The sequence below is a fragment of the Pseudomonas sp. GL-RE-26 genome (assembly GCF_019956275.1).
GTDB classification, from domain to species: domain Bacteria; phylum Pseudomonadota; class Gammaproteobacteria; order Pseudomonadales; family Pseudomonadaceae; genus Aquipseudomonas; species Aquipseudomonas grandcourensis.
The window spans coordinates 1-81,186 of record NZ_JAHBDI010000021.1 but is presented as its reverse complement, the minus strand read 5'-3'; the positions used below and the strand labels follow the sequence as shown (position 1 = coordinate 81,186).

At 60.7% G+C, this 81,186-nt stretch carries 69 protein-coding genes and 3 pseudogenes; 47 read left to right on the top strand and 25 right to left on the bottom strand.

The genetic code is table 11. From position 1 onward, the window contains the following. The 16 genes and pseudogenes from KGB07_RS15010 to mdoH all read left to right on the top strand — a co-directional run. Positions 1-506: pseudogene (locus tag KGB07_RS15010) on the top strand (urocanate hydratase); the annotation flags it as partial. Positions 507-583: 77 nt separating this feature from the next. Next, positions 584-2,053 carry a purine-cytosine permease family protein gene (locus KGB07_RS15005; protein WP_046039588.1) on the top strand — a complete coding sequence of 490 codons (1,470 nt, stop codon included), beginning with the start codon at positions 584-586 and terminating at the stop codon, positions 2,051-2,053. Between the two features lie 69 nt (positions 2,054-2,122). Continuing rightward, complete coding sequence (locus KGB07_RS15000) at positions 2,123-3,091, top strand: ABC transporter substrate-binding protein (protein ID WP_046039590.1); 969 nt, start codon at positions 2,123-2,125, stop codon at positions 3,089-3,091. 70 nt (positions 3,092-3,161) lie between these two features. After that, entirely contained in the window at positions 3,162-4,013 is an 852-nt protein-coding gene (locus KGB07_RS14995; RefSeq protein ID WP_046039591.1) for an ABC transporter permease, read from the top strand. Continuing rightward, positions 4,010-4,840 carry a glycine betaine/L-proline ABC transporter ATP-binding protein gene (locus tag KGB07_RS14990; RefSeq protein ID WP_052960551.1) on the top strand — a complete coding sequence of 277 codons (831 nt, stop codon included), beginning with the start codon at positions 4,010-4,012 and terminating at the stop codon, positions 4,838-4,840. Before KGB07_RS14995 ends, KGB07_RS14990 begins: the two co-directional genes overlap by 4 nt. A 183-nt stretch (positions 4,841-5,023) precedes the next feature. Beyond that, on the top strand, positions 5,024-6,547 hold the full coding sequence (gene hutH / locus KGB07_RS14985; RefSeq protein WP_046039594.1) for a histidine ammonia-lyase: 1,524 nt from the start codon (positions 5,024-5,026) through the stop codon (positions 6,545-6,547). A 113-nt stretch (positions 6,548-6,660) separates the two neighbouring features. Next, entirely contained in the window at positions 6,661-8,193 is a 1,533-nt protein-coding gene (gene hutH, locus KGB07_RS14980) for a histidine ammonia-lyase (RefSeq protein WP_046039596.1), read from the top strand. Between the two features lie 109 nt (positions 8,194-8,302). Continuing rightward, positions 8,303-9,709, top strand: a complete 1,407-nt coding sequence (locus KGB07_RS14975; protein WP_046039597.1) for an amino acid permease — start codon at positions 8,303-8,305, stop codon at positions 9,707-9,709. Between the two features lie 17 nt (positions 9,710-9,726). Further along, on the top strand, positions 9,727-10,932 hold the full coding sequence (hutI, locus tag KGB07_RS14970) for an imidazolonepropionase (RefSeq protein WP_223465775.1): 1,206 nt from the start codon (positions 9,727-9,729) through the stop codon (positions 10,930-10,932). A gap of 10 nt (positions 10,933-10,942) precedes the next feature. Further along, a complete protein-coding gene (hutG, locus tag KGB07_RS14965; protein ID WP_223465774.1) occupies positions 10,943-11,746 on the top strand; it encodes an N-formylglutamate deformylase in 804 nt (267 codons plus the stop codon). Between the two features lie 164 nt (positions 11,747-11,910). Continuing rightward, entirely contained in the window at positions 11,911-12,867 is a 957-nt protein-coding gene (locus KGB07_RS14960) for a choline ABC transporter substrate-binding protein (protein WP_046039600.1), read from the top strand. Between the two features lie 208 nt (positions 12,868-13,075). Continuing rightward, positions 13,076-13,981, top strand: coding sequence for an alpha/beta hydrolase (locus tag KGB07_RS14955; RefSeq protein WP_046039601.1), 906 nt, complete (start codon positions 13,076-13,078; stop codon positions 13,979-13,981). Positions 13,982-14,085: 104 nt separating this feature from the next. Then, complete coding sequence (gene pip / locus KGB07_RS14950) at positions 14,086-15,057, top strand: prolyl aminopeptidase (RefSeq protein ID WP_046039602.1); 972 nt, start codon at positions 14,086-14,088, stop codon at positions 15,055-15,057. After that, positions 15,054-15,491: a D-aminoacyl-tRNA deacylase gene (gene dtd, locus KGB07_RS14945; protein ID WP_008047807.1), complete on the top strand. Its 438-nt coding sequence runs from the start codon at positions 15,054-15,056 to the stop codon at positions 15,489-15,491. Before pip ends, dtd begins: the two co-directional genes overlap by 4 nt. A 321-nt stretch (positions 15,492-15,812) precedes the next feature. Continuing rightward, a complete protein-coding gene (locus tag KGB07_RS14940) occupies positions 15,813-17,627 on the top strand; it encodes a glucan biosynthesis protein G (protein WP_046039603.1) in 1,815 nt (604 codons plus the stop codon). Next, positions 17,620-20,190, top strand: a complete 2,571-nt coding sequence (gene mdoH, locus KGB07_RS14935; protein ID WP_046039604.1) for a glucans biosynthesis glucosyltransferase MdoH — start codon at positions 17,620-17,622, stop codon at positions 20,188-20,190. Before KGB07_RS14940 ends, mdoH begins: the two co-directional genes overlap by 8 nt. 209 nt (positions 20,191-20,399) lie before the next feature. Here mdoH and KGB07_RS29715 read toward each other — a convergent pair whose 3' ends face one another. From KGB07_RS29715 to ubiE, 11 genes and pseudogenes are all read right to left on the bottom strand, one after another. After that, positions 20,400-21,113, bottom strand: a complete 714-nt coding sequence (locus KGB07_RS29715) for a methyl-accepting chemotaxis protein (protein ID WP_411741534.1) — start codon at positions 21,111-21,113, stop codon at positions 20,400-20,402. A gap of 141 nt (positions 21,114-21,254) precedes the next feature. After that, a pseudogene (locus tag KGB07_RS29710) lies at positions 21,255-22,316 on the bottom strand (methyl-accepting chemotaxis protein); the annotation flags it as partial. A gap of 123 nt (positions 22,317-22,439) precedes the next feature. After that, on the bottom strand, positions 22,440-23,147 hold the full coding sequence (locus KGB07_RS14925; protein ID WP_046039609.1) for a 16S rRNA (uracil(1498)-N(3))-methyltransferase: 708 nt from the start codon (positions 23,145-23,147) through the stop codon (positions 22,440-22,442). Then, a complete protein-coding gene (gene tatC / locus KGB07_RS14920) occupies positions 23,144-23,938 on the bottom strand; it encodes a twin-arginine translocase subunit TatC (protein WP_046039611.1) in 795 nt (264 codons plus the stop codon). Before tatC ends, KGB07_RS14925 begins: the two co-directional genes overlap by 4 nt. Further along, positions 23,935-24,387 carry a Sec-independent protein translocase protein TatB gene (gene tatB, locus KGB07_RS14915; protein ID WP_046039612.1) on the bottom strand — a complete coding sequence of 151 codons (453 nt, stop codon included), beginning with the start codon at positions 24,385-24,387 and terminating at the stop codon, positions 23,935-23,937. Before tatB ends, tatC begins: the two co-directional genes overlap by 4 nt. A 10-nt stretch (positions 24,388-24,397) precedes the next feature. Continuing rightward, positions 24,398-24,670, bottom strand: a complete 273-nt coding sequence (locus tag KGB07_RS14910) for a twin-arginine translocase TatA/TatE family subunit (RefSeq protein ID WP_007989280.1) — start codon at positions 24,668-24,670, stop codon at positions 24,398-24,400. A gap of 25 nt (positions 24,671-24,695) precedes the next feature. Continuing rightward, positions 24,696-25,028, bottom strand: a complete 333-nt coding sequence (locus KGB07_RS14905) for a phosphoribosyl-ATP diphosphatase (protein ID WP_046039615.1) — start codon at positions 25,026-25,028, stop codon at positions 24,696-24,698. Next, positions 25,021-25,422: a phosphoribosyl-AMP cyclohydrolase gene (gene hisI, locus KGB07_RS14900; protein WP_007989281.1), complete on the bottom strand. Its 402-nt coding sequence runs from the start codon at positions 25,420-25,422 to the stop codon at positions 25,021-25,023. Before hisI ends, KGB07_RS14905 begins: the two co-directional genes overlap by 8 nt. Positions 25,423-25,503: 81 nt before the next feature. Beyond that, entirely contained in the window at positions 25,504-27,108 is a 1,605-nt protein-coding gene (gene ubiB / locus KGB07_RS14895; protein WP_046039617.1) for a ubiquinone biosynthesis regulatory protein kinase UbiB, read from the bottom strand. Continuing rightward, complete coding sequence (locus tag KGB07_RS14890; protein ID WP_223465770.1) at positions 27,105-27,728, bottom strand: SCP2 domain-containing protein; 624 nt, start codon at positions 27,726-27,728, stop codon at positions 27,105-27,107. Before KGB07_RS14890 ends, ubiB begins: the two co-directional genes overlap by 4 nt. Beyond that, entirely contained in the window at positions 27,728-28,498 is a 771-nt protein-coding gene (gene ubiE / locus KGB07_RS14885; RefSeq protein WP_007989286.1) for a bifunctional demethylmenaquinone methyltransferase/2-methoxy-6-polyprenyl-1,4-benzoquinol methylase UbiE, read from the bottom strand. The genes KGB07_RS14890 and ubiE overlap by 1 nt, the downstream gene beginning before the upstream one ends. A 155-nt stretch (positions 28,499-28,653) precedes the next feature. Here ubiE and KGB07_RS14880 point away from each other — a divergent pair, with 155 nt between their 5' ends. The 3 genes from KGB07_RS14880 (at position 28,654) to KGB07_RS14870 (ending at position 30,484) form a co-directional block, all read left to right on the top strand. Continuing rightward, positions 28,654-28,929, top strand: coding sequence for a polyhydroxyalkanoic acid system family protein (locus KGB07_RS14880; RefSeq protein WP_015093124.1), 276 nt, complete (start codon positions 28,654-28,656; stop codon positions 28,927-28,929). Positions 28,930-29,187: 258 nt separating this feature from the next. Next, positions 29,188-29,610 carry a phasin family protein gene (locus KGB07_RS14875; RefSeq protein ID WP_008047828.1) on the top strand — a complete coding sequence of 141 codons (423 nt, stop codon included), beginning with the start codon at positions 29,188-29,190 and terminating at the stop codon, positions 29,608-29,610. Between the two features lie 10 nt (positions 29,611-29,620). Next, positions 29,621-30,484: a phasin family protein gene (locus KGB07_RS14870; RefSeq protein WP_046039623.1), complete on the top strand. Its 864-nt coding sequence runs from the start codon at positions 29,621-29,623 to the stop codon at positions 30,482-30,484. Positions 30,485-30,587: 103 nt separating this feature from the next. On the opposite strand, the gene KGB07_RS14865 is transcribed toward KGB07_RS14870, so the two are convergent. The 10 genes from KGB07_RS14865 to KGB07_RS14820 all read right to left on the bottom strand — a co-directional run bounded on the left by KGB07_RS14865 (position 30,588) and on the right by KGB07_RS14820 (position 43,539). After that, positions 30,588-31,208, bottom strand: coding sequence for a TetR/AcrR family transcriptional regulator (locus KGB07_RS14865; protein WP_008047831.1), 621 nt, complete (start codon positions 31,206-31,208; stop codon positions 30,588-30,590). A 59-nt stretch (positions 31,209-31,267) separates the two neighbouring features. Then, the gene (gene phaC, locus KGB07_RS14860) at positions 31,268-32,950 is read right to left on the bottom strand and encodes a class II poly(R)-hydroxyalkanoic acid synthase (RefSeq protein WP_046039625.1); all 1,683 of its coding nucleotides are present in this window, start codon (positions 32,948-32,950) and stop codon (positions 31,268-31,270) included. 116 nt (positions 32,951-33,066) lie between these two features. Next, on the bottom strand, positions 33,067-33,921 hold the full coding sequence (gene phaZ, locus KGB07_RS14855) for a poly(3-hydroxyalkanoate) depolymerase (protein WP_046039626.1): 855 nt from the start codon (positions 33,919-33,921) through the stop codon (positions 33,067-33,069). 157 nt (positions 33,922-34,078) lie between these two features. Then, positions 34,079-35,758, bottom strand: a complete 1,680-nt coding sequence (gene phaC, locus KGB07_RS14850; RefSeq protein WP_046039627.1) for a class II poly(R)-hydroxyalkanoic acid synthase — start codon at positions 35,756-35,758, stop codon at positions 34,079-34,081. Between the two features lie 259 nt (positions 35,759-36,017). Beyond that, entirely contained in the window at positions 36,018-36,395 is a 378-nt protein-coding gene (locus KGB07_RS14845) for a gamma-butyrobetaine hydroxylase-like domain-containing protein (protein ID WP_046039629.1), read from the bottom strand. A gap of 64 nt (positions 36,396-36,459) precedes the next feature. Further along, on the bottom strand, positions 36,460-37,797 hold the full coding sequence (gene hslU / locus KGB07_RS14840; RefSeq protein ID WP_046039631.1) for an HslU--HslV peptidase ATPase subunit: 1,338 nt from the start codon (positions 37,795-37,797) through the stop codon (positions 36,460-36,462). Positions 37,798-37,851: 54 nt separating this feature from the next. Then, on the bottom strand, positions 37,852-38,382 hold the full coding sequence (gene hslV, locus KGB07_RS14835; RefSeq protein WP_046031180.1) for an ATP-dependent protease subunit HslV: 531 nt from the start codon (positions 38,380-38,382) through the stop codon (positions 37,852-37,854). 276 nt (positions 38,383-38,658) lie between these two features. Then, complete coding sequence (locus tag KGB07_RS14830) at positions 38,659-39,372, bottom strand: SPOR domain-containing protein (protein ID WP_007975583.1); 714 nt, start codon at positions 39,370-39,372, stop codon at positions 38,659-38,661. A 1-nt stretch (position 39,373) separates the two neighbouring features. After that, a complete protein-coding gene (gene argS, locus KGB07_RS14825; RefSeq protein ID WP_046039634.1) occupies positions 39,374-41,110 on the bottom strand; it encodes an arginine--tRNA ligase in 1,737 nt (578 codons plus the stop codon). 209 nt (positions 41,111-41,319) lie between these two features. After that, a complete protein-coding gene (locus KGB07_RS14820; protein WP_223465768.1) occupies positions 41,320-43,539 on the bottom strand; it encodes a primosomal protein N' in 2,220 nt (739 codons plus the stop codon). Between the two features lie 287 nt (positions 43,540-43,826). Between KGB07_RS14820 and rpmE the strand changes: the two genes are divergently transcribed. From rpmE to KGB07_RS14800, 4 genes are all read left to right on the top strand, one after another. Continuing rightward, complete coding sequence (rpmE, locus tag KGB07_RS14815) at positions 43,827-44,045, top strand: 50S ribosomal protein L31 (protein WP_008047849.1); 219 nt, start codon at positions 43,827-43,829, stop codon at positions 44,043-44,045. Between the two features lie 35 nt (positions 44,046-44,080). After that, positions 44,081-44,869, top strand: coding sequence for a thermonuclease family protein (locus tag KGB07_RS14810; protein WP_046039636.1), 789 nt, complete (start codon positions 44,081-44,083; stop codon positions 44,867-44,869). Between the two features lie 182 nt (positions 44,870-45,051). Then, on the top strand, positions 45,052-46,320 hold the full coding sequence (locus tag KGB07_RS14805; protein ID WP_046039637.1) for a malic enzyme-like NAD(P)-binding protein: 1,269 nt from the start codon (positions 45,052-45,054) through the stop codon (positions 46,318-46,320). A 123-nt stretch (positions 46,321-46,443) separates the two neighbouring features. After that, on the top strand, positions 46,444-47,466 hold the full coding sequence (locus KGB07_RS14800) for an IS110 family transposase (RefSeq protein WP_223465779.1): 1,023 nt from the start codon (positions 46,444-46,446) through the stop codon (positions 47,464-47,466). A 346-nt stretch (positions 47,467-47,812) separates the two neighbouring features. Here KGB07_RS14800 and KGB07_RS14795 read toward each other — a convergent pair whose 3' ends face one another. Then, positions 47,813-50,254 carry a penicillin-binding protein 1A gene (locus KGB07_RS14795; protein ID WP_404942353.1) on the bottom strand — a complete coding sequence of 814 codons (2,442 nt, stop codon included), beginning with the start codon at positions 50,252-50,254 and terminating at the stop codon, positions 47,813-47,815. Positions 50,255-50,471: 217 nt separating this feature from the next. On the opposite strand from KGB07_RS14795, the gene KGB07_RS14790 reads away from it, so the two are divergent. The 24 genes from KGB07_RS14790 to gspM all read left to right on the top strand — a co-directional run bounded on the left by KGB07_RS14790 (position 50,472) and on the right by gspM (position 78,299). Continuing rightward, positions 50,472-51,536 (top strand): pilus assembly protein PilM, encoded by a 1,065-nt coding sequence (locus tag KGB07_RS14790; RefSeq protein ID WP_046039641.1) that lies wholly within the window; start codon positions 50,472-50,474, stop codon positions 51,534-51,536. After that, the gene (locus KGB07_RS14785; protein ID WP_046039643.1) at positions 51,536-52,102 is read left to right on the top strand and encodes a PilN domain-containing protein; all 567 of its coding nucleotides are present in this window, start codon (positions 51,536-51,538) and stop codon (positions 52,100-52,102) included. Before KGB07_RS14790 ends, KGB07_RS14785 begins: the two co-directional genes overlap by 1 nt. Beyond that, positions 52,099-52,722, top strand: a complete 624-nt coding sequence (locus KGB07_RS14780) for a type 4a pilus biogenesis protein PilO (protein WP_046039645.1) — start codon at positions 52,099-52,101, stop codon at positions 52,720-52,722. The genes KGB07_RS14785 and KGB07_RS14780 overlap by 4 nt, the downstream gene beginning before the upstream one ends. After that, the gene (locus tag KGB07_RS14775) at positions 52,719-53,246 is read left to right on the top strand and encodes a pilus assembly protein PilP (RefSeq protein ID WP_046039648.1); all 528 of its coding nucleotides are present in this window, start codon (positions 52,719-52,721) and stop codon (positions 53,244-53,246) included. The genes KGB07_RS14780 and KGB07_RS14775 overlap by 4 nt, the downstream gene beginning before the upstream one ends. 13 nt (positions 53,247-53,259) lie before the next feature. After that, entirely contained in the window at positions 53,260-55,329 is a 2,070-nt protein-coding gene (pilQ, locus tag KGB07_RS14770) for a type IV pilus secretin PilQ (RefSeq protein WP_046039650.1), read from the top strand. Positions 55,330-55,333: 4 nt separating this feature from the next. Next, positions 55,334-55,852: a shikimate kinase AroK gene (gene aroK, locus KGB07_RS14765; protein ID WP_046039652.1), complete on the top strand. Its 519-nt coding sequence runs from the start codon at positions 55,334-55,336 to the stop codon at positions 55,850-55,852. A gap of 151 nt (positions 55,853-56,003) precedes the next feature. Then, entirely contained in the window at positions 56,004-57,104 is a 1,101-nt protein-coding gene (gene aroB, locus KGB07_RS14760; protein WP_223465767.1) for a 3-dehydroquinate synthase, read from the top strand. Between the two features lie 10 nt (positions 57,105-57,114). Beyond that, complete coding sequence (locus tag KGB07_RS14755; RefSeq protein WP_223465766.1) at positions 57,115-58,716, top strand: AAA family ATPase; 1,602 nt, start codon at positions 57,115-57,117, stop codon at positions 58,714-58,716. 505 nt (positions 58,717-59,221) lie between these two features. Next, a complete protein-coding gene (gltB, locus tag KGB07_RS14750; RefSeq protein WP_046039656.1) occupies positions 59,222-63,667 on the top strand; it encodes a glutamate synthase large subunit in 4,446 nt (1,481 codons plus the stop codon). A 125-nt stretch (positions 63,668-63,792) separates the two neighbouring features. Beyond that, a complete protein-coding gene (locus tag KGB07_RS14745; RefSeq protein WP_223465765.1) occupies positions 63,793-65,211 on the top strand; it encodes an FAD-dependent oxidoreductase in 1,419 nt (472 codons plus the stop codon). A 253-nt stretch (positions 65,212-65,464) separates the two neighbouring features. Beyond that, complete coding sequence (gene hemE, locus KGB07_RS14740; RefSeq protein ID WP_046039658.1) at positions 65,465-66,532, top strand: uroporphyrinogen decarboxylase; 1,068 nt, start codon at positions 65,465-65,467, stop codon at positions 66,530-66,532. A 290-nt stretch (positions 66,533-66,822) separates the two neighbouring features. Then, positions 66,823-68,289 carry an N-acetylglucosamine-binding protein GbpA gene (gene gbpA / locus KGB07_RS14735; RefSeq protein ID WP_223465764.1) on the top strand — a complete coding sequence of 489 codons (1,467 nt, stop codon included), beginning with the start codon at positions 66,823-66,825 and terminating at the stop codon, positions 68,287-68,289. Between the two features lie 77 nt (positions 68,290-68,366). After that, positions 68,367-68,915 (top strand): cytochrome b, encoded by a 549-nt coding sequence (locus tag KGB07_RS14730; RefSeq protein WP_223465777.1) that lies wholly within the window; start codon positions 68,367-68,369, stop codon positions 68,913-68,915. Positions 68,916-68,919: 4 nt separating this feature from the next. Beyond that, complete coding sequence (locus tag KGB07_RS14725; RefSeq protein ID WP_223465763.1) at positions 68,920-69,462, top strand: hypothetical protein; 543 nt, start codon at positions 68,920-68,922, stop codon at positions 69,460-69,462. An 8-nt stretch (positions 69,463-69,470) separates the two neighbouring features. Then, the gene (gene gspD / locus KGB07_RS14720) at positions 69,471-71,390 is read left to right on the top strand and encodes a type II secretion system secretin GspD (RefSeq protein ID WP_223465761.1); all 1,920 of its coding nucleotides are present in this window, start codon (positions 69,471-69,473) and stop codon (positions 71,388-71,390) included. A gap of 4 nt (positions 71,391-71,394) precedes the next feature. After that, positions 71,395-72,867, top strand: coding sequence for a type II secretion system ATPase GspE (gene gspE / locus KGB07_RS14715; protein WP_223465759.1), 1,473 nt, complete (start codon positions 71,395-71,397; stop codon positions 72,865-72,867). Between the two features lie 3 nt (positions 72,868-72,870). Further along, positions 72,871-74,079: a type II secretion system inner membrane protein GspF gene (gene gspF / locus KGB07_RS14710; RefSeq protein WP_223465758.1), complete on the top strand. Its 1,209-nt coding sequence runs from the start codon at positions 72,871-72,873 to the stop codon at positions 74,077-74,079. A gap of 3 nt (positions 74,080-74,082) precedes the next feature. Then, the gene (gene gspG, locus KGB07_RS14705; protein ID WP_223465757.1) at positions 74,083-74,538 is read left to right on the top strand and encodes a type II secretion system major pseudopilin GspG; all 456 of its coding nucleotides are present in this window, start codon (positions 74,083-74,085) and stop codon (positions 74,536-74,538) included. A gap of 3 nt (positions 74,539-74,541) precedes the next feature. Continuing rightward, positions 74,542-75,009: a type II secretion system minor pseudopilin GspH gene (gspH, locus tag KGB07_RS14700; protein ID WP_080925289.1), complete on the top strand. Its 468-nt coding sequence runs from the start codon at positions 74,542-74,544 to the stop codon at positions 75,007-75,009. Continuing rightward, the gene (gspI, locus tag KGB07_RS14695; RefSeq protein ID WP_223465756.1) at positions 75,002-75,385 is read left to right on the top strand and encodes a type II secretion system minor pseudopilin GspI; all 384 of its coding nucleotides are present in this window, start codon (positions 75,002-75,004) and stop codon (positions 75,383-75,385) included. Before gspH ends, gspI begins: the two co-directional genes overlap by 8 nt. Beyond that, positions 75,378-75,920 (top strand): type II secretion system protein GspJ, encoded by a 543-nt coding sequence (locus tag KGB07_RS14690; protein WP_223465755.1) that lies wholly within the window; start codon positions 75,378-75,380, stop codon positions 75,918-75,920. Before gspI ends, KGB07_RS14690 begins: the two co-directional genes overlap by 8 nt. After that, positions 75,917-76,768: a type II secretion system protein GspK gene (locus KGB07_RS14685; protein WP_223465754.1), complete on the top strand. Its 852-nt coding sequence runs from the start codon at positions 75,917-75,919 to the stop codon at positions 76,766-76,768. Before KGB07_RS14690 ends, KGB07_RS14685 begins: the two co-directional genes overlap by 4 nt. Continuing rightward, positions 76,765-77,871: a type II secretion system protein GspL gene (gene gspL, locus KGB07_RS14680; protein WP_046039669.1), complete on the top strand. Its 1,107-nt coding sequence runs from the start codon at positions 76,765-76,767 to the stop codon at positions 77,869-77,871. Before KGB07_RS14685 ends, gspL begins: the two co-directional genes overlap by 4 nt. After that, on the top strand, positions 77,868-78,299 hold the full coding sequence (gene gspM / locus KGB07_RS14675) for a type II secretion system protein GspM (RefSeq protein WP_223465753.1): 432 nt from the start codon (positions 77,868-77,870) through the stop codon (positions 78,297-78,299). Before gspL ends, gspM begins: the two co-directional genes overlap by 4 nt. Before the next feature lie 62 nt (positions 78,300-78,361). On the opposite strand, the gene KGB07_RS14670 is transcribed toward gspM, so the two are convergent. From KGB07_RS14670 to KGB07_RS14660, 3 genes and pseudogenes are all read right to left on the bottom strand, one after another. Then, entirely contained in the window at positions 78,362-79,006 is a 645-nt protein-coding gene (locus tag KGB07_RS14670; protein WP_046039671.1) for a retron system putative HNH endonuclease, read from the bottom strand. Continuing rightward, positions 79,003-80,274 carry an AAA family ATPase gene (locus KGB07_RS14665; RefSeq protein WP_223465751.1) on the bottom strand — a complete coding sequence of 424 codons (1,272 nt, stop codon included), beginning with the start codon at positions 80,272-80,274 and terminating at the stop codon, positions 79,003-79,005. Before KGB07_RS14665 ends, KGB07_RS14670 begins: the two co-directional genes overlap by 4 nt. Positions 80,275-80,352: 78 nt before the next feature. Then, positions 80,353-81,033 (bottom strand): annotated as a pseudogene (locus tag KGB07_RS14660) (MFS transporter); the annotation flags it as partial. Between the last annotated feature and the right edge of the window lie 153 nt (positions 81,034-81,186).

Genomic DNA, 81,186 nt, shown 5'->3' with positions numbered 1-81,186 from the left:
ACAACTGGCTGGACATGGCCCGCGAACGTATCAGCTTCCAGGGTCTGCCGGCCCGTATCTGCTGGGTTGGCCTGGGCCTGCGCGCCAAGCTCGGTCTGGCGTTCAACGAAATGGTGCGCAGCGGCGAATTGTCCGCGCCCATCGTGATCGGCCGCGACCACCTGGACTCCGGTTCGGTGGCCAGCCCTAACCGCGAAACCGAATCGATGCAGGACGGTTCCGACGCCGTCTCCGACTGGCCACTGCTCAACGCTCTGCTCAACACAGCGAGCGGCGCGACCTGGGTTTCCCTGCACCACGGCGGCGGCGTTGGCATGGGCTTCTCCCAGCACTCGGGCATGGTGATTGTCTGCGACGGTACTGACGAAGCGGCCGAGCGTATCGCTCGTGTGCTGCACAACGACCCGGCCACTGGCGTTATGCGTCACGCCGATGCCGGTTATCAGATCGCCATCGACTGCGCCAAGGAACAAGGGCTGAACCTGCCGATGATTACCGGCAAGTAATGCTTGCCCTGTGGGAGCGAGGTTGCTTGCTCCCACAGGGACCAAAACAAAAACAAACAATCCATAGAGGTTGAACCATGGCTGTCAGCAGCGAACGTGCAAGCAACAAACCGTTGATCGAGAAGCGCTCGATCGACTACATCCCGGAAGCGGAAAGACACGGTCGTCTGTTAAGCCAGTTCACCCTGTGGATGGGTGCCAACCTGCAAATCACTGCGATTGTCACCGGTGCTTTGGCAGTGGTGCTTGGCGGCGATGTGTTCTGGTCGTTGATCGGTCTGTTGATCGGCCAACTGCTCGGCGGTGGCGTGATGGCGCTGCATGCCGCGCAAGGCCCCAAGCTTGGCCTTCCGCAGATGATTTCCAGCCGGGTACAGTTCGGCGTGTACGGCGCGGCCATCCCGATCGTGCTGGTCTGCTTGATGTACCTGGGCTTCACCGCAACGGGAACCGTGTTATCCGGCCAGGCGCTGGGCCAGTTGTTTGGCGTCAGCGACACCGTCGGTATCCTCCTTTTCGCCAGTGTCATCGTGCTGGTCACGGTGCTCGGTTATCGGGTGATCCATTGGATCGGCCGTGTTGCCAGTGTCATTGGCGTGATTGCCTTTGTTTATCTGTTCAGCCGTCTGATGAGCCAGGTTGACGTTGGCGCACTGTTGCAAATCCGCCACTTCAGCTGGAGCAGTTTCTTGCTCGCGGTGTCGCTCGCGGCGTCCTGGCAGATCGCCTTCGGCCCTTATGTGGCTGACTATTCTCGCTACCTGCCGAGCAAGATTTCCTCGGTGAAAACTTTTTTTGCCGCAGGCGCAGGTTCGGTCATTGGTGCACAGGTGGCGATGGTCCTCGGCGTGTTCGCTGCCGCTTCGGCCAACGGGCAATACGCCGGCCACGAAGTGGCCTACATCGTTGGTCTGGGTGGTACCGGTGCCACCGCTGCGCTGCTGTACTTCAGCATCGCGTTCGGCAAGGTCACCATCTCCACGCTGAACTCCTACGGCAGCTTCATGTGCATCGCGACCATCATCAGCGGTTTCCGTGGTGACCTGAAGGTAACGCGCTTGCAGCGTCTGGTGTTCGTGCTGGTCATCGTCGGGGCTGCGACCCTGATGGCGTTGCTCGGTCAACACTCGTTCCTCGGTGCGTTCAAGTCCTTCATCCTGTTCCTGCTGGCGTTCTTTACGCCGTGGAGCGCGATCAACCTGGTGGACTACTACTGCATCACTCGCGAGCGCTATGACGTACCGGCGCTGGCCGATCCGAATGGTCGCTACGGTCGTTGGAACCTTCTCGGTATCAGCGTTTATGTGTTTGGTGTGCTGGTGCAACTGCCGTTCATCTCCACCAAGTTCTACACCGGTCCGCTGGTGGCGGCCCTGGGTGATGTGGATATTTCCTGGATCATCGGTCTGGTGCTTCCCGCAGCCCTGTATTACCTGTGTGCGAAAAAATGGCACGGCACAGTGCCTGATCGTTTGATCCTGCCGGTCGAGCAGGACGCGGTCACCGAACAAAAGCTGGATGTCGGTCGCGCTGCGGCGCAGGCCTGATTGGACGTGGACAGGGCTGGATGCCTCTTGACTGCCGTAAGCCAATTCATGATTAGGAGCGTCACAACAATGAAATCGAACAAGACCCTGCTGACCACATTGCTTTCCATGGGCCTGCTGGCCAGCGCTGGCGCCACTCAGGCGGCGAGTTGGTGCGAGTCGGGCAAACCGGTGAAATTCGCCGGTTTGAACTGGGAAAGCGCCATGCTGCTGACCGACGTGATGCAAGTCGTGTTGGAGAAAGGCTACGACTGCAAGACTGACAGCCTGCCGGGCAACTCCATCACCATGGAAAACGCCCTGAGCAGCAACGATATTCAAGTGTTTGCCGAAGAATGGGTCGGCCGTAGCGAAGTCTGGAACAAGGCCGAGAAGGCCGGCAAGGTCGTCGGTGTCGGCGCGCCGGTTGTTGGTGCGATCGAAGGCTGGTACGTGCCGCGCTACGTGATCGAAGGCGACGCCAAGCGCAAGCTGGAAGCCAAGGCTCCGGACCTGAAAAACATTGCTGACCTGGGCAAATACTCGGCGATCTTCAAGGACGCCGAAGAGCCGTCCAAGGGCCGTTTCTACAACTGCCCGGCCGGCTGGACCTGTGAGCTGGACAACAGCGAAATGCTGAAGAGCTACGGCCTGGAAAGCACCTACACCAACTTCCGCCCGGGCACCGGCCCGGCGCTGGATGCCGCCGTGCTGTCGAGCTACAAGCGTGGCGAGCCGATCCTGTTCTACTACTGGTCGCCAACGCCGCTGATGGGCCAGATCGACGCGGTGAAACTCGAAGAGAAACCAGGCGTGAACAAGACCGTGGATATCAAGGTCGGCCTGTCCAAGACTTTCCACGACGAAGCGCCTGAATTGGTGGCCGTGCTGGAAAAGGTCAACGTGCCAATCGACCTGCTGAACCAGAACCTGGGGCGCATGACCAAAGAGCGGATCGAATCACCAAAACTGGCCAAGATCTTCCTGAAGGAACATCCTGAAGTCTGGCACGCATGGGTGAGCGAAGACGCAGCCAAGAAAATCGACGCGGCCTTGTAGGTTGAGCTTCTCCGGCTGTCGGCAACGGCAGTCGGATGCTTGATCGCAACCCCTTGATTGAGAGTCTCTTATGTTTCCCGAAAGCTTTACCTTTTCCATCGCCGACTGGGTCAACGGTTGGGTCGATTCGCTGGTCACCAACTACGGCGACGTGTTCCGGCACATCTCCGACACCCTGTTGTGGGCCATCGTCAATCTCGAAGGCCTGCTGCGCGCCGCACCCTGGTGGCTGATGCTGGCAATCGTGGCCGGTGTGGCCTGGCACGCGACCCGCAAGGTCGTGACCACTGCCGTCATCGTTGGTTTGCTGTTCCTGGTGGGTGCGGTTGGCCTCTGGGACAAACTGATGCAGACCCTGGCGCTGATGATGGTGGCGACGATCATCTCGGTGTTGATCGGCATTCCGCTGGGCATTCTCTCGGCGCGCAGCAACCGCCTGCGTTCGATACTGATGCCATTGTTGGACATCATGCAGACCATGCCGAGCTTCGTGTACCTGATCCCGGTGCTGATGCTGTTTGGCCTAGGCAAGGTCCCGGCGATTTTCGCCACGGTGATCTACGCCGCGCCGCCGCTGATCCGTCTGACCGATCTGGGCATTCGCCAGGTCGACGGCGAAGTGATGGAAGCGATCAACGCCTTCGGTGCCAACCGCTGGCAGCAACTGTTCGGTGTGCAACTGCCACTGGCCCTGCCGAGCATCATGGCCGGGATCAACCAGACCACCATGATGGCCCTGTCGATGGTAGTGATTGCCTCGATGATCGGTGCCCGTGGCTTGGGTGAAGACGTGCTGGTGGGGATTCAGACCCTCAACGTCGGACGCGGCCTTGAAGCCGGTCTGGCGATCGTGATTCTGGCTGTGGTGATCGACCGCATTACACAGGCGTACGGTCGCGCACGGCATGAGGTGAGCAAATGAACAATGCAACCGTGAGCAAGATCGAAGTCAAGAACGTCTTCAAGATTTTCGGCAACCGTGCCAAGGACGCGCTGGCCATGGTCGGCCAGGGCAAGACCAAGGACCAGGTGCTGGCCGAAACCGGCTGCGTGGTCGGCGTGAACGACCTGTCCCTGAGCATCGGCAGCGGCGAGATCTTCGTGATCATGGGCCTGTCGGGTTCCGGCAAGTCGACCCTGGTCCGCCACTTCAACCGCCTGATCGACCCGACCAGCGGCGCGATCCTGGTGGACGGCGTGGACATCCTGCAATACGACATGGAAGCGCTGCGCGAATTTCGTCGGCGCAAGATCAGCATGGTGTTCCAGAGCTTCGGCCTGCTGCCGCACAAGAGCGTGCTGGACAACGTCGCCTACGGCCTGAAAATCCGTGGCGAAACCAAAGCCATGTGCGCCGAGCGTGCGCTGCACTGGATCAATACCGTGGGCCTCAAGGGCTACGAAAACAAATACCCGCACCAGCTCTCCGGCGGCATGCGTCAGCGTGTGGGCCTGGCCCGCGCCTTGGCGGCGGACACCGACATCATCTTGATGGACGAAGCGTTCAGCGCCCTCGACCCGCTGATCCGCGCGGAGATGCAGGACCAGTTGCTGGAGCTGCAAAAGACCCTGCACAAGACCATCGTCTTCATCACCCACGACCTCGACGAGGCCGTGCGCATCGGCAACCGCATCGCGATCCTCAAGGACGGCCGCCTGATCCAGGTCGGCACGCCGAGAGAGATCCTGCATTCGCCGGCGGATGAGTATGTCGACCGCTTTGTGCAGCGTCGGGCGGCGGTGGTTTAAGGCGTACCGCTTTTTGTGGCGAGGGGGCTTGCCCCCGTTCGAGTGCGCAGCGCTCGCACAATCAGTTAACCGGATAAATCTGACACACCAGAAAGCCAGAACAGGGCTGCTTCGCAGCCCAACGGGGGCAAGCCCCCTCGCCACAGGGTGTCATTGGTCAACAGAATTGGTATGAGGCTCCAGATGTCCCAGGCTGAAAAAATCGTTATCACCGAGGCGCAGGTCAGTTGGCAGGATGTTGTCGCCGTTGCTCGTCATGGCGCACAGCTTGAGCTGTCGGCGCCGATCTGGGCGCGCATCGAAAACGCGCAGGCCATCGTCCAGCGCATCGTCACCAGCGGCGAACGTGCCTACGGCATCAACACCGGCCTGGGCGCGCTGTGCAATGTCTCGCTGCAGGATGAGCAACTCAGCCAGTTGTCGCGCAATACCTTGCTCAGCCACGCCTGTGGCGTTGGCGCGCCACTGACCAACGAGCAGACCCGCTCGATCATGTGTGCCGCCGTCGTCAACTACAGCCATGGTAATTCCGGCCTGCACCGTCAGGTTGTCGAAGCACTGCTGGCGCTGCTCAACCGTGGCATCACCCCGCAAGTACCGTCCCAGGGTTCCGTGGGCTACCTGACCCACATGGCGCACATCGGCATTGCGCTGCTGGGTGTCGGCAATGTCAGCTATCGCGGCCAGGTCGTTTCCGCGCAGCAAGCGCTGGCCGAAGAAGGCCTGCAACCGGTCAAGCTTGGTGCCAAGGACGGTTTGTGCCTGGTCAACGGTACGCCGTGCATGACCGGCCTGAGCTGCCTGGCGATTGCCGATGCGACGCGCCTGCTGGAATGGGCTGACGTGATTGGTGCCATGAGCTTTGAAGCCCAGCGCGGGCAGATCGACGCCTTCGATGCCGAAATCATCGCGCTCAAGCCGCACCCGGGCATGCAACAGGTCGGGATCAACCTGCGGGCCTTGCTCGACGGCAGTGAAGTGATTGCCAAGAGCAAAGGCATCCGTACCCAGGATGCTCTGAGCATTCGCTCGATCCCGCAGGTGCACGGCGCCGCTCGCGACCAATTGGTACACGCGACCAAACAGATCGAAACCGAACTCAACGGCACCACCGATAACCCGATGGTGCTGGGCACCGCGGACAATTATCGCGTGGTGTCCCAGGCCAACCCCCACGGCCAGTCCGTGGCAATGGCGGCGGACCTGCTGGCGATTGCCATGGCGGAAATCGGCTCCATTGCCGAGCGTCGCCTGGACCGTTTGATCAACCCGCACGTTAGCGGTCTGCCGGCTTTCCTGGTGGCCAACCCGGGGGTGAACTCCGGGATGATGATCGTGCAGTACGTCGCCGCTTCGCTGTGCGCGGAGAACCGTCAACTGGCACAACCGGCGGTGCTGGATAACTACGTGACGTCGGGCCTGCAGGAAGATCACCTGAGCCTGGGCACCAACGCCGCGCTGAAGCTGCATCGCGCGCTGGAAAACTGCACGCAGATCCTCGCCATCGAGTATTTGCTGGCGGCCCAGGCGTTTGAATTTTTGAAAGAACAACGCTTCGGCGCAGGCACCGATGCTGCCTGGCGTCTGCTGCGCGAGCACGTTGCCCCCTACGACCAGGATCGCTGGTTGGCACCGGACATCGCCGCCGCTGCCGCGGTATTGAAAGACCCGATTTTGCTGCACAACGCTTTTCCAGACCTGAACTGATTTCAACAACACCAGCGTGCCAAGGCGCGTCTCCCCAAAAGGCAGACGCGACGGACAACGGACATCTCCGGAGCGTCTGGTGAGTTAACAACAACTCTCAAAAGGAGCACAAAATGACTGCGCTAAACCTGATTCCCGGCCAACTGACCCTCTCCCAACTGCGTGACGTCTATCAGCAGCCGGTGAAACTGACCCTCGACCACAGCGCCTCGGCCCAGATCGAAGCCAGCGTGGCCTGCGTGGAGCAGATCCTCGCCGAGAACCGCACCGCTTATGGCATCAACACCGGTTTCGGCCTGCTGGCCTCGACCCGCATCGCCAGCGAAGACCTGGAAAACCTGCAGCGCTCGCTGGTGCTGTCCCACGCCGCCGGTGTTGGCCAGCCGATCAGCGATGAGCTGGTGCGTCTGGTCATGGTGCTCAAGGTCAACAGCCTGAGCCGTGGTTTCTCGGGTATCCGTCGTGTGGTGATCGACGCGCTGATCGCCCTGATCAACGCCGAGGTTTACCCGCACATTCCGTTGAAAGGATCGGTCGGTGCTTCTGGTGACCTGGCGCCTCTGGCCCACATGTCGCTGGTACTGCTGGGCGAAGGCAAGGCTCGCTACAAAGGCGAGTGGATGGAAGCCACCGAAGCGCTGAAAGTCGCAGGTCTTGCCCCGCTGACCCTGGCCGCGAAAGAAGGCCTGGCGCTGCTCAACGGCACTCAGGTGTCCACCGCTTTTGCCCTGCGTGGCCTGTTCGAAGGTGAAGACCTGTTCGCCGGTGCCTTGGCACTGGGCGGCCTGACCGTTGAAGCGGTATTGGGCTCGCGTTCGCCGTTCGACGCGCGCATCCACGCTGCCCGTGGCCAGAAAGGCCAGATCGACGCCGCCGCCGCGTATCGCGATCTGCTGGGCGAGCGCAGCGAAGTCTCCGACTCCCACGAAAACTGCGAGAAGGTACAAGACCCGTACTCCCTGCGTTGCCAGCCACAAGTCATGGGCGCCTGCCTGACCCAGTTCCGTCAGGCGGCCGAAGTGCTGGCGATCGAAGCCAACGCCGTTTCCGACAACCCGTTGGTGTTCGCCGCTGAAGGTGACGTGATCTCCGGTGGCAACTTCCACGCCGAACCGGTGGCCATGGCCGCTGACAACATGGCATTGGCCATCGCTGAAATCGGTTCCCTGAGCGAGCGCCGTATCTCGCTGATGATGGACAAGCACATGTCGCAACTGCCGCCGTTCCTGGTGGCCAACGGTGGCGTGAACTCCGGCTTCATGATTGCCCAGGTGACTGCGGCGGCACTGGCCAGCGAGAACAAGGCGTTGTCCCATCCGCATTCGGTGGACAGCCTGCCGACTTCCGCCAACCAGGAAGACCACGTATCGATGGCGCCGGCGGCTGGCAAGCGTCTGTGGGAAATGGCCGAGAACACCCGTGGGATTCTCGCGGTGGAATGGCTGGCGGCGGTACAGGGCCTGGACCTGCGCAACGGCCTGAAAACCTCGCCGAAACTGGAAAAGGCTCGGGCCATCCTGCGTAACGACGTGCCGTTCTACGAGAAAGACCGCTTCTTCGCGCCGGACATCAATGCGGCGTCTGAATTGTTGGCTTCGCGCTGCCTGAACGAGCTGGTGACAACGAAGTTGCTGCCTAGCCTGTAATGGCCCCTTCGCGAGCAAGCCCGCTCCCACATGGATCACGCTGATCCTGTAGGAGCTGGCTTGCCAGCGATTCGATTTTGCGTCGAATAACAATAATTAGGGACGAGAAATGGCACAGCCAGAAAAAGGTTTGAAACGCGGGCTATCTGCCCGACATATTCGCTTCATGGCGCTGGGGTCGGCGATCGGCACCGGGCTGTTTTACGGTTCTGCCTCGGCCATTCAAATGGCCGGGCCTGCGGTACTGCTCGCTTACCTGATCGGTGGCGCGGCAGTGTTCATGGTCATGCGCGCCCTCGGTGAGATGGCGGTGCACAACCCGGTTGCCGGCTCTTTCGGTCAGTACGCCAGCACCTACCTGGGGCCGATGGCGGGCTTCATCCTCGGTTGGACCTACGCATTCGAAATGGTCATCGTCGGCATGGCCGACGTCACTGCATTCGGTATCTACATGGGCTTCTGGTTCCCGGAGGTTTCCCGCTGGATCTGGGTGCTGGGTGTTGTTTCCATCGTCGGCGGCTTGAACCTGTGCAACGTCAAAGTCTTCGGTGAAATGGAGTTCTGGCTGTCGCTGCTCAAGGTTGCGGCCATCGTCGCGATGATCCTGGGTGGTTTCGGCATCATGCTCTTCGGCATCAGCTCGGCCCCCGGCCAAGCGACCGACATCAGCAACCTCTGGACCCAGGGCGGCTTCATGCCCAATGGCATGGGCGGTCTGATCGCTTCGTTCGCGGTTGTGATGTTTGCGTTTGGCGGTATTGAAATCATCGGCGTAACGGCAGGTGAGGCCAAAGACCCGCAACACGTGCTGCCCCGGGCGATCAATGCCGTACCGTTGCGTATCCTGCTGTTCTACGTACTGACGATGCTGGTGCTGATGTCGATTTTTCCATGGCAGCAGATCGGCAGCCAGGGCAGCCCGTTCGTGCAGATTTTCGACAAGCTGGGGATCAGCTCGGCGGCCACTATCCTTAATATCGTGGTGATCACGGCGGCGATTTCGGCGATCAACAGTGACATCTTCGGCGCTGGCCGCATGATGTTCGGTCTGGCCCAGCAAGGTCATGCACCCAAGGGCTTCGCCCGCCTGTCGCGCAATGGCGTGCCATGGATGACGGTGGTGGTAATGAGTGCCGCGCTGTTGCTGGGTGTGTTGCTGAACTACCTGATCCCGGAAAACGTGTTCCTGCTGATCGCTTCCATCGCGACCTTTGCCACGGTGTGGGTCTGGCTGATGATTCTGGTGACCCAAGTGGCCATGCGCCGGTCCATGAGCGCCGAGCAGGTGGCACAACTGAAATTCCCGGTACCGCTCTGGCCCTATGCGCCGGCGGCGGCGATTGCCTTCATGCTGTTCATTTTCGGCGTGCTGGGCTATTTCCCTGACACCCAGGCGGCGCTGATCGTCGGCGTTGTCTGGATCGTATTGCTGGTGCTGGCTTACCTGACGTGGGTGAAACCGGCGGCGGGCCAGGCAGCCCTGGTAACGCAGGATCCTACTTTTTCTCATCGATAACCTAATGGAGGCCACGGATGAAAACTCTCTGGCAACACTGTCACGTCGCAACCATGGCACAAGGCGTCTACTCGATCATCGAGGACGCGGCCATCGTGACGTCAGGAGCGCACATTGAGTGGATCGGCCCGCGCGGTGAGTTGCCGGCGGGCGAGTACCCGGCCGTCAATGATTTGAACGGGGCCTGGGTCACACCGGGCCTGATCGACTGTCACACTCACACGGTGTTCGGCGGTAACCGCAGCGGTGAATTCGAACAGCGCCTGCAAGGCGTCAGCTACGCGGAAATAGCCGCCAGCGGTGGCGGCATCGCCAGCACCGTGCGCGCGACCCGCGCGGCCAGCGAAGATGAACTGTTCGTCAGTGCCGCCAAGCGCCTGAAAAGCCTGATGCGTGATGGCGTCACCAGCATCGAAATCAAGTCCGGCTACGGCCTGGACCTGGCCAACGAGCGCAAGATGCTGCGTGTGGCCCGTCGCCTCGGTGCCGAACTGCCGGTCAGCGTGCGCAGCACCTGCCTGGCGGCTCATGCCCTGCCGCCGGAGTACAAGGACCGCGCTGACGACTATATCGATCACATCTGCGCCGACATGCTCCCGGCCTTGGCCGCCGAAGGTCTGGTGGACGCGGTGGATGCATTCTGCGAATACCTGGCGTTCTCGCCTGCGCAGGTTGAGCGTGTATTCATCACCGCTCAGAAGCTGGGTTTGCCAGTGAAGTTGCACGCTGAGCAATTGTCGTCGCTGCACGGCTCAAGCCTGGCGGCGCGTTATCACGCGTTGTCCGCCGATCACCTGGAGTTCATGACCGAGGACGACGCCATCGCCATGGCCGAGTCCGGCACGGTTGCGGTGCTGTTGCCCGGCGCCTTTTACTTCCTGCGCGAAACCCAATTGCCACCGATGGAAGCCCTGCGCAAGCACGGCGTGAAAATCGCCATCGCCAGCGACCTCAATCCGGGCACCTCGCCGGCACTGTCGTTGCGCCTGATGCTGAACATGGCTTGCACCTGCTTCCGCATGACCCCGGAAGAAGCCCTGGCCGGCGCGACGATTCACGCCGCCACCGCATTGGGTATGGCCGACACCCATGGCTCGCTGGAAACCGGCAAGGTCGCGGATTTCGTCGCCTGGCAAATCGATCGTCCGGCCGACCTGTGTTACTGGCTGGGCGGCGACCTGGAAAAACGCGTCGTGCGCCACGGCGTCGAATCAAGTCTGTAGGAGATCTGTTGTGGATAAGGTTCTGAACTTCAAACAAGGCCGCGTACCGCTGCTGATCAGCATGCCCCACGCCGGCGTGCGCCTGACGCCTGCGGTCGAAGCCGGGTTGATCCCTGACGCGAAAAGCCTGCCGGACACCGACTGGCACATCCCGCAGCTGTACGACTTCGCTGCCGAACTGGGCGCCAGCACCCTGGCCGCCGAGTACTCGCGGTTCGTCATCGACCTGAACCGGCCGTCCGACGACAAACCGTTGTACGTGGGCGCGACCACTGGCCTGTACCCAGCCACGTTGTTCGACGGCGTGCCGTTGTTCCGCGAAGGGCTGGAGCCTTCTGCCGATGAGCGTGCGACTTATCTGGAGCAGATCTGGACGCCGTACCACAGCACCTTGCAACAGGAACTGGCGCGACTGAAGGCCGAGTTCGGCTATGCGCTGCTGTTCGATGCCCACTCGATCCGCTCGATCATCCCGCACCTGTTCGACGGCAAACTGCCGGACTTCAACCTCGGCACCTTCAACGGCGCCAGTTGCGATCCACAGCTTGCCACTCAATTGGAAGCGATCTGCGCGCTTCACGACAACTACACCCACGTGCTCAACGGGCGCTTCAAGGGCGGCCACATCACCCGCCATTACGGCAACCCGGCCGAGAACATTCACGCGGTGCAGCTGGAGTTGGGGCAGTGCACCTACATGGAAGAGTTCGAACCGTTCCGTTATCGCCCGGATCTGGCGGAGCCTACGCGGGTGGTGTTGAAGGAGTTGTTGCAAGGGTTGCTGGCCTGGGGGCAGCAGCACTACAAGGGCTGAAGATCAAAAGATCGTCCGAAGGCTGCGATCTTTTTTTGTCGCCACCGTGCAAAACACGGTCGCCACAGGTCGCTTTCACCGCTCGTCTGCTGCGTAATGTTCTCGCCACGGTGCACAAAGACACCGCCCCGACAATAATCCGCTGCCGCACGAGAATGCTCTCTATGACAAGCCCCAAAGGTCTGTTCACCCGCTGTCTCTCAATCTTCTGTGGCGCCGCTCTATTTAGCGCCGGCGCCATGGCCGCGGACGACTCCTCCTGCAAAACCGTGCGCATGGGCGTGGTGAACTGGACCGACGTGATCGCCACCAGCGGCATGGCCGATGTGTTGCTCAACGGTCTGGGCTACGAAAGTAAGCAAACCAGCGCCGTGCAGCAAATCATCTTCGCCGGCATCCGCGACAAACGCCTGGACATCTTCCTCGGCTACTGGAAACCGGCGATGGATAAAAACATCGCACCTTTCGTGGCTGCCAATCAGGTCAAGGTCATGGACAAGCCGAGCCTGGCCGATGCCCAAGCCACCCTCGCGGTCCCTGACTATGTTGCAGCGGCCGGCCTGAAAACCTTCTCTGACATCGCCAAATTCAAGGATCAGCTCGGCGGCAAGATCTACGGCATCGAGCCGGGCAGTGGCGCCAACACCACGATCAAGACCATGATCGAGACCAATCACTTTGGCCTCAAGGATTTCAAACTGATCGAGTCCGGTGAAGCCGGCATGCTTGCGGCCGTGCAGCGGGCAGTGAATCGCAAGGAGTTCGTGGTGTTCGTCGGCTGGACCCCGCACCCGATGAACATCAACATGAAGATCGACTATCTGACCGGCAGTGAGGACGTGTACGGCCCGAATGAAGGTGCCGCAACCGTCTCCAGCGTGACTGCCCCGGATTACGCCGAGCGCTGCCCGAACGTCAATCGGCTGTTGGAAAACCTGACGTTCACCGCCGCCCAGGAAAGCCAGTTGATGGTGCCGATCATGGAGCGCCAAACGGCTCAGGATGTCGCGAAAAAATGGCTGCGTGATCATCCCGAAGACTTGCAGCGCTGGCTGGCGGGTGTCAGCAGTTTCGATGGCAAGGATGGTGTGGCGACGGTTCAGGCCAGCCTGAAGAATTGACCCCAAGGTCTTTGTGAACAAAAGGCTTTTGTGGCGAGGGAGCTTGCTCCCGTCCGAGTGCGCAGCACTCGCAAGTTTAGCGCCACGGTGAGTCAGTTAAACAGCGAGTCGTGCAATATGGGGCTGCTTCGCAGCCCAACGGGAGCAAGCTCCCTCGCCACAGGGATCATTTCAATCCAAACCCTCTGAATCAACGGGCACCAGGCTCATGGCTCCTTACCCGCTTTCCAAACAGATGACGGCATTCGTCGACAAAACCCTGAGTTTCAACAGCGCCGACAGCAGAATCACCGGATTGCGCCAGGCCTACAGCGAGATGTGCCGGGCGTTTACCCCTGCACGCCCCGCCGGGTTGCATGTGGTCGATTTCGAGTTGGACGGTGTTGCGGTTCGTTCCTATCAGCCACCGGCCAGCGGTGCGTCGTGCATCGTTTATCTGCATGGCGGCGGCTGGGTGGTGGGGGACCTCGATTCCCACGATTTCATCTGCGCCGAATGGGCATCGACTCTCGGTGTACGGGTGGTCGCCGTCGATTACCGCCGGGCACCGGAGCATCCGTTTCCCGCCGCGTTCAATGATTGCCTGAAGGTCTGGCGAGCACTGCGCACCGGGCCGAATAAGCTCGACCCGGAGCGTACGCTGGTGGCTGGCGACAGTGCCGGTGGCAACCTCGCGGCGGCGTTGTGCCTGGCGCTGCGCGATGCCGGCGAGCCGGTGCCGTGCGCGCAGGTGCTGATTTATCCGGGGTTGGGCGGCGATCACCGCCTGCCGTCGCGCAGTGAGTGCATCGACGCGCCATTACTCAGCAGCAGTGACGTCGATTGCTATCACGCGCTTTACCTGCAAGGCACCCACCATCCGAACGCCTACGCCATGCCATTGCTCGCCACGGATTTCAGCGGACTGCCACCGGCATTGATCGCCGTGGCGCAATTCGACCCGTTGCGTGATGACGGCGTGCTGTATGCCGAGCGACTGAATGCCGCGGGCGTGGTTGCCACTCTGTATGTCGGCGAAGGTTTGGTCCATGGCTGTTTACGGGCTCGCGGGCAGGTGGCCGAGGTCGATGCGCTGTACGAAACCTTGTCTGGTTATCTTGCGGAAAAACTCTGACTTCGCGCGGGCATGCTCATTGACGTAATTCGGGTTTATGATGCCCAACGGCAGAATAATAGAAGTCCCCCCAGGGATGACCTCGACCCCTTACGGAGCGCGCAATGCAGACTTTGTACCCGCAGATCAAACCCCACGCCCGGCACGATCTGGCCGTCGACGAAACCCACACCCTGTACGTCGACGAAAGCGGTTCACCGGAAGGTTTGCCGGTGGTGTTCATCCACGGCGGCCCCGGTGCCGGATGCGATGCCCAGAGTCGTTGTTTTTTTGATCCCAACCTCTATCGCATTGTCACTTTCGATCAGCGCGGTTGCGGTCGCTCCACTCCCCACGCCAGCCTGGAAAACAACACCACCTGGGACCTGGTCGCCGACCTCGAGCGGATCCGCCAGCACCTGGGCATCGACAAATGGGTGCTGTTTGGCGGCTCCTGGGGTTCGACCCTGGCGCTGGCCTACGCACAAACCCATCCTGAGCGTGTGCACGGCCTGATCCTGCGCGGGATCTTTCTCTGCCGTCCGCAGGAAATCGAATGGTTCTACCAGGCTGGCGCCAGCCGCCTGTTCCCCGATTACTGGCAGGACTACATCGCGCCGATCCCGCTGGACGAGCGCGACGACTTGCTCACCGCGTTCCACAAGCGCCTGGTCGGCAACGACCAGATTGCCCAGATGCACGCGGCCAAGGCCTGGTCGACCTGGGAGGGCCGCACCGCGACCCTGCGTCCCAACCCGTTGGTAGTCGATCGCTTCTCCGAACCACAACGTGCATTGTCGATTGCCCGCATCGAATGCCACTACTTCACCAACAACGCGTTCCTGGAGCAGAACCAGTTGATCCGCAACATGGGCAAGATCGCCCATTTGCCCGGCGTGATCATTCATGGGCGCTATGACGTGATCTGCCCGCTGGATAACGCCTGGGAATTGCATCAAGCCTGGCCGAACAGCGAGCTGCAGGTCATCCGCGATGCCGGTCATGCCGCTTCCGAGCCTGGCATCACCGACGCGCTGGTACGCGCCGCCGATCAGATGGCCCGGCGTCTGCTCGACCTGCCGCCTGAAGAAGCATGAAGGGCCTGCTGCAGCGGGTGCGCGGCGCGCGGGTCGAGGTCGCGGGCGAGATCGTGGGTGCCGTCGATCAGGGATTGCTGGTCCTGGTAGCCGTCGAGCCCGACGATACGCGGGCTAGCGCCGACAAACTTCTTAATAAGCTGCTTAACTATCGAGTATTCAGCGATGCTGAGGGCAAGATGAATCTGTCCTTGGCGGATGTGGGCGGCGGGCTGCTGCTGGTCTCTCAGTTCACCCTGGCTGCCGATACCAAAAGCGGGCTGCGTCCGGGTTTCTCGACCGCGGCCCCTCCGGCGCTGGGCGAGGAACTGTTCGACTATCTATTAAGCAAAGCGAAACAGGTGCATGGCACTGTGGCATCAGGTAGATTCGGCGCGGATATGCAGGTACACCTGGTCAATGATGGCCCGGTAACCTTCCTGTTACAGACCTGAAAGCGTTTGAAACAAGTTTTTACGTTCATTTCGACTGAAAACAGGGCTTTTTCGCGATAAATACTTTGTTACCCCTGATGCGTTGTAACGCGGCCTGCTAGATAATCCCGCGCTACGGGGATCAGCGTTCGTTGGTCCATTTTGACTTAGGTAGAGACTTGTCCGGATCCGATTGGGGAATCATTTCGCCCCAGCGGAGTCGGAACAATGCTCGCCAACTTGGCAAGAGTGGTTTGCAAGGGCGGTTTTTTCATACCGTACACCGAGCAGACCCTTTAACTGGCCGTTGGTTTTTTGATCTGTTTTCGGCGAGGGTTGCTCGTGATTGTTAGTCCCTGTAACGCACCAAAATTGTCTGCCAAACGGTTACGCAGCGCCCTGGTAGCGGGCTCTGCACTGCTCTGCCTGCTCAGCGGCGGTCAGCTTTGGGCATTCAGTCTGGATGATGTATCGGCCAAGGCAAAAGAACTGGCCGCGCAGAAATACGAAGCGCCGCGCAGTAACCTGCCGAACGAGTTCCGCGACATGAAATTCGCGGACTATCAGAAAATTCGTTTTCTGACGGAAAAAGCCGAGTGGGCTGATCAGAAGACGCCGTTCAAGCTGTCCTTCTATCACCAGGGCATGCATTTCGATACGCCGGTGAAAATCAACGAAATCACCGCGAACACCGTCGAAGAGATCAAGTACGACCCGAGTCGTTTCGACTTCGGCGACATGCAGTTCGATCCCAAGGCCACCGAACAACTGGGCTATGCCGGTTTCCGTGTGCTGTACCCGATCAACAAGGCCGACAAGCAAGACGAAATCATGACCATGCTCGGCGCGAGCTACTTCCGCGTCGTTGGCAAGGGTCACGTCTATGGTTTGTCCGCTCGCGGCATGGCGCTGGATACCGCATTGCCGTCCGGCGAAGAATTCCCGCGCTTCCGCGAGTTCTGGATTCAGCAGCCCAAGCCAGGTGACAAGCACCTGGTGATCTTCGCCCTGCTGGACTCACCTCGTGCCACCGGTGCCTATCGCCTGACCCTGCGTCCGGGCAGCGACACCATCGTCGACGTCAAGGCGCAGATGTTCCTGCGTGACAAAGTCGGCAAGCTGGGTATCGCCCCGTTGACCAGCATGTACCTGTTCGGCGCCAACCAGCCGTCGAAAGTACTGAACTACCGTCGCGAGCTGCACGACTCCAGCGGCCTGGCGATCCATGCCGGCAACGGCGAGTGGATCTGGCGTCCGCTGAACAATCCGAAGCACCTGGCTGTGAGCAACTTCAGCGTGGAAAACCCGCGCGGCTTCGGTCTGCTGCAACGTGGCCGCGACTTCAGCCACTACGAAGACCTCGACGACCGGTACGACAAGCGTCCAAGCGCCTGGATCGAGCCGAAGGGTGACTGGGGCAAGGGCACCGTCGACCTGGTCGAGATTCCGACCGCCGACGAAACCAACGACAACATCGTTGCTTTCTGGAACCCGGAAAAATTGCCGGAACCTGGCCAGCCGCTCGATGTCGCTTATCGTATGCACTGGACCATGGATGAAGACACGATTCACGCGCCGGACAGCGCCTGGGTCAAGCAGACCCTGCGTTCCACCGGTGACGTCAAGCAGTCCAACCTGATTCGTCAGCCGGACGGCAGCGTTGCCTACCTGGTGGACTTCGAAGGCCCGTCCCTGGCGGCATTGCCGGCCGATGCGGAAGTTCGCAGCCAGGTCAGCGTTGGCGACAACGCCGAGCTGGTGGAAAACAGCGTGCGCTACAACCCTGAAACCAAGGGCTGGCGCCTGACCCTGCGGATGAAGATCAAGGATCCGGGCAAGTCCACCGAGATGCGTGCCGCACTGGTGCAGAACATCGTGCCGGCGGACCTGGCCAAGACTTCGATTCCAGCGTCGAACTCTTCGGTTGCCAAGGCCGACAAGGTTGCCGCCAAGCAACAAGAGAAAGCGGACAAGGAAGCCAAGCAAGCGGAGGCCAAACAGGCTGAAGCGAAGCCTGTTGCAGATGCCAAGGACAAGACCAATAAAGACGCCAAGCAGCCTGTTGCTGCCGACGCGGCCCCAGCCACACCGGAATCGGCCCCGACTGAAGAAGTCTTGACCGAGACCTGGAGCTATCAGTTGCCTGCCGATGAGTAACTCTCAAGTACGGCCAGAAACTCTTTCCGAGTATCTGGCGCATCTGCCGATGACCGACGAGCAGCGCGCGGAACTCGCGGGCTGCCAGTCTTTCAGCGAATTGCATGAACGCCTGTCATCGTCGACATTCGACGCCCCGACCGAAGCCGCGCAGGCTTCGGTGGGCAAACGCCTGACCCTGAGCACTGCCGAAGAGCTGCAGGACGCGGAAATGCTGGTGCTCGACGCCAACGGCCGAGTCTGCCTCAAGGCGACCCCGCCGATCCGTCGGACCAAGGTCGTGCCAGAGCCGTGGCGCACCAACATTCTGGTGCGTGGCTGGCGTCGGATGACCGGTCGTACCAACCCGCCGAAGCCGCCGAAGGATGAGCGTGTCCTGCCGGCCGCGCGCTGGCGTACCGTAGGTTCGATCCGTCGCTACATTCTGTTGCTGCTGATGCTCGGCCAGACCATCGTCGCCGGCTGGTACATGAAAGGCATCATGCCGTACCAGGGCTGGTCGTTCGTCGACCTCAACGAAGTGCTGCACCAGCCGCTGCTGCAAACCGCCACGCAAGTGCTGCCGTATGCCTTGCAGACCAGCATCCTGATCCTGTTCGGGATTCTGTTCTGCTGGGTATCGGCCGGTTTCTGGACCGCGCTGATGGGCTTCCTCGAATTGCTCACCGGTCACGATAAATACCGTATCTCCGGTAAAAGTGCCGGCAACGAGCCGATTCCGAAAGATGCCCGCACCGCACTGGTGATGCCGATCTGCAACGAAGACGTGCCACGGGTATTCGCCGGCCTGCGGGCGACCTTCGAGTCGGTGGCGGCCACGGGTGACTTGGACCGCTTCGACTTCTTCGTCCTCAGCGACAGTAACGACGCCGATATCTGCGTCGCCGAGCAACAGGCCTGGCTGGACGTCTGCCGCGAAGCCGGGGGCTTCGGCAAGATCTTCTACCGCCGCCGCCGCCGTCGCGTAAAACGTAAAAGCGGCAACCTCGACGACTTCTGCCGTCGCTGGGGCGGTGACTACAAGTACATGGTCGTACTCGATGCCGACTCCGTGATGAGCGGTGAGTGCCTGACCAGTCTGGTACGCCTGATGGAAGCCACGCCGGACGCCGGGATCATTCAGACCGCGCCACGTGCGTCGGGCATGGACACCTTGTATGCGCGCATGCAGCAGTTCGCCACTCGTGTGTATGGCCCGCTGTTCACCGCCGGCCTGCACTTCTGGCAACTGGGCGAGTCGCACTACTGGGGCCACAACGCGATCATCCGCATGAAGCCGTTCATCGACCACTGCGCCCTGGCGCCGTTGCCCGGTACAGGCGCGTTCTCCGGCTCGATCCTGTCCCACGACTTCGTTGAAGCTGCGTTGATGCGCCGTGCAGGCTGGGGCGTGTGGATTGCCTACGACTTGCCGGGCAGCTACGAAGAACTGCCGCCGAACCTGCTGGACGAACTCAAGCGTGACCGTCGCTGGTGCCACGGTAACCTGATGAACTTCCGCCTGTTCCTGGTCAAGGGCATGCACCCGGTGCACCGCGCAGTGTTCCTGACCGGCGTGATGTCCTACCTGTCGGCGCCGTTGTGGTTCTTCTTCCTGGTGCTGTCGACCGCGCTGCTGGCGGTCAACACGCTGATGGAGCCGCAGTATTTCCTTGAACCGCGTCAGCTCTATCCGCTGTGGCCGCAATGGCACCCGGACAAGGCGATTGCGCTGTTCTCGACCACCATCGTGCTGCTGTTCCTGCCGAAACTGCTGAGCATCATCCTGATCTGGGCCAAGGGCGCGAAAGAGTTTGGCGGCAAGTTCAAGGTGACCCTGTCGATGCTGCTGGAGATGCTGTTTTCCATGCTGCTGGCGCCGGTGCGGATGATTTTCCACACCCGTTTCGTCCTCGCCGCGTTCCTCGGCTGGGCCGCGACCTGGAACTCGCCGCAACGTGACGACGACTCCACGCCGTGGAGCGAAGCGGTCAAGCGCCACGGCCCGCAAACCCTGCTGGGCTTCTTCTGGGCCATGCTGGTGATTTGGCTGAACCCGAGCTTCCTGTGGTGGCTGGTGCCGATCGTCGGTTCGCTGATGCTGTCGATCCCGGTGTCGGTGATCTCCAGCCGTGTCGGCCTGGGCCTGAAGTCCCGTGACGAGAGCCTGTTCCTGATTCCCGAGGAATACAATCCGCCGCAGGCCTTGCTGGCAACCGACCAGTACACCCACGAAAACCGCTGGCATGCGCTGAACGACGGCTTCGTCCGTTCGGTGGTCGATCCACAGCAGAACGCCCTGGCGTGCTCGCTGGCGACCTCCCGGCACAATCAGGCTGAGCCGATTGAGTGGTTGCGGATCGAGCGGGTTCGCCACGCGATGAAGGTTGGACCTGAAGGGTTGACCAACAACGAACGTGTGCAACTGTTGAGCGACCCGGTGGCATTGGCCCGCTTGCATGAGCAGGTCTGGAGCGAAGGTCACCCAGAGTGGCTGGGCGCCTGGCGTAAGTCGGTCAAGGCCGACCCCCACGCACCGCTGCTGCCGCTCAAGCCAATGAGCGAACAGCCCCAGTTGGCATAATAGAAAAACCCGCGAAAGCGGGTTTTTTTATGGCTTGAAGTTTGTTCTTGAGCTTGCACCAGATGCTGTAACGGCAGCGTCTGGTCGGACGCTTTCGCGGGCAAGCCCGCTCCCACAAGGTTGTGTGTACAACGCAATTCCCAGTGGGAGCGGGCTTGCCCGCGAAGGCATCACCTCGGTCCTGAGTAAACCGAGGTATGCGGATCACCTCAAACCCTGAATTTGCCCACCAGCATCTGCAAATGCGTCCCCAACCGCGCCAGCTCAACGCTGGACGCCGCCGTCTCTTCACTCGCCGCCGAAGTCTGGTCCGACACATCCCGCACGTTCAGCACGCTACGGTTGATCTCCTCGGCCACAGCGCTCTGCTGTTCGGCGGCCGCAGCAATCTGCTGGTTCATTGCCTGGATCGCCGACACCGTGCGGGTGATGCTTTCCAGTGAGCCACCGGCGCGGCGTGTCAGTTCGACGCTGCTGTCGGTCAGGGTGCGGCTGTTGTCCATGATGGTCGCCACTTGCTGGGTACCGTTTTGCAGGCCGACGATCAGCTCTTCGATCTCCTCGGTGGACTTCTGGGTACGCTGGGCCAGGCTGCGGACTTCGTCGGCGACCACGGCAAAACCACGCCCGGCTTCACCGGCGCGGGCGGCTTCAATCGCAGCGTTGAGCGCCAGCAGGTTGGTTTGCTGGGCCACGGACTTGATGACGTCGAGCACGCTACCGATCTTGTCGCTTTCGCGCTTGAGTTCGCCCATGGCCTCGGTGGAATGACCGACTTCCTTGGCCAGGCGTTCGATCTGGGCGATGGCTTCACCGACCACTTTGTCGCCTTCGCGGGCCTGCTGGTCGGCGGCGACGGCGGCTTCGGAGGCTTCTTCGGCGTTGCGCGCAACTTCCTGCACGGTGGCGGCCATTTCGTTCATGGCGGTGGCGACCTGATCGGTCTCAATCTTCTGGCTGTTGACCCCGGCGCTGGTCTGCTCGGTGACGGCAGACAGCTCTTCGGCGGCGCTGGCGATCTGCGTGACGCCATCGCTGATGCCGCCGATCAGTTCGCGCAAGCCCTGGGTCATGCTCTGCATGGCACGCTGCAACTGGCCGAGTTCGTCACGGCGCTGCGACGTCAGGTTGTGGGTCAGGTCGCCACTGGCGACGCGCTGGGCCACGACCAGAGTCTGGTTCAACGGAATGATGATCTGCCGGGTGATCGCCCAGGCGGCCAGCAGGCCGAAGGCGATGGCCAGCACGGTGGCGAGGCTCAGCATGTTCTTGGCATGGGCGGCGTCGGTGTCGCGCACGACGGTTTGCGAGACGGTGAGTTTCTGGCTCATGTCCAACAGGATGTTGCCTTGGACGGACATGCGTGCCAGGGCCTTGGCGCTGGCCACCTGGGAGTCGCGGAACTGGCTGGCGGCGGCGCGGTAGGCCTTCAGCGAATCTGTTGCCTGTTGCAGGTTGGCGATGTGTTCTTCAGGCAGTTTGGCCGGCAGGCTCTCGAGGTTCTTCAGGGCGTTGTCGATCGCGTCGAGGGCTGGCTGTTCGGCTTCGTTCTTGCCGCTGTAGGTGTAGCCGCGAACCTGGAAGCGCGCCTGCTGGATCAGCTTGCTCAGGTCGATGACGCTGTTGAACGCCGCCACGCTGTCACCTTGCAGCATGGATTTTTCCACTTCGGCGACGCGGGCCACGGCGTTGTCGGCGGTGGCGCCGAGTTTGCTGCGGGCGTCTTCACGCTGGGCGCCGGCCTGGGTCATTTCGTTGAAGGCGCGACGGTATTCGGCGACAGCGGCCAGTTGTTGATCGACCATGGCCGTATCGGCCGGTTGCTCGATCAGGCCGCGGGCGGTCTGCAGGCCGCTTTCTAGCTTGCCCAACAGATCGTTGACGGCGCCGGGACCTTGTTCACCGCGACGCATCTCGTAATCCAGGCGTGCAATGCGCAGGTCCTTGGTCAGGTCGTTGAGACTGGCGATGAACCCGAGTTTATCGCCACGGCTGGTTACGCCGCTCAGGCCGTTCCAGCCGGTGAAGGTGATCAGCAGGGTCAGTAACAGCACCAGGCCGAAGCCGATCCCCAGCTTGCGTTTGACGCTGACGTTTCCCAGATTCTCGGCTAGCCATTGGTACATGCTGAAACTCCCCTGACCACAATTTGGTTTTATGGGGAGGTTATCGGCCGGCGTGCGAAGTTCTGTAGTACAGGTGACTGACCATCCAGGGCAGATGACAGACCTGTGGGATTGTGTCCGGGATTAGAAAAGTCGTGCCAGCAGCGCGGTCACGGCGGTTTCAACGCGCAGGATGCGTTCGCCCAATTGCACCGGTTGCAGCCCGGACTTGCCCAGCAGGTCGATCTCGTAGGGAATCCAGCCACCCTCGGGGCCAATGGCCAGGGTCACCGGTTCACTGAGTGCGCGAGGGCAGGGCGGGTAATTGCCCGGATGCCCCACCAGGCCGAGGGTGCCTTCGGTGATCGCCGGCAGACGATCTTCGACGAAGGGCTTGAAGCGCTTCTCGATCACGACTTCCGGCAGCACGCTGTCCCGGGCCTGTTCGAGGCCGAGGATCAACTGCTCGCGAATCGCCTCTGGCTCCAGGAAGGGGGTCTGCCAGAAGCTCTTCTCGACGCGATAGCTGTTGACCAGCACGATCCGTGGCACACCCATGGCCGCCACGGTCTGAAACACCCTGCGCAGCATCTTGGGCCGTGGCAGGGCCAATACCAGGGTCAATGGCAGCTTGGCTGGTGGCGGTTGGTCGAGGGTGACGCGCAATTCCGCTTCATCGGCGTCCAGGCGCAGCACTTCGGCCGAACCCATCAAGCCGCCGATTCGCCCGACGCGCATGCTGTCACCGACTTCGCAGCGATGGACTTCCTGCATGTGGGTCAACCGGCGATCACACAGGACCGCGCGGTCGGCCGCAATGAAATCGGCCTCTTCAAGGAGCAGCAGGTTCACGCTTGGGTCGCTGGCGGCTGGTCGTTGTGATCGTCAGCCGGTTGGTCGTCCGGATGCTCGCCACGCTTGCTGATCAGGCTGCCAAACAGGATGCCGATCTCGAACAACAGCCACATCGGCACGGCCAGCAGGGTCTGCGAGAAGATGTCCGGCGGTGTCAGGATCATGCCGACTACGAAGCAGCCAATGACCACGTACGGGCGGATTTTCTTCAGGTATTTGACGTCGACCACGCCGATCCACACCAGCAGCACCACGGCCACCGGGATTTCGAACGCCACGCCAAAGGCGAAGAACAGCGTCATGACGAAATCGAGGTAACTGGTGATGTCGGTCATCATTTCCACACCGGCCGGGGTGGCGGCGGCGAAGAACTTGAAGATCAACGGGAACACCAGGTAGTAGGCGAACGCCATGCCGGCATAGAACAACACGATGCTGGACATCAGCAATGGCACAGCAATGCGCTTTTCATGCTTGTACAGGCCGGGGGCGATGAAGCCCCAGATCTGGTGCAGGATCACCGGGATGGCCAGGAACAGCGAGACCATCATCGTCAACTTCAGTGGCGTCAGGAACGGCGACGACACGTCAGTGGCAATCATCGTAGCGCCGGCGGGCAGGTACGCGCGCAGCGGCGTCGACACGAAGGTGTAGATCTGCTGGGTGAAGGCGAACAGCCCGGCAAAGATGATGAAGATCGCCGCTACGCAGCGCAGCAGGCGGGTGCGCAACTCGGTGAGGTGCGAAACCAGCGGCATGTGCTGGTCGTTTTCAGGAAGATCGCTCATGGGGCTCGCGGCGGCAGTGTTGGGTCATGAGGGGCCGGCGCAACGGGCGCAGCCGCCGGTGTAACGGGTTCAATCGGAGTGGCTGCAACAACAGGCGCAGGTTCGACAGGCGCTACAACGGGAGCAGGTGTCGGGTCGACGGTAGCGGCAGGCGCATGAATCGTCTGCTCGCCCACGTGTTCCACCGGCGTCGGCTCCTGCTGGGTCGGCGTGAAGATTTTCCGCGCCTCCTGCTCAAGCGACAGGATGTGCTCGTTGTGCAGTTGCCGACGAATTTCGTCGGCACCGATTTCACGTTCAACTTCCTGTTTGATTGCGTTGAAGCTGCGCTTCAGACGCCCGACCCACAGGCCAGCGGTGCGCGCAGCGCCCGGCAGGCGCTCGGGACCCAGCACCAGCAGGGCAACGAGGCCGACGAGCAGCAGTTCAGAGAAGCTGATACCAAACATTAGTCAGTGCTCACACGTCTTTGCGGATCGGCTCTTCGACTTTCTGTGCCTGCACGTCGATGGTGTGCGGCTGGTTTACAGAGGCCTGAGGCTGTACCGGTGGAACCGGTTGGGCCGGGGTCGCATTCGGGTCGGCCGGTTTTTCGTCGTCGTTCATGGCTTTCTTGAAGCCCTTGATCGATTCGCCGACGTCGGTGCCGAGGTTTTTCAGTTTCTTGGTGCCGAACACCAGTACCACGACAACCAGGATGACGATCCAGTGTTTCCAGTCAAAAATGCCCATGCTGCTGCTCCTCTCTAATAGTTATTCAGACGGACGGGCGCGAGGCTTTCTCGGCGTGTCCGGAGAGACCGAAACGACGGTCCAGTTCATCGAGTACAGCTTGTGGATGCTGCCCCAATTGGGCGAGCATGACCATGCTGTGGAACCACAGATCGGCGGTTTCGTAGATCACATCGCTACAGTCGCCGCTGACGGCGGCGTCCTTGGCGGCAATGATGGTTTCGACCGACTCTTCGCCGACTTTTTCCAGAATCTTGTTCAAGCCCTTGTGGTACAGGCTGGCGACGTACGAGCTGTCGGCAGCGGCGCCTTTGCGCTCTTCGAGTACCTCGGCGAGGCGGGTGAGAGTGTCACTCATGTTTGTGCCCTGCGGAATAGATGGCGTGCGGATCTTTCAGGACCGGGTCGACGGTTGTCCAGTCGCCGTTCTCATAGACGCGGTAGAAGCAGCTCTGGCGGCCGGTATGGCAGGCGATGTCGCCGATCTGCTCGACCATCAGGATGATCACGTCGGCGTCGCAGTCCAGGCGCATCTCGTGCAGGGTTTGCACATGGCCGGACTCTTCGCCCTTGCGCCACAGCTTGCCACGGGAGCGTGACCAGTAGATTGCACGGTTCTCGGCAGCGGTCAGTTCCAGTGCTTCGCGGTTCATCCAGGCCATCATCAGGACGCGCCCGGTCTTGTGATCCTGGGCGATGGCCGGCACCAGGCCGTCAGCGTCCCACTTGATCTCGTCCAGCCAGTTTTTCATCTTCGACTCCGACAGCGGGCTCGACACTTCAATAGCCGAGCTCAGGCGTTGAAACAGTGTGCCAGTCGTTCACACAACTGGCTATCGGCGCACGACCAGATACAAACCGACGGCCATCATGATTCCCGCCGGCCAATAGGCCAACTGGTTCAGCGGACCGCCCGCGGCAAGGATGGCGCCACCGGCCAGGTGTGCCGTACCGAGCAGGCGCAGGAACCAGTCGTCACGGCGTCGGTGCCACGCAGGTGGCGGGCCGTAGGCGTGGGGCTGGGACATGCGTTCGAGCAGGTCGCGGGCCATGTTGGCCAGGTGCGGGATCTGCTCGAACTGGCTGTGCACGTTGCCGAGCAGGGCTTTGGGGCTGACCCGCTCGCGCATCCAGCGTTCGAGGAACGGCTGCGCGGTGTTCCACAAGTCTAGGTCCGGGTACAGCTGGCGGCCCAGGCCTTCAATGTTCAGCAGGGTTTTTTGCAGCAGGACCAACTGTGGCTGCACTTCCATGTTGAAGCGGCGCGCGGTCTGGAACAGGCGCATTAGCACCTGGCCGAAGGAAATATCTTTTAACGGTTTTTCGAAGATCGGCTCGCACACGGTACGGATCGCTGCTTCGAATTCGTTGAGTTTGGTTTCCGCCGGCACCCAGCCCGAATCGATGTGCAACTGCGCCACGCGACGGTAATCGCGCTTGAAGAAGGCGAACAGGTTGCGCGCCAGGTAATCCTGGTCTTCCGGGGTCAGGCTGCCGACGATGCCGCAGTCGATCGCAATGTACTGCGGGCTCCACGGATTCACGGTGCTGACGAAAATGTTGCCGGGGTGCATGTCGGCGTGGAAGAAACTGTCGCGGAACACCTGGGTGAAGAAAATTTCCACGCCACGTTCGGCGAGCATTTTCATGTCGGTGCGCTGGTCGGCGAGGGTTGCCAGATCGGTGACCTGAATGCCGTAGATACGCTCCATCACCAGCACTTTCGGTCGGCACCAGTCCCAATAGACTTGCGGCACGTACAGCAGCGGCGAACCGTCGAAGTTGCGCTTCAACTGGCTGGCGTTGGCCGCCTCGCGCAGCAGGTCGAGTTCGTCGTAGATGGTCTTTTCGTAATCGCTGACCACGTCCACCGGATGCAGCAGGCGCGCATCGGCCGAGAGTTTTTCGGCGGCGCGGGCGAGGATGAACAGCCACGCCAGGTCCTGGGCGATCACCGGCTTGAGGCCAGGGCGGATCACTTTGACCACCACTTCTTCACCGGTTTTGAGTTGCGCGGCATGCACCTGTGCCACCGAGGCCGAGGCCAACGGTTCGACGTCGAAACGGCTGAACACTTCGCTGATTTTCTTGCCCAGCTGTTCCTCGATCAGCTTGACCGACACCTGCGAGTCGAACGGCGGTACGCGGTCCTGCAGCTTCATCAGTTCGTCGGCGATGTCTTCGGGCAGCAGGTCGCGACGGGTGGACAGGATCTGCCCGAACTTGATGAAGATCGGCCCCAGGTCCTGCAATGCCAGGCGCAAGCGCGCGCCACGGCTCAGGTCCAGTGTCTTGCGCGGGAACCAGCGCCACGGCAAGGCGTAACGCAGCGCCCGCAGAAACCAGGGCAGCGGCAGGGCGAACAGCAGGTCATCGAGGCGGTAGCGGATCACGACGCGCTGGATGCGCAACAAACGGCGGACGGCAAGCAGCTTCATGCGTTATCGCTTGGGTCGAGGGATCGGGAAAGGCGCTCGAAACGCGCCTCGAGACGTTCCAGATCGAGCTTGATCTGGTCCAGTTCACTGAATCGGGCTTCGGCCTCGCGCTGCCCGACGAGGGTGCGCGATTCTTCGGCCAGGTATTCGCCCAGGTTCTGGCCCAGGCTGGCAAAGCCTTGCTGATACCAGCGGGCGCGGCTGCGCAGGTGACCGCCGACCAGTTGCGTGGCCACTGGGCCCAGCCAGCGCGAGAGTTCGTACTCCCAGTCCAGCTCAAGGTCCTGGAGGATCGCCGCCAGCTCCAGCAGCACGCCGCTGTTGCCGTCGAGTTCGACTTCAGGACTGTGCAGGATCGAGGTCTTGTCCTTGCTCATGGCCAGTTTCAGCAGGCTCGAGGCCGGTGCACGCAAGGTGCAGTCGGCGCCGGTTTCCCACTGGGAAGCGAGCATCAGGCCTTCGTCGCTGGGCAGGATGAACAGTTGCAGCGCCGGGCTGCGACAATCGACGGCAATCACTTTGCCGGTCAAGTGCGCCAGCCGCGGCAGCGCCGTGCTGTCGAGACGCAGCACCCGGTTCAGGCCGAGTTCAACGCTGGCGAGCAGGCCGGCGAGCAGCATCAGGGCTTGATACCGCGGTGCAGGGCAACGATGCCTGCGGTCATGTTGTGATAGGTCACGCGGTCGAAACCGGCCTCGACCATCATCGACTTCAGGGTTTCCTGGTTCGGGTGCATGCGGATCGATTCGGCCAGGTAGCGGTAGCTTTCCGAGTCGTTGGTGATCAGCTTGCCCATCAGCGGCATGAAGGCGAACGAGTAGGCGTCGTAGGCCTTGGACATCAGCGCGTTGGTCGGCTTGGAGAACTCCAGCACCAGCAAGCGGCCGCCAGGCTTGAGCACGCGCAGCATCGAGCGCAGGGCATCTTCCTTGTGGGTCACGTTGCGCAGGCCGAAGGCGATGGTCACGCAGTCGAAATGGTTGTCCGGGAACGGCAGTTTTTCCGCGTCGGCCTGGACGAATTCGACGTTGCCGGCCACACCGAGGTCCAGCAGGCGGTCACGACCGACCTTGAGCATGGATTCGTTGATGTCGGCCAACACGACCTGGCCGGTCGGGCCTACCAGGTGCGAGAACTTGCGGGTTAGATCGCCGGTACCGCCGGCAATGTCCAGCACGCGGTTACCGGTGCGCACGCCCGACAATTCGATCGCAAAACGCTTCCACAGACGGTGCATGCCGCCCGACAGAAGGTCGTTCATCAGGTCGTACTTGGCGGCTACCGAGTGGAAAACCTCAGCGACTTTTTCCGCTTTCTGGCTTTCCGGAACGTTTTTGAAGCCGAAGTGAGTGGTGGGTTCGGCATCGCTGCCTTTGCGCTGATCAGTCATATCGCTGTCACCAAAAGAGAATGCGCGACATTCTAATCCCCAAGGCATGCTTTGTCTTGGCAAGGCTGAAGGTAAGATGGGCAACCATCGGGACGTTTTGACGCAGCAGAGGTCAAGATGCCTCGGGAAAGCATCCATAAAGCAGGAGTCATTCGATGGCCCGTATTAGTGTTGAACGTGCCCATGGCCTGGGTAAGGAAGCGGCTCGCGAAAAGGCCGACAAGCTGGCGCAGAAACTTTCCGACCAGTATGGCCTGGAGCCGCAGTGGTCCGGCGACACCCTGAACCTCAAGCGCTCGGGTGTGAAGGGCGCGGTGCATGTCAGTGAAGATTCGATCAAGGTCGACGTGGAACTGGGCCTGATGATGTCGGCCATGAGCGGCATGATCAAAGCGGAAATCGAAAAGGCGCTGGACAAGGCGTTGGTCTGATTTCCCCTTGAAATCACATCCCTTGTAGGAGTGAGCCGGCTCCGGGCGGCGTTCCGACGATAGCGGTTAAATAGACAACATTGATGTTGGCTGACACTCCGTCATCGCGAGCAGGCTCACTCCTACATTTTTTATGGCGCGCGCCCGACGATTTATGTCATTTGTTAGGGTGCCGTTTCTAATTTTTCTCCCTACTTTGTGCCAGAGCCCGACACTTACCCGGGCAGTTCCTCAAACCTTCTGCGCGTGAGGTGCACCATGGCCAAAGTTATTTTGAAGAAAAAAATCGACCCGTCGACCGGCACGCTGGGCGACGTCAAATCCTATGCCCGCAAGATCTGGCTGGCAGGCCTGGGTGCCTACACCAAGGTCGGCCAAGAGGGCAGCGAGTACTTTCAAGAACTGATCAAGGCTGGTCAGGTTGTTGAAAAGAAAGGCAAAAAGGTAGTCGCCGAGAAACTTGAAGCGGCCAATGCCGAGATCGATGAAGCCAAGAGTGAAGTCAGCACTTTCAAAGGTCGTGTCGAAGTTCAACTCGACAAGGTCGAGAAGGCGTTCGACACGCGCGTCGCAAGTGCCTTGAATCGTATCGGTATTCCGTCTAAACATGACGTTGAGACACTCTCTGCTAAGCTCGATGAGCTGACGGCATTGCTCGAACGTGTCGCGCGTAAATCTTAAGGAGAACGGGATGGCTGTTAAAAAGAAAACCGAAAAAGAAGGCAGCTCGTGGATCGGGAAGGTTGAAGATTACTCCCGAAAAATCTGGCTGGCTGGTTTAGGCGTGTACTCGAAGATCGACACTGACGGCAGCAAACTCTTCGATGCATTGGTTAAAGACGGCGAGAAAGCCGAGAAGCTCACCAAGAGCGCTGTTGGCAAGACTGTCGACGCCGCCAAGGACTCCGCTTCTTCGGCCAAATCGCGCATCAGCGGCGTGAAAGATCGCGCACTGGGCAAGTGGGATGAGCTGGAAGGTGCTTTCGACAAGCGTCTGAACAGCGCCATTTCGCGTCTGGGCGTACCGAGCCGCAACGAAGTCAAGGCACTGCACAGCAAGGTCGAAACCCTGACCAAGCAAATCGAAAAACTGACCGGTGCCAAGGTTGCGCCTGTTGCGGCGAAAACCGCAGCAGCCAAGCCTGCTGCCAAGCCGGCCGCCAAAACCGCAGCCAAGCCACTGGCAAAAGCAGCGGCTAAACCTGCTGCCAAGCCTGCGGCTAAAACTGCAGCCGCCAAACCGGCCGCGGCAAAACCAGCGGCCAAGCCGGTAGCTGCAAAAGCCGCTGCTAAACCGGCCGCCAAGCCTGCAGCGAAAACTGCAGCGGCCAAGCCAGCTGCCGCCAAGCCAGCAGCCAAACCTGCTGCGGCGAAAAAACCAGCGGTGAAAAAGCCGGCAGCTCCAAAAGCCGCCGCGCCAAAACCAGCAGTGGCAGCTGCCAAACCGGCAACGCCGGCAGCTCCGGTCAGCGCATCGAACTCCGCGACCGCACCGACCCCTGCTGTCACCCCGACTGTCGCGCCGGCTCCATCGACGCCAACCAGTCAGTCCTGATTTTCAGGGCTCAAGAAAACGCCCGGCCTGTGAAGGCCGGGCGTTTTTGTTTGCGCGTGAATCTCTGAGCGACACAAGCCCACAGGGTTGGTCGGTATCAGGATTACTCGTGGTCTTCCAGATACTCCATCGCCATCTGTTCGGTCGCCGCCTTCATCGACGGCAGCAGGTGCGGCGCCACCAGCATCATGATCTGGTAAACCACCAATCGCACCTCGCCCTGACGATCAAGAATCCGCTGGTAATCCAGTGAGAACAGCAGCGTCATGGTGATCTGCTCCACCAGTTGCCCCAGTGCCTGGGTATCGCTGACCAGCAGCCCTTGTGCCTGCAATCGTGCCAGCAGCGACGCCAGTGTGCGCTTGAGTGCGTTGAGCAGGTTGCGAATGCCCTTGGCCAGCTTCGGCAGGCGTCCGGCGAGGTTCGACAGGTCCTGGAACAGGAACCGGTAATGGGACAGGCGTTCGACGATCAGGTGCAGGAACAGCCAGTATTCTTCGGGCGCCAGTTCGGCATCGGCCGGTGGATCGAGCAGGGGCGCCAGTTCGCTCTGAAAGCGTTCGAACAGCCCGAGAATCAGCGGTTCCTTGCCGTGGAAGTGGTAGTAGAGGTTGCCCGGGCTGATCCCCATTTCATTGGCAACTTCCATGGTGGAGACATTCGGTTCGCCCTTTTGATTGAACAACTGCAGGGCACATTCGAGGATCCGGTCGCGGGTTTTCATCCAGTCTTCTTAATCATCGGGTCTTGCCACGGCCGACAGCGGCCGTGGCTCGTTGAACGTCAGCGCACGCGCACGTAAGTACCGGGTGCTGCCTCCATCGGTGGATAGTTCTGGTTGCCGAGGGCCATGTGGGTTTCTTTCTGCGCGCCGGAACGTTGCTGTATCCAGTCCAGCCATTGGGTCCACCAACTGCCGTCGACACGCTTGGCGTCGTAGTACCAGGCCCGTGGGTCGCTGCTCAGTTTGCCGTTCTCGACGTAGTTGGCTTTCGGGTTACTCGGCGGGTTGAGGATGCTCTGCACATGCCCACTGTTGGACAGCACGAAGCGGCGCTCGCCACCGAGCAACAGCGTCGAGCGATACACCGCGTCCCACGGCGTGATGTGATCGTTGATGCCGGCGACGCTGAAGCTGTCGACGGTAACCTTCTGCAAATCGATCGGTGTGCCACAGACTTCCAGGCCACCCGGGTGAGTCAGCGGGTTGTGCTTGAAGAAGTCCAGCAGGTCGCCATGCAGGGCGGCCGGCAGGCGTGTGTTGTCGTTGTTCCAGTAGAGGATGTCGAACGCCGGTGGCTCCTTGCCCAACAGGTAGTTGTTGACGAAGTAGCTCCAGATCAAATCGTTGGGGCGCATCCAGGCGAAGACCTTGGCCATGTCGCGGCCGTCCAGCACACCTTTTTGATAGGAGCGGCGCTTGGCGGCTTCCAGAGTCTGTTCGTCGGCGAACAGCGTCGCGGGGCTGTCCATCTGACTGTCGAGCAGGCTCACCAGGTAAGTCGCGCTGGACACTCTGCGCAGCTGTCGCTTGGCCTGCAAGTGACCCTGCAACGCGGCAATGGTCAGCCCGCCGGCGCAGGCGCCCATCAGGTTGACCTCCCGTGCGCCGGTGATCGCCCGGCAGACGTTCATGGCCTCTTCCACGGCTTCCACGTAGGTCGAGAGCCCCCATTCACGATGGCGCACATCCGGGTTACGCCAGCTGATCATGAAGGTTTGCAGACCGTTTTTCAGGGCGTACTGGACGAAGCTGTTGTGGGGGCTCAGGTCGAAAATGTAGTACTTGTTGATTTGCGGCGGCACCACCAGCAGGGGCTTGGAATACTGCTTTTCGCTCATCGGCTTGTACTGGATCAACTCCAGCAGCTCGTTGCGAAACACCACTGCACCAGTGGAGGTGGCGACCGTCTTGCCAACCTCGAACGCTTGCTTGGTGACTTGCCGGGGCAGGCCATCGTTGTGCAGCAGATCGTCCACCAAATGGCTGATGCCGCGCACCAGGCTGTTACCGCCGGAATTGAAAAGCTCCTTGACCGCCAGTGGATTGAGCAGGCTGTTGGAGGGCGATACGGCGTCGTTGAGCAAGGTGAACGCGAAGTGGGCGCGGGCGCGGTCGTCCGGGCTCATGTCGCTCTCGTCGATCCAGCTCTTGACCTGTTTCTGCCAGCTCAGATAGGCCTGCAGGCTACGGCGATAAAACGGGTTGAGGCTCCACGCCGGATCGGCGAAGCGAGCGTCCTGCGGGTTGGTCGGGTGCAGGGTTTCGCCCAGCAGCACACGGCCAAGCTGACCGCCGAGTTTGAGTGCATGTCGGGCGCTGTGCACCGGATTGCGCAAGCCATGGGCGGCCACACTGCGCAGGGTCGACAGCAGGTCCCGACCGCGCAGGCCGGTAATCGCACTCTGTGCATTGATGAACGCGGCGGGAGTCGGTAAGGAATCCCTCGCTGGTTTCTCGCGCATGAGTCAACACTCCTTCGTCTTCAGGCCAAAAACAAACACACTGAACCAGAACACCATAGACGCTGTAACGGGTTGTTGCGCGGCGTGGCGTCCTGCCGACCGCTGAACCAGCGGTTTTAGCCGCCCAATGGCGCCGGACGCGGATGCATCACCGCGCGCTGGCGCTCCTCTTCCAGGAATTTCATGATGATCGGGGCCACCGCTTCAGCCCGGGTAATCAGGAACAGATGCCCGTCATCGATGATGTGCAACTGGGCATTGGGAATCCGCCAGGCCAGCACGCGCATGTTGATCAACGGGATCAGTGGGTCATCGTCGCCGGCCAGTACCAGGGTCGGCTGGCGGATCTTGTGCAGCCAGTGGATGCTGGTCCAGCCGAGGCCGGCGAACAGCTGCCAGTAGTAACCGAGCTTGCCCGCCGAACGCACCTTGGCCGCATGGCTGGCGGCCAGCGTCGGGTCGCGACGGAACGCACCACCGTAGATCATCGGCGCAATGCGGATCACGTGGGATGGCTGGATGTAACGTCGCGGGCTGGCCATCATCCACAGTACTTTCGGTTTGCCCGGCACCATCACTGCACCCGCCGCCGTCGCGGCCAGCACGAGTTTCTTGCAGCGCTCCGGATAGTCGTAGGCGAACTGTTGGGCCAGGGCGCCCCCCCAGGACACGCCGATGACGTTGACCTGCCCGTAGTCGAGATAGTCGAGCATCCGCGCCGTGAGTTTCGCCAGCCCCGGAAAGCGATAGGGCCGGTTCGGTGTCGACGAACCGCCGACTCCGGGTACGTCGAAGGCGATGACTTCCAGGTCGGGGTCCAGCGCCGCGATGAACGGGAACACCAGCTCCAGGTTGGCGCCGATGCCGTTGAAAATCAGCAGGGGCGTCAAGTGAGGCTTGCCGGGGCGTACCGCCGTGCGGAGCGTCTGGCCATCCAGATCGACGGTACGGAATATGAAGGGTTGCGGCATGCTTCTGGCCCTGTGGGTCGCTATCTCAAATTCATCCCCAATCCCCTGTGGGAGCGAGCCTGCTCACGAAGGCGCCGGATCAGTCGACATCAATGTTGAATGATCAAACGCCATCGCGAGCAGGCTCGCTCCCACAGTGTGGGGCGAGGTGTGTCAGTTACCGCTCATGTACATAAGTGCCCGGTGCGGCTTCACCCGCTGGATAGGCCTTGTTGCCCAGTTTTAGCGGAGCTTTTTTCAGGTTGCCCGAACGCTGTGCCTGCCACGCCTGCCAGTGCAGCCACCAGGAGTCGGCGTGCTTGGTCGACTCTTCCTGCCAGTCATCGGCATTGGCGGGCATTTCGATGCTGGTCATGTAGCGCGATTTCGGATTGCCCGGCGGGTTCAGAATGCTCTGGATGTGCCCGCTGCTGGACAGCACGAATTCAACGTTGCCGCCGAACAGTTGCGCCGACTTGTAGCAGGAGCGCCACGGAGTGATGTGGTCGCTGGTGCCGGCCAGGGAGAAGATGTCGGCGGTGACCTTCTTCAGATCGATCGGCGTTCCGCACACTTCCAGTGCATCGGCACGGGTCAACGGGTTACTTTTGAACATTTCGATCAGGTCGCCATGGAACGCGGCGGGCAACCGGGTGGTGTCATTGTTCCAGAACAGAATGTCGAATACCGGCGGCTCGTTGCCCAGCAGGTAGTTGTTGACCCAGTAGTTCCAGATCAGATCGTTGGGGCGCATCCAGGCAAAGACTTTCGCCATGTCGCGGCCTTCGAGCACACCGGCCTGGTAAGACTGGCGCTTGGCGGCTTCGAGGGTTTGTTCATCGACGAACAGGGCCACGTCGCTGTCCAGGGTGGTGTCGAGCACGCTGACCAGCAGGGTCAGGGCGTTGACCTTGTTCTCGCCGATTGCCGCGTAGTGGCCCAGCAGCGCGGTGCAGGTGATGCCGCCGGAGCAGGCACCGAGCATGTTCACGTCTTTGCTGCCGGTGATGGCGGTGACCACATCAACCGCTTCCTTGAGCGCTTCGATGTAGGTCGACAGACCCCATTCGCGCTGCTCCTTGGTCGGGTTGCGCCAGCTGACGATGAAGGTCTGCATGTTGTTGCGCAGGCAGAACCGCGCCAGGCTTTTTTCCGGGCTCAGGTCGAAAACGTAGAACTTGTTGATTTGCGGCGGTACCACCAGCAGTGGGCGTTCATGCACCTGCTCGGTGATCGGCTTGTACTGGATCAGCTCCAGCACGTCGTTGCGAAAGACCACCGCACCCTCGGTCACGCCAAGGGTCTTGCCGACCTCGAATGCGCCCATGTTGACCTGGCTCGGCATTCCGCCGTTATGCACCAGGTCCTTGGCCAGATGCGAGAGGCCATCGAGCAGGCTCTTGCCACCGGTTTCGAAGAAGCGCTTGACCGCCGCCGGGTTGGCCGCCGTGTTGGTCGGGGCGAAGGCCTCGGTCATGAGGTTGATCACGAAGTGCCCGCGGCTGACGTCCTTGGCCGGCAGGTTACTGTCGTCGATCCAGTCGTGGAGCTCCTTGCGCCACGCCAGGTAGGTTTGCAGATAACGTTTGTAGAGCGGGTTCTGGCTCCAGGCCGGATCCGCGAAGCGACGGTCATCGCTGGTCGGCAGCAGCTCGGATTTGCCGAGCAGCACGTTCTTGAGTTCAAGGCCGAAATGAGCGACATGCTTGGCGCTGTGAATCGGTTGCTTGATGGCCTGCCTGAGCACCATTCGAGCAGAAGCCAGTAGATCCTTTCCACGCAGTCCAACGACAGGATTCAGCCCCAAGGTGTTTTCCGAGGCTTGACTCTTCAAGTCATCGTTATTCTTGTTACTCATCTACGACGCTCCATTGTCCTGAGACGAGTACCGGGTCCTGCTGTGTAGTCACACAGCCAATGCCAGGTACTACTGCTCGGGGTGACCGTTAATACTGCATCGCTGCTTTTTTAATGCAGAGAGCACTGCAGGGAACTTGCCAGTTCCATTGGTTACCCGAGTTTAATTTTTTTCGCAAGCAGGCCAATCGGCGGCCCTGGAGCGGAGCATTCAAACAGATGAAATTAGAAAATGCCCTCTAAAGAGCAAGAGGCTCGGATTAGAGCATCAGCTTGACGACGGATTCGTTCGGGTCGCGGGTTTTTCCGGCGGCTTTTAGCTCGGCCAGATAATCTTCCCAGAGTGCGTCATAACGTCGCCCCAGTTCGTACAGATATTCCCAGGTGAACAAGCCGCTGTCGTGGCCGTCGTCGAAGGTCAGTTTCAGTGCGTACTGACCGGCCGGTTCTACTTTGGTCAGTCCTACGTTGATCTTGCCAAATTGCAGGATGGGTTTGCCGTGGCCCTGGACCTCGGCGGAAGGAGAATGCACGCGCAGGAACTCGGCGGGCAGGGTGTATTCCTCACCGGACGCGTATTTGAGCGACAGGGTTTTCGAGGCTTTGTGCAGCTTGATGTCGGTGGGGAGTTGGGTCATGAGCGCCGTTCCGTTATGGATGGAACCCTGTAGGAGCGAGCTTGCTCGCTCCTACAAGTATGGCTTACAGGATATAACGGGACAGGTCTTCGTTCTGCGCCAATTCACCGAGGTGGCTGTTGACGTAGTCGGCGTCGATCTGGATCACCTTGCCGTCATGGACACTGGCCAGGTCGCCGGCGCTGAACGACACCTCTTCGAGCAGGCGCTCGAGCAGGGTGTGCAGGCGACGGGCACCGATGTTTTCGGTTTTCTCGTTGACCTGCCAGGCGATCTCCGCGATGCGCTTGATCCCGCTCGGCTGGAACTCGATGTCCAGGCCTTCGGTTTTCAGCAGTGCGCAGTATTGCTCGGTGAGCGAGGCGTGAGGCTCGCTGAGGATGCGTTCGAAATCCTCGGGGCTCAGGGCCTTGAGTTCGACACGGATCGGCAGGCGGCCTTGCAGCTCAGGCACCAGGTCGCTCGGCTTGCTCAGGTGGAACGCACCGGAAGCAATGAACAGGATGTGGTCGGTCTTGACCATGCCCAGCTTGGTGTTGACGGTGCAGCCTTCGATCAGCGGCAGCAGGTCGCGCTGTACGCCTTCGCGGGACACATCGACGCCACCGGAATTACCGCGTTTGGCGACCTTGTCGATTTCGTCGATGAACACGATGCCATGCTGCTCGACTGCTTCCAGGGCCTTGGCCTTCAACTCTTCATCGTTGACCAGGCGGCTGGCTTCTTCGTCGCGCACCAGCTTGAGCGCTTCCTTGACCTTGAGCTTGCGGGCTTTCTTCTTGCCCTTGCCCATGTTGGCAAACAGGCTTTGCAGCTGGTTGGTCATTTCTTCCATGCCCGGTGGCGCGGAGATATCGACGCCGGCCATTTCGGCGACTTCGATTTCGATCTCCTTGTCATCCAGCTGACCTTCGCGCAGGCGCTTGCGGAACAGCTGGCGGGTGTTGGAGTCGGCAGTCGGGGCGTCGTCGCTGCTGAAGCCCATGCGTGCCGGTGGCAGCAGGGCGTCGAGGATGCGCTCTTCGGCGGCGTCTTCGGCGCGGTGGCGAACCTTGACGATTTCCTGCTCGCGCAGCAGCTTGATTGCAGCATCGGCCAGGTCACGAATGATCGACTCGACGTCGCGGCCGACATAGCCGACTTCGGTGAACTTGGTCGCTTCGACCTTGATGAACGGTGCATTGGCCAGTTTGGCCAGGCGACGGGCGATCTCGGTTTTACCGACGCCGGTCGGGCCGATCATCAGGATGTTCTTCGGCGTTACTTCAACGCGCAGCTCTTCAGGCAGCTGCATGCGGCGCCAGCGGTTGCGCAGGGCAATGGCGACGGCGCGCTTGGCATCGTCCTGGCCGATGATGTGGCGATTGAGTTCGTGGACGATTTCACGGGGAGTCATGGACATAGTATTTAAAGGACCTCAAGCAAGAATGAGCCGTGGTGCGGTGGCTGCACGGGCTTACTCGGCGCAGTCCTGCTCCTCAATGGTCTGAGTGTGATTGGTGAATACGCAGATGTCGGCGGCGATGCCGAGGGCGGTTTCGACGATTTCCCGGGCCGACAGATCGGTTTTCTTCAGCAGCGCGCTGGCAGCGGCCTGGGCGTAACCGCCGCCGGAACCCATGGCGATCAGGCCTTCTTCGGGTTCAACCACATCGCCGTTGCCGGTGATGATCAGGGAGGCGTCTTTGTTGGCGACCGCGAGCATGGCTTCAAGGCGGCTCAGGGAGCGGTCGGTGCGCCATTCTTTGGCGAGTTCGACGGCGGCACGGACCAAATGGCCCTGATGCTTTTCAAGCTGGCCTTCGAAACGTTCGAAGAGGGTAAAGGCGTCGGCGGTGGCACCGGCAAAACCGGCAATGACCTGGCCGTGGTACAGGCGGCGAACTTTTTTCGCGTTGCCTTTCATCACGGTATTACCAAGGGAAACCTGGCCGTCGCCGCCCATGACGACTTTGCCGTGGCGGCGAACTGAAACGATGGTGGTCAAGGGAAGAGTCTCCACGCAGCGGGGCGAAAATGCCTTATGCAAACTCATATGGGGGTGGTGGAGCGTTTTTCAACTGTAGGGCGGGAGAGGGGACGAGTGGTGTGTTGCGATGGTGATAGGTTGTCGCTGAAACAATTGTGGCGAGGGAGCTTGCTCCCGCTTGGCTGCGAAGTAGCCACAAACCCGGTCTATGCGGTCTACCTGATGGACCGCAAATGCAGGTTTTGGGAGTGCTGCGCACTCCAGCGGGAGCAAGCTCCCTCGCCACAGGGAGCGTTATCGGCTTTGGCGTTGTTGTAACAACAGATTGCTGAAACCGGCGCCAGCCAGTTGTTTCTGGGCCGTGGTCAGTTGTTCGCGGTTGCTGAACGGTCCGACCAGTACTCGATACCAGGTTTCGTCCTTCACCGTGCCGGACTCAACCGCCACGGCCTGGCCCAGCAGGATGATCTGCGCCCGAACCTTGTCCGCATCAGTCTCTTTGCGGAACGAGCCAGCCTGCAGGAAAAACTTCGTCACAGGCGCAGCCTTGACCGGCGGCGCAGGAGGCGGAGTAATCCCGGCCAAGGCAGCCTGGGCGCGAGCCGTGTCGATCTTCGCCGCTTCGGCCGGGGTGACCGGCGTGGTCGGGATGGCCGGCACTTGCGGCGTCGGCAGGGTTTTTTCCGGCACGGCATCCGGCGGCACGATGACTTCCGATTCCGGCAGCAAGGTGTAGAAGTCGTACTTCGGCTTCACCGGTTGCGTCGGGCTCGGCGGGGTCTTGTTGGCCTCGGCGATCTTGCTGGCTTTCTGCTGTTGCTGTTGCTCGACTTTTTCACGCTTGACCGTGTCGCTGCCTTTGCCCGGTTCCAGCTTCATCAGGAATACGATGAAGGCGCCGACCGTCAGGCCGATGGCCATCCACAGCCAGCCCGGGATCGGTTGCTTTGCAGGAGCTTGGTAACGGCTGGCGCCACGTTTGGGTGCAGGTTTTTTCTTGGCAGCCAACTTACATACGCTCCAGAGTTTCCAGGCCCAAGAGTTCCAGGCCTTGCTTGAGGGTGCGTCCGGTCAGCGCGGCGAGGCGCAGGCGGCTCTGCATTTGTGCCGGGGTATCGGCGGCGAGGATCGGGCAGTTCTCGTAGAAGCTGGAGAACAGGCCGGCGACGTCGTACAGGTAAGTGCAAAGGATGTGCGGGGTGCCTTTTTCGGACACGTTGTTCAGGATCTCGCCAAACTGCGCGAGCTTCGCCGCCAGTTCGTGTTCGTGTGCCGCTTCCAGAACGATCTGGCCGTCGACTTCGCTGAAGTCCTTGCCGAGCTTGCGGAACACGCCGGCCACGCGAGTGTAGGCGTACAGCAGGTACGGCGCGGTGTTGCCTTCGAAGTTGAGCATAAGGTCGAAGTTGAAGCTGTAGTCACTGGTGCGATGCTTGGACAGGTCGGCGTATTTCACTGCGCCGATGCCCACCACCTTGGCGATGTTGCGCAACTCGGCTTCGGCCAGCTCCGGGTTCTTGTCCTTGACCAGGGTGTAGGCGCGCTCCTGGGCTTCGGTCAGCAGGTCGATCAGCTTCACGGTGCCGCCATCACGGGTCTTGAACGGACGACCGTCAGCGCCGTTCATGGTGCCGAAGCCCATGTGTTCCATTTCCATCGGATGGGTCACGAAACCGGCCTTGCGCGCCACGGCGAACACTTGCTGGAAGTGCAGGGCCTGACGCTGGTCGACGAAGTACAGCGCGCGATCGGCCTTCAGCTTGCCGCTGCGGTAGCGCACGGCCGCCAGGTCGGTGGTGGCGTAGAGGTAGCCGCCGTCAGCCTTGACGATGATCACCGGCAGCGGGTCGCCGTCGGCGTTCTTGAACTCGTCGAGGAACACGCACTGTGCGCCGTTGCTCTCGACCAGCATGCCCGCCGCTCTCAGATCGTTGACCACGTTGATCAGGTCGTCGTTGTAGGCGCTTTCGCCCATCACGTCGGCCATGGTCAGTTTGACGTTGAGCAGTTCGTAGATCTTCTGGCAGTGGGACAGCGAGATGTCCTTGAACTTGGTCCACAGTGCCAGGCAATCGGCGTCGCCGGCCTGCAACTTGACCACCAGGCCACGGGCGCGGTCGGCGAACTCTGCGGATTCGTCGAAGCGTTGCTTGGCGGCGCGGTAGAAGTTCTCCAGGTCCGACAGCTCGTCGCTGGTGATCGGGTTTTCCTGCAGGTAAGCCATCAGCATGCCGAACTGAGTGCCCCAGTCGCCGACGTGGTTCTGACGGATCACGGTGTCGCCGAGGAATTCCAGTACACGGGCCACGCCGTCGCCGATGATGGTCGAGCGCAGGTGGCCGACGTGCATCTCTTTGGCCAGGTTCGGTGCCGACAGGTCAACCACGGTGCGCTGCACCGGGCCGGCCTTGCGCACGCCGATGTGGGCGTCGGCCAGGGCGGCGTCCAGGCGGGTCGCCAGGGCGTCGGTGTTCTGGAAGAAGTTCAGGAAGCCTGGGCCGGCGATTTCGGTCTTGGCGACATTTTCGTCAGCCGGCAGTGCGGCAATGATTTTTTCCGCCAGATCGCGGGGCTTCATGCCGGCCGGCTTGGCCAGCATCATGGCGATGTTGCTGGCGAAATCGCCGTTCTTCTTGTCGCGGGAGTTTTCCACCTGGATCGCCGGCGACAGGCCTTCAGGCAACACACCTTCGTTGACGAGTTGGGTGATGGCTTGTTGGATCAGCTGGCGAATGGTGTCTTTCATGGTCTTCTCTTTCGACCGCAGGCGCGGCGGCGCATCATGCGCTGGTGGAAAAACTGGGCATTATCCGTTGCGAAGACGGGCTTGCCAACCATAGCAGGCAGGATATGGATGTGTGGTGACAAAAGGGGCAAAGATCGCAGCCTTCGGCAGCTCCTACGCTGATCGCGCTTTTCTGTAGGAGCTGCCGAAGGCTGCGATCTTTTAAACTTTCAATACAAATCGACTGGATCGACATCCAAAGACCAGCGCACCGCTCGTCCGCTCGGCATCTGCTCCAGCGCCAGCAACCAACTGGCCAGCAATCGATGCAAGGGTGCCCGCGCCGTAGCCTGTACCAACAGCTGCGCACGATAACGCCCGGCCCGGCGCTCCATCGGTGCCGGGACCGGTCCCAGTAATTCGATCCCCGTCAGATTCTGCTCGGCCAGCAATCGCTCCGCCTCGCTGCAAGCCTCATCCAGGAAGCCTTCGGCCTGACCCGGTTTGTGCGCCTCGGCCCGCAGCAGCGCCAGGTGCGCAAACGGCGGCAATCCGGCCGCACGGCGTTCGCTCAAGGCCTGTTCGGCGAAGGCGAAATAGCCTTGCTCGGTCAATTGCACCAGCAGCGGATGGTCGGCCAGGTGCGTCTGAATAATCACTTTGCCCGGCTCTTCGGCGCGACCTGCGCGGCCGGCGACCTGCACGATCAGTTGAGCCATGCGCTCGCTGGCGCGGAAGTCGCCGGAGAACAGGCCACCGTCGGCGTCGAGGATCGACACCAGTGTCACCCGTGGAAAGTGGTGACCTTTGGCAAGCATCTGCGTGCCGATCAGGATGCACGGCTGGCCTTTTTGAATGGTCGCGAACAACTGGTTCATCGCATCCTTGCGCGATGTGCTGTCGCGGTCGACCCGCAGCACCGGATAGTCCGGGAACAGAATCGCCAAGCGCTCCTCGGCCCGTTCGGTGCCGGCGCCAACGGGGCGCAGATCGACCTTGTTGCACTTCGGGCACTGGCGCGGCACGCGTTCGACGTAGCCGCAATGGTGGCAGCGCAGCTCGCCGTAACGCTGGTGCACGGTCATCCGCGCATCACAGCGCTGGCACTCGGACATCCAGCCGCAGTCATGACATAGCAGGGTCGGGGCGAAGCCGCGGCGGTTGAGGAACACCAGGACCTGCTGCCCGGCAGCCAGGGTCTGGCCGATGGCTTGTTGCATCGGCCCGGAAATGCCGCTGTCCAGCGGGCGACTTTTGACATCCAGACGCAGGAAACGCGGCTGTTTGGCGCCGCCGGCTCGCTCGTTCAAGCGCAGCAGCCCATAGCGGCCGGTGTAGGCATTGTGCAGGCTTTCCAGCGAAGGGGTGGCGGAGCCGAGGACAATCGGGATGTTTTCCTGTCGCGCCCGCACCAACGCAAGGTCGCGGGCGTGGTAGCGCAAACCTTCCTGCTGTTTATAGGAACCGTCGTGCTCTTCGTCGATGATGATCAGGCCGGGGTTCTTCATCGGTGTGAACAGGGCCGAGCGGGTGCCGATGATGATGTCGGCCTCACCGTCCCGGGCGGCCAGCCAAGCCTCAAGGCGTTCGCGGTCATTGACCGCCGAATGGATCAGTGCGATACGGGCATTGAAACGCTGCTCGAAGCGCGCCAGGGTCTGCGGGCCGAGGTTGATTTCCGGGATCAGCACCAGCGCCTGCTTGCCGGCCTCGAGGGTTTCGCGGATCAACTGCAGATAGACTTCGGTCTTGCCGCTGCCGGTGACACCGGCCAGCAGGAACGCGTGATAACTGTCGAAGCCGGCGCGAATCGCCTCATAGGCGGCACGCTGCTCCGGGTTCAGCGGGAGTTCCGGTTGCGCCAGCCAGTGTTCGTGGCGTGCGCCCGGGGCGTGCCGGCGGATCTCGACCTGCACCAAATCCTTGGCCAGCAGCAAATCCAGGCTGTCCTTGCTCAGCATCAGTTTGCTCAGCAATTGATGGGCGACGCCATGGGGATGCTGGGCCAGCGTGGCCAGGGCTTCGCGCTGGCGCGGGGCGCGGGCGATGCGCGGGTCATCGAGGCTGGCCCCCGGCGCGGCGGACCAGAAACGCTCCTGGCGCGCTTCGGCCAGTTCACCCTGGCGCAGCAACACCGGCAGTGCCCAGCTCAAGGTGTCGCCGAGGCTGTGCTGGTAATACTGGGAGGTCCACAGGCACAGCTTGAACAGCGCGGGCGGCAGCGGTGGCGTAGCGTCGAGCAGGGCCAGGGCCGGCTTGAGTTTCTCGACCGGCACTTCGCTGGTGTCGGTGACTTCCACCAGAATACCGATCATCTCGCGTCGACCGAACGGCACCCGCAGGCGCATGCCAGGGTGCAACTGGGCGCGCAGGATGCCGGCCGGTGCGCGGTAGTCGAACAGGCGGCGCAGCGGCGAAGGCAGGGCGAGGCGCAAAATGGCGTCGGGCACGCGGGGGATCTCGATCAACAAACAATAGGGGGGCGTGACATATAACCTGTAGGAGTGAGCCTGCTCGCGATAGCAATCTTGCAGTCAACATTGCGGCGACTGGCAGACCGCTATCGCGAGCGGGCTCACTCCTACAGGGGATCGCGTATTGGGCCGGGAGCCTAGCAGACGACCGGTTTGAGGGACAGCTTGCGTGAATGGGATTGTCTGGTAGAATCCGCGGCCTAATTACGTGCGGTATTCAACAATAGTGTTGGGTGGCGGCACGCTAGCCTGAGGAAGACACCATGAAAGCTGATATCCATCCAGAATACCCAGCAGTTGCTGTTACCTGCAGCTGCGGCAACAAGTTCGAAACCCGTTCGACCTTCGGCAAAGCCCTGGCGATCGACGTTTGCAACGAATGCCACCCGTTCTACACCGGTAAGCAGAAGACTCTGGACACTGGCGGCCGCGTTCAGCGCTTCGCCGACCGTTTCGGTGCTTTCGGCGCGAAAAAGGCCTAAGGCCAATCAACTTGGGAAGCCGTTCCGGTTTTTCCATGCTGATGAAAAAGGCGTCCCTCGCGGGCGCCTTTTTTATGTCCGCGATTTGGCTATCCAGCGCCCAGGCGTTTTGCCCGGCGCCAAGCGGCCTGACGCCCGTCGCGGTGCAGCGGGTGGTGGACGGCGACACCCTGCGCCTGAGCGATGGCCGCAGCGTGCGCATGATCGGCTTGAACACACCGGAGCTAGGCAAGAGTGGCCGCTCCGACGAACCGTTCGCCGTGGTCGCGCGCAAGCGACTCGAAGCCCTGGTGGCGGCGAGTGACGGGCAGGTTGGTTTGCTGCCCGGCAAAGAAAGCAAAGACCATTACGGCCGCACCCTGGCCCATGTCTACGGTGCCGATGGTGCCAACCTTGAAGCGCAAATGCTCGCCGAAGGCCTGGGGTTTCAGGTGGCCGTGGCGCCGAATGTCGATCTGGTTACCTGTCAGCAAGCCGCAGAAAGCAGCGCTCGGCAGGCCGGGCTCGGTGTGTGGCGCCAGTCTCCTGTACTGAAAGCGGATCAGATCAATGCTTCCGGTTTCGCCGTGCTCAGCGGTCGTGTGAGCAAGGTGCAACGCAATCGCGGCGGGGTTTGGATCGAATTGCAGGATTCAGTTGTATTGAAGGTTGCGCCCAATCTGCTGGGGCGGTTCGATGCAGCCTCGCTGGAAAGGCTCGAAGGCAAGCAGATCGAGGCGCGCGGTTGGGTGCTGGATCGTTCGCGACGTGGCGGACTGAAAGAAGGTCAGGCGCGCTGGATGTTGCCCTTGACCGACCCGGCGATGCTTCAAGTCGTGCAGTGATTAAAAGTTGTAGACATTTTTTCTATCGATTGTGAACAGTAGATCCCTTGTGTTCCGCGGCTCTTGGCCCAAAGTCGTAGGGCCGGGCGCTTGACAGGGGTGACCGGTCAGTCTTGTGGGGACTTTGCGAGGCGCGTATCCTCGCTGACCAGTCTGTCCAACAGTAAAAGCGGAATGCCAAAATGTCTGATCTGAAAACTGCCGCTCTCGAATATCACGCCAATCCTCGTCCAGGGAAGCTGAGTGTCGAGCTCACCAAGGCCACTGCTACCGCTCGCGACCTGTCGCTGGCCTACAGCCCGGGCGTAGCCGAACCAGTCCGTGAGATCGCCCGCGATCCTGAACTGGCCTACAAGTACACCGGCAAAGGCAACCTGGTTGCAGTCATTTCCGATGGCACCGCGATTCTCGGTCTGGGTAACCTCGGCCCATTGGCTTCCAAGCCAGTGATGGAAGGTAAAGGCGTACTGTTCAAGCGCTTCGCCGGCATCGACGTTTTCGACATCGAAGTCGACTCCGAAAGCCCGCAAGCCTTCATCGACACCGTCAAGCGCATCTCCATCACCTTCGGTGGCATCAACCTGGAAGACATCAAGGCACCAGAGTGCTTTGAAATCGAACGCGCTCTGATCGAGCAGTGCGATATTCCGGTATTCCACGATGACCAGCACGGCACCGCTATCGTGACCGCCGCCGGCATGATCAACGCCCTGGAAATCGCTGGCAAAACCCTGCCGGAAGCCAAGATCGTCTGCCTGGGTGCCGGCGCTGCCGCTATCTCCTGCATGAAGTTGCTGGTGAGCATGGGCGCCAACATCGAAAACATCTACATGGTCGACCGTACCGGCGTGATCCACTCCGGCCGTGACGACCTGAACCAGTACAAGGCTGTGTTCGCTCACGCGACCGACAAGCGCACCCTGGCTGAAGCCCTGCAAGGTGCTGACGTGTTCGTTGGCCTGTCCGGCCCGAACCTGCTGAGCGCTGAAGGCCTGCTGGCGATGGCGCCGAACCCGATCGTGTTCGCCTGCTCCAACCCTGATCCGGAAATTTCCCCGGAGCTGGCGCACGCTACCCGTAGCGACGTGATCATGGCCACCGGTCGTTCCGACTACCCGAACCAGGTCAACAACGTACTGGGCTTCCCGTTCATCTTCCGTGGTGCTCTGGACGTTCGCGCCAAGCGCATCAACGAAGAAATGAAAGTGGCTGCGGCCAATGCCCTGCGTGAACTGGCCAAGCTGCCAGTACCTCAGGAAGTGTGCGACGCCTACGGCGGTGTCAAGCTGGAATTCGGTCGTGAGTACATCATTCCGAAGCCAATGGATGCCCGTCTGATCACCCTGATCTCCGATGCCGTGGCCAAAGCCGCGATCGAGACTGGTGTGGCGACCCTGCCGTATCCGAAGAACTACCCGCTCAAAAGCGTGGATGATGTGTTCAACGGATAAAAGCAGTCGCCCATAAAAACCCCCAGCCAAGTGCTGGGGTTTAATGAGATGGTCAGCCTGACCGAGAAGCCCTGCAGGTTTACGCTTGCAGGGCTTTTCTCGTTTTCGGGCGGAGGATCTCTCATGAACACGATGACACTTCTCGGTATCGACATTGGCAAACACAGTTTCCACCTGCATGGCCAGGACGCCAGAGGCCATCAGGTATTGCGCAAAAAAACCAACCGCAGCCAGTTGCTCAGCACATTGGCCCAACTGCCAGCCTGCACGGTGGTGATGGAGTCCTGCGGCGGCGCCCACTGGCTGGCTCGACAGATCGGTGCATTGGGCCACGAGGTGAAGCTGATCGCCCCGCAGTACGTCAAACCGTTCGTCAAAGGCAACAAAAACGACTTCATTGATGCCGAAGCGATTTGCGAGGCGGCGAGCCGCCCCGCGATGCGCTTCTGCTCGATCAAAACCGAAGAGCAGCAAACGCTTTCAGCCCTGCACCGTGTTCGTGATTCATTGATTGGCCATCGCACCGAGGCGACTAATCAGATCCACGGTTTTCTGTTGGAGTTCGGGATCAGCCTGCCTGTTGGGGTCACTGCGTTGCACCGCGTGCCAGCGTTGCTGGATGACCCACAACACCCGGTTCCATTGCGCCTCAAGGGCCTGGTGATGCGCCTCTATTATCAAATCCAACAGCTTAATGATGAAATCAAGGACATCGAGTCCGGCTTGAAGCAGCAGTTGGAAGAAGACGATGCCGCGCGTCGCTTGCAGAGTATTCCAGGCATCGGCCCGATTACTGCCAGCGCGCTGCTGGCGGATATAGGGGACGCATCGAATTATCGCAGTGGACGTGATTTCGCGGCTTCGTTGGGGTTGGTGCCGAAGCAGCATTCAACCGGCGGAAAGACAGTGCTGCTGGGGATTACAAAACGCGGCGATAAGCACATACGCCGGCTACTGGTGCAGGGTGCGCGGGCCATCATGCAACATATCGACAAGCGTGAAGACGCCCTTGGACCTTGGGTTCGAGAGCTGCTGACGCGTCGCCACTCCAATGTCGTCGCGTGCGCGCTGGCGAACAAACTGGCGCGAATCGTGTGGGCGGTACTGGCCAAAGGCGGCCAGTACGACCCACATCCGAACGCTTGAACGTACAGCTTTGCCACCGGCTTTTGCGACGTCACTGACTGATGACAGTAAACGGCAAACGGCCCGACTGAGAACCTGGCAATAAAATCAGCTTTAGAGGCTGAGGGTTTTTTCAGGACAGTCGGGAGCGGCTACTCATCGAGGGCCGAGCGTTGTTACAGCAACGCTCACAACGAGCCCGGATACATTAGCGCAAGCCAGCTTTACCGAAAACAGCCTATGGGGTTGCAGGAGATGGGCTGACCATACATTTTATGGGCTCAAAGCGGCAAGTTACAAGCTGCAAGTTAAAAGCAGGTGCGGGCCACTAGCTTCCTCTTGTGGCTTGCAGCTTGCAGCTGCTGCTCTAGAACAAATCGATCGGCGCCGCTTCATCCGCTGGCAGCGGGCTGCCAGGTGCCAGGCCGTTGCCCAGTTCGTTCCCCGACGGTGGCGTATCTTCGACCTTGAACAGTTCGAAGTAGGCCCCAGGCGTGCCCGGGCTGGCCGCGCGGCCGCTGATCGGGTCGACTCGCAGGCTGAGGATGCCTTCGGGCTCCGGTTGCGTATGTGGCGGTTTGCCTTTGAGCGCGGCGCCCATGTAGTTCATCCAGATCGGCAACGCGACGGTGCCGCCAAATTCCTTGCGACCCAGGCTTTCCGGTTGATCGAAACCGGTCCACACGGTCGTCACGTAATCGGCGTTGTAGCCGGAGAACCAGGCGTCCTTGGATTCGTTGGTCGTACCGGTCTTGCCGGCAATGTCAGGGCGGCCCAAGGCCAGTGCACGACGACCGGTGCCGAGCTTGATCACGTCCTCAAGCATGCTGTTGAGGATGTACGTGGTGCGCCCGTCAACGATGCGTTCGGCCACGGCGGGTGCTTGTGGCGCCTGCGTAGCACCCGGGGCTTCGCCCTGCGTTGCGTTGACCGTGAAGGCTTGAGGGGCGCTTGGCGCGGCAATGCCATCGCTGGCGGCGCCGCCCTGAGGCACGGTCGGCGGGTTGGCGACGAACAGCGTGTCGCCGTTGCGGCTTTCGATCTTGTCGATGATGAACGGGGTGATCTTGTAGCCGCCGTTGGCGAAGGTGCTCCAGCCAGTGGCGATTTCCATTGGCGTCAGGGTCGCGGTGCCCAGCGCCAGGGACAGGTTGGGTGGCAGGTCCTGTTTGTTGAAACCGAAGCGCGTGATGTAGTCGATGGTCTTGCCGACGCCCATCGCTTGCAGCAAGCGGATCGACACCAGGTTGCGCGACTTGTACAGCGCTTCACGCAGGCGAATCGGGCCGAGGAAGGTGTTGGTGTCGTTCTTCGGACGCCAGACCTTGTCCAGGTACTCGTCGACGAACACGATCGGTGCGTCGTTCACCAGGCTGGAGGCGGTGTAGCCGTTATCCAGTGCGGCGGCGTAGACGAACGGTTTGAAGCTCGAGCCCGGCTGGCGCTTGGCCTGCAATGCGCGGTTGTAGTTGCTCTGCTCGAAGGCGAAACCGCCGACCAGCGAACGAATGGCGCCGTTCTGTGGGTCCAGGGACACCAGTGCGCCCTGGGCTTGCGGGATCTGGCTGAACTTGAGCGAATTGTCCGGCTGACGCTGCACGCGAATCAGGTCACCGACCTGGGCCACGTCCGAGGGTTGTTTCGGGTTGGCGCCCATGCTGTTGGTATTCAGGAACGGCCGGGCCCACTTCATGGTGTCCCAGTTCACGTGTTCCTGGCCGGTGCGGGTCAGCACTTGCAGGCCGTTCTTGTCGACCTGGGTCACGATGGCCGGTTCCAGGCCGCTGATGGTGCGTTGTTTGGTCAGCTCGGTTGCCCAGGCTTCGCGAGTCTTGCCTGGCAGTCGCGAGTCAGGCCCGCGATAGCCGTGACGCTGGTCGTAGGTCATCAGGCCTTCGTGGACCGCGGTGTTGGCCAGTTCCTGGAGGTCGCTCGGCACCGTGGTGGTGACGCGGAAGCCTTCGGTATACGCGTCGCTGCCATAACGTCCGACCATTTCGGCGCGGGCCATTTCGGCGATGTACGGGGCGTTCACTTCCGGCGTCGGCACGTGATAGCTGGCGTTCAGCGGCTCGTTGACTGCAGTGGTGTAGTCGGCCTCGCTGATTTTTCCGAGCTTGTACATGCGGCCCAGGATCCAGTCGCGGCGCTCCTTGCTGCGCGCCGGGTTGGCCAGCGGGTTGAAGCGCGACGGCGCCTTGGGCAGGCCGGCGATCATCGCCATCTGCGCCAGGCTGACATCGCGGATCGATTTGCCGTAATAGACCTGCGCCGCCGCCTCGATGCCGTAGGCACGGTTACCCAGATAGATCTTGTTGACGTACAGCTCGAGGATCTCGTCCTTGGTCAGCTGGCGTTCGATCTGCAGAGCCAGGAGGATTTCGGTGGTCTTGCGCGAAAAGCTGCGTTCGCTGGACAGGAAGAAGTTCTTCGCCACCTGCATGGTGATCGTGCTGCCGCCGGACTGGATGTGTCCGCTTTTGACCAGCTGGGTCGCGGCACGCATCAGGCTGCTCGGATCGACGCCATAGTGGTTGGCGAAATTGTCGTCTTCAGCACTTAGTAACGCATTGATGAAGTTGGGGGGAATGTCGGCGAAACGGATCGGTGTACGGCGCATTTCGCCAAATTCTGCGATCAACTTGTTATCGCTGCTGTAGACCCGCAAAGGGATCTGCAACTGGATGCTTCTCAGCGCCTCCACGGACGGAAGTCCGGGACTAAGGTAGAGGTACGCCCCGCTCAGACCCAGAAGGAGTCCGCAGAAAACCGCGACGATGGACCAACCGAAAAACTTCAGCAGACGAATCAAGGCTTTTGGATATCCAGGGTAAAAAATGAATTGGGCAACAGGGTTCAGGCTAAATGAGAACGACCCGCGCTTGAGCAAATGCGGAAAAAAACGCTGGGCATTATAAGCATTTTTCTGATCGGGAGCGTGGCTGGCGCTGCTGTCAAGACGGGCGGATTGAACGCAATGGACATTGCAGAGTCCGTAACTCACGGAAAGTCATAGGGAATTGGTAGTGCCAGGACTCTTCAACAAAAAATCCAATACGCTGCTGGGCATCGATATCAGCTCCACCTCGGTAAAACTTCTGGAGTTGAGCCGTCAGGGTGAGCGTTTTCGAGTCGAGGCGTATGCGGTCGAGCCGTTGCCGATCGGCGCGGTGATCGAAAAGAATATCGCCGAGCTCGAAGGCGTGGGGCTGGCCCTTGCGCGTGCGCTGGCCAAGGCCAGAACCGGCCTCAAGAACGTGGCCGTGGCCGTGGCGGGCTCGGCGGTGATCACCAAGACCATCGAGATGGAGGCCGGTCTATCCGAGGACGAGATGGAAAGCCAGCTGAAGATCGAGGCTGACCAGTACATTCCTTATCCCCTGGACGAAGTTGCGATCGACTTTGAAGTCCAGGGCACCTCCGGACGCAATCCCGAGCGCGTCAACGTGCTGCTCGCCGCTTGTCGCAAGGAAAATGTCGAAGTCCGCGAGGCGGCCCTGGCCCTGGCGGGGCTGACCGCCCGTGTGGTCGATGTCGAAGCCTACGCGCTGGAGCGTTCATTCGAATTGCTGGCCAGCCGGCTCACGGTTTCCGGGGAACCTTCGACGGTTGCAGTGGTGGACATCGGCGCCACCATGACCACCCTGAGCGTGCTGCACAACGGGCGGATCATCTACACCCGCGAGCAACTGTTCGGCGGACGGCAGTTGACCGAGGAAATCCAGCGTCGCTATGGCCTGACGCTGGAGCAGGCGGGGTTGGCGCAAAAAAAGGGCGGTCTGCCGGGTGACTATGCCGGTGAGGTCTTGCAGCCATTTTGCGAGGCGCTGGTGCAGCAGGTGTCGCGCTCGTTGCATTTCTTCTTTGCCTCCGGCCAGTACAGCGCCGTCGACCATGTCCTGTTGGCCGGCGGTACCGCGTCGATCCCGGGGCTGGACCGTTTGATCGAGCAGCAATTGGGCACGCCGACCCAGGTCGCGAACCCTTTTTGCGAAATGACTCTGGGCAGCAAGGTCAATGGTGCTGCCCTGGCGAGTGATGCCCCGGCGTTGATGATCGCCTGCGGTCTGGCCCTCAGGAGCTTCGACTGATGGCACGGATCAACCTTTTACCCTGGCGCGAGGAGCGGCGTGAAGTTCGCCGCAAGCGCTTCCTGCTGGTCCTGGTGGCGGCAATGGTGGGTGCGATGGGTGCGGTGCTGGTCGCGAACCAGGTCATCAGCGGTGCCATCGACCGGCAAGTCGCCCGTAACGATTACATCGGCAAGCAAGTCGCCGTGATCGATGAACGGATCACCCAGATCAATGATCTCAAGGCGCGTCGTCAGCAATTGGTCGAGCGCATGGATGTCATCCAGGACCTGCAAGGTAATCGCCAAATCAGCGGGCGGATATTTGACCAGTTAGCGCGAGCCCTGCCCGATGGCGTGTATTTCACCGAGGTGAAAATGAGCGCAAAGACCTTGTCCATCACCGGCGCTGCTCAATCCAACAACCGTGTTTCAGAATTGATGCGCAACCTCGAGGCATCAGACTGGTTCGATGCGCCGAGCCTGACCGAAGTCAAGGCCAGGGCTGCGGGTCAGGTGGAGCAGGCCAACGTCTTCCAGTTGACCGTTCGCCAGACTCAGCCCGCAAAACCGGAGGAGGGCAAATGAGCCTGTCCGAATGGTTCGAAGGGCTGCGCGAGATCGACATCAATGACCTGGATACCAGCAACATGGGTTCCTGGCCGCCGGCGATCAAGTTTCTGGTGGCTGGTTTGCTCGTGCTTCTGGTGATGACCTTTGGCTATAGCTTTTCCACCCGCGACCTTGTGAGCCAGCTCGATCTCAAGCGCGAGGAAGAGTCGACTCTCAAGGAGCAGTTCGCCGGCAAAGCCCGCATGGCGGCAAATCTGGATCTCTACACCCAGCAGTTGAAGGAGATGGAGAACGCCTTCGACGTACTGCTGCGACAACTGCCCAGCGACACCGAAGTGCCCGGCTTGCTGGAAGACATCACGCGTACGGGCCTCGGCAGCGGCCTGGAGTTTGAAGAGATCAAGTTGCTGCCGGAGGTCGCCCAGCCGTTCTACATCGAACTGCCGATCCAGATCACAGTCACCGGGGATTACCACGACCTGGCCACCTTCGTCAGTGGTGTGGCCGGGTTGCCGCGAATCGTCACCTTGCACGATTTCGACCTTGCCCCCGTCAGCCCCAAGGGTGGCCCGAAGCTGCGCTTGATCATCCTCGCCAAGACCTACCGCTACAACGACAAGGGACAGCATCAATGAGCCCGGCACGTTGTTTTTCGGTGGTGGTGTTGCTGTCTGCCCTGTCCGGTTGTGGCGCAGGTGATGACTACACCGATCTGGACGCGTACATGAACGAAATGCGCCTGCACGGGCCGGGGAAGATTGAACCAACGCCGGTATTCCAGTCTCACCCGGCATTCACTTACAACGCGACGAATCTGCGTAGCCCGTTTTCGCCGCAGATCAGCACTGATCTGGTAGCCCGGCGGCGGGGTTCGCATGACGTCAAACCCGACCCGGGTCGGGTCAGGCAGTACCTCGAAGGCTTCAACATCGAGCAGTTTGAAATGGTCGGCACCCTTTCCAATGCAACGGGCTCCTATGCCCTGTTGCGCGGGGCGGGTGGGGTGCACCGGCTGAAAGTCGGCGATTACCTGGGGCGTAACGACGGACGGATCGTTGCGATCAGCGGCTCTCAAGTCGATGTGGTTGAAATTGTCCCTGATGGTCAGGGGGCGTGGCTGGAGCGCCCCCGGACCATTTCCTTGAAAGAGCACTCATAGTGGAACTCCAATAATGAACAGGATTCTTTCCACCGTCGGCCTTTCGCTATGGATAGCGTTGTTGTCGCCGATGGTGCAAGCGGCCAATCTCAAGGCGCTGGATGTCGCTGCGCTGCCGGGTGACCGTGTCGAGTTGAAGTTGTCATTCGATGCACCGCCCCCGGTGCCCCACGGCTACACGACGGATTCGCCGGCCCGGATTGCCCTGGATTTGCCGGGTGTCACCAGTCAGTTGGCCAGCAAGACTCGCGATCTCGGCAGTGGAAATGCCCGTAGTGCGACGGTGGTGGAAGCCCGGGACCGTACGCGATTGATCATCAACCTGACCCAGCCGGCCCCGTATGACTCGCGAATTGAAGGCAACAATTTGCTGGTAGTTGTCGGCCAGGGAGTCAAACCGTCGACATCCAGGCCGGCGGTTACCGCAACGTCGGTCCCGGCACGAGCCGCCGCGACGGCAGGCAAGGCCATTCGGGGGGTGGATTTCCAGCGGGGAACCCAGGGCGAAGGCAACGTGGTGATCGATTTGTCGGATCCATCGATTGCGCCCGACATACAAGAGCGCGAGGGCAAGATCATCGTCGGGTTTGCCAAAACCCGATTGCCCGAGCCATTGCGCGTGCGTCTGGACGTGAAGGATTTCGCCACGCCAGTGCAGTTCGTCAATGCCAGCGCGAGCGGAGATCGAGCCGTCATCAGCATTGAGCCCGGCGGCACGTTCGATTACTCGACCTATCAGACTGACAATAAGCTCACGGTCAGCGTTCGCCCGGCGACGGTCGACGAGCTGCAAAAGCGCAATGTCGGGCAACAGGCCTACAGCGGCGAGAAGCTATCGCTGAATTTCCAGGACATCGATGTGCGCTCGGTGCTGCAGCTGATCGCCGATTTCACCAACCTCAATCTGGTGGCCAGCGACACGGTCCAGGGGGGAATTACCCTGCGCCTGCAGAACGTACCGTGGGATCAGGCGCTGGATCTGGTGCTGAAAACCAAGGGGCTGGACAAGCGCAAGGTCGGCAATGTCCTGCTTGTTGCGCCGGCCGATGAAATTGCTGCCCGTGAGCGTCAGGAGCTCGAATCACAGAAGCAGATTGCCGATCTGGCGCCGTTGCGTCGGGAGCTGTTGCAGGTCAATTACGCCAAGGCGGCGGACATCGCCAAGCTCTTCCAGTCGGTGACCAGTGCCGAAGCGAAACCCGACGAACGGGGGTCGATCACCGTCGATGAGCGCACCAACAACATCATTGCCTACCAGACCCAGGACCGGCTGGACGAGCTGCGCAGGATTGTCACGCAACTGGATATCCCGGTGCGTCAGGTGATGATCGAGGCGCGCATTGTCGAGGCCAACGTCGACTATGACAAAAGCCTCGGGGTGCGCTGGGGCGGCTCGATACAGAACAAGGGCAACTGGAACACCTCCGGCGTCAGCAACGGACTCAATGGGTCATCGACCATCGGAACGCTCGGCAGTACCAGCACCAATTCGCCGTTCGTCGACATGGGTGTAGCCAACAATACCTCGGGAATCGGCATCGCGTTCATCACCGATAACGTCTTGCTGGACCTGGAGCTGACGGCCATGGAAAAAACCGGCAACGGGGAAATCGTCTCGCAGCCCAAGGTGGTCACGTCCGACAAGGAAACCGCGAAAATCCTCAAGGGCACCGAGATTCCCTATCAGGAGGCCAGTTCCAGCGGCGCGACTTCGGTGTCGTTCAAGGAGGCTTCGCTTTCGCTGGAGGTGACGCCGCAGATCACGCCCGACAACCGGATCATCATGGAGGTCAAGGTCACCAAGGACGAGCCGGATTACCTCAACAAGGTCCAGGATGTACCGCCCATCAAGAAAAACGAAGTCAACGCCAAGGTCTTGGTCAACGATGGCGAGACCATCGTCATTGGCGGCGTTTTCTCAAATACTCAGAGCAAGGTTGTAGATAAGGTGCCATTTCTTGGCGATGTGCCGTATCTTGGCCGCCTTTTCCGGCGTGATGTGGTTTCGGAGAAAAAATCCGAGCTGTTGGTATTCCTCACTCCGCGTATCATGAATAATCGGGCGATTGCTGTGAGTCATTGATTCTGTGCGAAATTTGATTCTTGTTGGACCGATGGGTGCTGGAAAAAGCACCATCGGCCGGTTGCTGGCCAAAGAGCTGCGCCTGCCATTCAAAGATTCCGATAAGGAAATTGAATTGCGCACGGGCGCCAATATCCCTTGGATCTTCGATAAGGAAGGCGAACCGGGCTTTCGTGATCGCGAGCAGGCAATGATTGCCGAGCTGTGCGATTGCGACGGTGTGGTGCTGGCGACAGGCGGGGGCGCGGTCATGCGCGAAGCCAATCGTCGGGCACTGCATGCCGGTGGGCGAGTGGTTTATCTGCATGCGTCGGTCGAGCAGCAGGTCGGTCGCACGTCCCGCGACCGCAACCGGCCACTGTTGCGTACCGCCGATCCGGCCAAGACCCTTCGGGATCTATTGGAGATCCGCGATCCGCTATATCGGGAAATTGCCGACCTGGTGGTCGAAACCGATGAGCGGCCCCCACGAATGGTCGTACTCGATATTCTAGAGCGTCTGCAGCAGTTGCCACCCCGTTAAAGCGCCGCGCGAAATGCGCTATCCTCGGCGTCTCGCCATGACCGCTCAAGGTTGTGGCGGATGGCTACCGAACGGCGTCACACCAGCGGAGGCCGTGGATATTCGTTAACTCAGGGCAGAACGCCTGATTCCATCTTCACTGTGGGGACACATGCAGACACTCAAGGTCGATCTAGGCGAGCGCAGCTACCCGATTCATATTGGCGAAGGTTTGTTGGATCAGCCCGAGCTGCTGGCCCCGCACATTCGCGGACGGCAAGTAGCGATCATCTCCAACGAGACTGTTGCGCCGCTCTATCTCGAGCGTCTGACCCGCAGCCTGGCGCAGTTCTCGGTGATTTCCGTGGTACTGCCCGACGGCGAAGCCTTCAAGACCTGGGAAACCCTGCAGCTGATTTTCGACGGTCTGCTGACCGCCCGGCATGACCGCCGTACCACGGTGATCGCCCTCGGTGGCGGTGTGATCGGTGACATGGCCGGCTTTGCCGCCGCCTGCTACCAGCGCGGCGTCGATTTCATCCAGGTTCCGACCACGCTGCTGTCGCAGGTCGACTCCTCGGTGGGCGGCAAGACCGGAATCAACCATCCGATGGGCAAGAACATGGTCGGCGCCTTCTATCAGCCGAACGTGGTGCTGATCGATACCGCCAGCCTCAATACCTTGCCGGCGCGCGAGCTGTCCGCCGGGCTGGCCGAAGTCATCAAGTACGGGCTGATCTGTGATGAGCCGTTCCTGACCTGGCTCGAAGACAATGTCGACCGCCTGCGCAATCTGGACCAGCAAGCCCTGACCTATGCCATCGAGCGCTCCTGCGCGGCGAAGGCGGCGGTGGTCGGTGCCGATGAGAAAGAGACGGGCGTTCGTGCCACCTTGAACCTGGGCCACACGTTTGGCCACGCCATCGAAACCCACATGGGCTATGGTGTATGGCTTCATGGTGAGGCAGTGGCTGCTGGCACTGTAATGGCGCTGGAAATGTCCGCGCGACTCGGCTGGATCAGCGAGCAGGAGCGTGATCGCGGCATTCGTCTGTTCCAGCGTGCGGGGCTGCCGGTCATTCCGCCGCAAGAGATGACAGAAGCCGATTTCCTCGAACACATGTCCATTGATAAAAAAGTGATCGACGGTCGTTTGCGCCTGGTGCTGCTGCGCCACATGGGCGAAGCGGTGGTGACCGACGATTATCCGAAAGAGGTTCTACAGGCCACGCTGGGGGCAGACTACCTCGCCCTGGCTCAGCTTAAAGGTTAATAAGAACACGATGACTAGTTTGCATGCCGACGAGGCTTTCCTCGGCCATTACCAGTTGAGTCATGACCCTTTTGCTCCACGGGTGCCTGGCTTCAAATTTTTCCCGGCCCAGCGCAAACCCGTGCTGGGACAACTGCATCACCTGGCCCGCTACAGCCAGTTGCTGCTGGTGGTCACCGGTCCCGAGGGCAGTGGCAAGACCCTGTTGCGTCAGGCCCTGGTCGCCAGCACCAACAAGCAATCGGTACAAAGTGTGGTGGTTTCTGCCCGCGGCGCCGGCGATGCGGCCGGTGTGCTGCGCCAGGTGGCCCAGGCGCTGAGCGTCGGCCAGGCTGATGCCGACGCGATTCTGGCACAGGTGGTGCAGCTTGCACTGACCGGCCAGGAAGTCTATCTGCTGGTCGATGACGCGGAACAACTCGACGAGTCCGCCCTTGAGGCTCTGATGGTCCTGGCTGCCGGCGCGCCTGAAGGCCGCCCGCATGTGTTCCTGTTCGGCGAGACCTCGATGATCGGTCAGCTAGAGGCTTTGCATCTCGAGGAAGAGCGCTTCCACGTCATCGAGCTGCAGCCCTACACCGAAGAAGAAACCCGCGAATATCTGGAGCAGCGGCTCGAAGGCGCGGGTCGCGGTATCGAACTTTTCACCGCGGATCAGATCTCTGATATTCACGAAAGCTCGGAAGGTTGGCCTGGCAGCATCAATCAGGTCGCCCGCGATGCAATGATCGAAGCCATGATCGCCAGCCGCTCAGCGGTCAAGCGTCCAAAAATGGGGTTCAATATGCCGAAGAAACACGTATTGGCGATTTCCGCCGTGGTCGTGGTCGCGGTAGCTGCCGCCTGGTTGATTCCAGGTCGCAACAAGGCACCGACCACCGGTGCGCCGTCCAATGAACAGGCGCAACTGCCGCTTGGCCAGGGCCAGCCAACCGCGAATGGCGGTGCTCCGGCCGTCGAGTTCGCCGGCAACACGCAGCCGATGCCATTGCCGTTGGTCGGTAACTCACAGCCGGTCATGCGCGCCCCGCTGGCTGAAGCCGCAGGCGGCATCACCGAAGGCGACGACGGCGTTCCGGTCGAGGGTTCCAGCGCTACGCCGCCGACGGTTACCACAACCGCACCTCCTGTGGGCGTTCCTGCCGGCCCTGCGCCGACACCGACACCGACACCAGCAGCCAAGCCGACGCCTGCGCCGACTCAGGTCGCCACCGCCAAGCCAGCGCCTGCTCCAGTGGCCAAGCCTGCTCCAGCGCCAGCCAAGCCAGCCGTTGCTGTGGCGGCCAAGCCAGCCGAGAAACCGGCTCCGGCGGCCAAGGCCGCTGGCGGTACCTGGTACGCCGGTCAGGCACCGGGCAACTACGTCGTACAGATCCTCGGCACCAGCTCCGAAACTGCCGCACAAAGCTTCGTCAAGGAGCAGGGCGGCGAGTACCGCTATTTCAAGAAAGTCCTCAATGGCAAGCCGCTTTACGTGATCACCTACGGCAACTTCGCCAATCGTGATGCAGCCGTTTCCGCCATCAAGGCCTTGCCAGCGAAGGTTCAGGCTGGTAAACCTTGGCCTCGCACTGTCGCCAGCGTCCAACAGGAACTGGCAACAACTCGCTGAAGATTCGGCGGCCTTACCCAGGCCGCCTCTCCAAGCACCTCAAAATTTCTACAAGTGCACGCCGCCTTCAGGGGCTGTTGGCACTTGCTGACGACCGCGACGCAGACCCATTTGGCGCTGGGCAAGGCGCGAGGAACGCAGTTTGGTTTTTCCAAATAAGTTCCGAGCAACGCTGCCCAGCGCCAAATGGGGCGCGTCCCTTCGGGTTGCGCGCCAACATCCCCTGCGGCTGCGTGCCTTGTGGTGTCTGCGTCACAGTAGTCTTTGAGTCGTTGCGGTCAAAATTAAAAAAAGTTTTGACTAGCACAGCAGATCGCTTTAAACCTTTCACAAATGCGACATAGATTTGCGACATTTCGTCGTCAAATTTGTGAGCCTCTGTGTCGGTGTGTACAATGACCTCCCTTTTGCCCCCGCAAAGCTGACGTACGTTCGGCGCGGTTGGTAAGTGGTTGAATTGAAAAGAAATTTGCTTCGCGAGAAGCAGCCTGGTGAGAAAGTGTCTATGAAAGCAGGTCTGTACCAACCAGATGAATTCAAGGATAACTGCGGTTTCGGCCTGATAGCCCATATGCAGGGCGAGCCCAGTCATACCCTTTTGCAAACGGCCATTGAGGCCCTGACCTGCATGACCCACCGCGGTGGGATTAATGCCGACGGCAAGACCGGTGACGGTTGCGGTCTGCTGATTCAAAAGCCGGACGTGTTCCTGCGAGCGATCGCCCAGGAAACCTTCGGCGTCGAAATGCCCAAGCAATACGCTGTGGGCATGGTCTTCTTCAACCAGGACCCGGTCAAAGCCGAAGCCGCTCGCGAGAACATGAACCGCGAAATCCTGGCCGCCGGTCTGCAACTGGTCGGCTGGCGCAAAGTGCCGATCGACACCAGCGTCCTCGGCCGCCTGGCCCTTGAGCGCCTGCCGCAGATCGAGCAGGTGTTCATCGGCGGTGAAGGCCTGAGCGATCAGGACATGGCCGTCAAGCTGTTCACCTCCCGTCGTCGCTCGTCCGTGGCCAACGCCGCCGACACCGACCACTACGTGTGCAGCTTTTCGCACAAGACCATCATTTATAAAGGCCTGATGATGCCGGCGGACTTGACCGCCTTCTATCCGGACCTGAGCGATGAGCGCCTGCAAACCTCGATTTGCGTGTTCCACCAGCGCTTCTCCACCAACACCCTGCCGAAATGGCCGCTGGCTCAACCGTTCCGCTTCCTGGCGCACAACGGCGAGATCAACACCATCACCGGCAACCGCAACTGGGCCGTGGCCCGTCGCACCAAGTTCACCAACGACCTGATGGATCTGGAAGAGCTCGGCCCGCTGGTCAACCGCGTGGGTTCCGACTCCTCCAGCATGGACAACATGCTCGAACTGATGGTCACCGGTGGCATCGACCTGTTCCGTGGCGTGCGGATGATCATTCCGCCTGCGTGGCAGAACGTCGAGACCATGGACCCGGATCTGCGTGCGTTCTACGAATACAACTCGATGCACATGGAGCCGTGGGACGGCCCGGCCGGCGTGGTAATGACCGATGGTCGTTACGCGGTGTGCCTGCTCGACCGTAACGGCCTGCGTCCGGCGCGTTGGGTCACCACCAAGAACGGCTTCATCACCCTGGCCTCGGAAATCGGTGTCTGGAACTACCAGCCTGAAGACGTGATCGCCAAGGGCCGTGTGGGCCCGGGCCAGATCTTTGCCGTGGACACCGAAACCGGTCAGATCCTCGACACCGATGCGATCGACAACCGCCTGAAGTCCCGTCATCCGTACAAGCAATGGCTGCGCAAGAATGCCCTGCGCATCCAGGCGACCATGGAAGACAACGACCACGGTTCGGCGTTCTACGATGTCGATCAGCTCAAGCAATATATGAAGATGTACCAGGTCACGTTCGAAGAGCGCGACCAGGTGCTGCGTCCGCTCGGTGAGCAAGGCTACGAAGCCGTGGGCTCGATGGGCGACGATACGCCGATGGCCGTGCTGTCCCAGCGCGTGCGCACGCCGTACGACTATTTCCGCCAGCAGTTCGCGCAGGTCACCAACCCGCCGATCGACCCGCTGCGTGAAGCCATCGTCATGTCGCTGGAAATCTGCCTCGGTGCCGAGCGCAACATCTTCCAGGAGTCGCCGGAACACGCTTCGCGCGTGATCCTCAGCTCGCCGGTCATTTCCCCGGCCAAGTGGCGCTCGCTGATGAACCTCGATCGTCCGGGCTTCGAGCGCGCGATCATCGACCTCAACTACGACGAGAGCGTCGGCCTGGAAGCGGCGATCCGCAACGTGGCCGATCAGGCTGAAGAAGCCGTGCGCGCCGGTCGTACCCAGGTCGTGCTGAGTGACCGTCACATTGCCCCAGGCAAGCTGCCGATCCACGCTTCGCTCGCCACCGGTGCGGTGCATCACCGCCTGACCGAGAAAGGCCTGCGTTGCGACTCCAACATCCTGGTGGAAACCGCGACCGCTCGCGATCCGCACCACTTCGCCGTGTTGATCGGTTTCGGCGCCTCTGCCGTTTATCCGTTCCTGGCCTACGAAGTGCTGGGCGACCTGATCCGTACCGGTGAAGTGCTGGGCGACCTCTACGAGGTGTTCAAGAACTACCGTAAAGGCATCACCAAAGGCCTGCTCAAGATCCTGTCGAAGATGGGTATCTCGACCATCACTTCGTACCGTGGTGCGCAGTTGTTCGAAGCCATCGGCCTGTCCGAGGAAGTTTGCAACCTGAGCTTCCGTGGCGTGCCAAGCCGCATCAAGGGTGCGCGTTTCGTCGACATCGAAGCCGAGCAGAAAGCCCTGGCCACCGAAGCCTGGAGCCCGCGCAAGCCGATCCAGCAGGGTGGATTGCTGAAGTTCGTCCATGGTGGCGAGTATCACGCGTACAACCCGGACGTGGTCAACACCCTGCAAGCCGCTGTGCAGCAGGGCGACTACAGCAAGTTCAAGGAATACACGTCGCTGGTGGACAACCGCCCGGTGTCGATGATCCGCGACCTGCTGAAAGTCAAAACCCTCGACACTCCATTGGACATCAGCGAGATCGAACCGCTGGAATCGGTGCTCAAGCGCTTCGACTCCGCCGGTATCTCCCTGGGCGCCCTGTCGCCGGAAGCTCACGAAGCCCTGGCCGAAGCCATGAACCGCCTCGGTGCGCGTTCCAACTCCGGTGAAGGCGGCGAAGACCCGGCGCGCTACGGCACCATCAAGAGCTCGAAAATCAAGCAGGTTGCCACCGGCCGTTTCGGTGTGACCCCGGAATACCTGGTCAACGCTGAAGTGCTGCAGATCAAGGTCGCCCAGGGCGCCAAGCCCGGCGAAGGTGGTCAGCTGCCAGGCGGCAAGGTCAACGGTCTGATCGCCAAGCTGCGTTACGCAGTACCAGGCGTGACCCTGATTTCGCCACCGCCGCACCATGACATCTATTCGATCGAAGACTTGTCGCAGCTGATTTTCGACCTGAAACAAGTCAACCCGAAGGCGCTGGTCTCGGTGAAGCTGGTAGCAGAAGCGGGCGTCGGCACCATCGCCGCCGGTGTGGCCAAGGCCTACGCGGACTTGATCACCATCTCCGGTTATGACGGTGGTACCGGTGCATCGCCACTGACCTCGATCAAGTACGCGGGCGCTCCGTGGGAACTCGGCCTTGCCGAAACCCACCAGACCCTGCGTGGCAACGACCTGCGCGGCAAGGTCCGTGTACAGACCGACGGCGGCCTGAAAACCGGCCTCGACGTGATCAAGGCGGCCATCCTCGGTGCTGAAAGCTTCGGCTTCGGCACCGCGCCAATGATCGCCCTGGGCTGCAAATACCTGCGCATCTGCCACCTGAACAACTGCGCCACCGGCGTCGCGACCCAGAACGAGAAGCTACGCAAGGATCACTACATCGGTACCGTCGACATGGTGGTGAATTTCTTCACCTACGTCGCCGAAGAAACCCGTGAGTGGCTGGCCAAGCTGGGCGTGCGCTCCCTCGAAGAGCTGATCGGCCGTACCGATCTGCTGGAAATCCTCGAAGGCCAGACCGCCAAGCAGCATCACCTGGACCTGACCCCGTTGCTGGGCAGCGACCACGTGCCGGCGGACAAGCCGCAGTTCTGTGGCGTTGAACGCAACCCGCCGTTCGACAAGGGCCTGCTGGCCGAGAAAATGGTCGACATGGCCACCTCGGCGATCAACGACCTGAGCGGCGCTGAATTCGCCCTGGATATCTGCAACTGCGACCGTTCCATCGGCGCACGGATCTCCGGCGAAATCGCGCGCAAGCACGGCAACCAGGGCATGGCCAACGCGCCGGTCACGTTCCGCTTCAAGGGCACTGCCGGTCAGAGCTTCGGCGTGTGGAACGCCGGTGGCCTGCACATGTACCTGGAAGGCGACGCCAACGACTACGTCGGCAAGGGCATGACCGGCGGCAAGCTGGTGATCGTTCCGCCGAAAGGTAGCGTCTACCGCACCCAGGACAGTGCCATCATCGGTAACACCTGCCTGTACGGCGCCACTGGCGGCAAGCTGTTCGCCGCCGGCACCGCGGGCGAGCGTTTCGCCGTGCGTAACTCCGGTGCCCACACCGTCGTGGAAGGCACTGGCGATCACTGCTGCGAGTACATGACCGGTGGTTTCGTCTGCGTATTGGGCAAGACCGGTTACAACTTCGGCTCTGGCATGACCGGCGGTTTCGCCTACGTGCTCGACCAGGACAACACCTTCGTTGACCGGGTCAACCACGAACTGGTGGAAATCCAGCGGATCAGCGGCGAGGCGATGGAAGCCTACCGCAGCCACCTGCAACGCGTGCTGAACGAGTACGTCGAGGAAACCGACAGCGAGTGGGGTCGTGAACTCGCCGAGAACCTCGATGATTACTTGCGTCGTTTCTGGCTAGTCAAACCTAAGGCGGCGAGCTTGAAATCTCTGCTCTCCAGTACTCGTGCGAATCCGCAGTAACGACGCAGCTGCAAGCGGCAAGCTTCAAGCCGCAAGTTAACAGCAGTGCGCGTTGTGCCTGCCACCGTGATTGTCTTGCAGCTTGAAGCTTAGAGCTTGAAGCTGTCGTGTAAGAGGTTTTGAAGATGGGCGAACGACTCAGCAACGACTTCCAATTCATCGAGGTCGGGCGCAAGGATCCGAAGAAGAAACTGTTGCGTCAACGCAAGAAAGAGTTCGTGGAAATCTACGAACCCTTCAAACCCCAGCAGTCGGCCGACCAGGCCCACCGCTGCCTGGGTTGCGGTAACCCGTATTGCGAATGGAAGTGCCCGGTGCACAACTTCATTCCCAACTGGCTGAAGCTGGTGGCCGAGGGCAACATCCTCCAGGCCGCCGAGCTGTCGCACCAGACCAACACCCTGCCGGAAGTCTGCGGCCGGGTGTGCCCGCAGGATCGTCTGTGCGAGGGTGCCTGCACCCTCAACGACGGCTTCGGCGCGGTGACCATCGGTTCGGTGGAGAAGTACATCACCGACACCGCGTTCGCCATGGGCTGGCGTCCGGACATGTCCAAGGTCAAGCCGACCGGCAAGCGTGTCGCGATCATTGGTGCCGGGCCTGCGGGCCTGGGCTGTGCCGACGTGCTGGTGCGTGGCGGCGTGACCCCGGTGGTGTTCGACAAGAACCCGGAAATCGGCGGTCTGCTGACCTTCGGCATTCCCGAGTTCAAGCTGGAAAAGACCGTGCTGAGCAATCGTCGCGAAGTCTTCACCGGCATGGGCATCGAGTTCCGCCTCAACACCGAGGTGGGCCAGGACGTGACCATGGAGCAACTGCTCGAAGAATACGATGCCGTATTCATGGGCATGGGCACCTACACCTACATGAAGGGCGGCTTTGCCGGGGAAGACTTGCCGGGCGTGTACGACGCGCTGGACTTCCTGATCGCCAACGTCAACCGCAACCTGGGCTTTGAAAAGTCGCCGGAAGATTTCGTCGACATGAAAGGCAAGAAGGTCGTGGTACTGGGCGGTGGCGACACGGCGATGGACTGCAACCGTACGTCGATCCGCCAGGGCGCCAAGTCGGTGACCTGCGCCTATCGTCGTGACGAAGCAAACATGCCGGGCTCGCGCAAAGAGGTGAAGAACGCCAAGGAAGAAGGCGTGAAATTCCTCTACAACCGCCAGCCGATTGCCATCGTTGGTGAAGACAAGGTCGAAGGCGTGAAGGTGGTCGAGACCCGTCTCGGCGAGCCGGACGCCCGTGGTCGTCGCAGCCCCGAGCCGATCCCGGGCTCCGAAGAGATCATCCCGGCCGACGCCGTGGTCATCGCCTTCGGTTTCCGTCCGAGCCCGGCGCCGTGGTTCGAGCAGTTCGAGATCCAGACCGACAGCCAGGGCCGTGTTGTGGCACCTGAGCAAGGTCAGTACAAGCACCAGACCAGCAACCCGAAGATCTTCGCCGGTGGCGACATGGTGCGCGGTTCGGACCTGGTAGTGACGGCGATCTTCGAAGGCCGTAATGCGGCGGAAGGGATCCTGGATTATCTGGGGGTCTAAACCCTGATCCTGAGCCGAATGCAGTAAAAATGTGGGAGCGGGCTTGCCCGCGAAGAGGGAGTATCAGTCGACAGTTTTGTTGCCTGACACACCGCATTCGCGAGCAAGCCCGCTCCCACAGTTGTTTCGCGGTGTTGCTAAACTCTGTATTTCATTGCGACAAATTGACCCGAAAGACAAAAGCCTCCGCTCTTGCCGTGCCTTTTGCGCCCGGCTCTGAGAAAATGCCCGTACTTTTTTTCCGGATGCCGACATGACTGCCCTGAAGAACGACCGTTTCCTGCGCGCCCTGCTCAAGCAACCCGTAGACGTCACCCCCGTGTGGATGATGCGTCAGGCCGGTCGCTACCTGCCTGAATACCGCGCCAGCCGTGCCAAGGCCGGCGATTTCATGAGCCTGTGCATGAACCCGGCGTTCGCTTGCGAAGTCACGATGCAGCCGCTCGACCGCTATCCACAACTGGACGCGGCGATTCTCTTTTCCGACATCCTGACAATCCCCGATGCAATGGGTCAGGGTCTGTATTTCGAAACCGGCGAAGGTCCGCGCTTCAAGAAAGTCGTCAGCACCCTGGCTGACATCGAAGCCCTGCCGATTCCTGATCCGCAAAAAGACCTGGGTTACGTGATGGACGCGGTCAGCACCATCCGCCGCGAACTGAACGGCCGTGTGCCGCTGATCGGCTTCTCCGGCAGCCCGTGGACCCTGGCGACCTACATGGTCGAAGGCGGTTCGTCGAAAGACTTCCGCAAGACCAAGGCCATGCTCTACGACAACCCGCAAGCCATGCACCTGCTGCTGGATAAACTCGCGCAGTCGGTCACCAGCTACCTCAACGGCCAGATCATGGCCGGTGCCCAAGCGGTGCAGATCTTCGACACCTGGGGCGGCAACCTGTCGGCAGCGGCGTACCAGGAGTTCTCCCTGGCCTACATGAAGAAAATCGTCAGCGGTTTGATCCGCGAGCATGAAGGCCGCAAGGTGCCGGTGATCCTGTTCACCAAGAACGGCGGCCTGTGGCTGGAAAGCATCGCCGACGCCGGTGCTGATGCACTGGGCCTGGACTGGACCTGCGACATCGGTAATGCCCGCGTCCGTGTTGGCGACAAGGTCGCGCTGCAAGGCAACATGGACCCGACCGTGCTCTACGCCAAGCCGGAAGCGATTCGCGCGGAAGTCGGGCGCATCCTGGCCAGCTACGGCAAAGGCAGCGGCCACGTGTTCAACCTCGGCCATGGCATCACGCCGGAAGTCGATCCGGAACATGCCGGCGCGTTCCTGCGCGCGGTACATGAGCTGTCGGCGCAGTATCACGAATAGCGATTGTCCGTTTTCAAAAAGCCTGTCCCGCCTAGTGCCGGACAGGTTTTTTTATGCCGATTAAAAGCTCAATCGATAAAGCATTACTAGCTGTAAGAATGTTTTCTTTCTTTGTCGGACCGAGGAATGGAGAGACTGTTCCTGCCTCGCGTGTTGATTACTCCTACATAGAACTTTCTTCCATCCCCGTAAGGTTTCAGGCTCTTGTCCGGCGTATCGCCGAACAGTCACGAAGCGAACAGGGGTGCCCACAAGGCGCCCTGTTTTCGATAAGCAGTCTGGAATACATCATGAAAATTACATTTGATAAAAGAAGTGCTTTAACGGCCTGCACTTCATCGATGATCCTGTTATCGGCAATGCTGGCCTCTCAAACCGTTTCCGCCCATGGCTATCTGGAAGTGCCGCCTTCGCGCGCGTTGGCTTGCCAGAAAGGCTTGAACACCAACTGCGGTGGCGCCCAGTACGAGCCGCAGAGTGTCGGTGAAACCTTCAAAGGCTTTCCGGCAGGCGTCGGCAGTGCTCCCTTGCAGGGGCCGGTCGATGGCAAGATCGCCAGTGGTGGTCACGCGCTGTTCTCTGCCATGGATGCACAGTCCGCCACCCGTTGGCACCTGACTGAAATCAAGGACCGCAACATCGATTTCAAGTGGCATTACACAGCGGTTCACCCGGCCACCAAGCACGAGTATTTCATCACCCGCAACGGCTGGAATCCGAACGAATCGCTCAAACGCACCACCTTTGAAAGCACGCCGTTCTGCACCATCAACGGCGACAACAAGCGTCCGGAGTCCAGCGACAAGCACAACTGCAACATTCCGGCAGACAAGTCTGGCCATCACGTCGTCCTGGCCATCTGGACCGTGGGCGATACCGATGCCGCGTTTTACAACGCTGCGGATCTGAACATCCTGGCGGAGCCTGAGCTGCCTGGCGGCTGGTCCTCCGTAGGCAGCATTGCGCCTTCGACGGCGCTGCTGGTGGGCGACAAGGTCAAGGCCCGGGCGTTCACCGCCAATGGCGAGAGCCCGGACTACAGTGTCGAAATCAGCATCGATAACGCTGAAGACGGCACGGCGCAAAACTGGTCGTTCAAGCTGGCCGAAAAAATCAACCAGACCCACAGCCTTGTTCGTGCCGGTATCCGCGACGAGAGTGGTAATGTCGAGCCGGTCAAAGGCACCAACAGCCTCTACGCACAAAAAGAAAGCGGGGTAGTCCGCTACGAAGTGCAACTGGACATGAAGGAGGACACCGCTGCGCGCATGGCGGTGGCCTCGCAGCAAGCCGAATACGTCCTGGATAAAGGCCGGGCGAAGGTCGAGTTCAGCATGATCGCGAACCGTGCGATGAACGTTGAAGCCACCTTGCTCGACCAGAGCAACAAACCGGTAGGTACCACCTCTACACAAGTGGCCAGTGGCTCCACCTCGTTGTCCATGGATGTGCGCAGCAACCCCGGCGCACACACTCTGACCCTGGTCGGCACCACCCTGGATGGCCGCACGACTCGTCAGGACACCCAGACCACCCAACTGACCGGTGAAGGCGCGGGCATCGAATACGATTTCGTGTTCCCTGAAGGCCTCAGCGACTACACCGCCGGCACCAAGGTGCTGCATCCAAAGACCAACGAAGTCTTTGAGTGCAAGCCGCTCCAAGTGTCGGGTTACTGCAAGCAGTACAGCCCCTCCGCCAACGGTTATGAACCGGGTGTCGGTGCTCACTGGCACATGGCGTGGAACAAGTTGTAAGTCCCCCTCGTAGTACTTCAGGCGATCGGTAGCCGATCGCCTGAAGGTTTACTTCTATGACGTTGATCGAGTTGAAAATGACGGTTTCAGGTTATTCCAGACAGCGCGTACTGCTGCATTGGTTGTCTGCGGCGGTGATCCTGTGGACCTTGCTGTCTGGTTTTCTTGCGGCCGGTTTCGAGGTGTCTGCGTACATCAAGGAGTCGGTTGCGTTCTTCAACGTTTCGCTGACGACAGTGTTCATACCGTTTTACCTGTGGCGCCTTTTTCTGTTTTTCACTCATACCCGTTTTTCGGGCCTGAGGTCGTTGTCGCTTGTCGAGGTGCTCGCACTGTTCGTGCACTCATCGATTTACCTCATCGTCGGTGCCGTTCTGGTGACCGGCGTGTTGATGATGGATCGCCCGATCAATGTATTCGGGGTTATCGAGATCGCTCAGCCGTTAAGCGATCCACGCCTGATCGCCCTGTTCGTCAAGGTCCACACGTGGGCGTGTGTGGTGTTGTCGCTGCTGCTGGCCGTCCACATCGGCGCCGTTATCGTGCATGAGGCCTGCAACCACCGGGTGCTGCGACGTATGTCTTTGCGCCTGTGCGGCAAGCCTGGGCCCGGGCGACTTGAGTGAGGCCATGGTGATGTTTTCGCGCGAGCGCTTTACCGGACTGGCCTTGCTCCTGGGCAAGGCGAGCCTGTTGGTCGTGCCGTTGGTCTACGGGGCATTCCTGGGCTGGCAGGAGTGGCGCTATCGCGAACAGTTGGTGTTGCCAGCACCGCTCGCGGCCTCGCGAGCCGCTCCCGCACCCCCTCAAGCGCTCGACGCAACGGCGGTTGCAACGGTGCTCGGTCTGACCACGGGTGCCGAATTGCTGCCGAGCGCGGAACCGCTGACCTTGAAGGCAAGCTTCGTCGTCACCCACGGCTTGTCCCGGGTGCTGCTGGCGGACTCGCAAGGCGCGCGCATCTACCAGGTCGGCGAGCGCTTGCCCGGTGGCAGCGTCTTGCGTCGCGTCGAGCCCGATCACGCGGTGTTGTGGAGCAAGGGCCGAGAGGAACTGTTGACGCTCCAGCCTCCCGTCACGGGTTTTCTGCAACGGCTCGACCCCCACGGCAAGCCACAAGTGCCCAGTATTTCTCCGCGTTTTTTTAGCCCGCTTGCCGGGTCGACAGAGTGATCAAGTTCATGAATAGCTTTCTCGGTGCGCAAGCACTGCGACCGGTGATTTTTTTCGTCGCCATGGTGGTAACGCTTTCCCATGGCGCGCTTCAGGCCGAGGAAGAAAAGTGGCAACTGGCGATGAACAACGCAGAGCTGCGCGACATCGTCGAAGAGATCTCCAACATTCTGGGGACCACCGTAGTGCTGGACCCCAAAGTCTCCGGTCGAGTCACGGTCATGTCCCGGCAGGCCCTCGATCGTGAAGGGGTGCGCCGGTTGTTCTATTCGGTGCTCGATGCCCACAACTTCACGGTGATCGATGAGGGCGACCGGATCCTCATCACCCCCGTCGCCGAGGCCAAGACCCGTGCCGGCCAGGGCACGGTCAAAACCACCACGGCGTCGCAGTTCGTGACCGAAGTCATCGGCTTGAACACCGGTAGCGCCACTGATATTGCCGGGTTGGTGCGGCCATTGGTCTCTGCCAATGGTTATGTCGGCCCTTCGGTGTCGGCCAACGCGTTGGTGCTGACCGATACGGCTGCCAATGTGAAGCGCATCGCCCGGGTGATCCGCGAACTGGACTCCGGTCAGAACAACCTGTACGCGGTGGTCCAGCTCAAGCATGCCCTGGCGGGCGATGTCGCGCCGGTGATCGAGGCCTCCATGGGCAAGCGCAATGCCGATTCAGCGATACAGGTACTGGCCGACACCAGGACCAATCGCCTGATTTTCATTGGCCCGCCGGTCGTTCGCCAGCGCCTGATCGAGCTGGCCCGAGGTCTGGATACGCCGGCCACCACGACCCTCGACAATGCCCGGGTGATTCGCCTGCGTCACAGCGATGCCAAGCAGTTGGCCGAGATTCTTGAGTCGATGGGGCAGGGCAGAAAACAGGTGGCCACCGTCGGCAGCGCCAAAGATTCATCTGGTGGTGCAGCCTTCATGATCAAGGCCGATGAAAGCCAGAACGCGCTGGTGCTGATTGCCGAACCAGCCCAGGTACGGACCATCGAAAACATCGTGCGTCAGCTGGACCAGCCACGGGCTCAGGTGTTGATCCATGCCGCCATCGTCGAAATCTCCGGCGACATCGCCGAGGCCGTTGGTGTGCAGTGGAACCTCAACACAGGCAACGCCAAGGGCTTCATCAACTTTCCCGGCACCGACATTCCGATCGTCGGTGGGCTGAAGTTCGACGAGAAGAGATCAGCGCCAGAAGGGGCGATCCTGCAACTGGGCGGTGACCGCTTCGGTGCGCTGGTTTCGGCGCTGGCCAGCAACACCCACAGCAACCTGCTGTCCACGCCGAGCCTGTTGACCCTGGACAATCAGGAAGCCGAGATCATCGTCGGCCAGAACGTGCCGTTCAAGACCGGTTCCTACGCCACCAACAGCAACGGTGCGGAGAATCCGTTCACCACCGTCGAGCGCAAGGACGTTGGCATCAGCCTGAAGATCAAGCCTTACATCAACGAAGGCTCGACGTTGCGCCTGGAGGTCGAGCAGGAAGTGTCGGACATCGCACCGTCGGTATCGGGCATCGACTCCTCGGACCTGATCACCAACAAGCGAGCGCTCAAGAGCACCATCCTCGCCGACGATGGCGAAATCATCGTGATCGGCGGCCTGATCAGGGACAGCGTGCGTACCCAGAAAAGCGGCGTGCCGCTGCTGCGAGACATTCCCTACCTCGGCGCGTTGTTCCGCTGGAGCCGCGACACCCAGACCAAAAGCAACCTGATGGTGTTCTTGCGCCCGACCATCGTGCGCAGCAAGGAAGACCTGTCCCAGGTCAGCCAGCAGCGTTACAACGCGCTGCGTGACTTGAGCAAATCAGGGGCGGGGGAAAACAACTCGCTGTTGCTGCCATCCGAGGCGCGCGGCTTGTTCGAACCGGCCAGCGATGCGCCGGTGTTCGATTTGCGCGGCAAGGCGCAGTGAATCCATGAGTGAACTCTGCGAGCAATTGCCCTTCGGCTTCGCCCGGCGTTTTGGCGTGTTGCTGGAGCATGACGGCGACGACCTGCGCCTTGTCCTGCGCAGTGATGCGCCGCTCACCGCATTGGCGGAAGCGCGCCGGGTGTGCGGACGGGCATTGCCGTTTCAAATCGTCGGGGCCGATGAGTACGCCTCGCGCCTGGCGGCGGCCTATCGCGAGGGGCACAGTGCGGTCGAGCAAGTTGCCCAGGGGCTGGACGAAGAACTGGACTTGCTCAGCCTAGTCGATCAGGTCCCGCAAACCGCCGACCTGCTGGAGCAACAGGGCGACGCACCGATCATTCGCCTGATCAACGCGCTGCTCGGTGAAGCGGTGCGTGAGCATGCCTCGGATGTGCACCTGGAAACCTTCGAGCAGTACCTGTCGGTGCGCATGCGGGTGGATGGCCAACTGCGTGAAATGCTCAGGCCCAAGCGCGAACTGGCGACGCTGCTGGTGTCGCGGATCAAGGTCATGGCGCGCCTGGACATCGCGGAAAAACGCGTGCCCCAGGATGGGCGAATGGCCTTGCGCCTGGCCGGGCATGAAGTCGATGTGCGGGTCTCGACGCTGCCTTCGGCCCATGGCGAACGGGTGGTGCTGCGCTTGCTCGACAAGCAGGCCGGGCGCCTGGACCTGCATCGGCTGGGCATGCCGGACGATACCCTCGCGACCCTGCGTCATCTGTTGGGCAAGCCCCACGGCATCCTGTTGGTGACCGGGCCGACCGGTTCCGGCAAGACTACCAGCCTGTACGCCGCGCTGAGCAGCCTGAACGACCAGACTCGGAACATTCTCACGGTCGAAGACCCGATCGAATATCACCTGACGGGTGTCGGCCAGATGCCGGTCAATCCGAAAGTCGACATGACCTTCGCCCGGGGCCTGCGGGCGATTTTGCGCCAGGACCCGGACGTGGTGATGGTTGGCGAAATCCGTGACCGCGAAACCGCCGAGATCGCTGTCCAGGCGTCCTTGACCGGGCATCTGGTGCTTTCGACCCTGCACACCAACAGTGCGGTCGGAGCGGTCACACGGCTGGTAGACATGGGCGTCGATGCCTATCTGCTGGCGTCCTCGCTGGTGGGCATTCTGGCCCAGCGTCTGCTGCGCACCTTGTGCCCCCATTGCAAGGTTGCGTACCTCGCCGATGCGGCGGCCTGCCAGCGCCTGGGGTTCGACACGAGCACGCCGCACACCCTGTTCAAGGCCTCGGGCTGTGAACAGTGCCAGCACGGCTATCGCGGACGTATCGGCATTTACGAACTGATCAGCGTAACACCCGCAGTCTCGGCGCTGATCCATCAGGGCGCCAGTGAGCAAATCCTCGTCGACGAAACGCGCAAGGTCTCGCGCAGCCTGTTCCTGGACGGGCGCCAGCGAGTGCTGGAAGGATTGACCAGCCTCGATGAGTTGCTGCGTGTGACCCAGGAGAACTGACCAGTGCCGACCTTCGACTACCGCGCCCACGACGCCCAGGGACGATCCTGCAAGGGACGGCTGGAGGCCGATGGACCCCGCCATGGGAGACAGTTGTTGCGTGAACGTGGTTTGTGGCCGCGTGTGTTGACCGAGGTCCGGGGCGGCGGCGGTGCGGGCCGGCAGTCGCGAGGTGGACGCCTGAGTGCTGCTGATCTGGCGCTGTTGACGTTGCAACTGTCAACGCTGGTTCAGGCCGGACTGCCCCTGGAAGAAGCGCTCGATGCGGTGGCGAAGCAGAGCTCAAAGCGCAAGGTTGCGGGCTTGCTCTCGGCGGTCAGGAGCCGGGTCATGGAAGGCCACGCCCTGGCCTCGGCACTGGGGCAATTTCCACGAGCCTTCCCCGAGTTGTTCCGCGCCACCGTGGCCGCTGGAGAACGCTCGGGGCATCTGGGCCAAGTGCTGGAGCAACTGGCGGCCTACACCCAGGCCCGCCAGGCCTCGCGGCAAAAGATCCAGATGGCTCTGGTGTACCCGTTGATCCTGATGTTGGCCAGTGTGGCGATCGTCGGTTTTCTGCTCGGTTATGTGGTGCCGGATGTGGTGAAGATCTTCGTCGACAGCGGCCAGCCGTTGCCCTGGCTGACCCAGGCGCTGATCGGCGTGAGTAACGGCCTGCGCGACCATTTCCTGTTGTTGATGAGCGTACTGGCGACGCTGTTCGGCCTGTGGCGCTGGAGCTGGCAGCGGCCGCAGTGGCGTTTGCGCTGGCATCGTTGGGTGCTGAATGCGCCAGTCATCGGTGAAGTGCTGCGTGCCATGGAAGCCGCGCGGTTTGCCAGCACCCTGGCAATCCTCGGCAAAAGTGCCGTGCCCTTGGTGGACGCCCTGGAAATTGCCGCCGCGGTCATCGGCAACCTGACCATCCGCGCGCGGATGGTCGATGTCGCCCGCTCGGTCCGCGAAGGCGGAACGCTGACCCGCGGCCTGGAACTGAGCGGCGACATTCCGCCGATGATGCTGCACATGATCGCCAGCGGCGAACGTGCCGGCGAGCTCGACCGCATGCTGGCCAGGGCCGCCGAACAACAGGAAAACAGCCTCGCCGCGCGCATTGCGCTGGTGGTGAGCCTCTTCGAGCCGGCGATGCTTGTGCTGATGGGCGGCGTCGTGCTGCTGATCGTCATGGCCATCCTGCTCCCGATTCTCAGCCTCAACCAATTGGTGAATTGATCCATGCAACCTGTCCGCAAAAACCTTTCCCGTGCGCAACGCGGTTTTACCCTGATCGAAATCATGGTGGTGGTGGTCATCATCGGCGTGCTGGGGGCCATTGTGGTGCCACAGTTCATGAGCCGCCCCGATCAAGCCAAGGTCACTGCCGCCAGAATCGATATCCAGGCCATCGCCACCGCCCTGGAAATGTACCGCCTCGACAACGCCCATTACCCCTCGACCCAGCAAGGCCTGGAAGCGTTGGTCAAACGTCCCTCCGGACTGCCCGCGGCACGGGGCTGGAACCCTCAGGGTTACCTCAAGAGCATGCCGGTCGACCCGTGGAACACGCCTTATCAGTACCTCAATCCGGGTGTGCGATCGGTAGACGGCACTTACGACCTGTATTCCCTGGGCGCCGATGGCGTAGCGGGCGGCGAAGGGTTTGCAGCCGAAATCGGCAATTGGGGCCATTGATCCGTGGGCTACCGCTGCCGAGGGTTTACCTTGCTGGAAATGATGGTCGTGATTGTCGTGGTCGGCATATTGCTGGGCATGGTGAGCCTTGCCGGTGGGGGTAATCTCGCGCGTCAGGTCAAGCAGGAAGCCGAGGCGATGGTGCAGGTGATTCATCAACTGCGTGAGCGTGCGGTGTTCGAAGGCCAGGAATATGGCCTGCGCCTGAGTGCCGATGGCTACCGGGTGATGCATCTGGGTGTTCGTGGATGGGAGCCGGTGAAGGAACTGACCGACTGGCCTCTGAACGTGCGAGTACGTTTGCAGCAGGACGGCTATGGGGCAGGGCTGGGCGCCGACGAAGGCCCCCCGCAGTTGCTGTTGCTCAGCAACGATGAAACCAGTGCCTTCACGCTGGCATTCGAGTCCGGCAACAGGACCTGGCTGAGCCTGTCCGGCGATGGCATCGGCGAGGTGGCGATCGATGACTAGCCGGTCATCCTTGTCGTCCATGGGTGGCTTCACGCTGCTGGAGATCATGGTGGCCCTGGCGGTCTTCGCGACACTGGCGGCAGCCATGCTGTCGGCCAGTCAATACGCGGTGAAGCAGCGCGGCGCTGTTGAGGAGCGACTGTTTGCGGCGTGGCTGGCGGACAACCGGTTGAACGAGCTACGCCTGCAATCCGGCTTGGCGGCCGGCCAGCAACAACAGATCGTGTCCATGGATCAGCGCGATTGGGTGCTGCAACAGCACATCAGCGCCACCGGCGATCCGCGTTTGCTCCAGGTCGACATTCAGGTCAGCCCGGCGAACAGTGCGCACGCCTTGCATCGTGCCAGTGGCTGGATACTTGCGGTTCATGACTAGGCAGCGTGGGTTCACCTTGCTGGAGCTGGTTATCGCCATGGCCATCTTCGCCGTGCTGGGGCTGGCCAGTTGGGGCTTGTTCGATAGCGTGCTGCGAGTGCAACAGGGCACGGCGGCCCACGAGCGAGAGCTGAGGAGCCTGCAACGAGCGATGGCGGTGATCGAGCGGGATCTGCTGCACGTCACCGCACAGCCGGTGGTGCTCGCAGCGCCGCTTTTGCAGTTCCAGCGCAGTCACTGGCGCAATCCTCTGGACCAGCCGCGCAGTGAGCGCCAGATGCTGACCTATCGCCTCGATGGCGGCGTGCTGTGGCGCGAAAGCCAGGGCGAAGGTACGGAGTTGGTGCAGCGGCAAAAACTGCTCGAAGGCGTTCGTGAGTTGCGCTGGCGTCTGTTCGACAGCCAGTCCGGCTGGGTCGCTCATTGGGTGGCCGGGCAGGATGCGAAGGCGCCCATGGCGCTGGAGGTGCAAGTCTCTGTCGGGCGCTTCGAATCGATTCGTCGGGTGTTGCCGATGCCGGGTGCATTGCCGTGAACGGGCGCCAACGCGGCATTGCGTTGATCAGTGTATTGCTGGTCATGAGCCTGGCACTGCTGATCATTGGTGGCGTGTTGCGCAGCCATCACCTTTCGCTGCAAAGCAGTGGGCAACAGTTGCAGCAAATACAGCTGCGGCAACTCGCATTGGGCGGGGAAACCTGGGCGTTGTTGCTGTTGCGCGACGCGTTGCAGGACGCAAAAAAACCCGTCGAGCGGATTCAAGGCTGGACGGCCATGGCACCGGGTTTCGAGGTTGAAGATGCGCAGATCCGAATCGATATCGATGACCTCGCCGGACGCTTCAATCTCAATGGGTTGTTACGCCAGGGGCAGGTGGATCAGGTCACCCTCAACCGTTGGGCGCGCCTGCTCGAGTTGCTCGAACTGCCTCCTCTGCAACTGAGCCAGGTCGGGCCGCTGGGGGAACTGAGCCAACTGCGCTTGCTGCCTGGCATTGACGCTCGCCTGCTGCAGCGGCTGGAACCCTGGGTGGCGCTGCTGCCCGCCGACACCGCCTTGAACATCAACACCGCACCGGCGCTGCTGTTGAGAACACTCGGCGAGGTGGACGCCGCGACCGCCGATGCGCTGGCGCATCAGGCGGCAACAATGCCCTGGGCGAGCGTCCAGGCGTTTACCCAGGACCCGTTGCTCTCCGGGCAGGGCCTGAGCAGTCACGGGCTTGGCACCCAAAGCCGCTGGTATCGGATAAGGGTGCAGGTGACCCGGGACGGGCGCGAACTGCACTTGGCCACGGATGTCGGACACGACCCCAAGACTCGACAACTGACGGTGCTGCAACGACGTTTTCTTCCCATGAGTAGCCACGAGAGACCGCGATGAACACTTGGCTTTACCTGACCGCCGAGGGGCAAGACGCACCATCGGGCCTCTGGCCCTGCGTCCTGTGGTCGCCAACCCTTCGACGCCTGCCGATGCCGCTGAATCAGGCGGCCTCCGCATTGCAGGGGCAGGTAGTTGATGTGCTGTTGCCCATGGAAATGTGCAGTTGGGTTCGCAGCGAGCCATGGCCGTCGCGACGCAGGCCCGAAGCCCAGGCCATGGCCTACGCCGTGGAAGATCAACTGAGTGACGCGCTGGAAGTTGTGCATCTGAGCGTTGGCGCTCGTGATCGTGACGGCTGCTACCCGGTCATGGTCATTGACCGCGAACGGTTGGCCGCCGTACTCGACTTGCTGCGCGAGGCGGGTATTGAGGTGCGCGGGGTGTTCGTCGATGCCGATCTGTTGTCCGGTGATCAGCCGTGCGGCGCATGGTGGTTCGGTCGCTGGTTGTTGGGTGCAGGCCTGTCGGCGCGCCTGGCGTTGTCGCAAGACGACCTGGCACTGCTCACGCCGTTATTGCCCAAGGACATGCAATGGCTGGACGAGCGTGAGGCCCCTGCCGTCATCGACCAATGCCTGGCCCACCGCCCAACCCAGGCCATCAACCTGCTGCAGGGGGCGTTCGCCCCACGGGGCAAGCGTCTGCCCTGGCGTGCCGGCGGGTGGGCGCTGTTGATGCTGGCACTGTTGACCTGGGGTGCCAGCGAAACGCGGATCCGCTTCCTCGACAGCGAAGCCCGGCGCCTGGCCACCCAGAATGAACAGCGATTCAAGGCGCTTTACCCGGAGCAAAGCCGCATCGTCGATATGTCAGCGCAACTCAAGGCCCTGCAAAGCCAGCCTGTGGATTCGCAAAACACCCGCATTGCCGGGCTGGTCCGGTTGATTGAGCAGGTGATTGGCGCTAGCCCGGTCGAGGTCCAGCGCATCGAGTTTCGAGCAGGCGAAGGATGGAAAATCCAGCTGACCGCCAGCGGTTTTACCGAGCTGGAGCAGTTGCGGGAACGCGGACGACAACAAGGCATGCCCGTCCGGCTCGATAGCGCAAATAAAGCCGCTGACCGGGTGCACGCCACCCTCACCGTGGAGGACGAGGCATGAAGCAGACATGGCGGCGCATTTCCGCGCGCGAACAACGGCTGTTGCAAGTGTTGGGGGCTTTTTTGTTGGCGGTTGTGGCTTTCAGCCTGATCTGGCAACCGACCCGGCAGCGGCTGGAAACAGCCGAGCGACAATACCAACAGCAGGCGGGGCTGGCCGCACAACTGCAACGGGCGTTGCCGCGCAGCCATGTCCCCGTCGACAGCGAAAAACCGCTATCGCTGCGCATCAGCGAAAGCGCTGCGGCGGCGGGGCTGGAGATCCTTCAGATGGAGAGCGACAGTGATCTGCTGCGCGTGACCCTCAATGGCAATGCGCAGCCCTTGATGCAGTGGCTCGATGGGATCGAGCGCGATGGAGTCGCGCTGCAAACCCTGACGCTGGAGAAGCGTGACGATGCCCTGGAGGCGCGGGTGGTGCTCAGGTAGTTGCACTACCGTTCAATGAAAAACACCCGGTTTATACTGGGCGTTTTTCATTGTGCAGATTTTCAGTGTCCAATGAGCTGTTCGGCGTAGCGTGCGATCACGTGATCGAAAGCTTTTTGCTCAAGGATACTGTTAGAGCGAATAGCAGCAACGAGGCGGACCAGGTCTTCCTCACTGGCCTGTGTGATGAACTCGTCATCGAATAAACCACGGATTGTGCTCTGTCGGCGATTGTTGAGGTAGGCAATATCGAGTGCCAGTACTTCAATCATTTTCGTTGCCGGCAGATCGTCTCGTTCGGTTGCTTGAATTTCGCCGGTCTGCAGATAACGGAAACGGTGCTCGCAATGCTCATCCATCGGTGAGATATGCTGCGCTTCGTCAAACCAGTTGCCTTTGCGATGACCGCAGTGCAATGGATTGCCAGGTGTTGTCTCTCGCAGGCAGGAGGCGTGGAGGTTATGGTACTCCAATGCCAACTCCTCATAGTGTTCTTGAGGCCTGAAGTGTTCGATATGACTGCTGGCAGTATCTATCTCTCTACCGCAGTAGCAACAGAAGAAGCCTTGTTCTTGCAGCAAACTGTTGTGCAAATCACGCTTTTGCGGATTTTGCAGTGTTGGATAAGTAGGACTCCACTCTTCGTTTGCCGAGCTTTTCCATCTTGTAAATGAAGCGGGTTCAATTCCTTTGAGCACTCGTTTCATTTACCGAGGATCTCCTTGCGCCTGATCAGCGCCTCTGCTCCAGCGAATTCCGGAAGATCAGGGGCTCTCAACTTCAGTGCCTTGAGTTGCGCCTTGGCTTTCTTCAGGTCGTTGTCTTCCAGTGTTGAAAACAGTTCCGAGAGCATTTTTTCAATTTCGGGTTCGCGTTGGGTAACCCCCATCACTTCCTCCAGCACGCTGCTGGAGTCCAGGCCGTAGGTGACCCGTGGGTGGGATGGATCGCCGTTGTGCAGAATGATGACTTCTTCGGGCTTGAGGCTACCGATGATTTGAGGGGAGTGGCTGGCGGCGATGAATTGGACTTTCGGGAAAGCTTGTTTCAGCGCAGGCACGATGTTGCGTTGCCAGGCTGGGTGAAGATGGATGTCCAGTTCGTCGATGATGACTACGCCTGAAGTGTTTTTCAGGACGTCCTTGCCCATGTGAGGGTTGAGGATGCACATGCGACGTGCGATGTCTGCGAAGAGGGCGACCATGCCTCGCTGGCCGTCACTAAGGTTGTTGAAGGGAATGGTTATGCCTCCTTCAACATCTATCAATAGGCTTTGAAGCCTGAGGTCGTAACGAAGGTTTTTTGCATTCGGCAGAGCTATCCCGATTGCTTGATTAACCAGCGTCAGTTCGTCATCGAATGTCGGTATTGCCGTTTTTGAATCCAGCAAACTTTGCATGCGTTCGAGCGTCTTGCCGATCAGCCAACTTTCGAAGTCTTTTAAGTCGGTAACTGCATCAAACCAATTCGTGTATCCGTCCAAGCGGGAGATTTTTTGCTGTGCCGCAAACTCGGCCGAAATATTTGCGCCTTTCCATTGACGATTAGATCGATAGAAAGCGAGAACGGGTAGCTCGACACTTTCTCCGAGGTCGAACTTTGCGAGCTCTTTATCTGTTGCAAGCATTAACTCAAGATCTACCAAAGGAGGGAGATGCTCACTCGCTTGAGTGGTTTCCCATTTATTGACTCCTAAAATATCTCCCTGAGCTGCAAGCAGAAGCGGGAACTTTCTTTCGAAGCGGCTACGGCTTTCAAATTTGTTGATGACAAAGCGCACGTCGTTCAGGTCTAAGCCGATGGGCTGTAGTTTTATCGAATTCGCATATTCAATGAACGAAACGGCCGCAGCCTGCAACAAAGAAGTCTTCCCGCTCCCATTAACCCCCACCACCAGATTGAAACCCGGCTGAAAGTCGAAAGTAGCATCTTCGTAACAACGAAAATTTTGAATGTGGAGACGGTCCAGGCGCATTCTGGCTTCCCTTTACCAAGACTGACGAATGCCGTCAGTGTACCTTGGCTCGCGATTACCGCTAGGGTGCAGTTGTGGCTAAACCTTCGCTGTACCCGGCAACAACGGCAACTTCGCCAGCTTCAACGCGACCAGCAGCGCAATCACCAGCAGCGTGCCGATGAACAACCCGATGCCGTTCCAACCGCCCAGGTGCCAGAACAGGCCACCTGCCGTGCCGGCGATGCTCCCCCCGGCGTAGTAGCTGAACAGGTACAAGGACGATGCTTGCCCCTTGGCCCTGGTGGCGCGGCGGCCGATCCAGCTGCTGGCCACCGAATGGGCGCCAAAGAAGCCGAAGGTAAAGATCAGCATGCCGATGATCACCAGCGGCAATGGCGTGAACATCGTCAGGGCGAGACCACCGATCATCAGCGCGATGGTGCACCAGAGCACTTTGCGGCGACCGAGTCTGTCGGCTAGCGAGCCGATTTTCGCTGAGCTGTAGATGCCCGACAGGTACACCACCGACAGCACCCCGACAAAGGCCTGTTCCATGTGGTACGGCGCGGCCAGCAGGCGATAGCCGATGTAGTTGAACAGCGTGACGAACGCGCCCATCAACACAAAGGCTTCAAGAAACAGCAGCGGCAGGCCGGTGTCGCGAAAGTGCATGGTGAAACCGTCGAGCAGGCTGCGCGGGTGCAGCGAGCGGGCGCGGAAGTTGCGCGATTCCGGGAGGATTTTCCAGAACACCGCCGCGGCAATCAGGGCCCCACCGGAGGGTGTAATTAGTTTTGTGTAAACGGTCATTTGGCAGGAGACTGCCTACCCCAAGGAAATCCAATGACCGAGCCAAAATCCAAGCGCGCCAAACGAGTCAAACCTGATCCTGAACTGGTTAAATTGGCCGACAGCCTGCTGAGCAATTAC

What these genes read in the sequence shown, in the direction of transcription:
- KGB07_RS14785 (WP_046039643.1), top strand. Translation starts at nt 51,536, where the DNA reads ATGGCACGGATCAACCTTTTACCCTGGCGCGAGGAGCGGCGTGAAGTT.
- argS (WP_046039634.1), bottom strand. Translation starts at nt 41,110, where the DNA reads ATGAAAGACACCATTCGCCAGCTGATCCAACAAGCCATCACCCAACTC.
- KGB07_RS14865 (WP_008047831.1), bottom strand. Translation starts at nt 31,208, where the DNA reads ATGAAAACCCGCGACCGGATCCTCGAATGTGCCCTGCAGTTGTTCAAT.
- KGB07_RS14845 (WP_046039629.1), bottom strand. Translation starts at nt 36,395, where the DNA reads ATGACCCAACTCCCCACCGACATCAAGCTGCACAAAGCCTCGAAAACC.
- KGB07_RS14910 (WP_007989280.1), bottom strand. Translation starts at nt 24,670, where the DNA reads ATGGGCATTTTTGACTGGAAACACTGGATCGTCATCCTGGTTGTCGTG.
- dtd (WP_008047807.1), top strand. Translation starts at nt 15,054, where the DNA reads ATGAAGGGCCTGCTGCAGCGGGTGCGCGGCGCGCGGGTCGAGGTCGCG.
- KGB07_RS14755 (WP_223465766.1), top strand. Translation starts at nt 57,115, where the DNA reads ATGACTAGTTTGCATGCCGACGAGGCTTTCCTCGGCCATTACCAGTTG.
- hslU (WP_046039631.1), bottom strand. Translation starts at nt 37,797, where the DNA reads ATGTCCATGACTCCCCGTGAAATCGTCCACGAACTCAATCGCCACATC.
- hutH (WP_046039594.1), top strand. Translation starts at nt 5,024, where the DNA reads ATGTCCCAGGCTGAAAAAATCGTTATCACCGAGGCGCAGGTCAGTTGG.
- KGB07_RS14810 (WP_046039636.1), top strand. Translation starts at nt 44,081, where the DNA reads ATGCTGATGAAAAAGGCGTCCCTCGCGGGCGCCTTTTTTATGTCCGCG.
- KGB07_RS14670 (WP_046039671.1), bottom strand. Translation starts at nt 79,006, where the DNA reads ATGAAACGAGTGCTCAAAGGAATTGAACCCGCTTCATTTACAAGATGG.
- gspG (WP_223465757.1), top strand. Translation starts at nt 74,083, where the DNA reads ATGCAACCTGTCCGCAAAAACCTTTCCCGTGCGCAACGCGGTTTTACC.
- gbpA (WP_223465764.1), top strand. Translation starts at nt 66,823, where the DNA reads ATGAAAATTACATTTGATAAAAGAAGTGCTTTAACGGCCTGCACTTCA.
- KGB07_RS14995 (WP_046039591.1), top strand. Translation starts at nt 3,162, where the DNA reads ATGTTTCCCGAAAGCTTTACCTTTTCCATCGCCGACTGGGTCAACGGT.
- KGB07_RS14960 (WP_046039600.1), top strand. Translation starts at nt 11,911, where the DNA reads ATGACAAGCCCCAAAGGTCTGTTCACCCGCTGTCTCTCAATCTTCTGT.
- gspE (WP_223465759.1), top strand. Translation starts at nt 71,395, where the DNA reads ATGAGTGAACTCTGCGAGCAATTGCCCTTCGGCTTCGCCCGGCGTTTT.
- KGB07_RS14870 (WP_046039623.1), top strand. Translation starts at nt 29,621, where the DNA reads ATGGCTGTTAAAAAGAAAACCGAAAAAGAAGGCAGCTCGTGGATCGGG.
- pilQ (WP_046039650.1), top strand. Translation starts at nt 53,260, where the DNA reads ATGAACAGGATTCTTTCCACCGTCGGCCTTTCGCTATGGATAGCGTTG.
- gspI (WP_223465756.1), top strand. Translation starts at nt 75,002, where the DNA reads ATGACTAGCCGGTCATCCTTGTCGTCCATGGGTGGCTTCACGCTGCTG.
- KGB07_RS15005 (WP_046039588.1), top strand. Translation starts at nt 584, where the DNA reads ATGGCTGTCAGCAGCGAACGTGCAAGCAACAAACCGTTGATCGAGAAG.
- mdoH (WP_046039604.1), top strand. Translation starts at nt 17,620, where the DNA reads ATGAGTAACTCTCAAGTACGGCCAGAAACTCTTTCCGAGTATCTGGCG.
- KGB07_RS14690 (WP_223465755.1), top strand. Translation starts at nt 75,378, where the DNA reads ATGACTAGGCAGCGTGGGTTCACCTTGCTGGAGCTGGTTATCGCCATG.
- KGB07_RS14725 (WP_223465763.1), top strand. Translation starts at nt 68,920, where the DNA reads ATGGTGATGTTTTCGCGCGAGCGCTTTACCGGACTGGCCTTGCTCCTG.
- gspM (WP_223465753.1), top strand. Translation starts at nt 77,868, where the DNA reads ATGAAGCAGACATGGCGGCGCATTTCCGCGCGCGAACAACGGCTGTTG.
- KGB07_RS14775 (WP_046039648.1), top strand. Translation starts at nt 52,719, where the DNA reads ATGAGCCCGGCACGTTGTTTTTCGGTGGTGGTGTTGCTGTCTGCCCTG.
- gltB (WP_046039656.1), top strand. Translation starts at nt 59,222, where the DNA reads ATGAAAGCAGGTCTGTACCAACCAGATGAATTCAAGGATAACTGCGGT.
- phaZ (WP_046039626.1), bottom strand. Translation starts at nt 33,921, where the DNA reads ATGCCGCAACCCTTCATATTCCGTACCGTCGATCTGGATGGCCAGACG.
- KGB07_RS14780 (WP_046039645.1), top strand. Translation starts at nt 52,099, where the DNA reads ATGAGCCTGTCCGAATGGTTCGAAGGGCTGCGCGAGATCGACATCAAT.
- gspL (WP_046039669.1), top strand. Translation starts at nt 76,765, where the DNA reads ATGAACACTTGGCTTTACCTGACCGCCGAGGGGCAAGACGCACCATCG.
- KGB07_RS14800 (WP_223465779.1), top strand. Translation starts at nt 46,444, where the DNA reads ATGAACACGATGACACTTCTCGGTATCGACATTGGCAAACACAGTTTC.
- rpmE (WP_008047849.1), top strand. Translation starts at nt 43,827, where the DNA reads ATGAAAGCTGATATCCATCCAGAATACCCAGCAGTTGCTGTTACCTGC.
- phaC (WP_046039625.1), bottom strand. Translation starts at nt 32,950, where the DNA reads ATGCGCGAGAAACCAGCGAGGGATTCCTTACCGACTCCCGCCGCGTTC.
- KGB07_RS29715 (WP_411741534.1), bottom strand. Translation starts at nt 21,113, where the DNA reads ATGAACGAAATGGCCGCCACCGTGCAGGAAGTTGCGCGCAACGCCGAA.
- KGB07_RS14975 (WP_046039597.1), top strand. Translation starts at nt 8,303, where the DNA reads ATGGCACAGCCAGAAAAAGGTTTGAAACGCGGGCTATCTGCCCGACAT.
- KGB07_RS14665 (WP_223465751.1), bottom strand. Translation starts at nt 80,274, where the DNA reads ATGCGCCTGGACCGTCTCCACATTCAAAATTTTCGTTGTTACGAAGAT.
- tatC (WP_046039611.1), bottom strand. Translation starts at nt 23,938, where the DNA reads ATGAGCGATCTTCCTGAAAACGACCAGCACATGCCGCTGGTTTCGCAC.
- hutH (WP_046039596.1), top strand. Translation starts at nt 6,661, where the DNA reads ATGACTGCGCTAAACCTGATTCCCGGCCAACTGACCCTCTCCCAACTG.
- tatB (WP_046039612.1), bottom strand. Translation starts at nt 24,387, where the DNA reads ATGTTTGGTATCAGCTTCTCTGAACTGCTGCTCGTCGGCCTCGTTGCC.
- KGB07_RS14875 (WP_008047828.1), top strand. Translation starts at nt 29,188, where the DNA reads ATGGCCAAAGTTATTTTGAAGAAAAAAATCGACCCGTCGACCGGCACG.
- KGB07_RS14890 (WP_223465770.1), bottom strand. Translation starts at nt 27,728, where the DNA reads ATGCTGCTCGCCGGCCTGCTCGCCAGCGTTGAACTCGGCCTGAACCGG.
- ubiB (WP_046039617.1), bottom strand. Translation starts at nt 27,108, where the DNA reads ATGAAGCTGCTTGCCGTCCGCCGTTTGTTGCGCATCCAGCGCGTCGTG.
- KGB07_RS14955 (WP_046039601.1), top strand. Translation starts at nt 13,076, where the DNA reads ATGGCTCCTTACCCGCTTTCCAAACAGATGACGGCATTCGTCGACAAA.
- KGB07_RS14730 (WP_223465777.1), top strand. Translation starts at nt 68,367, where the DNA reads ATGACGGTTTCAGGTTATTCCAGACAGCGCGTACTGCTGCATTGGTTG.
- hemE (WP_046039658.1), top strand. Translation starts at nt 65,465, where the DNA reads ATGACTGCCCTGAAGAACGACCGTTTCCTGCGCGCCCTGCTCAAGCAA.
- KGB07_RS14990 (WP_052960551.1), top strand. Translation starts at nt 4,010, where the DNA reads ATGAACAATGCAACCGTGAGCAAGATCGAAGTCAAGAACGTCTTCAAG.
- hisI (WP_007989281.1), bottom strand. Translation starts at nt 25,422, where the DNA reads ATGAAAAACTGGCTGGACGAGATCAAGTGGGACGCTGACGGCCTGGTG.
- phaC (WP_046039627.1), bottom strand. Translation starts at nt 35,758, where the DNA reads ATGAGTAACAAGAATAACGATGACTTGAAGAGTCAAGCCTCGGAAAAC.
- gspD (WP_223465761.1), top strand. Translation starts at nt 69,471, where the DNA reads ATGAATAGCTTTCTCGGTGCGCAAGCACTGCGACCGGTGATTTTTTTC.
- KGB07_RS14745 (WP_223465765.1), top strand. Translation starts at nt 63,793, where the DNA reads ATGGGCGAACGACTCAGCAACGACTTCCAATTCATCGAGGTCGGGCGC.
- KGB07_RS15000 (WP_046039590.1), top strand. Translation starts at nt 2,123, where the DNA reads ATGAAATCGAACAAGACCCTGCTGACCACATTGCTTTCCATGGGCCTG.
- ubiE (WP_007989286.1), bottom strand. Translation starts at nt 28,498, where the DNA reads ATGACTGATCAGCGCAAAGGCAGCGATGCCGAACCCACCACTCACTTC.
- pip (WP_046039602.1), top strand. Translation starts at nt 14,086, where the DNA reads ATGCAGACTTTGTACCCGCAGATCAAACCCCACGCCCGGCACGATCTG.
- KGB07_RS14805 (WP_046039637.1), top strand. Translation starts at nt 45,052, where the DNA reads ATGTCTGATCTGAAAACTGCCGCTCTCGAATATCACGCCAATCCTCGT.
- KGB07_RS14880 (WP_015093124.1), top strand. Translation starts at nt 28,654, where the DNA reads ATGGCCCGTATTAGTGTTGAACGTGCCCATGGCCTGGGTAAGGAAGCG.
- KGB07_RS14905 (WP_046039615.1), bottom strand. Translation starts at nt 25,028, where the DNA reads ATGAGTGACACTCTCACCCGCCTCGCCGAGGTACTCGAAGAGCGCAAA.
- hutI (WP_223465775.1), top strand. Translation starts at nt 9,727, where the DNA reads ATGAAAACTCTCTGGCAACACTGTCACGTCGCAACCATGGCACAAGGC.
- aroB (WP_223465767.1), top strand. Translation starts at nt 56,004, where the DNA reads ATGCAGACACTCAAGGTCGATCTAGGCGAGCGCAGCTACCCGATTCAT.